This is a genomic window from Erwinia aeris (assembly GCF_041224955.1).
Taxonomy (GTDB): Bacteria; Pseudomonadota; Gammaproteobacteria; order Enterobacterales; family Enterobacteriaceae; genus Erwinia; species Erwinia aeris.
In genome coordinates, this window is record NZ_JBGFFX010000006.1 from 172,331 (window position 1) to 278,928 (window position 106,598).

General features: G+C 54.1%; 105 protein-coding genes, 5 tRNA genes and 2 pseudogenes (1 of these 112 cut by a window edge). 53 read left to right on the plus strand and 59 right to left on the minus strand.

The features are described from left to right. On the plus strand, window positions 1–172 hold the final stretch of the coding sequence (locus AB6T85_RS11915) for a glycoside hydrolase family 1 protein (RefSeq protein ID WP_369895658.1). It extends 1,262 nt beyond the left edge of the window; 172 of the gene's 1,434 nt are visible here — the last part of the coding sequence; its start codon lies off the left edge, out of view; the stop codon is at window positions 170–172. Here the strand turns inward: AB6T85_RS11915 and uxuR are convergent. Beyond that, entirely contained in the window at window positions 165–953 is a 789-nt protein-coding gene (gene uxuR, locus AB6T85_RS11920) for a Uxu operon transcriptional regulator (RefSeq protein WP_301251161.1), read from the minus strand. The genes AB6T85_RS11915 and uxuR overlap by 8 nt on opposite strands. Window positions 954–1,184: 231 nt before the next feature. After that, window positions 1,185–2,363, minus strand: coding sequence for a mannonate dehydratase (gene uxuA / locus AB6T85_RS11925; RefSeq protein ID WP_369895659.1), 1,179 nt, complete (start codon window positions 2,361–2,363; stop codon window positions 1,185–1,187). Between the two features lie 398 nt (window positions 2,364–2,761). Between uxuA and AB6T85_RS11930 the strand changes: the two genes are divergently transcribed. Then, a complete protein-coding gene (locus AB6T85_RS11930) occupies window positions 2,762–4,063 on the plus strand; it encodes an MFS transporter (protein ID WP_369895660.1) in 1,302 nt (433 codons plus the stop codon). Between the two features lie 13 nt (window positions 4,064–4,076). Further along, window positions 4,077–6,488, plus strand: a complete 2,412-nt coding sequence (locus AB6T85_RS11935; RefSeq protein WP_369895661.1) for a glycoside hydrolase family 31 protein — start codon at window positions 4,077–4,079, stop codon at window positions 6,486–6,488. Between the two features lie 64 nt (window positions 6,489–6,552). On the opposite strand, the gene AB6T85_RS11940 is transcribed toward AB6T85_RS11935, so the two are convergent. Then, window positions 6,553–6,628 (minus strand) — tRNA-Asn (locus AB6T85_RS11940). 290 nt (window positions 6,629–6,918) lie between these two features. Here AB6T85_RS11940 and AB6T85_RS11945 point away from each other — a divergent pair. Next, entirely contained in the window at window positions 6,919–8,058 is a 1,140-nt protein-coding gene (locus tag AB6T85_RS11945; RefSeq protein ID WP_253460258.1) for a Gfo/Idh/MocA family protein, read from the plus strand. Between the two features lie 117 nt (window positions 8,059–8,175). Here AB6T85_RS11945 and AB6T85_RS11950 read toward each other — a convergent pair whose 3' ends face one another. Beyond that, window positions 8,176–9,630 carry an AMP nucleosidase gene (locus AB6T85_RS11950; protein ID WP_301251040.1) on the minus strand — a complete coding sequence of 485 codons (1,455 nt, stop codon included), beginning with the start codon at window positions 9,628–9,630 and terminating at the stop codon, window positions 8,176–8,178. Between the two features lie 145 nt (window positions 9,631–9,775). Between AB6T85_RS11950 and AB6T85_RS11955 the strand changes: the two genes are divergently transcribed. Together AB6T85_RS11955 and AB6T85_RS11960 are read left to right on the plus strand one after the other, a co-directional pair. After that, on the plus strand, window positions 9,776–10,435 hold the full coding sequence (locus AB6T85_RS11955) for a nucleotidyltransferase family protein (RefSeq protein ID WP_301251039.1): 660 nt from the start codon (window positions 9,776–9,778) through the stop codon (window positions 10,433–10,435). Continuing rightward, window positions 10,410–10,595: an XdhC family protein gene (locus AB6T85_RS11960; protein WP_253460269.1), complete on the plus strand. Its 186-nt coding sequence runs from the start codon at window positions 10,410–10,412 to the stop codon at window positions 10,593–10,595. The genes AB6T85_RS11955 and AB6T85_RS11960 overlap by 26 nt, the downstream gene beginning before the upstream one ends. Before the next feature lie 32 nt (window positions 10,596–10,627). On the opposite strand, the gene AB6T85_RS11965 is transcribed toward AB6T85_RS11960, so the two are convergent. From AB6T85_RS11965 to AB6T85_RS11980, 4 genes are all read right to left on the minus strand, one after another. Beyond that, complete coding sequence (locus AB6T85_RS11965; RefSeq protein WP_369895663.1) at window positions 10,628–12,910, minus strand: xanthine dehydrogenase family protein molybdopterin-binding subunit; 2,283 nt, start codon at window positions 12,908–12,910, stop codon at window positions 10,628–10,630. Further along, the gene (locus AB6T85_RS11970) at window positions 12,907–13,905 is read right to left on the minus strand and encodes an FAD binding domain-containing protein (RefSeq protein ID WP_369895664.1); all 999 of its coding nucleotides are present in this window, start codon (window positions 13,903–13,905) and stop codon (window positions 12,907–12,909) included. The genes AB6T85_RS11965 and AB6T85_RS11970 overlap by 4 nt, the downstream gene beginning before the upstream one ends. Beyond that, window positions 13,902–14,393 (minus strand): (2Fe-2S)-binding protein, encoded by a 492-nt coding sequence (locus tag AB6T85_RS11975; protein WP_369895666.1) that lies wholly within the window; start codon window positions 14,391–14,393, stop codon window positions 13,902–13,904. Before AB6T85_RS11975 ends, AB6T85_RS11970 begins: the two co-directional genes overlap by 4 nt. A 204-nt stretch (window positions 14,394–14,597) precedes the next feature. Further along, on the minus strand, window positions 14,598–15,041 hold the full coding sequence (locus AB6T85_RS11980) for a type II toxin-antitoxin system RatA family toxin (RefSeq protein WP_253460278.1): 444 nt from the start codon (window positions 15,039–15,041) through the stop codon (window positions 14,598–14,600). Between the two features lie 302 nt (window positions 15,042–15,343). On the opposite strand from AB6T85_RS11980, the gene AB6T85_RS11985 reads away from it, so the two are divergent. The 3 genes from AB6T85_RS11985 to AB6T85_RS11995 all read left to right on the plus strand — a co-directional run bounded on the left by AB6T85_RS11985 (window position 15,344) and on the right by AB6T85_RS11995 (window position 17,462). Next, window positions 15,344–15,706, plus strand: a complete 363-nt coding sequence (locus AB6T85_RS11985; RefSeq protein ID WP_253460281.1) for a type II toxin-antitoxin system RelE/ParE family toxin — start codon at window positions 15,344–15,346, stop codon at window positions 15,704–15,706. Next, on the plus strand, window positions 15,694–15,993 hold the full coding sequence (proR, locus tag AB6T85_RS11990) for a transcriptional regulator ProR (RefSeq protein ID WP_253460284.1): 300 nt from the start codon (window positions 15,694–15,696) through the stop codon (window positions 15,991–15,993). The genes AB6T85_RS11985 and proR overlap by 13 nt, the downstream gene beginning before the upstream one ends. A gap of 236 nt (window positions 15,994–16,229) precedes the next feature. After that, a complete protein-coding gene (locus tag AB6T85_RS11995) occupies window positions 16,230–17,462 on the plus strand; it encodes an MFS transporter (RefSeq protein WP_369895667.1) in 1,233 nt (410 codons plus the stop codon). A 199-nt stretch (window positions 17,463–17,661) separates the two neighbouring features. Here the strand turns inward: AB6T85_RS11995 and xylE are convergent, their stop codons facing one another. Continuing rightward, the gene (gene xylE, locus AB6T85_RS12000) at window positions 17,662–19,152 is read right to left on the minus strand and encodes a D-xylose transporter XylE (protein ID WP_253460290.1); all 1,491 of its coding nucleotides are present in this window, start codon (window positions 19,150–19,152) and stop codon (window positions 17,662–17,664) included. Between the two features lie 360 nt (window positions 19,153–19,512). On the opposite strand from xylE, the gene xylA reads away from it, so the two are divergent. The 4 genes from xylA to AB6T85_RS12020 all read left to right on the plus strand — a co-directional run bounded on the left by xylA (window position 19,513) and on the right by AB6T85_RS12020 (window position 25,597). Beyond that, window positions 19,513–20,832 (plus strand): xylose isomerase, encoded by a 1,320-nt coding sequence (xylA, locus tag AB6T85_RS12005; RefSeq protein WP_301730419.1) that lies wholly within the window; start codon window positions 19,513–19,515, stop codon window positions 20,830–20,832. Between the two features lie 33 nt (window positions 20,833–20,865). Further along, window positions 20,866–22,317 (plus strand): xylulokinase, encoded by a 1,452-nt coding sequence (gene xylB / locus AB6T85_RS12010; protein ID WP_369895669.1) that lies wholly within the window; start codon window positions 20,866–20,868, stop codon window positions 22,315–22,317. 217 nt (window positions 22,318–22,534) lie between these two features. Continuing rightward, window positions 22,535–23,731 (plus strand): XylR family transcriptional regulator, encoded by a 1,197-nt coding sequence (locus AB6T85_RS12015; RefSeq protein WP_369895671.1) that lies wholly within the window; start codon window positions 22,535–22,537, stop codon window positions 23,729–23,731. 72 nt (window positions 23,732–23,803) lie between these two features. Then, a complete protein-coding gene (locus tag AB6T85_RS12020) occupies window positions 23,804–25,597 on the plus strand; it encodes a DNA/RNA non-specific endonuclease (protein ID WP_301251030.1) in 1,794 nt (597 codons plus the stop codon). 64 nt (window positions 25,598–25,661) lie between these two features. On the opposite strand, the gene AB6T85_RS12025 is transcribed toward AB6T85_RS12020, so the two are convergent. Next, on the minus strand, window positions 25,662–26,222 hold the full coding sequence (locus AB6T85_RS12025) for a TetR/AcrR family transcriptional regulator (protein ID WP_369895673.1): 561 nt from the start codon (window positions 26,220–26,222) through the stop codon (window positions 25,662–25,664). Window positions 26,223–26,480: 258 nt separating this feature from the next. On the opposite strand from AB6T85_RS12025, the gene AB6T85_RS12030 reads away from it, so the two are divergent. Next, a complete protein-coding gene (locus tag AB6T85_RS12030; RefSeq protein ID WP_369895674.1) occupies window positions 26,481–27,263 on the plus strand; it encodes an SDR family NAD(P)-dependent oxidoreductase in 783 nt (260 codons plus the stop codon). Between the two features lie 189 nt (window positions 27,264–27,452). Continuing rightward, complete coding sequence (locus AB6T85_RS12035; protein WP_369895724.1) at window positions 27,453–28,487, plus strand: NADP-dependent oxidoreductase; 1,035 nt, start codon at window positions 27,453–27,455, stop codon at window positions 28,485–28,487. Window positions 28,488–28,591: 104 nt separating this feature from the next. On the opposite strand, the gene AB6T85_RS12040 is transcribed toward AB6T85_RS12035, so the two are convergent. Next, window positions 28,592–28,667: transfer RNA gene (locus AB6T85_RS12040), tRNA-Asn, on the minus strand. A gap of 290 nt (window positions 28,668–28,957) precedes the next feature. Here AB6T85_RS12040 and AB6T85_RS12045 point away from each other — a divergent pair. Next, window positions 28,958–29,331, plus strand: a pseudogene (locus AB6T85_RS12045) (Gfo/Idh/MocA family protein); the annotation flags it as partial. A 101-nt stretch (window positions 29,332–29,432) separates the two neighbouring features. Here AB6T85_RS12045 and AB6T85_RS12050 read toward each other — a convergent pair. The 11 genes from AB6T85_RS12050 to AB6T85_RS12100 all read right to left on the minus strand — a co-directional run bounded on the left by AB6T85_RS12050 (window position 29,433) and on the right by AB6T85_RS12100 (window position 39,885). Further along, the gene (locus tag AB6T85_RS12050) at window positions 29,433–31,004 is read right to left on the minus strand and encodes an ABC-F family ATP-binding cassette domain-containing protein (RefSeq protein WP_253460308.1); all 1,572 of its coding nucleotides are present in this window, start codon (window positions 31,002–31,004) and stop codon (window positions 29,433–29,435) included. Then, window positions 30,994–32,241 carry an MFS transporter gene (locus AB6T85_RS12055; protein WP_369895676.1) on the minus strand — a complete coding sequence of 416 codons (1,248 nt, stop codon included), beginning with the start codon at window positions 32,239–32,241 and terminating at the stop codon, window positions 30,994–30,996. Before AB6T85_RS12055 ends, AB6T85_RS12050 begins: the two co-directional genes overlap by 11 nt. Further along, window positions 32,219–33,025 (minus strand): JmjC domain-containing protein, encoded by an 807-nt coding sequence (locus AB6T85_RS12060; protein ID WP_253460314.1) that lies wholly within the window; start codon window positions 33,023–33,025, stop codon window positions 32,219–32,221. The genes AB6T85_RS12055 and AB6T85_RS12060 overlap by 23 nt, the downstream gene beginning before the upstream one ends. Continuing rightward, on the minus strand, window positions 33,012–33,848 hold the full coding sequence (locus tag AB6T85_RS12065; protein ID WP_253460317.1) for an aKG-HExxH-type peptide beta-hydroxylase: 837 nt from the start codon (window positions 33,846–33,848) through the stop codon (window positions 33,012–33,014). Before AB6T85_RS12065 ends, AB6T85_RS12060 begins: the two co-directional genes overlap by 14 nt. Further along, entirely contained in the window at window positions 33,835–34,803 is a 969-nt protein-coding gene (locus AB6T85_RS12070; protein WP_253460320.1) for a ThiF family adenylyltransferase, read from the minus strand. Before AB6T85_RS12070 ends, AB6T85_RS12065 begins: the two co-directional genes overlap by 14 nt. Continuing rightward, window positions 34,793–36,133: an ABC transporter substrate-binding protein gene (locus AB6T85_RS12075; RefSeq protein WP_369895679.1), complete on the minus strand. Its 1,341-nt coding sequence runs from the start codon at window positions 36,131–36,133 to the stop codon at window positions 34,793–34,795. The genes AB6T85_RS12070 and AB6T85_RS12075 overlap by 11 nt, the downstream gene beginning before the upstream one ends. An 18-nt stretch (window positions 36,134–36,151) precedes the next feature. Continuing rightward, entirely contained in the window at window positions 36,152–37,087 is a 936-nt protein-coding gene (locus AB6T85_RS12080) for a cupin-like domain-containing protein (protein WP_301251025.1), read from the minus strand. A gap of 65 nt (window positions 37,088–37,152) precedes the next feature. Next, complete coding sequence (locus tag AB6T85_RS12085) at window positions 37,153–37,299, minus strand: hypothetical protein (RefSeq protein WP_153810780.1); 147 nt, start codon at window positions 37,297–37,299, stop codon at window positions 37,153–37,155. A gap of 692 nt (window positions 37,300–37,991) precedes the next feature. Next, window positions 37,992–38,951, minus strand: a complete 960-nt coding sequence (locus AB6T85_RS12090; protein ID WP_253460330.1) for a hypothetical protein — start codon at window positions 38,949–38,951, stop codon at window positions 37,992–37,994. After that, on the minus strand, window positions 38,948–39,382 hold the full coding sequence (locus tag AB6T85_RS12095) for a CesT family type III secretion system chaperone (protein ID WP_301730408.1): 435 nt from the start codon (window positions 39,380–39,382) through the stop codon (window positions 38,948–38,950). The genes AB6T85_RS12090 and AB6T85_RS12095 overlap by 4 nt, the downstream gene beginning before the upstream one ends. A gap of 427 nt (window positions 39,383–39,809) precedes the next feature. After that, window positions 39,810–39,885, minus strand: a tRNA-Asn gene (locus AB6T85_RS12100). Between the two features lie 288 nt (window positions 39,886–40,173). Here AB6T85_RS12100 and AB6T85_RS12105 point away from each other — a divergent pair. The 4 genes and pseudogenes from AB6T85_RS12105 (at window position 40,174) to AB6T85_RS12120 (ending at window position 42,108) form a co-directional block, all read left to right on the plus strand. Then, on the plus strand, window positions 40,174–40,794 hold the full coding sequence (locus AB6T85_RS12105) for a hypothetical protein (protein WP_253460336.1): 621 nt from the start codon (window positions 40,174–40,176) through the stop codon (window positions 40,792–40,794). Between the two features lie 214 nt (window positions 40,795–41,008). Beyond that, window positions 41,009–41,181 (plus strand): annotated as a pseudogene (locus AB6T85_RS12110) (helix-turn-helix domain-containing protein). A 336-nt stretch (window positions 41,182–41,517) separates the two neighbouring features. Next, window positions 41,518–41,775 (plus strand): AbrB/MazE/SpoVT family DNA-binding domain-containing protein, encoded by a 258-nt coding sequence (locus AB6T85_RS12115; RefSeq protein WP_253460339.1) that lies wholly within the window; start codon window positions 41,518–41,520, stop codon window positions 41,773–41,775. Beyond that, a complete protein-coding gene (locus AB6T85_RS12120) occupies window positions 41,776–42,108 on the plus strand; it encodes a type II toxin-antitoxin system PemK/MazF family toxin (RefSeq protein ID WP_301251018.1) in 333 nt (110 codons plus the stop codon). Between the two features lie 381 nt (window positions 42,109–42,489). Here the strand turns inward: AB6T85_RS12120 and AB6T85_RS12125 are convergent. Next, a tRNA-Asn gene (locus AB6T85_RS12125) sits at window positions 42,490–42,565 on the minus strand. Between the two features lie 497 nt (window positions 42,566–43,062). On the opposite strand from AB6T85_RS12125, the gene AB6T85_RS12130 reads away from it, so the two are divergent. From AB6T85_RS12130 to AB6T85_RS12170, 9 genes are all read left to right on the plus strand, one after another. Then, window positions 43,063–43,980 (plus strand): sugar ABC transporter substrate-binding protein, encoded by a 918-nt coding sequence (locus AB6T85_RS12130; protein WP_253460345.1) that lies wholly within the window; start codon window positions 43,063–43,065, stop codon window positions 43,978–43,980. A gap of 12 nt (window positions 43,981–43,992) precedes the next feature. Beyond that, on the plus strand, window positions 43,993–45,477 hold the full coding sequence (locus AB6T85_RS12135) for a sugar ABC transporter ATP-binding protein (RefSeq protein WP_253460348.1): 1,485 nt from the start codon (window positions 43,993–43,995) through the stop codon (window positions 45,475–45,477). A 26-nt stretch (window positions 45,478–45,503) separates the two neighbouring features. Then, on the plus strand, window positions 45,504–46,517 hold the full coding sequence (locus AB6T85_RS12140) for an ABC transporter permease (protein WP_369895726.1): 1,014 nt from the start codon (window positions 45,504–45,506) through the stop codon (window positions 46,515–46,517). Window positions 46,518–46,834: 317 nt separating this feature from the next. Next, window positions 46,835–47,752, plus strand: coding sequence for a nitrogen assimilation transcriptional regulator NAC (nac, locus tag AB6T85_RS12145; RefSeq protein ID WP_253460354.1), 918 nt, complete (start codon window positions 46,835–46,837; stop codon window positions 47,750–47,752). Window positions 47,753–47,892: 140 nt separating this feature from the next. Beyond that, a complete protein-coding gene (gene cbl / locus AB6T85_RS12150) occupies window positions 47,893–48,852 on the plus strand; it encodes an HTH-type transcriptional regulator Cbl (RefSeq protein ID WP_369895682.1) in 960 nt (319 codons plus the stop codon). A gap of 310 nt (window positions 48,853–49,162) precedes the next feature. Beyond that, window positions 49,163–49,822 carry a DUF3313 domain-containing protein gene (locus AB6T85_RS12155; protein ID WP_369895684.1) on the plus strand — a complete coding sequence of 220 codons (660 nt, stop codon included), beginning with the start codon at window positions 49,163–49,165 and terminating at the stop codon, window positions 49,820–49,822. 544 nt (window positions 49,823–50,366) lie between these two features. Continuing rightward, the gene (locus tag AB6T85_RS12160; RefSeq protein WP_369895729.1) at window positions 50,367–50,552 is read left to right on the plus strand and encodes a hypothetical protein; all 186 of its coding nucleotides are present in this window, start codon (window positions 50,367–50,369) and stop codon (window positions 50,550–50,552) included. Between the two features lie 10 nt (window positions 50,553–50,562). Beyond that, window positions 50,563–51,396 (plus strand): GNAT family N-acetyltransferase, encoded by an 834-nt coding sequence (locus tag AB6T85_RS12165; RefSeq protein WP_301730401.1) that lies wholly within the window; start codon window positions 50,563–50,565, stop codon window positions 51,394–51,396. 95 nt (window positions 51,397–51,491) lie between these two features. Continuing rightward, entirely contained in the window at window positions 51,492–51,980 is a 489-nt protein-coding gene (locus tag AB6T85_RS12170) for an Lrp/AsnC family transcriptional regulator (RefSeq protein WP_369895727.1), read from the plus strand. A gap of 234 nt (window positions 51,981–52,214) precedes the next feature. Here AB6T85_RS12170 and AB6T85_RS12175 read toward each other — a convergent pair whose 3' ends face one another. Then, a complete protein-coding gene (locus AB6T85_RS12175) occupies window positions 52,215–53,093 on the minus strand; it encodes a LysR family transcriptional regulator (RefSeq protein ID WP_253460371.1) in 879 nt (292 codons plus the stop codon). A gap of 497 nt (window positions 53,094–53,590) precedes the next feature. Here AB6T85_RS12175 and AB6T85_RS12180 point away from each other — a divergent pair, with 497 nt between their 5' ends. From AB6T85_RS12180 to phnH, 4 genes are all read left to right on the plus strand, one after another. Next, window positions 53,591–55,330 carry a putative phage tail protein gene (locus tag AB6T85_RS12180; RefSeq protein ID WP_369895685.1) on the plus strand — a complete coding sequence of 580 codons (1,740 nt, stop codon included), beginning with the start codon at window positions 53,591–53,593 and terminating at the stop codon, window positions 55,328–55,330. Window positions 55,331–55,835: 505 nt separating this feature from the next. Then, complete coding sequence (locus AB6T85_RS12185) at window positions 55,836–58,475, plus strand: lytic polysaccharide monooxygenase (protein WP_369895687.1); 2,640 nt, start codon at window positions 55,836–55,838, stop codon at window positions 58,473–58,475. Between the two features lie 226 nt (window positions 58,476–58,701). Further along, complete coding sequence (locus AB6T85_RS12190) at window positions 58,702–59,154, plus strand: lysozyme (RefSeq protein ID WP_253460380.1); 453 nt, start codon at window positions 58,702–58,704, stop codon at window positions 59,152–59,154. 156 nt (window positions 59,155–59,310) lie between these two features. Continuing rightward, a complete protein-coding gene (phnH, locus tag AB6T85_RS12195; protein WP_369895689.1) occupies window positions 59,311–59,868 on the plus strand; it encodes a phosphonate C-P lyase system protein PhnH in 558 nt (185 codons plus the stop codon). On the opposite strand, the gene AB6T85_RS12200 is transcribed toward phnH, so the two are convergent. From AB6T85_RS12200 to AB6T85_RS12210, 3 genes are all read right to left on the minus strand, one after another. Beyond that, window positions 59,865–60,683 carry a glycosyltransferase family 8 protein gene (locus AB6T85_RS12200; protein WP_369895690.1) on the minus strand — a complete coding sequence of 273 codons (819 nt, stop codon included), beginning with the start codon at window positions 60,681–60,683 and terminating at the stop codon, window positions 59,865–59,867. The two genes, phnH and AB6T85_RS12200, sit on opposite strands and share 4 nt — an antisense overlap. Before the next feature lie 15 nt (window positions 60,684–60,698). Beyond that, window positions 60,699–62,075: a D-arabinono-1,4-lactone oxidase gene (locus AB6T85_RS12205; RefSeq protein WP_301730398.1), complete on the minus strand. Its 1,377-nt coding sequence runs from the start codon at window positions 62,073–62,075 to the stop codon at window positions 60,699–60,701. A gap of 146 nt (window positions 62,076–62,221) precedes the next feature. Continuing rightward, window positions 62,222–62,863 carry a TetR/AcrR family transcriptional regulator gene (locus AB6T85_RS12210; RefSeq protein WP_253460391.1) on the minus strand — a complete coding sequence of 214 codons (642 nt, stop codon included), beginning with the start codon at window positions 62,861–62,863 and terminating at the stop codon, window positions 62,222–62,224. Window positions 62,864–63,034: 171 nt separating this feature from the next. On the opposite strand from AB6T85_RS12210, the gene AB6T85_RS12215 reads away from it, so the two are divergent. Beyond that, on the plus strand, window positions 63,035–63,205 hold the full coding sequence (locus AB6T85_RS12215) for a hypothetical protein (RefSeq protein WP_301251002.1): 171 nt from the start codon (window positions 63,035–63,037) through the stop codon (window positions 63,203–63,205). A 90-nt stretch (window positions 63,206–63,295) separates the two neighbouring features. Here the strand turns inward: AB6T85_RS12215 and AB6T85_RS12220 are convergent, their stop codons facing one another. The 4 genes from AB6T85_RS12220 to AB6T85_RS12235 all read right to left on the minus strand — a co-directional run bounded on the left by AB6T85_RS12220 (window position 63,296) and on the right by AB6T85_RS12235 (window position 66,045). Next, complete coding sequence (locus AB6T85_RS12220; protein WP_253460397.1) at window positions 63,296–63,850, minus strand: UPF0149 family protein; 555 nt, start codon at window positions 63,848–63,850, stop codon at window positions 63,296–63,298. Between the two features lie 393 nt (window positions 63,851–64,243). Beyond that, window positions 64,244–64,319 (minus strand) — tRNA-Asn (locus AB6T85_RS12225). 101 nt (window positions 64,320–64,420) lie between these two features. Further along, window positions 64,421–65,188, minus strand: a complete 768-nt coding sequence (mtfA, locus tag AB6T85_RS12230; RefSeq protein ID WP_369895693.1) for a DgsA anti-repressor MtfA — start codon at window positions 65,186–65,188, stop codon at window positions 64,421–64,423. Window positions 65,189–65,385: 197 nt separating this feature from the next. Further along, entirely contained in the window at window positions 65,386–66,045 is a 660-nt protein-coding gene (locus AB6T85_RS12235; RefSeq protein ID WP_253460419.1) for a hypothetical protein, read from the minus strand. 581 nt (window positions 66,046–66,626) lie between these two features. Between AB6T85_RS12235 and AB6T85_RS12240 the strand changes: the two genes are divergently transcribed. Together AB6T85_RS12240 and AB6T85_RS12245 are read left to right on the plus strand one after the other, a co-directional pair. Further along, a complete protein-coding gene (locus AB6T85_RS12240; protein ID WP_369895694.1) occupies window positions 66,627–67,331 on the plus strand; it encodes a phosphohydrolase in 705 nt (234 codons plus the stop codon). A gap of 73 nt (window positions 67,332–67,404) precedes the next feature. Beyond that, the gene (locus tag AB6T85_RS12245) at window positions 67,405–67,653 is read left to right on the plus strand and encodes a hypothetical protein (RefSeq protein ID WP_125288030.1); all 249 of its coding nucleotides are present in this window, start codon (window positions 67,405–67,407) and stop codon (window positions 67,651–67,653) included. Between the two features lie 48 nt (window positions 67,654–67,701). Here the strand turns inward: AB6T85_RS12245 and AB6T85_RS12250 are convergent, their stop codons facing one another. After that, window positions 67,702–68,358: an epoxyqueuosine reductase QueH gene (locus AB6T85_RS12250; protein ID WP_301251156.1), complete on the minus strand. Its 657-nt coding sequence runs from the start codon at window positions 68,356–68,358 to the stop codon at window positions 67,702–67,704. A gap of 146 nt (window positions 68,359–68,504) precedes the next feature. Between AB6T85_RS12250 and AB6T85_RS12255 the strand changes: the two genes are divergently transcribed. Beyond that, a complete protein-coding gene (locus AB6T85_RS12255; protein WP_369895696.1) occupies window positions 68,505–69,881 on the plus strand; it encodes a DNA cytosine methyltransferase in 1,377 nt (458 codons plus the stop codon). A gap of 42 nt (window positions 69,882–69,923) precedes the next feature. Continuing rightward, window positions 69,924–70,406, plus strand: coding sequence for a very short patch repair endonuclease (locus AB6T85_RS12260; protein WP_253460429.1), 483 nt, complete (start codon window positions 69,924–69,926; stop codon window positions 70,404–70,406). Window positions 70,407–70,465: 59 nt separating this feature from the next. Here the strand turns inward: AB6T85_RS12260 and yedA are convergent, their stop codons facing one another. Next, a complete protein-coding gene (yedA, locus tag AB6T85_RS12265; RefSeq protein ID WP_253460432.1) occupies window positions 70,466–71,383 on the minus strand; it encodes a drug/metabolite exporter YedA in 918 nt (305 codons plus the stop codon). Window positions 71,384–71,553: 170 nt separating this feature from the next. Between yedA and AB6T85_RS12270 the strand changes: the two genes are divergently transcribed. The 4 genes from AB6T85_RS12270 (at window position 71,554) to AB6T85_RS12285 (ending at window position 73,260) form a co-directional block, all read left to right on the plus strand. Further along, entirely contained in the window at window positions 71,554–71,826 is a 273-nt protein-coding gene (locus AB6T85_RS12270; protein ID WP_125288026.1) for a hypothetical protein, read from the plus strand. 15 nt (window positions 71,827–71,841) lie between these two features. Next, entirely contained in the window at window positions 71,842–72,741 is a 900-nt protein-coding gene (locus tag AB6T85_RS12275; RefSeq protein WP_253460436.1) for a DUF808 family protein, read from the plus strand. A 39-nt stretch (window positions 72,742–72,780) separates the two neighbouring features. Further along, window positions 72,781–72,912, plus strand: coding sequence for a hypothetical protein (locus tag AB6T85_RS12280; protein WP_255416512.1), 132 nt, complete (start codon window positions 72,781–72,783; stop codon window positions 72,910–72,912). Between the two features lie 168 nt (window positions 72,913–73,080). Further along, a complete protein-coding gene (locus AB6T85_RS12285; RefSeq protein WP_125288024.1) occupies window positions 73,081–73,260 on the plus strand; it encodes a YodC family protein in 180 nt (59 codons plus the stop codon). Window positions 73,261–73,568: 308 nt separating this feature from the next. On the opposite strand, the gene AB6T85_RS12290 is transcribed toward AB6T85_RS12285, so the two are convergent. Both AB6T85_RS12290 and AB6T85_RS12295 read right to left on the minus strand, forming a co-directional pair. Continuing rightward, entirely contained in the window at window positions 73,569–74,789 is a 1,221-nt protein-coding gene (locus tag AB6T85_RS12290) for a glycosyltransferase family protein (RefSeq protein WP_253460442.1), read from the minus strand. A 51-nt stretch (window positions 74,790–74,840) separates the two neighbouring features. Further along, a complete protein-coding gene (locus AB6T85_RS12295; RefSeq protein WP_253460445.1) occupies window positions 74,841–75,635 on the minus strand; it encodes a mannosyl-3-phosphoglycerate phosphatase-related protein in 795 nt (264 codons plus the stop codon). Window positions 75,636–76,241: 606 nt separating this feature from the next. Between AB6T85_RS12295 and AB6T85_RS12300 the strand changes: the two genes are divergently transcribed. Then, window positions 76,242–76,400 carry a YqaE/Pmp3 family membrane protein gene (locus AB6T85_RS12300; protein ID WP_039385165.1) on the plus strand — a complete coding sequence of 53 codons (159 nt, stop codon included), beginning with the start codon at window positions 76,242–76,244 and terminating at the stop codon, window positions 76,398–76,400. 62 nt (window positions 76,401–76,462) lie between these two features. Continuing rightward, window positions 76,463–76,654: a protein DsrB gene (gene dsrB, locus AB6T85_RS12305; protein ID WP_253460447.1), complete on the plus strand. Its 192-nt coding sequence runs from the start codon at window positions 76,463–76,465 to the stop codon at window positions 76,652–76,654. A 50-nt stretch (window positions 76,655–76,704) separates the two neighbouring features. Here the strand turns inward: dsrB and AB6T85_RS12310 are convergent, their stop codons facing one another. The 15 genes from AB6T85_RS12310 to fliF form a co-directional block, all read right to left on the minus strand. Continuing rightward, window positions 76,705–78,390 (minus strand): methyl-accepting chemotaxis protein, encoded by a 1,686-nt coding sequence (locus AB6T85_RS12310; protein WP_369895698.1) that lies wholly within the window; start codon window positions 78,388–78,390, stop codon window positions 76,705–76,707. A 152-nt stretch (window positions 78,391–78,542) separates the two neighbouring features. Continuing rightward, a complete protein-coding gene (gene rcsA / locus AB6T85_RS12315; protein WP_253460455.1) occupies window positions 78,543–79,178 on the minus strand; it encodes a transcriptional regulator RcsA in 636 nt (211 codons plus the stop codon). A gap of 643 nt (window positions 79,179–79,821) precedes the next feature. Further along, a complete protein-coding gene (fliR, locus tag AB6T85_RS12320) occupies window positions 79,822–80,607 on the minus strand; it encodes a flagellar biosynthetic protein FliR (protein WP_253460458.1) in 786 nt (261 codons plus the stop codon). After that, the gene (gene fliQ, locus AB6T85_RS12325) at window positions 80,608–80,877 is read right to left on the minus strand and encodes a flagellar biosynthesis protein FliQ (RefSeq protein WP_369895700.1); all 270 of its coding nucleotides are present in this window, start codon (window positions 80,875–80,877) and stop codon (window positions 80,608–80,610) included. A gap of 83 nt (window positions 80,878–80,960) precedes the next feature. Then, the gene (gene fliP, locus AB6T85_RS12330; protein WP_125288016.1) at window positions 80,961–81,695 is read right to left on the minus strand and encodes a flagellar type III secretion system pore protein FliP; all 735 of its coding nucleotides are present in this window, start codon (window positions 81,693–81,695) and stop codon (window positions 80,961–80,963) included. Next, entirely contained in the window at window positions 81,692–82,123 is a 432-nt protein-coding gene (gene fliO / locus AB6T85_RS12335; protein WP_125288318.1) for a flagellar biosynthetic protein FliO, read from the minus strand. The genes fliP and fliO overlap by 4 nt, the downstream gene beginning before the upstream one ends. 38 nt (window positions 82,124–82,161) lie before the next feature. Further along, a complete protein-coding gene (gene fliN, locus AB6T85_RS12340) occupies window positions 82,162–82,569 on the minus strand; it encodes a flagellar motor switch protein FliN (protein WP_125288015.1) in 408 nt (135 codons plus the stop codon). Continuing rightward, the gene (gene fliM, locus AB6T85_RS12345) at window positions 82,562–83,569 is read right to left on the minus strand and encodes a flagellar motor switch protein FliM (protein ID WP_253460461.1); all 1,008 of its coding nucleotides are present in this window, start codon (window positions 83,567–83,569) and stop codon (window positions 82,562–82,564) included. The genes fliN and fliM overlap by 8 nt, the downstream gene beginning before the upstream one ends. A 6-nt stretch (window positions 83,570–83,575) precedes the next feature. Beyond that, window positions 83,576–84,055, minus strand: coding sequence for a flagellar basal body-associated protein FliL (gene fliL / locus AB6T85_RS12350; RefSeq protein ID WP_125288013.1), 480 nt, complete (start codon window positions 84,053–84,055; stop codon window positions 83,576–83,578). A 144-nt stretch (window positions 84,056–84,199) separates the two neighbouring features. Then, a complete protein-coding gene (locus AB6T85_RS12355) occupies window positions 84,200–85,510 on the minus strand; it encodes a flagellar hook-length control protein FliK (RefSeq protein WP_369895701.1) in 1,311 nt (436 codons plus the stop codon). Beyond that, window positions 85,507–85,953, minus strand: coding sequence for a flagellar export protein FliJ (gene fliJ / locus AB6T85_RS12360; RefSeq protein WP_125288011.1), 447 nt, complete (start codon window positions 85,951–85,953; stop codon window positions 85,507–85,509). Before fliJ ends, AB6T85_RS12355 begins: the two co-directional genes overlap by 4 nt. Before the next feature lie 10 nt (window positions 85,954–85,963). Then, window positions 85,964–87,328, minus strand: coding sequence for a flagellar protein export ATPase FliI (gene fliI / locus AB6T85_RS12365; RefSeq protein WP_125288010.1), 1,365 nt, complete (start codon window positions 87,326–87,328; stop codon window positions 85,964–85,966). Then, on the minus strand, window positions 87,328–88,032 hold the full coding sequence (gene fliH / locus AB6T85_RS12370) for a flagellar assembly protein FliH (protein WP_253460466.1): 705 nt from the start codon (window positions 88,030–88,032) through the stop codon (window positions 87,328–87,330). The genes fliI and fliH overlap by 1 nt, the downstream gene beginning before the upstream one ends. Next, entirely contained in the window at window positions 88,025–89,017 is a 993-nt protein-coding gene (gene fliG, locus AB6T85_RS12375) for a flagellar motor switch protein FliG (protein ID WP_253460469.1), read from the minus strand. The genes fliH and fliG overlap by 8 nt, the downstream gene beginning before the upstream one ends. Further along, window positions 89,014–90,723, minus strand: a complete 1,710-nt coding sequence (fliF, locus tag AB6T85_RS12380) for a flagellar basal-body MS-ring/collar protein FliF (protein WP_369895703.1) — start codon at window positions 90,721–90,723, stop codon at window positions 89,014–89,016. The genes fliG and fliF overlap by 4 nt, the downstream gene beginning before the upstream one ends. 244 nt (window positions 90,724–90,967) lie before the next feature. On the opposite strand from fliF, the gene fliE reads away from it, so the two are divergent. Beyond that, window positions 90,968–91,279, plus strand: a complete 312-nt coding sequence (fliE, locus tag AB6T85_RS12385) for a flagellar hook-basal body complex protein FliE (RefSeq protein WP_253460474.1) — start codon at window positions 90,968–90,970, stop codon at window positions 91,277–91,279. A 171-nt stretch (window positions 91,280–91,450) separates the two neighbouring features. Here fliE and AB6T85_RS12390 read toward each other — a convergent pair whose 3' ends face one another. Further along, window positions 91,451–91,639 carry a hypothetical protein gene (locus AB6T85_RS12390; protein ID WP_253460476.1) on the minus strand — a complete coding sequence of 63 codons (189 nt, stop codon included), beginning with the start codon at window positions 91,637–91,639 and terminating at the stop codon, window positions 91,451–91,453. Between the two features lie 957 nt (window positions 91,640–92,596). On the opposite strand from AB6T85_RS12390, the gene ymcF reads away from it, so the two are divergent. Then, window positions 92,597–92,788 carry a cold shock small protein YmcF gene (gene ymcF / locus AB6T85_RS23765; RefSeq protein ID WP_367317858.1) on the plus strand — a complete coding sequence of 64 codons (192 nt, stop codon included), beginning with the start codon at window positions 92,597–92,599 and terminating at the stop codon, window positions 92,786–92,788. Between the two features lie 254 nt (window positions 92,789–93,042). Here the strand turns inward: ymcF and AB6T85_RS12395 are convergent, their stop codons facing one another. Together AB6T85_RS12395 and AB6T85_RS12400 are read right to left on the minus strand one after the other, a co-directional pair. After that, window positions 93,043–93,216 (minus strand): hypothetical protein, encoded by a 174-nt coding sequence (locus AB6T85_RS12395; RefSeq protein WP_253460480.1) that lies wholly within the window; start codon window positions 93,214–93,216, stop codon window positions 93,043–93,045. Between the two features lie 399 nt (window positions 93,217–93,615). Further along, window positions 93,616–94,185 carry a helix-turn-helix domain-containing protein gene (locus AB6T85_RS12400; protein WP_369895705.1) on the minus strand — a complete coding sequence of 190 codons (570 nt, stop codon included), beginning with the start codon at window positions 94,183–94,185 and terminating at the stop codon, window positions 93,616–93,618. Window positions 94,186–94,541: 356 nt separating this feature from the next. On the opposite strand from AB6T85_RS12400, the gene AB6T85_RS12405 reads away from it, so the two are divergent. From AB6T85_RS12405 to AB6T85_RS12425, 5 genes are all read left to right on the plus strand, one after another. Then, on the plus strand, window positions 94,542–94,907 hold the full coding sequence (locus tag AB6T85_RS12405) for an antiterminator Q family protein (protein WP_253460486.1): 366 nt from the start codon (window positions 94,542–94,544) through the stop codon (window positions 94,905–94,907). 237 nt (window positions 94,908–95,144) lie between these two features. After that, window positions 95,145–95,612: a glycoside hydrolase family protein gene (locus AB6T85_RS12410; protein WP_125288002.1), complete on the plus strand. Its 468-nt coding sequence runs from the start codon at window positions 95,145–95,147 to the stop codon at window positions 95,610–95,612. Next, window positions 95,609–97,006: a DUF7940 domain-containing protein gene (locus AB6T85_RS12415; protein WP_369895707.1), complete on the plus strand. Its 1,398-nt coding sequence runs from the start codon at window positions 95,609–95,611 to the stop codon at window positions 97,004–97,006. The genes AB6T85_RS12410 and AB6T85_RS12415 overlap by 4 nt, the downstream gene beginning before the upstream one ends. Further along, window positions 97,003–97,302 (plus strand): hypothetical protein, encoded by a 300-nt coding sequence (locus AB6T85_RS12420; RefSeq protein ID WP_253460489.1) that lies wholly within the window; start codon window positions 97,003–97,005, stop codon window positions 97,300–97,302. The genes AB6T85_RS12415 and AB6T85_RS12420 overlap by 4 nt, the downstream gene beginning before the upstream one ends. Before the next feature lie 257 nt (window positions 97,303–97,559). Next, on the plus strand, window positions 97,560–99,308 hold the full coding sequence (locus AB6T85_RS12425) for a putative phage tail protein (RefSeq protein ID WP_369895708.1): 1,749 nt from the start codon (window positions 97,560–97,562) through the stop codon (window positions 99,306–99,308). 40 nt (window positions 99,309–99,348) lie between these two features. On the opposite strand, the gene AB6T85_RS12430 is transcribed toward AB6T85_RS12425, so the two are convergent. Then, window positions 99,349–100,728, minus strand: coding sequence for a GGDEF domain-containing protein (locus AB6T85_RS12430; protein WP_253460495.1), 1,380 nt, complete (start codon window positions 100,726–100,728; stop codon window positions 99,349–99,351). A 425-nt stretch (window positions 100,729–101,153) separates the two neighbouring features. Beyond that, window positions 101,154–101,477: a DUF6388 family protein gene (locus AB6T85_RS12435; RefSeq protein WP_253460498.1), complete on the minus strand. Its 324-nt coding sequence runs from the start codon at window positions 101,475–101,477 to the stop codon at window positions 101,154–101,156. Window positions 101,478–101,632: 155 nt separating this feature from the next. Between AB6T85_RS12435 and yedD the strand changes: the two genes are divergently transcribed. Then, entirely contained in the window at window positions 101,633–102,112 is a 480-nt protein-coding gene (gene yedD / locus AB6T85_RS12440) for a lipoprotein YedD (protein ID WP_369895709.1), read from the plus strand. Window positions 102,113–102,153: 41 nt separating this feature from the next. On the opposite strand, the gene amyA is transcribed toward yedD, so the two are convergent. The 4 genes from amyA to fliD form a co-directional block, all read right to left on the minus strand. Next, window positions 102,154–103,635, minus strand: coding sequence for an alpha-amylase (gene amyA, locus AB6T85_RS12445; protein WP_369895710.1), 1,482 nt, complete (start codon window positions 103,633–103,635; stop codon window positions 102,154–102,156). A gap of 127 nt (window positions 103,636–103,762) precedes the next feature. Then, window positions 103,763–104,131 carry a flagella biosynthesis regulatory protein FliT gene (gene fliT / locus AB6T85_RS12450; RefSeq protein WP_369895712.1) on the minus strand — a complete coding sequence of 123 codons (369 nt, stop codon included), beginning with the start codon at window positions 104,129–104,131 and terminating at the stop codon, window positions 103,763–103,765. Then, on the minus strand, window positions 104,131–104,538 hold the full coding sequence (gene fliS / locus AB6T85_RS12455; protein WP_369895714.1) for a flagellar export chaperone FliS: 408 nt from the start codon (window positions 104,536–104,538) through the stop codon (window positions 104,131–104,133). Before fliS ends, fliT begins: the two co-directional genes overlap by 1 nt. 16 nt (window positions 104,539–104,554) lie before the next feature. Then, window positions 104,555–106,000 (minus strand): flagellar filament capping protein FliD, encoded by a 1,446-nt coding sequence (fliD, locus tag AB6T85_RS12460; RefSeq protein ID WP_301250974.1) that lies wholly within the window; start codon window positions 105,998–106,000, stop codon window positions 104,555–104,557. A gap of 361 nt (window positions 106,001–106,361) precedes the next feature. Here fliD and AB6T85_RS12465 point away from each other — a divergent pair. Next, window positions 106,362–106,598 (plus strand): flagellin N-terminal helical domain-containing protein (locus AB6T85_RS12465; RefSeq protein ID WP_440135766.1); only part of this gene is annotated, 237 nt, incomplete at its 3' end.

The following is a 106,598-nucleotide window of genomic DNA, read 5'->3' on the forward strand; positions in this document are numbered from 1 at the left end:
GTGGGGCTGCATCGACCTGGTCAGCATGTCCACCGGCGAAATGAGCAAGCGCTACGGCTTTATCTATGTCGATCTGGACGACACTATCTCCGGCACCGGCAACCGCTATAAGAAAAAATCCTTCTACTGGTATCAGCAGGTAATTGCCAGCAACGGCAGCGATCTCAGCTAAGATCGGCCTGGCCGTTGGCCGTATCCAGCGGCCAGGAATCAAACAGATAGCCGTCAAAATCGAGATCGTCCACGTCGGAGAACTGCAGCAGGCGGTGCTTTACGTTTTCCAGATGCTGCCACATGGCCAGCTTCGCCGCGCGGGCATCCTTTTTAATCAGCGCCACGAGGATCTTTTTATGATCGCTCAGCCACTCTTTACGGTAGTGGGTGTTATCGAGGTGGCGGTGTAGCTGGCTCCACATGGTATTGTTTTCGCGCCACTGCCAGGACTGCTTAAACAGTTCGACCAGCATACTGTTGTGCGTCGCCTGGGCTATCGCCAGATGAAAGTTCATGTCGCCGTTTTCGGTTTCATTGACCGCGCCGGAAGCCAGCTCCTGCTCCTCCAGCTCCAGCGCCTGGCGCATTTTGCGGATATCGTCGCGCGTGGCCTGGATGGCCGCGAACCCGGCGATATTGCTTTCCAGCAGCTGCCGCGCCTGCAGCATTTCAAACGGGCCGGCGTCGTTACAGGCGCTTTCCGCCGCCGCAGGCGCCTGCGGCGTAGCGCGATCGGCCAGTACGAAAATCCCCGCGCCGCGCCGGACTTCAACCAGTCCTTCCAGCTCCAGCATGATCAGCGCTTCTCGCACCAGAGTTCGGGTCACGTTCAGCTTTTCGGCGATTTCACGTTCAGGCGGCAGACGCTCGCCGACGGCGTAAGGCTTTTGCGCGATCAGCTTACGAAGCATTTCGCCGACTTCCTGGTAGGGCCGCTGTTGAGAGGGAGTTAATTTCATCATGTTCTTTTAAGTTGCTGGGCTGACCGGTGTTATCACCGCCGTGAGCGGCTGACTATAGCATATTGATGGCAGCGGGCGGGCCAGCTGCGGGCAGCAATTGACCAGGCCGGACGACAAAGACTACGGCGCGAAACAGCGCGCCGCATTGTTGATGCAGATATCCCGCGCCATGCCGCCCGGCAGCCCATAAATCATTATCCTTAAACAGCAATGCTCACTCAGCAGGCACTAAAAAAAGGCGCGATGAACTGCAAGCTCCACGCCACGCACTTCCGCCAGGCCTTTCAGGCGGCCAATCGCCGAATAGCCGGGGTTGGTTTGTTTGTGCAAATCGTCCAGCATCTGGTGGCCATGATCGGGCCGCATCGGAATAAGATCTTCTTTGCCAGCCGTTTTACGCCGATGTTCCTCGTGGGCGATCGCTTTGACTACCGCATACATATCGACATCGCCCGCCAGGTGAGGGGCCTCGTGGAAGCTGGCGGGATTTTCTTCGCGTCGGGTGGCGCGCAGATGGGCAAAATAGATACGCGGGGCGAACTGTTCAAATATGGCGACCAGATCGTTATCGGCCCGCACGCCCAGCGACCCGGTACAGAAGGTAAAGCCGTTAGCCATGCTGCTGACCGTGTCGATCATCCACTGCCAGTCCTCAGCGTCAGAGACAATGCGCGGCAGACCGAGAATAGGGCGCGGCGGATCGTCCGGGTGCACCGCCATCCGCACGCCGACGGCTTCCGCTACCGGAATAATATGGCGTAAAAAGTGGCTGAAATTTTCGCGCAGCCGGGCTTTATCGATAGCGGCATAGCGCCGAAGCTGCGCGCGCAGCCGATCCAGGGTATAGCCTTCTTCCGCGCCCGGCAGTCCGGCAATAATATTACGCACCAGACGAGCCTTGCTTTCCTCGCTCATGGTTATAAACCGCTCTCTGGCTTCGGCAATCACCCTGGCGCTGTAATCCTGTTCTGCACCGGGCCGCTGTAAAAGATGCAGATCGAAAACGGCAAAGGCGATCTGATCGAAACGCAGCGCCTTTGCCCCGTCAGGTAAAGTCCAGCCCAGATCGGTGCGCGTCCAGTCCAGCACGGGCATAAAGTTGTAGCAAACAGTAGTGATGCCGCACGCGGCCAGGTTGCGAAGCGTTTGCTGATAATTTTCTATCCACCGCTCGCACTGCCCGCTACGGGTTTTGATCTCTTCATGAACGGGGACGCTTTCCACCACTGACCAGACCAGCCCGGCAGCTTCGATCAGCGTCTTTCGCTCGCGGATCGCCTCTTGTGACCACACCTCGCCGTTGGGAATAGCGTGCAGGGCGGTGACGATGCCCGTTGCGCCAGCCTGTCTCGCATCTGCCAGCGAGACGGGATCCTCGGGGCCATACCAGCGCCAGGTTTGTTCCATTTTCACCTCCATGCTCTTAGCTAAACGCGACGCGTGCCGCCACACGTTAACGGACAGCGCGGGCTGGCCGCACGGTGTCCCGCTCTGTTACGGGCAGAATTAGTTATCCGCATAAATAAGTCAACCAAAATGGATTATTTGGTTAACCTCATCACAAATATATTATCACCCTGGCGACCCTTGACAGGAACTGTGCTTCACTCCAGCTCGGATGCCAGTGCTGCTTTGCTGAAGTAAGTCCCTGCGGCAGCTTGCCCTTGCGGGCTGTGGGCGCATCTGAGCTGATGCTTTTACGGTATCAGATCGATTGATAATCAGGACGACCTCGCCTTTAATTGGTTGACCAGTATTGTGGCCAGGCGCAAAGCCAGGGCGGTGTCATTGAAAGGGAGAAGCAGATGAACCGCAGTTTAGAGCGACAAATAAGCGCAGCAGGCAGCAAACGTACCTTCCCCAATCTGCGATGGTGGGTACTCATCCTGTTTTTAACCGGCGTCACGGTTAACTATATCACCCGCAATTCATTAGCTATTCTGGCGCCCGAGCTGAAAACCAGCCTGGGCATCACGACGGAACACTATTCCTGGATCGTGGGCGCTTTTCAACTGGCCTACACCCTGTTTCAGCCGGTTTGCGGCTGGCTTATTGACGTTATCGGGCTGAAAATCGGATTCCTGATTTGCGCTACCGTCTGGGCATTGACCTGTTTGCTCCATGCCGGCGCGGGCGGCTGGCTACAGCTGGCGATCCTGCGTTTTGTTATGGGCGGCGCAGAGGCGGCGGCCACGCCCGCCAATGCCAAAGTACTGGGCGAGTGGTTTCCTAAAAAAGAGCGGCCGATTGCGGCCGGCTGGGCTGGCGTGGGCTTTTCCATCGGCGCGATGCTGGCGCCACCCATTATCTATTTTGCGCACGCCGCCTTCGGCTGGCAGGGCGCTTTTCTGTTTACCGGCTTTCTGGCGATGGCGTGGGTCGGATTATGGGCGCTTTTTTATCACAATCCGGCCGACCATCCCAATCTGAGCGCAAAAGAGCTGGCCCTTATCCAGCAGGATAATGAACCGCCCGCCGTGAAACAGAGCTTGTTTCGCGCGCTGCGTTCGGTAGGCAAAAACAAGCGATTCTACGGGATAGCCATTCCGGCCTTTATGGCCGAACCGGCCTGGGGCGTATTAAGTTTTTGGGTGCCGCTCTATCTGGCAAACGATCTGGGTATGGATTTAAAGCAGATCGCCTTATTCGCCTGGCTGCCGTTTCTGGCCGCCGATCTGGGCAGCATAGCCAGCGGCTATCTGACGCGCCTCTATACGCGCCTGTTTGGCTTTACGCAGGTCAACGGCGTGGTCGCCAGCTCGGTCACCGGCGCGTTTCTGATGGTATCGCTGGCGCTGGTAGCCGTTACCAAAGATCCCTATATCGCGATTGCCTTGATTTCCGTGGGCGGCTTCGGGCATCAGATTATCTCCTGCATGCTGAGCGCGTTGGTGGTGGAAAAGTTCGATAAAGGCGAAATGGCAACCGTAAACGGCATGCGAGGCTCTTGCGCGTGGATCGCCAGCTTTCTCTTTTCTCTGCTCATTGGCCTGACGGCGGACAAAATCGGCTTCAATCCGCTGTTTATCGCGATGGGATTTTTCGATCTGATCGGCGCACTGTTTCTGATCGCTTTTATTGCTGAACGCCGCGCCGCACGCGCCTGAAGGGAAGATAACGATGAAAACGCTTAAGCACTGGAGCCTGAACGCTTCGGACAAAAATAGTATTGAGCTCAGGGTGGATAACCGCCATCTGCTGTGCCTGTCGGTACTGGAACAGGCGCTAATCCGGGTCACGCTCAAACGGCATGGGCAGTTTGCTTTGGATCGTACCTGGAGCATTGCGCCGCAGGAGGATGTGCCCTGGGAAGGGCGGCCGCGTGAAAGCCTGGCGGGTTTCTCCCTGCCGGGCTACGCGCTGACGGAGCAGGATGACAGGCTGATTATCGCGACGGAGCAGCTGCGGGTGACGGTTCATCAGCCGCTGTGGCTGGAATGGCACTATCGGAATAGCGGCGGAGAGTGGGTGTTTCTGGCCAGCGATCGCCCCAGCGGCGCTTACCTGCTTAACGCTCATGGCGACGGCGTGGCGCACTATCAGCGGCGGATGAGCGACGATCGCTATTATGGGCTGGGAGAAAAAGCGGGCGATCTGCAACGTAACGGCAGGCGTTTTGAGATGCGCAATCTGGACGCTATGGGCTATAACGCCGCCTCGACCGATCCGCTTTATAAGCACGTGCCGTTTACGCTGACCCATCGGAGCGGGGCCAGTTTTGGGCTGTTTTACGACAACCTGAGCAGCAGCTGGTTTGATTTGGGGAACGAGCTGGATAATTATCATGCGCCCTATCGGCGCTGGCAGGCGGAAAGCGGCGATATCGATTACTACTTTTTTGCCGCCGCGCGGCTGGTCGACGTCACTAAAGCTTTTGTCCGGCTGACCGGAAAAACCTGCTTCGGGCCGAAATGGAGCCTGGGCTACAGCGGCTCTACCATGCACTACACGGACGCGCCGGATGCGCAGGCCCAGCTGTTAAATTTTATCCGGCTGTGCCAACAGCATGCGATCCCCTGCGACTCTTTCCAGCTCTCTTCCGGCTATACCTCGATTAACAACAAGCGCTATGTCTTTCACTGGAATCATGACAAGGTGCCGCAGCCGGAAGCGATGACCGGGGCTTTTCACCGGGCAGGCCTGCGGCTGGCGGCCAATATCAAACCTTGCCTGCTACAGGATCATCCCCGCTATCAGGAAGTGGCGGAAAAGGGCTTCTTTATTCGTGATTCAGAAAGCGATGCGCCGGAACGCTCCGTGTTCTGGGACGATGAAGGTTCCCACCTCGATTTCACGCATCCTGGCGCCATCGCCTGGTGGCAGGAAAATCTTACCGGTCAGCTGCTGGCAAAAGGCATTGATGCCAGCTGGAACGACAACAATGAATATGAAATCTGGGATGGCGAGGCGCGCTGTTACGGCTTTGGAAAAGCGATAGCCATTAAGCATCTTCGTCCGGTCATGCCGCTGTTAATGATGCGGGCCTCAATGGAGGCGCAGCAGCGCTTCGCGCCGGATCAACGGCCTTTTCTGATCTCTCGTTCGGGCTGCGCCGGGATGCAGCGCTATGTGCAGACCTGGAGCGGCGATAACCGCACCAGCTGGCAGTCGCTTCGTTACAACATCCGAATGGGCCTGGGGATGAGCCTTTCCGGCCTGTATAATGTGGGGCATGACGTGGGCGGTTTCGCTGGCGACAGGCCCGACGCGGAACTCTTTGTGCGCTGGGTGCAAAACGGCGTGATGCATCCTCGGTTTACAATTCACTCCTGGAACGATGACGGCACCGTCAACGAACCCTGGATGTATCCGGCCGTCACGCCAGCCGTGCGTGAAGCCATCGCCTTGCGTTATCGCCTGCTGCCTTATCTCTACACGTTGCTCTGGCAGGCTTATAGCGAAGACGAGCCAATGCTGCGGCCGACCTTCCTCGACCATGAGCATGATGCGCAGACCTTTGCGGAATGCGACGAGTTTATGCTGGGTCGCGACCTGCTGGTGGCCAGCGTGGTAGAGCCGGGGCAGCGCGAGCGGCGCCTGTGGCTGCCGGATAACCCGAACGGCTGGTACGACTTTTACACGCACCAGTGGTACAGCGGCGGCCAGTGGATCACGCTCGCCGCGCCGCTGGAAAAGCTGCCGCTGCTGGTACGTGCCGGAGCGGGGCTGCCGATAAGCGAGCGTTTACAGCATGTTGACGCCCGCGCCGACGATAGCCGGGAGCTGCTTCTGTTTCCGCAGAGGGGGATCGGCACCGCCAGCGGCTGTCTTTTTGAGGACGATGGCGAATCATGGGGTTATAAAGAAGGCCGGGCGCTGTTGCTGCACTGGGAGATGCGCTGCGAGGCGGATGCTGTACGGGTAAGCTTTTCCCGCCAGGGACAGTTTAAACCGGCATGGCGGCGGCTGGCTGTCTCGTTGCCCGCAGGCGAACGCCGCCGCCTGTTTATTAATGAGGTTGAACAGGCCGATGGGGGCGGAATAGCGGTGGCTGATATAGCGCAAGAGGCGTGGCAGGGGCCGGCGCGCTAACCGGCGCTGGCCCGGCAAAAAGCAAAAAGCCCGCTCAGGTAACCCTGAGCGGGCTTTTCAAATCTGGCTCCTCTGACTGGACTCGAACCAGTGACATACGGATTAACAGTCCGCCGTTCTACCGACTGAACTACAGAGGAATTGTTGGAACGGGGCGCATAATATCTATAGCGATTTGCGATGTCAAAGCCTGTTTGCACTTTTTTCGCTGACTGCTGCATTAATCGGCAATTAAGCGGCGGGCATCGCCCGACGCGAAAAACGCCGTCGGCCAGGCTTTGCGTAGCGCCTCGCAATCCGTGAATGTAACCGCTGAATAACGCAGCAATTTTCGTCAGCATGATCACGTTTATTTCATTTTCACATTGTTCAGACGGATTTTGAAATATACATTCCATCGACGCGCCTCGTTCACCCGTAAGGAACCCCAATGAAAAAGGTCAGGATAGGTTTGATCGGCACCGGCTATATCGGACGCTGCCACGCGATTGCTTATGCGCAGGCGGCCACCGTCTTTGCGCTGAAAGGCGAGATCGTGCGCGAGATGGTGGCGGAGGTCAGCCCGGCGGTCGCCAAAGCGCAGGCCGCGGCGCTGGGTTTTGCCCGCTGGACAGGGGACTGGCGCGAGCTGGCGGCAGACCCGGCGATCGACGTGGTGGATATCTGCGCGCCCAATTTTCTGCACAAAGAAATGGCGCTGGAGGCTATCCGCCACGGCAAGCATGTCTATTCTGAAAAGCCGCTGGCGCTGAGCGTGGCGGATGCCGAGGAGATGACGCGGGCCGCCGCGCAGGCCGGGGTGAAAACGCTGGTGGGCTTTAATTATATGAAAAACCCTACCAGCCAGCTGGCGAAAGAGATTATCGCCAGCGGCGAGATAGGCGAGGTGGTGCATTTTTACGGCACGCATAATGAAGATTATCTCGCCAGCCCGCAGGCACCGCTGGACTGGCACTGTCAGAAGGCGCTGGCCGGGCTGGGTGCGCTTGGCGACCTGGGCGCGCATATCGTTAATATGGCGCATTATCTGGTAGGCGAAATCCGCGAGGTTTCTGGCGATATGCAGACGGTGATCGGGCAACGTCCCGATGCAAAAAATCCCGCCGTGCTGCGCGAGGTAGAAAACGAAGATCAGGCCAGCGCGCTGCTGCGCTTTGCCAACGGCGCGCACGGCGTGATTGAAACGTCGCGTATCGCCTGCGGCAGCAAAATGGGGCTGACCTACGTGGTGACCGGCACGAAAGGAGCGATCCGCTACAGCCAGGAGAGAATGGCGGAACTGGCGCTTTATCAGCATGAGGACGCCGCCGGACGACAGGGGTTTAAAACCATTCTGACCGGCCCGGCGCATCCTGATTATGCTGCCTTTTGCATTTCTGCCGGACACGGCATCGGCTTTAACGATCAAAAAACGGTGGAAATCCGGGATCTAATCAACGGTATCGCGGCGGGCGATCCGATGTGGCCAGACTTTGCCGAAGGGCTACAGGTATCGAAAGTGCTGGAGGCGATAGCCGTTTCTGCGCTGGAGCGTCGCTGGATCGAGGTGCAGGGCACGTCCCGGTTTTAATGCGGCGTTTTTATGCTTTTTCGCCGGAGATAAGAATGACCACTTTAGCGATACCAGCTGCTGGCTTTGGCGACATCAGTCTCTGACAGGCGGAGGCTTCTACCTCCGCCCTGTTGCTCAGCGGAACGGCGGCTCGTTAAAGGTGCGAAGCTTACGCGAATGCAGCTTATCGCCCTCCGCGCGCAGCAGATCTATCGCGCAGATGCCAATCTGTAGATGTTCAGAGATCGCGCCTTCGTAAAAACGGTTAGCCTGGCCGGGCAGCTTGATCTCACCGTGGATCGGCTTATCGGAGACGCAGAGCAGCGTGCCGTAAGGCACCCGAAAGCGATAGCCCTGGGCCGCGATGGTGGCGCTTTCCATATCCACCGCTACCGCGCGGCTGAGGTTAAACCGCAGAGCGGAGGCGGAATAGCGCAGCTCCCAGTTGCGATCGTCCGTCGTCACCACCGTGCCGGTACGCAGGCGCTGTTTAACTTCTTCGCCCGGCATGCCGCTAACCTGTTTGGTGGCGTCAAACAGGGCGCGCTGCACTTCGGCAATGCTCGGTACCGGAATATCCGGCGGCAGTACCGCGTCCAGCACGTGATCGTCGCGCAGGTAAGCGTGAGCCAGCACGTAGTCGCCAATCGTCTGGCTTTCACGCAGGCCGCCGCAGTGGCCAATCATCAGCCAGGCATGCGGACGCAGCACCGCCAGATGATCGCAGATGGTTTTCGCATTGGAGGGGCCAACACCGATATTAATCAGCGTAATGCCCTGGCCCTCTTTGGCAATTAAATGCCAGGCCGGCATCTGGTGGTTTTTCCACGCCAGGCCGGAAATAGTGGTCTGGGGATCCGGCGTTTCGGCAGTCACGCAGATATTGCCCGCGCAGGAAAGCGCTTCGTAAGGCGAATCCGGATCTGCTATCTGCTCGCAGCTCCAGCGCACGAATTCGTCAACGTAGCGGGTGTAGTTGGTAAACAGCACCCACGACTGAAAATGCTCGACCGGCGTGCCGGTATAGTGACGCAGTCGCGCCAGTGAAAAGTCGGTGCGCAGCGCGTCAAAATGCGACAAAGGGAACTTTTCGCCCGGCTGGTAAAGGCCGTCCGCGTTCTCATCGCCAATTTGCGCCAGCTCGGTAGTCGGAAAATGCTGCGCCAGCCCGGCGCTCATGCTGCGATCCAGCCCCAGGTTGGAGCCGTCGATAACGTAAGGGAAAGGGATCTCCTGCTGCGAAGGCCTGACTTCCAGCGTTACCGGATACTCGCTGCAAAGCATGGAAAGCTGTTCGGAAAGATAGTGGCGAAACAGCGCGGGGCGGGTGATGGTGGTGGCATAGCTGCCGGGGCGGGTAAAACGGCCAAAGGCGCGCGACAGCTTGTGGCCCGCCGCATCACCCTGCCAGCTGACGCGCAGCTCCGGGTAAACAAACAGGCCGGCGGCGCGGCTGGCCGCATCCGGCAAGGTGCCTTCGCTGACATAGGTGGTAATCGCCTGGCGCAGCGCGCTGACCGCTGCTTCGTACAGGGCATCCAGCTTATCCAGCGCCTCGTCTACGGTTAATCCTGATGGTGGCCGCGTCATAAGTCTCTCCTGGGCGGTTATTGTTTTCTTAACAGCATGTTAGCTGAAATAAAGCGTGCGCGCTCAGGCGCAGTCTGAATTCATCCCCACAGGGGATAATTTGCGCTACGCTGGTAGCCCCGAACGTTAATAAGGGGAATGGGATATGGATAAGCATGAGCACAGGGAAAAAACGATCGGCGTTCTGGTTATCGCGGCCGGTCAGGGACAGCGGTTTACCGAAGCGGGTGGCGCAACCGATAAGCTCCAGGCGGCGTTCGCCGATGCGTCAGGGCAGGTAAAATCGGTGTTTGTTCACAGCTGCCAGGCGGCGCAGCAGAGCGGCCTGCCGGTATGCGTGGTGACGCGGCCCGCGCAGCAGGCCATTCGCGACTACTGTGAGCAGCAGGGCATTCCGACGGTGCTGGTGGAAAATACCCGCATGGGCGAATCGATCGCCGCCGGCGTTCGCCAGACGGCGGCATGGGACGGCTGGCTGATCCATCTGGCCGATATGCCCTTTATTTCTGCGGCCACGCTGCGGCTGGTAGCCAGTAAAGTGGTTGAGGAGGGGATCGTGCGTCCCGTTTTTCGCGCCAGTCCGGGGCATCCGGTGGGGTTTGGCCGCTGCGCTTTCAGGGCGCTCAGCGCCTTGACCGATGAGCAGGGCGCACGCAGCCTGCTGGTGCAGTTTCCCCTGTATACGATTGAGCTACAGGATGCGTCAATTTTGCAGGATATCGATCTGCCTTCACAGCTGCCAGCAGGAGAGAGCCCTGCTGTCGCTCAACGATCGGGTTATGCGCCAGGCGCTGAGCTGGACTAAAGATCGGCCCGTCTGGCTCTGTATCGTCATCAAAACCTGGGGATCGTCGCCTTGGGCAGTGGGATCGCTGCCGATCGTTGACGGGGGCGGTGCGGTTTGCGCCGGTAGGGCTGGCGATCGGCAGCAAAACGCCAGCCGAAACAGCGCTGGCGCCGCATAAAAATCGCGGGCCGTTTGCCAGCCCGCCTGCGGTTATAACAGCTTGTCCTGAGTGATGGGTAAATCGCGGATGCGTTTGCCGGTGGCGTGCCAGACCGCATTGGATATGGCGGCCGCCACGCCGACGATCCCCAGCTCGCCGACCGCTTTGCCGCCCAGCACGGTAGCCAGGTAATCCGGCTTGCCAACGTCAATCGTGGTCAGTTCAGGGATATCCGCGTTGACCGCTATCAGATAGTCGGCCAGGTTGGCGTTGGCTATCCAGCCGTCGCGATCGTCTATCTGTCCCTGCTCCAGCAGCGCCTGGCCAATGCCCATTACCATGCCGCCAATCCACTGGCTTTCTGCCAGCTTAGGATTGTAAACCCGGCCGGAATCAAAGGCGCCGACCATCCTTTTGACCCGCACCGTGCCGAAGTCTTCATCTACCGCGACTTCGACAAAGATAGCGCTCCAGCTGTGAGCCGACACGCCGCCATCGGTAGGCGGCAGCATCATAGTGGAAGTACGATCCGCTTTGTTGCGATCTTCCTCGCTGGCGGTTTTATCGAAGGTATCCTGATGCGCCACCAGCTTTTCGCGGCCGCTAAGCTTCAGCAGCTCGGCAAAGCTAATCCGTAATCCCGGGCTGTTGCTCAGCCAGAGATAACCGTCGGCCAGCGAGAGGGCGGAAGGCGGCTGCTGCCACAGCGGCGATTTCTCCGTGGCAGTCGCCAGCGTTATCAGCCTATCGCGCAGCGCCTGCGCGGTCTTATGCACCGCGCCGGTCAGCAAATTCGCCAGCTGCGAACCGCCCGCAACCGGCGCACGGGGCAGCAGCGTATCGCCAAGCGACACGGTGATGCTTTCCGGCGCAACCAGCAGCACGTCCGCCGCCGTCTGCGCCAGAATAGTGTAGGTGCCCGTGCCGATATCCACCCCGCTGCTCTGCACCTCAATACTGCCGTCAGCGGACAAAACAATCTGCGCCTCGCCGGGCGTACGGCGTACCGGATAGGTACCGGAAGCCATTCCCCAACCGATCAGCTGGCGGCCTTCGCGCAGGCTGCGCGGCTCAAGAGGACGTTTACTCCAGCCAAATGCGTCGGCGCCCTGTTGATAAGCCTCGCGCAGCTGGCGAGAGCTCCAGGGGATATTGGCCTGCGGATCCTGCTCCGCATAGTTTTTCAGGCGCAGCGCCAGCGGATCCATTTTTAGCGCCCACGCCAGCTCGTCCATTGCCACTTCCAGCGCAAAGGCGCTCGGGTTTTCGCCCGGCGCGCGCATCCAGCTTGGATTGACGGTATTCAGGTGGATCAGCTTGTGGTGCGATAAAAAGTTTGGCGAGGCGTACATCAGCGCCGTTACGGAATTACAAGGCTCCTTGTGCACATCGTTCAGCGCGGTTTCGTTCCAGCTGTCGTGCACGATAGCCTGTAACAGCCCGTCACGGTTGGCGCCCAGCGCCAGCTGCTGATGCGTGCGCGGCCTGCCGCCGAAAGCGGTAAAGGTCTGCGGCCGGGTCAGCGCCAGTTTAATCGGCCGGTTAAGCTCGCGCGAGGCCACGCAGGCCAGCGCGCTATGCGGCTGTATCCCGCCTTTGCAGCCGAAGCCGCCGCCGACAAAGGGCGAAATAACACGCACTTTTTCATGGTCGATCGCCATCCATTCCGACACCACCTGACGCGCGCCGCCCGGCCACTGGCTCGGTTCCCACAGCGTCAGGCTGCCGTTCTGCCAGTGCGCGATACAGCCGTGCGGCTCAATGGGTGAGTTGTATTCTCTGGGTGTGGTATAGATGCCGCCTACCTGCACCTCCGCCTGGGCCAGCGCGGGGATGGCGTCGCCCCAGTCAATCGTTAACGCATCCACCGTTTCTGGTTTAGCGTTGGGGTGGGTCGGATGCACCACAGGCGGCTGTTGTTCATATTCCGTCTCAATTAGCGCGGCGGCCTCGGTGGCCTGCTCCAGCGTTTCGGCCACGACCAGCGCAATATGCTGACCGTTCCACAAAACCTTATCGTCCTGCAACGGCAGAAAAGCCTGCGCCGCCGCGCCGCCTTCGCCAAAGGTTTTGGCTGAATGAATGGTTAATCCGCTTTCGTGGTTATACACCGCCAACACGCCGGGCGACTGGCGCGCTCGCTCGGTATGCATCGCGGTAATACGTCCATAGGCGATGGTTGACTGAACCACTACCGCGTAAGCGAGATTATCCAGCGATTTTTCGACAGCGTAGGTCGCCAGCCCCTGAATTTTCAGCCTGCCGTCGGCGCGATCCAGCGGGCTGCCTAAAGCCTGCTGACGACCGATCGAAGACGTTTCGAGCGTGCTCATACCAGACCTCCCACGGTCATCAAAGCCCTGGCGATAACGCGAGGCGCAAGAATAATTTTGTGCCCGTTATGCTGGCGGGCAATGGCGCCTTCCGTCACTTTTTCCGCCGCTTTGCGCAGCGTTTTCTCCTCCAGCCGCTGGCCTTTCAGCGCCTGCTCTACCTGGTAAGCGCGCCAGGGTTTGGTTGCCACGCCGCCCAGCGCGACGCGTACCTCTTTGATGGTCAGGTTATCTTCTTCCATCTCCAGCCCTACGGCCGCGCTGGCAGCGGCGAATTCGTAGGAGCTACGATCGCGCACTTTAAGGTAGTGCGAGCGGGCCAGCGTGGCGCTACGCGGCACCGTCAGGCTGACGATCATCTCGCCAGGCGCGAGCTGGTGTTCAAGATCGGGACGATCGGACGGCAGGCGGAAAAAATCGGTAACGGGAACGGAACGCAGTTCGCCCGCGCTGTTTTGCAGGTTCAGCACCGCGTCGAAAGCGGTCAGCGCCACCGCAAAATCGCCGGGATAGAGCGCGATGCAGCTGTCGCTGGTGCCCAGCACCGCATGATTATGATTCAGGCCGTTCAGCGCGGCGCAGCCGGAACCGGGGTTGCGCTTGTTGCAGGCGGACCAGGCCTGCGGATCGCGAAAATAGCTGCAGCGGGTGCGCTGTAGAATATTGCCGCCCAGCGAGGCCATATTGCGCAGCTGCGCCGAGGCGGCGAGCGAAAGGCTTTCCGCCAGCGCGGGCGCAAAAGTTTTTACCGTTTTGCTGTCGGCCGCCTGGCTCATCTTTACCAGGGTGCCGAGCGTCAGCTCACCGTCGCTGAGCGTAATATCATGCAGATCCTGCAAATGCGTAATATCCACCAGCGTGGCGGGACGCTCGACGCCGCACTTCATCAGATCCAGCTGCGTCGTGCCGCCAGCGAGAATACGCGCCTCTGGCTGGCTGGCCAGCGTCGTGGCCTGGCTGACGTCGGTCGCGCGTTGATAGTTGAACGATCTCATGATATGGCCTCCTGGCTCAGGCTGGCCGCCGCGTCCTTCACGGCTTTGACGATATTGGGATAGGCGCCGCAGCGGCATAAATTCCCGCTCATATATTCGCGGATTTCGTCATCGGAACGGGCATGGCCTTCTTTGATGCAGGCGACGGCCGACATAATTTGGCCGGAGGTACAATAACCGCACTGGAAGGCATCGTGGCGCAGGAAAGCGGCCTGCACCGCATGCAGCGTCCCGTCCGGCGCGGCCAGACCTTCAATGGTGGTAATATCTCTGCCCGCCGCCTGGGCCGCCAGCGTCAGGCAGCTCAGCACGCGTTCGCCGTCGATATGCACGGTACAGGCGCCGCACTGCCCCTGGTCGCAGCCCTTTTTCGAGCCGGTTAAACCAATGTGCTCCCGCAGCGCATCCAGCAGGGTAGTGCGCGGATCGACCATCAGCTGACAGCTTTCACCGTTGACGGTGAGCTGCAAAGGATAAAGTTGAGTCATTGTCGTCTCCAGATTGGGGAGGTCACTGACAGTGTGCGCAGCGCTTACTCATGTCGACACTGCCTCATTGCTCGAAATACAGGCATGCCTGAAAAGGTGAATGCGATCGCTCTTCTCAGAGGAGCGTATCGGAAAGATAAGGATAGTCAGATTTGGGAAAAAGGGCGCGCGGCAGTTTGCAGGCGCAGATGCCGCATCCTGGCTTCAGGCGTGCGAATAAATTTCCTCCGCCCGCTGAATAAATACGCCCGGCAGCATTCTGACCATCAGGCTGAAAAAAGGCGCGAGGGTCAATCGCAGCAGGCCGTTAGCGAAGCGATATTTCACCGCGAAAGTCACGGTACAGGTTTTTTCTCCCGTAGCCTCAAAAAACCAGTCGCCCTCAAACTGCGACAGAAAGGAACCGCTTACCAGCCGCAGATGCAGCGAGGAGGGGGGATGGAAAGTGGCGCGGGTTGTCAGGCTAAGTTCAGGAAACTGCTGAAAGCGCAACCCGATGCGCACCATTTTTGCTTCCGGTTGGCTGGCAAGGATCTCGACCTGCCGACACCAGGGCAAGAAGTCGGGATAAGCGGCGACGTCGGCGACAAGGTTATACATCTGGCTCTGGCTGAAATTAACCTGAATGCGTTTTTCAAAAGTTGTCATCTTAACCCTTAGCCTGTTTGGCATCGCGCGCAGCCAACATAGCCGCTGCTCAAGGCTAATAAGTTACTTTCTAACGCTTATTGATCGGCCGCAAAAGAATTCGTTACAGGCAGAAAACTGCGCTTTCCGAGGCACAGTTTTGCGAGCGGCGCTGCATTCACACTGCAAGCAAGGCATACGTGCACGCTTTCTCAGGAAAGCGCTTCTGGTTTTAGCAAACAGGCAGCGGCATCTTACAAAAAAAGCCGTCATTATAGTTTTACACCTATATAGGTCTGGAGCTATATTAACGGAGGCCGCATATGTGGTTGCTCAAAACAACGGACAGGTTTGACTGGTGGTTCAGCACGCTTCAGGATCACGAACGGGCAGCCGTGCTGGGTTCGCTGCTGGTACTGCGCGCAAGAGGGCCGGAGCTGCCACGTCCCAGGGCCGACAGCATTCAGGGTTCGCGCTACAGCAATATGAAAGAGCTTCGCGTGCAGTGCCGTGGCAAACCGATACGGATCTTTTTCGCTTTTGACCCACAGAGAACCGGCGTGCTGCTTTGCGCAGGCGGCAAAACAGGCAATGAAAAACGTTTTTATCGCGTGATGATCCCGATAGCCGATCGGGAGTTTACTGACTATCTGAACAGGACCAGAGGTAACGTATGCGTACATTAGAACAAATGCTGGCGGAAGAAGCACCGCATGTCGTGGCAGAAGCGGAAAAGCTGGCCGCAGAGATACAGCTGGATATTCAGCTTGCTGAACTGCGTGAGCGGGTGCAGAAAACCCAGAGCGAGATGGCGCAGGCGCTGGGGGTAAAACAGCCTACCGTGGCGGGCATGGAAAAGCCGGGGCGCGATATCAAACTTTCCACGCTAAAACGCTATATCGAAGCGGCGGGCGGCAAGCTGCAGTTGAATATTGAGCTGCCGGACGGCTCGCACTATGGATTCAAGGTGTAAAACCGCAGGCAAAAGGGCATAGGCAACGGGCCAGCCAGCCGTTATTATTTCACCCTCTTTTTTCAGGGTTAAAGGCAAAAGCAGGGAGGCGATAGCTGGCGGCATGAGCAGAAAAATCACAGGGCGCGCGGCGTCAAACCACAGCCCGTATCAAGGCTGCCCACGGGGAGGCGGGGATCGCACCAGTCCCTGCCTGAGCCGAAATCGCTCTCAAGGCGGTGCGCAGGGAGGCAGGTTTGAACGCTAAAGCCGCACTCCCGCACCGACAACATGCGTTCCGCTATGCGCCATTCAGAAACCTTTTTCTGGCCCGTTTCCTTACGGTGCTGGGCAACAGCATTGCGCCCGTTGCGCTGGCTTTCGCCGTGCTGGATATGGGCGGATCCGCAGCGGATTTGGGGCTGGTGGTGGCGGCGCGCTCCATTTTCAACGTTGCCTTTCTGCTGTTCGGCGGCGTGCTGGCGGATCGCTATTCGCGCAGCCTGGTGCTTTTTTCCTCCTCCGCCGTGGCTGCTTTGTCGCAGGGCGTGGTGGCATGGCTGGTGCTGGAAGGGATGGCGACTATCCCGCTGCTGGTTCTGCTCGGCACGGTGAACGGCGCAGCGGCCGGTATTGCGCTGCCTGCCTCCTCAGCGCTTGTACCGCAAACCGTCCCCTCGCCAACGCTGCGTCAGGCTAACGCCTTTATTCAGGTCGGCATCTATATCGGGACGGTGTTTGGCGCGTCGTTCGGCGGCGTGTTGACCAGCGCGGTTGGGCCGGGCTGGGGGCTTGCCGTTGATGCGCTGGGGTTCGCTGCCGCCGCGCCGCTCTATCGGTGCATCCGTATTAGCTATCAGCCTGTCGATGCGCCGGGTAATCTCTGGCTGGATCTGCGCGACGGCTGGCGCGAGTTTACGGCGCGTGCCTGGGTCTGGGCGGTGGTGGCGCAGTTTGCAGTGGTGAACGCTGCTTTTACCGGCATGGTCATGGTGCTGGGGCCGGTGATCGCCGACGCCTCTTTTGGCCGCACCCGCTGGGGCATGATGATTGCCGCGCAAAGCATCGGACTGATCCTCGGCTCCTGCGTCGCGCTGCGCTGGCGACCGCAGCGCGCGATGTTTATCGGCGTCATGCTGGTGGCGCTTTGTGCCGTTCCTGTTTTGCAGCTGGCGACCGGCGCGACGGCGCTGGCACTGATGGGCGGGTTTTGCCTGGCGGGCATGGGATTGGGGCAGTTTGGCGTGGTCTGGGCGCATGCGCTACAAACGCATATTCCCCGTGACAGGCTGGCGCGCGTTTACGCTTATGACGCTATGGGGTCTTTTGTTGCTATTCCTGTAGGCGAGCTGGCCGCCGGGCCGCTGGCGATCCGCTACGGCAATAGCGCCGTGCTGCTGTGTTGCGCTGCTGCCGTGGTTATCGCTACCGTTGCAACCAGCCTGGTTCCGGCAATAAGGCAGCTGAAAAGTAATGCATCGGTTAAATAGCAGCCGATGCCTGTGCCTTTGACAAAACGCCGGTAAGAAAAACCACAGGCCCGTTGTAAATGGGCTGCACCCTAAAAGTTAGTCACCCAACCGAGTAAAGTGCAGTTTTTTATGGCAAAGCTGATATTCTTTTTAGCCATGGCTGGCTGTCGTAATCACTCCGCCCGGGAAGATGGGCCGTCTCCCGTGCACGAGTCGGTCAGTCCGCCAGTTTCTCACTCAGCCCGGCTGAAGCGGGTTTTTTCCATTGGGATTCCAGCTCTTCCAGCGATTTGCCTTTGGTTTCCGGCACAAACTTCCACATAAACAGCGCCGCCAGCAGCCCCATCACGCCATACAGCCAGTAGGCGAAACCGTTGTTGAAATGCGCATTGAGCGTGCTGTTTTTATCCATCATCGGGAAGGTCCAGGAAACCAGATAGTTTGCCACCCACTGCGCCGCCACGGCCAGCGACATCGCTTTACTGCGGATGCGGTTGGGGAAAATTTCCGCCAGCAGCACCCAGCAGACCGGCCCCCACGAGATGGCAAAGGACGCCACGTAAAACAGCATTGCGCCCAGCGCCACCACGCCGGACATTTTGCTGTAGAAAGCGGTGCCCAGCGTAAACATGCCGATCGCCATACCCAGCGCGCCGATAATTTGTAGCGGCTTACGGCCAAAATTATCCACCGTCATAATGGCAATAGTGGTAAAAATTAAATTAATGACGCCCACAATGATAGTTTGTAACAGAGCAACATCCGTACTGGAGCCAACAGAGCGAAAGACCTCCGGCGCATAATATAAAACCACATTAATACCAACGAACTGCTGAAACACGGAAAGCATAATGCCAATAACAATGACGCCAGCGCCAAAAGAAAACAGCGGAGCGCTTTTGCTGGTACGGGTATTAACCGACTGTAAAATATTCTGTAGCTCTTTCTGGCTTTGCGCTTTACCAAAAAGCTTCTCCAGAATGGCGGCGGCTTTATCATTCATACCTTTGGCTGCCAGCCAGCGCGGACTTTCCGGGACGGCAAACAATAAAATGAAAAATAATAAAGAAGGAATGGCGCCGGAAAGAAACATTAGCCGCCATCCCATCGTATCCAGCCAGTCGGCATTGCCGGACAGCGCAATGCTGTAATTCACGCAATAAACTAACAGCTGCCCTAAAATAATAGCGAACTGATTACAGGCAACCATACGGCCACGAATTTTCGCCGGCGTAATTTCCGCGATATACATAGGGGAAACCATAGAGGCCAGGCCTACGCCAATCCCGCCGACGATACGGTAGATCACAAATTCGCTGAGATAGCCCGACAGGTAATAAGGCACGCCGCTGTCAGTACCGACGGCGCGGTGGCCGATTTCAGGGAAAGCTGAACCCAGCGCCGATAAAAAGAACAGCACGGCAGCCACCAGCAGCGTTTTCTTTCTGCCAAAGCGGGCGCTTAACGGGCCGCCCAGCACGCCGCCGATAATACAGCCGATCAGCGCGCTGGCGACGCAAAAGCCCAGCAGGGAGTTGGCCGCCGATTCGCTTAATCCTCTGGGCGAAATAAAAACTTTATCCAGGGAGGAAACGGTGCCGGAGATCACCGCCGTATCATAACCAAATAATAACCCGCCTAATGTTGCCACCAGCGTGACAGAGATTATATAACGATTGTTGGCCTTCATCTCGGATGCTATTGCCATAACAAACCTCTTGGGTAGAAAGAAACAGGATAAAACGCGTTTATATTTGGAGGTAAGACGGATGCTTTTTATAAACTTCCACGCGTTTATTTTTTGAACTCCCTATGTCGCGAGGTAAACATAATCTTCCTGACTCGCCAAAGAAATTACAATTTTTTGTAATCGCTATGCCCGTTTTGCTTTTTATGAGAGGGATCACGGGTGTCTTCGTTCACGCCGGTAGCAACTTTGTGACTAAGGTCATGGTTGGGATATTACAGCGCCGCTTTGTGAAATTTTATAATTGAGTGTCGCGCTTTGTTGTTTGCATAGTGATGGGGTTCCCGCTAATTCCTGAACATATCTTTAAGGATAATGACCATGGCAGACTATTTCGATCGCATTACCAAAATTGCTTATGAAGGCAGCGACAGCCAGAACGATCTGGCCTTTCATTTTTATAATCCGGATGAAGTCATTCTGGGTAAAACCATGAAAGAACACCTGCGGTTTGCCGCCTGCTACTGGCACACCTTCTGCTGGGCCGGCACCGATATGTTCGGCACGGGCGCTTTCGATCGGCCCTGGTTTAAGGGCGGTGACGAGCTGGAACAGGCAAAAGCGAAAGCGGATATCGCCTTTGAGTTTTTCGATAAGCTCAACGTGCCGTTTTACTGCTTTCACGATGCCGACGTGGCGCCTCAGGGCCACTCCGTCAAAGACTACCTGCATAACTTTGCGGTGATGACGGATATCCTGGCGGAAAAACAGCAGCAGACCGGGGTGAAATTGCTGTGGGGCACGGCGAACTGTTTTACCCATCCACGCTACGGTGCGGGCGCGGCGACCAGTCCGGACCCGGAAATCTTTGCCTGGGCCGCTTTGCAGGTTAATGCGGCAATGGCCGCCACGCAAAAGCTGGGCGGTGAAAATTATGTGTTGTGGGGCGGTCGTGAAGGGTATGAAACCCTGTTAAATACCGATCTTAAACAGGAACGTGCGCAGATTGGCCGGTTTATGCAGATGGTAGTGGAGAACAAGCACCGCATCGGTTTTACCGGCACCTTGCTCATCGAGCCAAAGCCGCAGGAGCCAACCAAACACCAGTATGATTATGATGTGGCAACCGTTTATGGCTTCCTGAAGGAGTTCGGGCTGGAAAACGAAATCAAGGTCAACGTAGAGGCTAACCACGCGACGCTGGCCGGGCACTCCTTCCAGCATGAAATTGCCACGGCGGCAGCGCTGGGCATTTTTGGCTCTGTGGATGCCAATCGGGGTGATTTGCAGCTGGGCTGGGATACCGATCAGTTCCCGAACAGCGTGGAGGAAAACGCGCTGATTATGTATGAGATCCTGAAAGCGGGCGGCTTCACCACCGGCGGACTGAATTTCGATGCCAAAGTTCGTCGGCAGAGCACCGATCCTTACGATCTGTTCTACGGCCATATTGGCGGGATGGATGTGATGGCACAGGGCCTGCGGATTGCCGCTCGTCTGATCGAAGAAGGACGGCTTGAACAGGCTCGCGAAGCACGCTACGCGGGCTGGAAGGGCCCGCTGGGCCAGGACATTCTTGCCGGGAAATTCTCTTTGCAGGAGCTGGCGCGCTATACGGAAAAATCAGCGTTCTTTCCGGAACACCGCAGCGGCCATCAGGAGCGGCTGGAAAATATTGTCAACCAGGCGCTCTACCGCTAGTGTCTTTTAGCCTCACGCCAGAGGAAGCGACGCATGTATATAGGAATCGATCTGGGTACGTCCGGCGTAAAAGCCGTATTGCTGGACGAAAACAACGCGGTATTAGCCAGCCACACGGAGAAGCTGACCGTCTCACGGCCGTATCCTTTGTGGTCGGAGCAGGATCCGCAGGCATGGTGGCAGGCCACCGATCGGGTGATGCTGGCGCTGGCCGCACAGCGGTCGCTGAAGGCGGTTCGGGCTGTCGGGCTGACCGGGCAAATGCACGGCGCCGTGCTGATGGGACGACAGCAGGAGGTGCTGCGGCCCGCTATTTTGTGGAACGACGGCCGCAGCGCGCGGGCCTGCCAGCAGCTGGAGGCAAGCGTGCCGGATGCGCGAAAGATCACGGGCAATCTGATGATGCCGGGCTTCACCGCGCCAAAGCTGCTATGGGTAAAAGAGCATGAGCCGGCGATCTTTAATCAGATAGCGCATGTTCTGCTGCCGAAGGATTATCTACGTTGGCGGATGACCGGCGATTTCGCCAGCGATATGTCCGACGCGGCGGGCACGATGTGGCTGGATGTCGGCAAGCGCGCCTGGAGCGATAAGCTGCTGGCCGCCTGTGGACTGACGCGCGACCAGATGCCGACGCTGTTTGAAGGCAACGAAGTCACGGGACAGATAACCGCAGAGCTGAGTCAGCGCTGGTCGCTGCCCTCTGAGCTGCCGGTGGTGGCGGGCGGGGGAGATAACGCCGCCGGCGCGATTGGTGCCGGGATCTGGCAGCCGGGCCAGGCGATGCTGTCGCTGGGCACTTCCGGCGTCTGTTTTGCGGTCAGCGAGCGCTTTCTCAGCAATCCCGACCAGGCGGTGCACAGCTTCTGCCATGCGTTGCCCGACACCTGGCACCTGATGTCGGTGATGCTCAGCGCCGCTTCCTGTCTGGACTGGGCGGCGCGGCTGACCGGGCAGCCTTCGGTAGCGGCGCTACTGGCGCTGGCCGAAAAGGCGCAACCGGGAGATAGATCGCCCTGTTTTCTGCCTTATCTGTCCGGTGAGCGCACGCCGCATAATAATCCTGATGCTACCGGCGTGTTCTGGGGCTTCACCCATCAGCACGGTCCGGAAGATCTGGCGATGGCGGTGCTGGAAGGCGTCAGCCTGGGGCTGGCGGAAGGAATGGCCGCGCTACAGGCGACGGGCGTCAGGCCGGCGGCCGTCACGCTGATTGGCGGCGGGGCGCGCAGCGCGTTCTGGCGGCAGCTGCTGGCCGATATCTCCGGCGTAACCATGGAATACCGCACGGGCGGCGATGTCGGCCCGGCGCTGGGCGCCGCCAGGCTTGCCCGCATGAGCTGTCATCCGGGCGTTTCGCCAGCGGAGCTGTTGCCGGTGCTGCCGCTGGAGTCCCGCTATACGCCCCGCGCCGATCGCCATGACTTCTACCGCCAGCGACAAAGGCTGTTCAGCGCGCTTTATCAACAAACCGCCTCGCTTTAAGGCGCGGCCACAGCTTATCGACAAGCCTGGCGTTCTGGCAGCAACGCCACCGCTTTGCTTTAAGGGGCAGTCAGCGGCTTCTTCGCGGTAACGGGAGGAAGCCGCGCCGCATTTTTTTGATCGCCCGAGCAGACCTGACGGTTGCTCCCCCCAATCCCTTGTCTTTACAAAAAAACTCTTCATATTGAAGCGGTCGCTTTAGTTTCAGGGTCTGAATATGAAGAAAAATGAGGCTCCCGCCAGGCACGCCAGGATTTCGCTGCTGTTCAACGCTAACAAAGCCTATGACCGCCAGATCATTGAGGGGATAGGCGAGTATTTTTACGCCTCGCAGTGCGACTGGGATATCTATATAGAAGAAGATTTCAGCGTTCATCACCTGAACGAGAACATTCTTTCCGGCAGCGGTATTATTGCGGACTTTGACGACGCGCAGCTGGCCGCACAGCTTAGCCAGATCGCTATGCCTGTTGTGGGCGTGGGCGGCTCCTACAGTAATCGGGAAGACTATCCCGGCGTCAGCTATGTCGCCACGGACAACGAGGCGCTGGTGGCTGCGGCTTTGCATCATCTTACCGAGAAAGGCATTGAGCGCTTCGCTTTTTTCGGCCTGCCCGCCGAGGCAGGAAAACGCTGGGCGCAGGAGCGGGCCGCGGCGTTCCGGCGTTTGACCTGCGATATGGCCTTTCCCGGCATGCTTTATGAAGGCATGGTCACGGACAGCAACACCTGGGAAACGGCCCAGCAGAAGCTGGCCGAATGGCTGCATTCGCTGCCCGCCCATACCGGCATCGTCGCCGTCACGGATGCCCGCGCCAGGCACATCCTGCAAACCTGTGAGCATATCGGCATTGCGGTGCCGGAAAGCCTGTGCGTGATCGGCATTGATAATGAAGAGCTTACCCGTTATCTGTCGCGAATTTCGCTCTCTTCGGTAGTGCAGGGCACGCGCAGAATGGGATTCGAAGCGGCCAGGCTGCTGGACAATCTGCTTTCAGGCCGTCGCGTAAGTAGCGAACCGGTGATAGTTGCCCCGGAAAGCGTAATTGCCCGGCAGTCTACCGATTACCGCTCGATTATCGACGCTATGGTGGTGAAGGCGATGGGGTTTATCCGTAAAAACGCCTGCCGGGGCGCCACCGTTGAGCAGGTTCTGGAAGCGGTCGGCACCTCTCGTTCCAATCTGGATAAAAAATTTATGACCGAGCTGGGCACCACGATCCATAAGGTGATCCAGGATGAGAAATTTGCCAGAGCGAAGGAGCTGCTGGAAACCACTTCGCTGCCGGTGGCCGAAATCAGCCGTCTGTGCGGTTACAGCACGCCGCAATATTTTTGCACCGTTTCACGGCAAAATCTGGCTATGACGCCGATAAAATATCGCAGTAGCCGGAACGGCATGACGAGGGCGTAACAGCTTAGCGCTTGTTCCGTCACAGGCAGCAGCTATGGTTAAAAGGCACATATCCCTGGCATGGAGAGGCGAATGAAAATTAACGAGCTGATTGCTGCAAGACTGGCGCTGACCGCAGAGCAACGAGAACAAACCCGCGCGGCCCTGGCGCAGGGTGAGCAGGCCGAGCCGGATCGGCGACGCGCGCAGCGCTATGCTTTTCAGCAGCGAACCCGGCAGAGCCTGATTATTGGCGAGCGCGATCTGCTGCCGGTTTCTTTTTTGCAGCAGGGCCTGAGTTCGGCGCGGGCGGTAGGGCTGATCCGCAAAGACGGCATTCCTGAGGGCAGCGGCTTTCTGACCCACGGCGGCCTGTTTATCACCAACCATCACGTGCTGCCTGAACCGCCTGCTTCAGGCACGGTGACGGTACAGTTCGGCTTCCGTCAGAGCGAGACTGGCGAAATTAGCGACGGGCGGCTTTACACGCTGGATGCAGAGCGTTTCTGGCTGACCAGCCCGACAGAGGCGTTCGACTGCACGCTGATTGCGCTGGGCGAAGCCCTTAGCGGCAGCGGGGAGACGCCGTTGCCGCTGGCGCTTAACGATCGCAACGATAAACATGCGCTGGGTATCAGCCTGAACCTTATCCATCATCCGGGCGGCGCGCCACAGCAGCTCACGCTGCGTAATAATGCGCTGCTGGCGCGGCACGAGCAGTTTCTGCATTACGAAGCCGACAGCGAGGGCGGATCGTCCGGCGCGCCCGTGTTCAACGACGGCTGGCAGCTGGTGGCGCTGCACCACGGTGCCGTTGAGGACGGCGAAAAATGGGTTAATGAAGGCATACGCCTCAGCGCCTTAACCGACTGGCTGAAAGGCGAGCTGCCGCAGCTGTCCGCCGATATGCAGGCACAGCTGATGCAGGCGTTAACTTCGGACGCCACGCCGCTGCGTCCCGTCGCCAGCGCCGCCGCGCCGGAGAGCAATTATGGTAATCGTGATGGTTATCAGGCCGACTTTCTTGCCGGTACGCATATTGATATGGCGGAGATTATCGCTCCGCGCGCGGCGGAAGTCGCCCCATTGCGCGACGGCAGCAAAGGCGCAGAGGCCAGGCTCGACTATCAGCACTTTTCTCTGCTGATGAGCGGTGAGCGGCGGCTGGCCTTTTTTACCGCCACCAACATTGATGGCGCGAGCTATATCAATATCGATCGCGACAGCGGACAGCCTTCGCTGCTGCCGGAGGGCGACCGCTGGTATGAAGACAGCCGCATCGACAGCCGTTTCGTCACCGGTCAGGCGTTTTACAGCGAGTTCAGCCGCTGGTTCGATCGGGGCCATCTGACCCGCCGCAGCGATCCCACCTGGGGCAGCGCGGCCGAAGCGGTGCGCGCCAATAAAGATACTTTTCACTTTACCAACTGCTCACCGCAGCATTTCCGCTTTAATCAGAGTTTGCAGTACTGGCAGGGCGTTGAGCGCTACATCCTTGAGTCTGGCGTCCTGCAGTCAAAGCAGCGGATCAGCGTGCTGACCGGGCCGGTGCTTAACGAGCAAAGCAGGCAATATGCGGATTTAGCGGTGCCGCTGATGTTCTGGAAGGTCGTTTTGCGCATCGGGCCGCAGGGCAAGCCACAGGCTACGGCACTGCTGGTGAGCCAGGATAAATTGCTGGACGAACCGCGCCGCGTATTGCCGCAGGCGCAGCCGGAAGCGGTGCCCAATGTGGATGAATACCGGGTTGCCGTCAGCGCGCTGGAAACCCTGACCGGGCTTGATTTCAGCGCTTTCCGCGCCTGGGACAGCTGGCAGCCGGACGCCGCGCTGCTGGCGGAGCCGTTACCGGCGAAGCTGATTATGACGTGGCGGGATCTACTGTAGCTGATGGCGGCTTGCCGCAAGGCAAAAAGCCCGCTGTAAAAGCGGGCTTTTTTAAATCGAAACCTTATTTCGCCTCGTCTTCCTGAACGAGAATACGCGAGCGGCTAACAGCCAGAATCTCATCGGCCAGAGCAGAATCATCAGGGCAGGCACGTGACAGCACCAGCGCGCCGACAAGCTGTGCAAGGGTAGCAAGCAGGTCGGCACGGGTTTCGGCGCTTGCCTGCTCTTCATGCGCTAAACGGGCCAGATGGTTTTCAATACCCGCCGCAAATACAGCCTTAATTGATTCAGGCTGACGCGCCGTATCGGCCGCCAGCGCCGAAATCGCACACCCTTTTCCCATCGCATCCCGATGCTGCCGTGACAGATAGTGTTCAACAAATTGTTCCCGACCGGCGCCTGAAGCATTCTCGGCGGAGCGCGCAAAACCGCAGCCCAGCGCCTCTGCCATCAAATCAGCTTTGGAACCAAAGTGCTTGTAGAACCCACCGTGGGTTAAACCGGCGGCTGACATCAGCTCCGCAACGCCCACACCGTCGTAGCCCCGCTCGCGAAACAGCTCCGAAGCCGTTTCGACAATGCGCCTGCGGTTTTCACGAACCTGCTCTTTCGACACCTTCATCGGTTTACCCTTTCCACCTGTCATTTCCACGCTCAGTATACATTGATGACGATCGTAATCAAACTGATTGACTTTTTAGATTACGATCACCATCATTAATTTGCGTCATCGGACGTTTATTGGCAGGGGAAGCGCCAGCACCTGTTTCCCCCCTGTGGGCCTCGATGGCGCCGCTAACGCATAACCTTGCCAGCGCCCGATTCTGTCTGTATCGCCTGGCGCCGCTCTCATTTATTTTTTAACAGAGAAGAATAACTTATGACCCAATCGACAGTTCTTATTACCGGCGCTTCTACAGGGATTGGTGCTGTATACGCGGAACGGTTCGCCTCACGGGGCCACAACCTTGTGCTGGTCGCTCGCGACAAGACAAAACTGGATAGCCTTGCAGAACGTTTGCGTCATGAAAGGGGGATTTCCGTCGACGTTCTGCCTGCCGATCTCACCCAGGCAGAGGATTTAACGGCTGTCGAAGCTCGTCTGCGTGATGACGCGCGGATCGGTATTCTTATCAATAACGCGGGCGTCGGCCAGTCGGGTAACTTTATCGGCCAGCAGCCTGATGCGATCGAGCGGCTTATCGCGCTTAACATAACGGCGCTGACGCGACTGGCCAGGGCGGCAGCGGCACGCTTTGTTGAAGCTGGTGAAGGCGCAATCGTCAACATCGGCTCCGTTGTCGGCCTGGCCCCTGAATTTGGCATGTCGGTTTATGGCGCGACCAAAGCCTTTGTTCTCTTTTTATCGCAGGGGATGGATCACGAGCTCTCTTCCAAAGGCATTTACGTGCAGGCGGTGCTTCCTGCCGGAACCTATACGGAAATCTGGCAGCGGACAGGCATTGATACCCGCACTTTGCCCCAAATGATGGAAGTGGGCGAGCTGGTCGATGCCGCGCTGGTTGGCTTTGACCGTCGGGAACTTGTCACCATTCCGCCTTTACAGGATGCGGCGCGCTGGGACGCTCTTGATGCTGCCCGTCAGGCTCTGATGGCGGATATCAGACAGGCGGAAGCGGCGGAGCGATATAAAGCGCTTTAGCCAAAGCGAGGGAGCCAGCAGGACGAGGCAATATCCCTTGAGTTGTTTTGTCGGCGCAGGGTCTTTTTCTTTTCACGGAAAAGCCATGCGCCGGCGAAATTACCCGGCAAAGCCGAAATAGCCTCAGCTTGCCAGGAAAGAATATTTTCTCAACCGGCCGTTGCAGGTAAATAATAAATGAATAAAACGATGAAAGCCTTCACGTTTAAACGCTATGGCAAACATCCTGAGCTGGGGTTCGAAAAAGTCGATTATCCAGCGATCAACGCCAATGAAATTCTGGTAAAAATTTACGCGGTGGGGCTGAACCCCATTGATAATATGATCCCCACTGGAATATTTAAGCCGGTTCTGCATTTTAAACTTCCGGGAGTATTGGGGAGCGACTTGTCTGGCGTAGTTATTGCGGTGGGCAAGCAGGTCACTCGCTTCAGGCCAGGCGATGAAGTTTTTGCCAGCCTGTTCGACAGTGGAACAGGCTCTCTTGCCGAATTTGCAGCCGTGCCTGAAAGTGCAGCCGCCTTAAAACCCGCAAATCTCGATTTCGTGCAGGCGGCGTCGCTGCCGATGGTAAGCCTCACGGCCTGGCAGGCGCTGACGGAGCGGGGCAGACTGCGGCCGGGCCAGAAGATTTTCATTCCGGCAGGCTCGGGAGGCATTGGCACTTTTGCTATCCAGCTGGCTAAGCAATTAGGCGCCACGACGGCCACGACTACCAGCACGGCTAACGTCGGGTGGGTTAGTCAGCTTGGCTCCGATAAAGTGATAGATTATAAACAAGAAAAGTTTGAAAACGTTTTAAGCAGCTACGATATCGTTCTGGGCACCCTCAAAGGCGATACGATTGAAAAATCCGTACAGATCCTTAAGCCTGGAGGACAGATTATTTCTCTTGTCGGGCCTTTAGATGCCGCCTTCGCACGGGACAGAGGGGTAAACTTTTTTCTGACTTTTGTGATGAAAATGATGAGCCGAAAAATCACGCGCCTCACCAAAAAACGACGTCTGACCTATTCTTTTCTTTTTGTTCGCCCGGAGGGGGAGCAGCTGAGCCAAATTGGCAAGCTAATAGAGGCTGAACAAATCAAACCAACGATCGACAAAGTGTTTTCCTTTGCTGAAACAAAGAAGGCGCTGGCCTGGCTTGGCCAGGGACATGCAAAAGGGAAGGTGGTGGTTACGATGCAGGCGCCTTCAGATATCAAGCCAGCGGCCGGCCGTTAAAGAATGAACAAGGGCAGCCGCCAGTCCATTCCCTTCGCGCAGAATACCTGACGGCACAAACGCAAAAAACCCGCTTAAATTTCTTTAAGCGGGCTTCTCTAATCTGGCTCCTCTGACTGGACTCGAACCAGTGACATACGGATTAACAGTCCGCCGTTCTACCGACTGAACTACAGAGGAATTGTTGGAACGGGCGCATAATATCCAGAGGGCAGAGGGATGTCAAAGCCTGATTGCACCTTTTTAACCGGCTGCTGAATAAATCAGCATTTTGTTGAAATTTCCTCAGGTTAGAAGGTGTTCCTCATCGCTGTTCTTTGCGGAATGCTCCGCAGGTCTCTGACAAATGGCAACAAGCATAACAGCCGTTTACGTCAGAATAATTACGTTTATTTCATTTCGTGGTTGCCGCCTCTTATTTTGAAATATGCATTCCATGCACGCGCTTCGCTCACCGGCAAGGAACAAGAATGGAAAAGGTCAGAGTTGGACTGATTGGTAGCGGCTATATCGGACGCTGCCACGCAATTGCTTATGCACAGGTTTCCACCGTTTTTTCGTTAAAGGGGGGAAATGGTGGCGGAAGTGAACCTTGAGGTGGCGAAACCGCGGGCTGCATTGCTGGGGTTCAAACGGTCAACAGGCGACTGGCGTGAACGGGTTGCCGAGCCTGAGAGAGAGGGGTGGATATTTGCGCGCCCAACTGCCTGCACAAGGAGATGGCGCTGGAAGCGATTCGCCACGGTAAGCACGTCTTCTCAGAAAAACCGCTGGCGCTGATGTGGCTGATGCCGAAGAGATGACCCGGGCAGCAGAGGCGGCAGGAGTAAAAATGCTGGTGGGAGGGACAGGTAAAGCCACAATACCGGGTGAAATATGATCTTTACAGACGAGGGGCGGGTAAAGCCCCAATATCGAATGAGACAGGCTCTGTTCAGCAACAGATCATGACGCATTACTCAGTAGATAACCTTCAACTGTCATTTGTGAGGCGCTGTAAGCCTTGTGGTAGTCGTTGAAAGAGTGCAGCTTTCCATCGCTTATCACTAAAAAGCGTTTGCAGACCTTTTCAATAAGACTACGATCGTGCGAGACCAGAAGCACAGTGCCGTTAAACTCTGCTAACTGACGTTCAAGGGCCTCTTTACCTGAAATATCCAGATGGTTAGTGGGCTCATCCAGCAAAAGCAGATGACTGTTGATAAGGGATATACCTGCAAATAATAATCTTGCTCTTTCTCCCCCACTCAATGTTCTGACTTTACTCTGCAGACGTTCCCAGGGGAATCCGGCTTTAAGTAACGCCTGCTTCAGCTGCTCATTATTGGCATTCACGCGCGACGTACTGCAGAAACTGAATAATGCATTCATCATATCCAGCTCGCTATCCACGCCATTTTGCAGCTGATCGTAATAGGCCATCACCGTCGAGTCATGCAGCGTAATGGCCCGATCCCGTTCCAGATAACTCTTCCAGATAAGCTGCAGCAGAGTCGACTTACCCATGCCATTGGCACCGATTAAAGCAATTTTTTCTCCTGGCTGAATCAACAGCTCATCTATTGCGTACAGGATTGTAGTCTGCCCTGGCGCTCTGACCATGACCTCATTGCAAAACAGGAGTCGTTTTGCCGGCAGCATTTGTCCGGGAAAGGAGAGATTCCAGGGATAAGGCTCTGGTAAAGTATTTTGCTCAAGCTTGAGTTTGTCGACACGTTTGAACATGGACTGCGCTTTTCTTGCCGAGCTTTTACTGTGCTGCTCTTTACCCCACACCGCCAGCTGACGCGCGCTGGCTTCAATGCGCTCAATTTCGTTTGCCTGATCCTGATATTGCTGCTGGCAGGCAAGATCGCTTTGTTCGTGCTGCACTAAAGCTTGCGTGCAGGGGAGTCGATATTGATGCACGCCGCCATTAGCGATAATCCAGGTACTGTTGGTGACAGTATCAAGCATGCGGGTATCATGGGAAACCAGAATTAAGCTTCCACGCCAGTCTGCTAAAAAGGTTTCAAGCCAGATTAACGTCGGCAAATCAAGATGGTTTGAAGGCTCATCAAGTAAAAGAACATTGGGAGCAGAGAGCTGCGCTCTACCCAGTAACAGGCGCGTCTGCTGGCCACCGCTAAGTTCTGAACACGGCGTGTCACGCTGGGTAAGCCCCATACCAATATTTTCAAGAATAACTTCAGCGCGCCAGCTTTCACTTATGCGCTCATCAGTTTCTAAAACATCAAGAAGAGCCTCTTCTGGCGTCAAAGATAATAAGTGCTCTGGAAAACGCTGTTCCACCAGATAATAACGTAACGATTTGGCGTGAGTAACCTGGCCTGAACTCGGCTCCAGCTTCTTAGTCAACAGCTGTAGCAGGGTAGACTTACCGGCACCGTTGAATCCAACTAAGCCCACCTTTTCAGCGGAGTTTAATGAAAGAGAGACATCGCTAAACAACAGATGGGTTGTATTATGGTAACTCAACTGATTAGTTGAGAGGAAAACTTGTTCTTTACGATTCACGAAGATCCCCTTTACGATAAAAAAGCACAATCACAATGCCCGCTAGCGCAAGAACCGACTGAGTCAGGTAAACCCCCTGCGAGGATAAGCCATTCCCTTCTTTTGCCATAAGAAGATACATGGCAAGAATAAGTATTCCCGACAGACCGTTAAAAGTAGCCTGAAGTCTCCCCTGATACTCAGGCTCACAGTGAAGTTGTGAAAGAGATATCGACAGGGCCCAGCTGGAAATCCCAAAACCAATAAGGAAATAAACCGGGAATACCAAAATAACAGCATCATTTACAGAGAGAATATATAAACCGCCAGCCATGACCAATAAAAGCAAGGCCAGCGTTTTCCTGATGCTGGTTTTTTTACAAAGCACAGGTGATAAAAAGCCGCCGGCCAAAACTCCCAGCGAATAGAGCGCTTCATAAAGGGCAAATACTCGTGTGCTCGCATGCAGCACTTCACGAGTATAAGGAACTAAAATAATAGGAATAGTCATCAAAAGAACCATTATTATCATCTGGCTCATATAAGGCATAAAAAGCGCAGGCTTACTTTTAAAGTATCTCAGCGAAGAGGTATAGCTATACCACCAGCCTTCACTTTGTTTATTTGCGCTTTCTGCCGTTGCTACCGTACGCATGGCAAGGTTGAAAAGGCCGGCGATAATAAAAAGTATACCACCGATAAGCAGCGTGCCTTTGATGCCTGCTACAGCCAGTATGAAGCCACTTAAACCCATTCCCATAATAGTGCCGAATTCGTAAACCATATCAATGGTCGCATTAGCGCTAACAAGCTCCTTTTCAGGCACGATACTTTGAATAAAAGGCACCGCGGAAGGCATGTAAAATGAGATAAACACCCCAAGCAGAGAGCACAAAATCATCAGATCTGGCTCAATATTCATTTCCCACATCAGGACCCATGCAACGATAACCATCCCCCTGACCAGATTTGAGATAATGATTTGTGCTTTACGATTGTAACGATCGGCAAGCAGGCCAAATAAAGGGGCGAAAAGGATACTGGGCATCCAGATGCAAAACATCATTATCGCCACGCCTTTAACAGAGTTGGTTTTGTTATAGGCCAGCCAGGAAAGCGCAATATAATTTAATCCGTTGCCAAAAGTGGCAAAAAGGCCGCTCATGGTGAAAAACAAAAAATTCTTGTTTTCAAACAGTGCCAGCCGTTCCTTTACTTCTGCTCTAAACATTCTCTTACCCCAATGACCGGAATCCATTACACAACCAGTTAATTCTGTCGCCGAAATAGCCACGTTTTTTCGCTGCTGACTGCACTCTTTGTATCAAGGCCGGCATTTGAGAGATGGCATCATCCAAAAAGGCGGTCATATTGTACAGATTTACTGTACTATGAATGAAGGTCACCGAGCATTCAATCGTTTTTGCCTGATGCCACCAGTGCGCAGGAAAGTAAAGAAAATCACCGGGATGAAGCACTACGCACTCAAAAGGAATACCCAACGCTTCGAGCTCGTATGTGCTGTAAAATTTACCCTCTTCAAGCGCATACTGCGGTGCCACTAACGTAAATTCTTTTACGCCCTGCAACTGTCCGACAATGCCGTTCACGCTGAGCATATCCTGATGCATGCTGGTGACTGTTTCAGGCGCAGACATCAAAATCCAGGGTGCAAGAACCAGCTCGCCTACTAACGATTTCTCAATATTATTTAATGTAATGGCTTTGGGCACGGTGAAACTGTCGTTAAGTGATTTTGCGTGGGAAAGATGTGGCTGCCATGACCAGTTACCCATGCCTTTAACGCCAGATTGAATACGCTTGATATAATCACTTACCGTAATTTCCACTCTGCCCGATTTATTTATTCCTTCCTCAATAAATATCTTATCGCTACCGTAATTTTTCTCAATAAAAGAAAAATTGCCCTGCGTAAACAATGGCCAGTGAAAACAATACTCATGAATAAGAAAACATGTACCTGTCAAATCATTAATGCGGCAGTTTTCCAAAAATGCTTGCTCATTTTTAAATAATTGCACTGGCTGCATCCTCTTTCTGAAATTGAGATAAGACCAAACACATTTCTTCTGCTATGCTACTGCCTTGTGCCGTAAGGAAATTCTTATGGTCAAACTGCGCCAGTGTCTCCTGCAATAACAGCGATGCTTTGTTAATATTGACGGCGGCAGACTGCTTATGTGCTCCTGGGAAGGTAAGGTTTCGCATATAAAAAATAATGCGAGTTAAAACAAATGCAGCATGAAAGACCCCGTTGGCAGGACGGGGTTGATCACGAAAAGGACTTTTCAGGTAAGTTCCTGTCGATACAAGGGGATCGAGCAGTTGCTTAATATAGAGTTCAATATGAGACATCTCGTGAATAATATTTTCGACATAATCAGATAGCGTCCAGTCTTCTTTAGGCGAGATAACAATAAGACCTAAAAAAAGCACGGAACTGGTTGCTACAAGTGAGTCGCAACTGACAACAACAACACGACCAATAAGATTCCTCAAGGTATAATCCATCACGGCACTGTTGGTAGAGAGCAATTCAATCGCTGCCAGAATATTTTCTCTGTAACTGTTCATTGCAGAGTAATGTATTGCCGAGAATTTTTCATTTTGACGTTGCATTTCCGCAGCAACTGATTTCAGAACTGCCTGATAATCGTCACGATTGGCTGCCTGATAGCAAACAACCTTTTCGGGCCAGGGAGCGTAGGCGTGGTTTTCTGTAAGGAAATTAAGAATGGTTTGTTTTTTATTACAGGCAACAAATTGACGCCAGAGTGTACACTCTTGTTCAACAACTTCCCGGTTTAAATATATGGAAAAAATATCTCTTTTAGTTATTGTCATAGCTTATTTCCCCCATTGTAATCATGCTGACAGGATTATATATTTTTCTCACATTAATCAAGTCGGGTTTGCTAAAAGGATAAAAAAGGCTGGTAATATTGTTAGCCAATATTGCACTCAGCAGTAAATTAGTGGATGCGATAGATCCTGTTATAGGTTTTGTTACTGCGTGTGAACTCTTCTGCAAAAGGCTAAGGAATTCGGTTTTGGCCGCTTCAGTGGTTAACAGAGGGCCTGCTGTAATAGTATCGTATCCTGCAGATCCAAAGATAACCGGGACTTTGTGGCGCATAGCATATTCAACGATGTAGAGGGATGACTTAATGGCAGGCGTATCGATAGCGGATACCAGTAAATTAACATCATCAGGGAGACAATGCAGATCTTCTGAGCAGGTAATTTTACGCTCGTATAAAGAAACGTTGACCTCAGCATTTATTCTGAGCAATTTATCTTTTAAGCACTGCACCTTGCTTTTGCCAATATCGGCAGAATCATAAGCAAACTGGCGGTTCAGATTACTTATCTGAACTTTATCATAGTCGATCAGCGTGAATTTTTTGATCCCCGATGAGGCCAGACACAGCCCTACATTTGATCCTGTTCCACCGCATCCAATCAGGGCTATATGGATATCATTCTTGAAGCTAAACGGTGAGTGTAACGTTCCTAAATGAAAATTAAGGAAATCATAGGTTTTCTCTAAAACGGTGCCACTATATTTATTTTCCGACAGTACCAGCAAATTCAAGCTGCACATTGTTTTATAAAGTGCATAGCAGCAATCATCTTTAAGCCACGACTGTAATTCTGTCTCGTCCAGGCCTGTTTCAAGCCTGGTTAAAAAATATTCCACCTCAGGCCCAATAATGTCGGTCATCTGGTAATTTTTTTTACCCAAAAATATGATTTTATCATCGGATCTTATGATCGAGGCATTCAGTTTAATTTTCACTCACGGTTTCCTTTATGAGAACCTTACGTCCCGGAGCATATAAGGTGTTTTCCAGAATTGAACTGTGACAAAAAAAACCAGTGGGAAAGATAAATAACGGAAGGCTAAGACACTGCTCCCGCAAATAAAAATCAATAGCTTTGAATATTTCTGGTTGTTGAGATGATAGCGCTTCAGTAAAAAGCAAGGAATACAGCTTTTTTATTTTCTCAAATTTTACATGACTCGTAGATACATGACTCAAATCAGATCGAATGATTTGTACAGGATTTCGCTGAGGAATTTTACGAATTTCAAAGCGTAAATGGGATTCGGAACGCCAGTAGCCATATTTGTCCTGATGTTTGCGGACCTCAATATTAAAGCAAGAGAGTTGTTCAGCAATATCTTCAAGAATTTCATCATTTGGATAGAAATCTTCGTAAGATATGTCGATAACAAAGCTGTTTTTTGAGTAGGTGATAGTATCCCTGAGCGGATGATAAGAACCATCAAAATACACAGACATCCATGACGTAACCGGCTTTAATATATTGTCGTAACGTGCTGCAATTGAGCTGCGATTAATTTTACAAGTTAAAATTTCTTTGACGTAGTCTGGCAGTTTATCAAATTTTCTTCCGGGAGAAAGTATCATCATTAAGTTCCCTTCAGCAGCCACAAAATTTTGCTTAGCCGTGAAGGTACGGTAATTTTTCAGGTTAACGGCAGTGTTGCAACTGACATGCACTTTACCGTCAAAAAAGGCCTCGCCGTTCGGATCTTTTTCAACCAGAAGATAATTGATTTTTTCCACATTAGGCAGGTGCTTATCAAGTGTAAAATATTTATTAGCAACCAGCTGATAAAAGTTATCCTGTTTTTTCAAAAGAACATAAGGTCCGGCAGAAACGTCATCACTATGCTCGTGTTTGGGAGAGAAATTCAATAAAGATAAATACTGAATAATAAAGGGGTCATACCATGAGGTTTGAATAGTGAAGCTGTGGTCATTATGGATTTCTGTTTCTGAACCCAGTTTCGCTACAGATGCAAGGATCTTATTATAACGATTATTCTCATCATGACAGATATGTCTGATCGCCCGCACATAATCCGCAGCTTTCACGTTATCGCCATTACTCCAGAATAAATCTTTTCTGATAGTTATTCTGAGGGAGTCAGCCGTCTGTTGGAAGGATTCGGCACCTAAGAGCTCGACTTCGCCCTTTTCCAAAGAGAATAACGGGAGCGCAAGCTTGCTGTAAATTTGCTCTCCGCTGTAATCACAGATCGACCAGATATCTTCTTTATAAGGGAAAACATCAACAGCGATATTTAAATTATTCATGATATTCAGGCCGTTTACCTAAGCGGTTGTCTTAATCATCTCTTCATACATTTTTTGTTTTCTAAGCAAGATCTCTATTTTTTCTTTAGTGTAAGAGACCTCCTCTATAATAGAATTCCTGACTTCATCCGATATTTTTAATTTATTTTCTGTAAGCACTTCGAGGTAATCATTGAAAGCAATGTCACTCTCATTTGAATCTCGGGAGATATAGGAGTGATAATTTTTATAAAATCTTATGGCATGCTGTCTGGAGGTAAAACCACCTGTCACCATGATATTATCCGTGTCATTACGGATTTCATGTACCCATCCAGTCGGCACGTAGAGAATAGTCCCGGGAGTAAGAGTGAATTCAACGATCTCAACGTTCAATTCATCCAGATGTGCTACGACTTCCTCATTAAATAATGAAGTCCCCATTTCAATATGGTGACGATGAAGTGGAGATATAGCGCGGAATGTTTTTTGACCTTCAATCATCATTAACCATGCGCTGGTTGAAAAACAGTCAATGTGAAGATCGCAATTTATTCCTTTTTTTCCAAAAAACACCCATCGTCTGCGGAATTGCATTCTTTTTGGCAAACGATCGATGAAATCATCCGGGTGGAATTTTGGAAAAAAGATATCTTCGTCCAGCCCAGGCAAGCTTTTTTGATAACTCCAGCCTGTCATATAGGGGCATTGCTCGCCATTTTTCATCAGATCAATGTATTCTGATATTGAAATCTTTCTGGTGATGTTTGCCGGATCCTCTAAGTTATCACTTACCTGACATAATATCTCGCTACAGCGCGCTTTAAAAAATTCAAAACTCCATTTTTTATAGGCAGGCATGTCGCTGTTCAAATTTGCATACTGCACGGGCTGGGTCTTATTGAAAAATGTTTCTTCAAACTGGTGGTTTTCAACACTTGCGACATCTTCAACATGTGGCCGGAATACGCTCATAGAGAATTCTCACGATAAGTTATAAATTTAAGTTCTGGGGTTGCCCCCAGAACCCGACGATCTTATTAGCAGCGGTGAGTTGCTAATAACAGTTCGTTATCCAGTTCAATCTCAGCCAGCTGTACATTTTCAATTTTGAATTCAACATCAAAATCTTGAGTCTCAGTTGGAGATACATAAGAACGAAACTCTTTGCTTTCGAAATCATTCATGGTTATTGCTCCTGTAATTTGACTTGGATTGTTGTTAAACAAAAATGTAAACGCAGTGATCTTTAATTAATGTAAGGAAAATTAAGTAAATGTCACCGGAGATTTAAAAGTAATTTAATTTGATAATTTTATGTTAATACATTTTTATGTAAGTGTGAGTGCTATCACAATAAATCATTGATTATTGATTAGTAAAACTGGTGTTTATCTTTTATGGAGAGAATGTGCTCTTTTCAACTAATTGATAATTATGTTGTTTTTTGTTGGTCAGGATTTTATTTTTCTTCTGAACTGCTAAAGGTGTAGAAATGTTGAATTGTTACAGTTCATAATTTCTTATGGTTATATATTAACCTTTTTGAGATTTTCATCTCGATTATTGACGATTTTCCATAAGAAAAAGCGATGGCGTTCAGGTATGAAACCTGAGCGAGAGAAAGAAAAGGCCCATAGCTTGCAGCGAAAACTATTGCAGCGTCCACCCTGGATCGGCATACACCCAATCTTGCAAAAGCACGAATGATCCTGCGTAAGATTGCTGCAACCCTTAGCCGGTTGCACACTCCGCCTGTTACAGGAATGAGCCCAACCTGTGTCGTAATCTATTGGCTGACCAGTAAATTTTTTACTCAGAAGAGGTTGGGTTCAGGCGCACTTACGCAGGCGCAAAGCGCCGATCACCGATGCTGTATTCAGAAACGCTTTGCCTTGCCATAGCCCCCGGGATCGGCGGCTGCAGCCTGTTCATATTTTTCAATAGTTCGTCGGGTACTGGATAGGGATGAGGCAGACATGACGTCAAAAGGTTTCGCCGCCCGGGCGGGATCGTCAGTGAAGCGGGTACTGGGATCTTTCGCCAGCGAGCGTACGTCATAACGTCCGGGTTCCTTCGCCCGCGCACTTTCTACCATATGTTTGACAAATTTTTTCCCCACTGGCGGATAGGTAGTCGAGGTTAATATATCCTCGATCTCCGCCATTGGCATGGTACGTACATGGCGCAGCGCCCACTGGGCGTGCGGATCGGGGCGGGGATCGTTTCGCTGCTGGATAACGTCAAGCCTGCCCGGATCGAGCCTGCTGTTCTCCAGCGTGGTCACAATCGGCAGATGTTGCCAGGCATCAAGCACTACCGGATCTTCCTGACGTTTGTCTCCTAACAGCACCAGGACGTGGTCATTATTGTAGAGAGTATTAAACACGGGCTTATTGGCTCCTCTGGCCGCCACTTGCGTGTAGGCCAGATCGGCAAATTCCTGACAGTGTCCTCCTTGCACTCTCAGGGCGCTGTGTCCACTCGCATAAGCACGATCCAGGCCTGTCGCCGCGTCAGGAAACCGTTGTGTAAAGCGTTCACTGGCTTCATGACTAAAGCGGTCTGCAGCGCGCACGGCCATGATACCGCGCATCGCACTCTCTCCCTGATCGGCAACGAGCGGCAACCACTGATTACCACCACGCCCTAATTGCGTACGCACTTCCTGTTGGACTTGCGCCGCCAGATCCATGCTTTGCAGCGTCTGTGGTGAAACCACCCTGACCTGATGCTGAAAGGGGCCGGATGCCTGCATTTGTGTCGCGCTGAGGCTCTGATGAGCGGGCTGGCTCTGCTGGGTCTGGCGGCTGCTGCCAGAAGAAAATATACGCATCATAATCCGACTCCGACTTCATCAGGAAGGTGCTGGCTGATAATGCCCAGACGCTGTCCCAGCGTATGAGTATAAAAAGCCATATTTTCGTACAGGGCAATCAGGGCCTGAGGATCTGCCGTGTTCATCGGCAAACGCGACCATATCACTAGTTCGTCACTGTTTGCCGAAGCCGCCAGCACAATGGGAGGGAACTCTTCGTTCATCAAATTTGCCTGCAGGAGTTCCCAGAGAAGCTCAGTGGTAATGTCATTAGCCGTCCTGAAAGGAAGCAGGCAGCTAAAGGTGATGTGGTTACCGGGATAATGCAAAAGCCGCAGCGATAAATCTGACCACATCACTAACTCAAAGGCTTCTTCATCGCCCCGCATCTCAGGCGTTAGCTTGAGGTAATTGAACAAGGGAATAAGAGCACTACTAAAGGATGTTGACATAAAGCTTCCTTTTTATTTGTCTCAGGTAGCAAACCGGCACGGCAAGGGCAGGCCGATCCGACTTCACTGCAAAGTAAGGAAGAGTAAGTGAACAGAAAAACCGCCTGGTTCCTTAAGCTGTGGAACAATAGCGAGCAGATGTGATGAGGTTAAAAGAGTAGCGTTGATAAAGGGGCATGACACCAATCGGCTAACGAGAGAATGCTTAACCTTGGGCGGCAGCGCCATGCAGTCAGCACTTTACCGGCACCCTTTTGGCACGGCACCCTGCTGAGCCAGGGCGCAGAGTGTTTATCCGAAGCACTGCGTAATCAGGGCGAGACCAGGATCGATGAAAAAGCAACGCCGACAGATAAAGAGTAAAAGGCAGAACAAGGTCGATAAGCAAGAAGCCCGCTTAAGTTTCCTTAAGCGGGCTTCTCTAATATGGCTCCTCTGACTGGACTCGAACCAGTGACATACGGATTAACAGTCCGCCGTTCTACCGACTGAACTACAGAGGAATTGTTGAAACGGGGCGAATTATAACGAGGACGCAGCAGACTATCAAAGGGGAAATGTGATTTTTGGATGCGACTGATTCAAATATAGGCAAAAAAATAAGTTCACCGCTTGGGGCGCCAAAAATGAATAAAAAAACACAGCGCCTGGCTAAAGAACAAGCGTTATGACAAAATTCCCTGTGAAGGTTTATCTTTAAGCTCCGAAATAAGGTTAATAATTAACGTTATTAAGGCCATAGAAAACGGCCCTGCGGTATAGGCTTATCCTTTTTTTATAAGGATCACCAAATGGCTGCCGTTTCAACTGAAACAATTAGTGGCGCTATCATTTCAGGTATAGAAAAAGCGCATAAAGATTATCGTCAAATGTCCGGCGGATACTGGGTCTGGACGGCTGCGGAATATATGCTCACTACCTATATTGCCAAAGCGCTAAGCGACATGCCGGGCGCTAAATTCGTGACGCTTGAAAGCAATGGGCTTAGCTCAATGGATCACGCGGGCGCGATAGCGCCGGGGCCAAAGCCGGTTAAGGCGCGTTTGAGCGGCCGTTTCGATCTCCTGCTGTGGTGGGGGAAAGCCCAGCCGCGAGCGGTAATCGAAGTCAAAAACCAGCCGGGCGGCCCGTCGGGCTGGTATCACGATATTGAAAGGATAACCTCAGTGCTTTCTATTAACCGCGACGCCTCATCCATAAAATTTGGCGTATTTGCTTACTATTATTCGGCAGCGGATGGCGAATTGCTCAGCGGGGCGCAGAAAGTGCTTAATAAATTCGAACGCGTAGAAACCTATGTCAGCGAGAATATCTCCGATCGTTATCGGGTCGAACAGATTATTTCCGATATCCATGATGAAGGCAGCGAGGGCGCCTGGGGTGCCGCATGTTTAATTATCAGACCTTGCTGAAAAAACGCAGCGCGTAAAAAGACGGCGCAGCTAAGGTGCCAACCTCAGGGTTGTCTAAAATTGATAAATTACTATGTAGCAGAACGGGTTTTCGGTGAGCTGCTTTGGTTTTTTGCCGCCGAACTTAAATCAACGCGTTAGATACGCATTGCCGACGGTGTGATGTTTATCAATAAGGTGACCGCATGACGCAACCGACTGCTATCCTGCCGACATTATTGCCTCGCTGAAAAAAGGGAGAGGTCGCTGGCGGCCGTTTCCCGTAACGCTGGGCTGGCGTCCTCCACGCTGTCCAACGCTCTTAACCAGCGCTGGCCCACGGCGAAAAGCTGATAGCGGAAGTGCTGGGCCTGCGCCTGAAAAAACGGGCCTTCGCGCTATCACTGATAACCCTCCGGCGCAGCCTGAATACGGAAGATATGCCGCATTTTGTTTATCCGATTCGTAATAAATCTTTGCACCGAAAAAACAGTTTTCTATTATCGGCCCTCTTTGTCGCGCATTAAGCTCCTCTCTGCATGGCATGCTTTAGGATCTGAAAGAAACGCCTGATGTATCAGGATGCTTGCCGTTTTACCGGCAATGCCGCTTTGAAGACTACCGGCTCTGTCCTTCGATGGGTTAAGGCTTTCTTACGCTAAGGAAATCACAATGAATCTGATGAATAATTGTGCATCGCCTGCCCTGGATGTTATATTAAAATATAATATCCGGAGGTGCTCTATGTATACCACTCGCCTGAAAAAGGTCGGCGGATCCGTCATGTTGGCGGTTCCTCCTGCCGTGTTGAAAACGCTGGCGCTGTCGACGGACAGCGAAGTAGGTATGACCATTGATAATGGCTGCCTGATTATTGAACCCCAAAAACGGCCCCGTTATTCGCTTGAGGAGCTGCTGGCGCAGTGCGATCCGCACGCCGAAATGAGCGAAGAGGATCGTGAATGGATTGATGCGCCTGCGATGGGCAAGGAGATCCTGTAAATGGACAGAGGGGAAATCTGGCTTGTTTCACTGGATCCGATTGCCGGCCACGAGCAAAGTGGACAACGTCCGGTACTGATCGTATCGAAGGCATCGTTTAACAAGCTGACCCGGCTACCCGTTATTGTTCCCGTTACCCACGGCGGAAACGTTGCCCGAACAGCCGGTTTTACCGTTTCACTGGACGAGGCGGGAACAAAAACGACGGGCGTGATCCGCTGCGACCAGCCCAGAACCATTGATATGGCGGCCCGAAATGGTAAGCGGCTGGAACGTATACCTGACGTCGTTGTGAATGAAGTGCTGGCCCGCCTGGAGGCCATGTTGAGCTAATGTTTTTTAGGCCACCTGAACGAGGGCGCTGTCACATACAGCGCCCTCGTTTTTGCGAGGCTTGCGAATATGCATCCAGAGCAAGGGAAGATCCTTTCGGTTAAAGCGATATTTGAAATACCAGAGGTTTTAACCGCCTGAATCGACAAGCAAATACAGGAGATGAGAATCGGTTAGCGTAAAGGGATTTTCAGAAGGCTTAAAGCTGTGGATTTTAGTGACGTTCAGAAACACTGGGCGGTCACTCCATAGTAAAACTGAAATGACCCCAAATCTTGCCCAATGCAGAGGGGGAATGAAAATGCATTGGGTAGGTTTTCACGCTAGCTTGTTGAATCTAAATAACATAAAGATTCTTGAAGATGCATGACAACATAAATATGGCTCCTCTGACTGGACTCGAACCAGTGACATACGGATTAACAGTCCGCCGTTCTACCGACTGAACTACAGAGGAATCGGTTTCGATGGGGCGCATAGTAACGGCCGCGTCCGGGCGTGTCAAAGGTCGAATGCCATTTTGCCGCGCGTTCGGCCGCAAAATCAGCAACCCGCTCTGTTTCTCGCCCGTTCGGGCAAAATTCAATCTCTTGCGCCAGATCGCACTTTACGGCGAATGCCTTGCTGATGTTAGAGGTGTGTCAAAATTTTGTTGTTTGTCGTTTTTAAAACGTGCGTTTCGGTGCTTTTATGTAAAAAGTTTCAAAAATGTTAATTATGGAATAATTGCACTGATCAGCCAGTCGGCCGCTATATGTCGAAGCGATAAAGGCTGAAAAACTAAATTAAGCTTTTGATAAATATTGTTAATAACCAGGAGCAATCTGACTAAGACATTGCTTTTTCACCACTTAAAAATGTTATCCAGGCACCGGTGAAGTTGTGTGAATGTAAAAAATATCTTTCATTCGAGGTCCAGCCAGCCGCACAAGCTAATCACATAAGGGCTCTATCATGAAAAAATTCGTTGCAGGGTTACTGTTAGTCTGTTCGCTGCCTGCTGTCGCGCTGGCAAAAGATCTCCAGATGGGTGTCTCAATGGCGCTGTTTGACGACAACTTCCTCACCATCGTTCGCAATTCTATGCAAAAAGAACTTCAAAAAGAAAACGTTAAAGGGCAGGTAGAAGATGCCAAAAACGATGTTTCCCAGCAGCTACAGCAGGTGCAGAACTTTATCGGGCAGGGCGTGGACGCCATTATCGTCAATCCGGTCGACACCAACGCGGTTAAACCGATTATGGATCAGGCCAGCAAGGCGGGCATCCCGCTGATTTTTATTAACCGCCGTCCCGCAGCCGAACTGACGGGCAAAATGGCCTATGTTGGCTCCAACTCGCAGCTGGCGGGGCGTTTGCAGATGGAAGCGCTGGCTAAACAAATGAATTACAAAGGCAACGTCGCCATCCTGTTAGGCGATCTGGCCAATGAATCGACGCGTGAACGTACCAAAGGCGTGAAAGAGATTGTTGCGAAATATCCTGGTTTAAAAATCGTTCAGGAGCAGACCGCGAAGTTTATGCGTAACGATGCGGTAGATGTGGTCAGTAACTGGCTCACCGCTGGCGACGATATTCAGGCGATCGCTGCCAATAATGACGAAATGGCGATTGGCGCGCTTCAGGCGCTGGGAAAAAACAGCGACCACGTGCTGGTGGCGGGGGTTGACGGCACGCCGGACGCGCTGCAAATGATCAAAAACGGCAAAATGGTCGCTACCGTTTTTCAGGACGCAAAAGGCCAGGGCGAGGGAGCGGTACAGGCGGCGGTGAAGCTGGCAAAAGGTGAAAACGTGGAATCGAACGTCGATATCCCTTTCCAGCTGATCACCAAAGAAAACATGGCGAAGTTTACCAGCCTGAACCAGAAATAGCCGGGGTGCATCATGACCGCATATGCGCTTGAAGCCGAAGGCATCAGCAAGTTTTTTCCTGGCGTAAAGGCACTGAACAACGTCTCTTTACGGGTCAGGCCCGGCAGCGTACACGCGCTGATGGGCGAAAACGGCGCGGGAAAATCCACGCTGATGAAATGCCTGATAGGAATTTATCGCCCGGATGAAGGCTTAATCCGCGTCAGGGGCGAGGCGGTAGCGTTTCAGGACACGCTGGGCGCGCTGCGCGCAGGCATTTCGATGATCCACCAGGAGCTTAACCTGGTGCCTCATATGACGGTGGCGGAAAACATCTGGCTGGGCCGCGAGCCGATGAAATATGGCTTTGTCGATCACGGCAGCCTTCATCGCCAGACCCGCGAGTTGTTAAGCAAGCTGAACATTCTCCTTGCGCCGGACGATCTGGTGGGCGATTTGAGCATCGCCTCACAGCAAATGGTAGAGATCGCTAAAGCCGTATCCTGGAATGCGGATGTGGTGATTATGGATGAGCCAACCTCCGCGCTGACTGAAACCGAGGTTTCGCATCTTTTCGCTATCATTCGCGATCTCAGAGAGCAGGGTAAAGCCATCATCTATATCAGCCACAAAATGGATGAAATCTTTACGATTACCGATGAGGTCAGCGTATTTCGCGACGGTGCCTGGGTCGGTAGCAGCGCGACGGCGGACTATACGCGGCAGTCGCTGATTACCCAGATGGTCGGGCGCGAGCTGACCCAGCTTTTTCCCAAGTTCAACACGGCCATTGGCGAAGAGGTGCTGACGGTACGTCATTTACAGCGTAAAGGCGTGTTTGATGACATCAGCTTCGGCGTGCGCCGTGGTGAAATTCTGGGCGTGGCGGGGCTGGTCGGCGCGGGCCGCAGCGAGGTGATGGAAAGCCTGTTTGGCATGACCAGCCCCGACGGCGGCGAAATTCTGATAGACGGCGTGCCGGTAAAAATAGATTCGCCTGCCACGGCGATAGAAAAGGGGCTGGCTTTTCTTACTGAAGATCGGAAAAAGTCCGGGCTGTTTCTGGTGCTGTCGGTGATGGAAAACATGAGCATCGTCAATATGCCGGAATACAGCAGCCGCGCGGGCTTTGTCAGTCATATCCAGATGGCGAAGGACTGCATGGAGCAGATCCGTCGGCTGAACATCAAAACGCCCACTATGGATCAAATCATCAATAACCTCAGCGGCGGCAACCAGCAAAAGGTGCTGATCGCCCGCTGGCTGCTGGCACAGCCCAAAGTCCTGATCCTGGACGAGCCGACGCGCGGCATCGACGTGGGCGCGAAAGCGGAAATTTACCGGCTAATCAGCGAGCTGGCGAATCGCGGCGTCGCCATCATCATGGTTTCTTCTGAACTGCCGGAAATACTCGGCATGAGCGATCGGGTGATGGTCATGCACGGCGGCCGCATCACCGGCATCCTCAATAAAGAAGAGGCCGATCAGGAATCCATTTTGTCACTGGCGTCTGAATAAGGGCTGAAACCATGAGCGACGTAAAAATGAGTGGCCAACAGCCGTCTTCGGCAACGTTTTTAAGCAGTTTTAAGGGAAAGATGCCGAAGGATACCGGCATTTTTATCGTGATGGTCGCCATCGCGCTGATTTTTGAAGCGGCAGGCTGGTACGTGCGCGATCAATCGTTTTTGCTTAATCCAAACCGGCTGGTGCTGATTATTTTGCAGGTTGCCATTATCGGCATTATTGCGGTCGGCGTGACCCAGGTGATTATTACCACGGGGATTGATCTCTCATCCGGCTCGGTGATTGCTTTAACCGCCGTGGTGGCGGCCAGCCTGGCGCAAACCTCCGACAGCCTTTCCCCGATGTTCCCGTCGCTGGTCAACATGCCTGCGGCGGTGCCGATCGTAGCCGGGGTCGGCGTGGGGTTGCTTTGCGGGGTGGTGAACGGCGTGCTGATCACTAAAACCGGTATTCCGCCCTTTATCGCCACGCTGGGCATGATGGTTTCCGCGCGCGGGCTGGCGCAATACTACACGCAGGGCAACCCGATCAGCTTCCTTTCCGACAGTTTTACCGCCATCGGCCAGAGCGCAATGCCGGTAGTCATCTTCCTGGTCGTCGCGGTCATTTTCCATATCGCGCTGAAACACACCCGTTATGGCAAGTACGTTTACGCCATTGGCGGCAATATGACCTCGGCGAAAGTTTCCGGGATTAACGTCAATAAATACCTGGTGATTGTTTATACCATCGCGGGCGGGCTTTCCGGCCTGGCTGGCGTAGTCCTGGCGGCGCGCGTCAGCAGCGGCCAGTCCAGCATGGGCATGTCCTATGAGCTGGATGCGATTGCCGCCGCCGTCATCGGCGGCAGCAGCCTGATGGGTGGCGTAGGGAGGATTACAGGTACGCTGATCGGCGCGGTGATTTTAGGGCTGATTAAGAGCGGCTTTACCTTTGTTGGCGTGGACGCCTACGTTCAGGACATTATCAAAGGCATTATTATCGTCAGCGCCGTTTCAGTGGATATGTACCGCAATCGTAAAAAGCGCTAGCGGGCAGGAGCCAGGCCGGCCCCTGTATTCCTCTCAGCCGCCGCTTTTTTATGCCATGTAAGCGTTACCATGCACAGCCTGACAGCATATTTTGCACCTCATCGGTGCAGGCAAGCGGTTGGTGAAAGCATTAAAAAAAAGCGCTACTCCTTTAGAGGTAATCAGATTCTCTTATTTTACCGGCGCTTAGCCTGAAACAAATGGGCTGAAAGCGCAGCCGGAAGTTTCTGGCACGTCACTTGCAATTCTTAACCCGCACCAGAGTGAAAACTTATTTTTTAGCGCCAGTAACAATGGCGTCCCGTGACGGAGGCAAAATGAACTTAAGACGACTGAAATATTTTGTAAAAATCGTCGATATTGGCAGCCTGACCCAGGCCGCAGAGGTGCTGCATATTGCGCAGCCTGCGCTCAGTCAGCAGGTTGCCACGCTGGAGAACGAGCTGGACCAGCAGCTGCTTATCCGTACCAAGCGCGGCGTGACGCCTACGGAAGCCGGGAAGATTTTATACGCCCATGCCCGTACCATTTTACGGCAGTGCGAACAGGCGCAGACGGCGGTGATCAACGCCGGGCAGACGCTGACCGGTCAGGTTTCAATCGGTCTGGCGCCGGGAACCGCCGCCTCTTCGCTGACCATGCCTTTATTGCAAACCGTGCGCGAACAGTTTCCGGAAGTGCTGGTTTACCTGCATGAAAACAGCGGCGCATCGCTAAACGAAAAAGTGATGGATGGGCAGCTTGATATGGCCGTACTTTACGACCGCGCGCCGTCCGCCGGCATCACCAGCCTGCCGTTGATGAAAGAAGAACTTTATCTGGTTGGCGCAACCGACTGCCCTGGACAAAACATCGATTTAGCCGACGTGGCCAAAATGAACCTGTTTCTGCCGCGCGACTACAGCGCCGTGCGCAAACGCGTTGACGAAGCGTTTTCGCTGCGCCGCCTGAGCGCCCGCATTATCGGCGAAATTGAATCGATCGCCACGCTGACCGCCGCCGTCTCCAGCGGCATGGGTGTCACCGTACTGCCGGAATCCGCAGCGCGCGCGCTGGTCAGCTCCACCGATGCCTGGATGGCGCGCATCAACAGCCCAACGCTGAACCTGCCGCTGTCGCTGAACGTTTCGGCGCGCTCGCCGCTTTCTCCTTCTGCGCAGGCGGTAAAAAATATCCTGCTGTCGCTGCTCAACAAACCGACGATTGAAGAGCGTGAACTGATGCTGGTGAGCTAATGCCTTTCTGCGGGCGCGCGTCGGCGCGCCTCACTTCTATATCGCTAAAAAGCATATAAAACCTCTTTTTATTATTTGTTGCTATCAATGTGCCTTATTAACATGGCTGAAACCAACAGATAACAGAGGGAGAGGCGCACGTGAATTTTCAGCAACTTAAAATCATCCGGGAAGCGGCACGCTGCGAGTTTAACCTGACCGAAGTGGCTAATGCGCTCTTTACCTCCCAGTCAGGGGTCAGCCGCCATATACGCGATCTGGAAGATGAGCTGGGCGTGGAGATCTTTATCCGTCGCGGCAAGCGGCTGCTCGGCATGACCGAGCCAGGCAAGGCGTTGTTGGCTATTGCCGAACGCATCCTGGATGAAGCCGGAAAGGTGCGCCGTCTGGCCGATGTCTTTACCAACGAATCCAGCGGCGTGCTGACCATCGCCACCACGCATACCCAGGCGCGCTATAGTCTGCCGAAGGTGATCAAAGCGTTTCGCGCGCTCTATCCCGGTGTTCGCCTGGAGTTAAATCAGGGCACGCCGCAGGAGATTGTCGCCATGCTGATGGCGGGCGAAGCCGATATCGGTATTGCCAGCGAACAGGTCGTCAATAATCCGTCGCTGGCGGCTTTTCCCTGGTTCAGCTGGCATCATGCGCTGCTGGTGCCAAAGGGGCATCCGCTGGAGCAGGAGCAGCCGGTTTCGCTGGCGGCGCTCAGCCGCTATCCCTTAATTACCTATCGCCAGGGCATTACCGGCCGTTCCCGCGTTGACCGCGCCTTTCATGCCGCCGGGCTGACGCCGGATATCGTGCTCAGCGCGCAGGATTCCGACGTGGTAAAAACCTATGTCGAACTTGGGCTGGGCGTGGGCGTGCTGGCGGATCAGGCCTGCCAGCTGGATGCGCAGGCCGCGCTGACCCGGCTGGGAGCCAAACACCTGTTTGAATCCAATACCGTCTGGCTGGGCCTGAAGCGTGGGCAGCTACAGCGCAACTACGTCTGGCAGTTTCTGGAACTGTGCAACGCCAACCTGTCGCTGGAAGAGATCAAGCGCAAGGCGCTTTCCACGCATGACGCGGTAGAACCGGTGCTGGATTTTCAGATTTAAAATTTCAGAGGCGTCCCGAAGAACAGCAAAGAAAGCCGTTCGCCCGGCAATATTGCCTTGTTTTTGCCCCTGGGCCTGGGTAGCTTGCGTACGGTGTCGTGCAGCAAAAAAATTTTATGGTGGGGTTTTATTCATTGGATGCGATCCATAGTGGTAATAGCCTTTAGCGCGCCTGGCCAGGCGCGCTATCGCCGTACAGCATGTTATTGAAAGCAAAGCGGCGGGGCGATCGCATAGTTAACACTGCCAGCAAGTAAATCAACGGCGAACGACTATGCTGTAAAGCAGGTTTATCCACTCAGGGGGTTGTATGGTTGTTGCTAAAAGAACGCTGCCTTTTGCTCTCCTCGCTATTTTATTGACCGGCTGTGCCAGCAAAACCGCCGAGCAGTCGCAGTATTCCGGCTTTTTAGGAAACTATGCAGAGATAAAACCGGTAAACACAGCAAGCGGGCATGAAACGCTGCGCTGGATTGCGCCCGATTATCAGTCAGATCGTTATACCAGCCTCTATTTTGCGCCTGTTACTTATTATCCTCGCGCGTTACCCAACAGTCGGGTCTCTGCCGCCACGCTGGAGCAAATCCGTAGCTATACCGAATCCAGTCTTAAAAGCGCGCTGGCCGGGCGTAAGAAGATTGTCGACACCCCTCAGCCTGGCGGTCTGATAGTGAAAACGGCCATTACTGCCGTAACGGCTGAAAACAAAGATCTCCAGTTTTATGAGGTGGTGCCGGTCGCCGCCGTGGTAGCAGGCACGATGGCCGCCACCGGGCATCGCAGCCAGAACGCCGAGCTATTTATCGAGGCGGAAGCGATTGATGTTGCTACCGGCAAGCCGGTTATTAAAGTTATCCGTAAAGGTTACGGCAAAAGCGTGGCGAACGGCGCTGCGCCAATCACCCCGGCGGACGTGAAGGGCGCTATTGACGATATGGTGAAGGATGTGGCGACGTTCTCAACGCCATAGCCAGGCTTGCGGCGGTAAAGCGCCAACGGCCTGACCGCTGTCGGAAAGTATGTTTGAAAATTTATAAAAATGACCGGAGAAAATTATCGGGCCTTGATGCGGCCCGATAATCGCCCCCAAATAAGCTTTCCCTTATTCAGCGCATAAAATGTAGTTGTGCAATATCTGACATTATCCGGCCACATCATAATTTTTCTGGACTCGCTTAAGCCCTGTTATCTCCGCCCGCAGCATAAACCTGCGCCGCGCACGGCTGCGCGTCCACAGTATAAACCTCTGTTGCAAATGGCCGCGCGTCCACAATATAAATCTCTGTTGCACATGGCCGCGCGTCCACAGTATAAATCTCTGTTGCACATGGCCGCGCGTCCACAGTATAAATTCCTGTTGCACATAGCCGCGTCCACAATATAAACCTCTGTTGCAAATGGCTGAGCGCCCGTAGCATCAAATATATGGCTGAGCGCCCGTAGCATCAAATATATGGCTGAGCGTCCTAACCCGTGCCGTACAAAGGCTGCGCTATGCGCGGTAGTTTTATCCCATGTTGAAAACCAGGCGCAAAAACCTCAGGCTGGAACGGGGCCTGATGCCTTTCCTGCGAGAACCGGGTGCCGGGCGGCTGGCCGATAATTTAGCGACCGATTCTGCGCCGGTGGTTGATCCCACGCCGTCCCGCTATGCCAGGCTGACAGACGGCAGCGGCCAGCAACAGCCAGGCATGATTTAAGGAGAAAAGGATGAACATAGTAACGATGAACGAGCAGCATCTTGATGCCGCTTATGCCCTGACGCAGCGGTTACATTGGCCGCACCGCCGTGAAGACTGGCAGCAGGCGCTGGCGCTGGGTGAAGGCCTGGCGGCGATGGAAAACGGCGAGCTGATTGGCACCGTGCTTTACTGGCGCTGGGGCGACTACGCCACCCTTGGTCTGGTGAACGTCGCCGGCAGCGCGCAGGGCAAAGGTATCGGTAAACAGCTTATGCAGACGGCGCTGGCCGCGCTGGAAGGGCATCAGCTGCGCCTGCACGCCACGGAAATGGGCAAAGGGCTGTATGAAAAGCTGGGGTTTGTGGTCACGGGAACGATCGCTCAGCATCAATGTCGCGCGCTGGCACCGGGCGAACGCGTTCTACCGCAGGCGTCGCAAAGCCTGCGCCCCGCTCGCCGCGAAGAGCTGACGGCGCTGAGCAAGCTGGAAACCAGGGCGCACGGGCAGCATCGTCCGGCACTGATCGCCGAGCTTTTTGCCAGCGCAGACCGCTTTCTGGTACTGGAAGAGCAGGATCAAACGGCGGGATTCGCCTGCCTGCGCCGCTTCGGGCACGGCTTCGCTATCGGCCCCATTATCTGTGCCAGTCTACAGCAGGCGAAAGTACTGGTCAGCGAACTGCTTGCCGGTCTGGAAGGCGCCTTCGTCCGTATCGATACCGACAGCGCCTGCGGGCTGGGCGAATGGCTCGTCGCCCTGGGTATGGTTCAGGTTGACGAGCCCATCACCATGTATAAAGGCACCCCCTGGCAGCCGCAGGACGTGCGGGCGTTCGCGCTGGTGAGCCAGGCAATGGCATAAATATCCTCCAGCAATCAGAGCCGGAGCGCGGCCTTATCCGGGCGGCATTGGTGGCGGAGCCGGCGGCGTAAGCGGTGTTTCGCCAGTAGCCGGATATCGGCGAGGCGTTACATATCCCTGTTCTGGTACAGCTGCAAAAGGACGGTCGCATCAGTAATGTAAACCTTGCCGACGCTGTCGGGCTTTCACCCAGTCCCTGTCTACAGCGGGTAAAACGTCTGGAAACGGCAGGGTTTATTACCGGTTACGAGGCGCACGTTAATTTACCTAAAATTACTGATTCCGTTACCGTCTTCACCGAGGTTACGCTGGCCGGACACCGGCGCGAAGACTTTATGCGTTTTGAAAACACGCTCCGGGAGGTGGACGAACTGATGGAGTGTCATTTGATTACCGGCGGATACGATTATCTGCTGCGTTTTATTACCCGCAGCATCGAACATTACCAGGAAGTCATTGAAAGCGTTCTGGACGCTAAAATCGGGATAGATAAATACTTTAGCTACATTGTTATTAAATCGCCGATCCTGAAAAGCAGCGTGCCGCTGCGTTCGCTTATCTTTCGTCAAACGATGGAGTTCTGATGGCTGTCGGACATAATGACGGCAAAAATGTTATGAAGGGCGTTATCCTTTCTTATTTTCCCTGGTTGGCGATACGCCAGGGATAGTTCGCTTTTCACCGTCGCGGATGATACCAGTCATTAATTCTGGCGCCATGCTTTACCCGCCAGATCAGGAAAAAGTTTTTTCCCGATGCGTTTCCCGTTGTCCCTCAGCCTGTAAGAATGTTAAAAAAGAGACATCCTGTCTCTGTTATCACGCATTTACCTGTGCGGCGTCAACGGTGTCTAACGCATATTTCAAAGAGAACTCACGTTCTTTCAGATAGTAGATATAGGTTTTAAGCTCCGGGAATGATTTTTCGACTCTGTAACTTAACTCACTGAAATTGCTTATTTTGCTTTGATAAAATGACACCATTGATTCACTGATTAGCCCAACGGCTTCGCCATTGGCAATCAGCGAAATATAATCATAAATATCATCCACGATAATAACCTGCGCCGTAGGACACATAGTCAGGATTTTGGCATGCGCGTTTTTCACATAGTGTTCGTAAAAGCCATTGGTAGGAATGATGACGGGCGTGTTTTTTATATCGCTAAGCTGCGAATCGGGGAACTTTTTAGAATAGAGATAGCAGGCGGGCTCGCTGAAAAAATTCATCGACAGGATCCCGTTATCGTTGATTTCCCGATGGGAAATAACGCCGTGGATCTCGCCGGAAAGCAGCGATTCCACCGAAGTTTTGGTATCGCAGGAACAATAAGAGACGCTTTCGGTCTTCTTGCGGGTTTTTACCAGCAGGTTGAATAAAAAGGGATTGAGGTTTTCTACACCAATCATCAGGCCACGGCGAATATTAACGTTGGTTCTTTTTCGTGAAAAATAGTCTTCCAGTTCCGTCATCTTATCGTAATGCGGCATTATTTTATCGTAGAGTTCCAGCCCTTTTTTGGTCAGGGTGAAATCATGGTCCGTGCGTGAAAATAATTTAAATCCCAGCTCGTCTTCTAATATTTTTATCCGGCGAGAAATAGGGGAAGAGGTAACGAATAATATCTCAGAAGCCTTCTTTAATGACTTCTCTTTCGCCAGCACAATAAAGCATTTCAGATTAGATGACAGAAACATAAAACCTCCAGATCGTTTAACAACTGTTAACTTAGCGTAAATTTATGAAAAATATAGCATACTTACGAAAGCTCTGGATGGGGGGTATTTACAAAATAAGACTGTTTTTATTTTTCTAATCATAGAGATGCTAATTTCTACGCGTGAGCATCATTTTTTAAAATTGTATGAATGACCTTCAATTATTATCCTGTCAATTCTAAAAACTAAAGCAAGAAATATGGTTTAAACCGCGTTTTTTGGTGGAAACCTAAACCAACATTAAATGCAAGCCTGCAACCCATCAGAAAATGCAACCATCGTATAATATATATTTAATAAAGAGGCTTTAAATGAGTGTCATTGGTGACAACAACCAGGATAATTTAACATCACAACAGGTTAAGTTAAATGAAATGGTCAGGAACTTAAACGTACTTGATAAAGATGGCAAAGCTATTGACTTCGACAGAATTGTATATCTTGCGCATTCAGCTAATGAAGAAAATAACTTTTCTATGCTGAACTCTATTGAGGAATTACGGGCGCACGAGCCTGCCGCCCACGGCGAACTGGCTATTGTGCTTTCTTATAGTGCAGGAACCGGCTACGGCGGCGGTATTTTTATCAGTGACTTTAACGACAAGACGGCGCCAGAAGATGGCGGCATGACTGTCGTTACTCCCCGAAATATGCGCTGGAAACGTTATATTACCGATAACGCGGGCGTAACCGTGGTCGATTTCGGCGCTATCCCGGATGGCAAAACGGACTGTCTGGAAGCCGTTACCCGTATGTGGCACTGGTCACGCATCATGGATCGTCAAAACAATGTACGTACCCATGAAAACGTCGGCATCCGCTTTCCGGCAGGTAACTTCTTTATCTCTAAATTTGATTTCTCCGGCCAGGAGGTAAACCGTTTCCGTCTCTCTGGCGCCCACGTCAACTTCGGCTACTTCCCTAACACCCGTCTTTTCTCTGACCAGAAAGACGGCGAATACATGTTTACCGTCAACGCCCGTTGGACCTATATCAGCGGCATTATCGTTAACGGGCAGGACAACACTAAAACCAAAGGTTTCTTTAAAAATATCATCCCCGGCGGTCAGTATCTGCGCGTGACCGGGGTGCATTTCCAGGATTTGGGCGGCCGCGCGCTGGATCTGCTCGATACGCTGGATTGTAAGATCGATCAGTGGTACGCCACCCGCTGCGCCGGCAGCGTTATCTATGGCCGCTGGTCCGATCGCGCCGCTGGCTCCTGGGATCACCTTACCGCTATCGAGCTCAGCAACTTTAATATCCAGTACGGCGTGAAGTCTGAAATGATCGATCTGCCGCGCGCGACGCAGTGCGTGCTGCATAACGGCTGGATTGAGCATACCGAATTCCCCGGCGACCTTTCCAACGGCCAGTGGAAGGTCAATGCGCTGAATCTGGAAGGCAATAAAAATCCGCTCAAGTGCCATCATACGCGCCTTATTTCTACCATGCTGAATGTGCATAACGGCGAGGGGCTGGATCTCTCTGACAGCGGCGAGCGCTGGCTGCCTGTATATGAAGAAGGGCAGATATTCCTTGAAAACCACGGCGCGCGTATTGAAGGTTCGCTGAACTACGAGTACATCACTTCCCAGGAACGTATGGATAACCGTCAGGATCGGGAAACCTGGTTTAAAGTGGGCGAGATTGAGATGCCGGAATGGACCACGCAGATGCAGATGCGCATTATCGGTTCCTCTCAGTTTAATGCGATGCCGGAAACGCAAATCGACTTCACGTCACGCACGCCGGAAGGCGAAGCGATAATCTCTATTCAGAACGTGAACGGCAGCTTTAACGCCTCCTGGGCAGTGGAAGGATCGTGCCCGGTGACGCGGGTCAGGGTGAGATCGCTGGGCAGCAGCAGAGGGGAAATATTTGTTAAGCTGGCTAAATATACCGGCTTCTGTATCGCTCTGATCACCACTAACTGCCACGATCGTTTCTCGCGCGGCGTTCATTTCCGCTTTATCAAGTCTTATACGCAAGTTTCTGCTGCGGAAGCGGCCGTGCTGGATGCCGAGCCGGTAACGGCATTTTTGCAGCACTGGGAAGGAACGGATCGGGTCGGCTATGGTTACAACAATAATAACGACCTGATTATGCGTGGCCGCGTGGTCAGCACCGCGTCGGTTGGTACGGCCAGAGAATGCCTGCGGGTAAGGGTAAACGGTCTTGATTACGCGATTGAACTAAAACCCATAAACAGCTAATGCCCATTAGTGAAAAACCGGCCTTGATATGGCCGGTTTTTTTTCATGTTACCCTTGCATAAAATAACGCAATATTTATTTTTATTTTATTTGCCCACCTGAATCTCTGGCCGCATCTACTGCTCCTTTCCCTGATTAATTACCAAAATGAAATGACGATGTAATGGAATGCCTTTGCTGGTGTTTGCGCAAGGTTATAAAATTAAATAACAGCTAAACATATACATTCTTATACTGTAATTTAAAAAGTAAATAGAATAATCAAAGGTGTTTATTCAGGGTTTAAATAAAATTAAATAACGAGGCGCTTCTATAGATAATTCATATAAAACAAAGGCTTTTCAATTATTAATAGCTAAATGCAATTATTGAGTTTGTCTGTTTTTCCTGGTTGAATAAAATAGAACGCATGCAGCAAGCGCATTATTTTGCTTGCTGGCTGCATAACAAAAAGAACATTTTACATAATGGAATATGCATCATGGCAGATGCATATGGAGGAATTATGCCAGCTTCTAAAAATTTATCGGCAGGTCAGATTGCCGGAAAACGCTCCGCGCAAAATAAAATCGTTATGGGCTTCTGGCACAACTGGCCAGCCGTAGGCGCTCAGGGTTATAAACAGGGCCGCTTCACGGAAATGACCCTGTCCGAAATTCCTGTGCAATATAACATTATCGCCGTCGCTTTTATGAAAGTGCTGGATGACAGCGACCGCATCCCTGATTTCAAACCGTATAAAGGAACGGATGCTGAATTCCGCAGCGAAATCGCGAAAGTGCAGGCTCAGGGCCGTAAAGTTCTGATTTCCATGGGCGGTGCCGATGCGCATATCGAAATGCACGCCGGGGACGAAGTGGCGCTGGCCGAGCGTATTATCGCGCTGAGCGATAAATATGGCTTTGACGGCCTGGATATTGATCTGGAGCAGTCTGCGATTACCGCTGCCGATAACCAGACGGTGATCCCTGCTGCGCTGCGCGTGGTGAAAGATCACTACCGCAAGTTCGGTAAGAACTTCATCATCAGCATGGCGCCAGAATTCCCTTACCTGACCAATGGCGGCCATTACAGCCCTTATATCATCGGCCTGGAAGGCTACTACGATTACGTTGCGCCACAGTTCTATAACCAGGGCGGCGACGGCGTCTGGGTTGATGAAATTAACCAATGGGTGTCGCAAAGCAACGACGCGATTAAAGAAGATTTTCTCTATTACCTGACTGAAAGCCTGGTCACCGGTACCCGTAATTTCCTGAAGATCCCAAGCGAAAAATTCATTATCGGCCTGCCAACCAATAACGATGCGGCAGCGACCGGTTATGTCATTAATCCACAGGATGTGAAAAATGCCCTGGCTCGCCTTGAGGCCGCTGGTCTGCCTGTTGCGGGTCTGATGACCTGGTCCGTTAACTGGGATGCCGGTTTTACCAGCGATAACGTGCCTTACAACTGGGAATTTATCCGTCGCTACGGCTACCTGGCCGGTGATGGTGTGGTGCCTGGGCCGACGCCAACTCCGGACCCAACCCCGGAACCAACGCCTGAGCCAACTCCGGAACCAACCCCAGAGCCAACGCCTGAACCCACGCCTGAACCGCAGTTTGAACAGTGGCGCGCGGGCGTGCGTTATATCGATGGTGCCCGCGTGAGCTGGCTGTCACGTAACTATATCTGCGTTATGCAGCATGACTCTAACCTTTTCTGGACGCCTGAACTGGCTACATCGCTCTGGCAGCCAATTTCCACCAACAAAACCACTACGGAATTTAAAACAATGTCAAATAACATCGCTCCGGCGCTGCGCCACGGTCATATCGCCACGCCAGCTTCACGTGCTTTCTTTGCATGGCAGGAAGGCAAACTGAACGCCGGTCAGCTGAACCAGCGCGAAGCGGGTAAATTCTTCCCGGCTGCGCAGAGCGGTCTGCGTGACGCTGTAGCGCCGGACGACAGCCCGAATGCTGTGCCACCACGCGACGGCGAAATCGCCAGCGCCAACCAGGGCGACGGTCGCTTCCTGGATGAGCCAGGCACCCACTGGAAAAAACACACGGTAACCCCAGGCGAAATCATGAAATTCGTCTGGACCTATACCGCAGCTCACACCACTCGTCGCTATAACTACTTTATTACCCGCGAAGACTGGAATCCAAACCAGCCGCTGAGCCGCGCGCAGTTTGAATCCACGCCGTTCTTTAAAGCGGAATTTACCGAGCAGCCTTACTGGAGCCACGGCGCCACGCTGCGTCCGACCGGCCCAACCACGCATGAAATCCAGCTGCCACAGCGTCGCGGCTACCATGTGCTGCTGGCGGTATGGGAAGTTGCCGATACCGGTAACGCGTTCTACCAGGTTATCGATCTGGATTTCGTGGGCAACGGCAACGGCGGCGAAACTGCGCCTGCGGTGCCAGCCAGCCTGCACGCGACCGATATCACCACCAGCAGCATCGCGCTGGCGTGGAACGCTTCTTCAACCGCAGGCGTTTCTTACCGTCTGTATCGTGACAACAATATGATCTTCAACGGTACCCAGCTGAGCTTTGTGGATAACGGCCTGGAAGCAAACACCGCTTACCGCTACACCATCAGCGCGGTCAGCGCTACAGGCAGAGAATCCGTTCGCAGCGAAGCTGTTATCGTGACCACTAAAAATCCTGCCGCCTCCACCACGCCACCAACTGCGCCAGCACAGCTGCACAGCATGGGCGTGACCGCAGACAGCGTTGCGCTGATGTGGGGTTCTTCTCAAGGCAGCAACGCCATTGCCGGCTACATCGTTTACCGCGAAGGTGATGAAATCGCTCGCGTGGCGGCTTCTCAGCTCAGCTATACCGACAGCGGCCTGCGTGCAGAAACCACTTACCGTTACTTCGTTGCCGCTGTGGATTCTCAGGATCTGCTTTCCGTTCCGAGCAACGTACTGAGCATCACCACTCTGGCTAACTGCAACGACGACAACGGCAACGACGACAACGGCGATAACGGCCAGTATCCGGCATGGGTGCTGGGTGGATCTTACACCGCTGGCGATATCGTTACCCATCAAGGTAAAAACTGGGTTTGTATCCAGACGCATGTTGCCCACGCCGTTGACTGGGCGCCGGGTCTGGCAGAAACCCTGTGGCGTCAGGCACGTTAATTTATCCTTGCGGGCCAAAGGGACGCGGCCCGTTCGCCTGACATAAATTAAATCAAATCACGTTGTTAAGTCGTTAACGGCTACTACAGCGTGATTTTTAATACGCCTTCGCCGTTTAACAGCCGCGCGTATTAAAAATCACGTCGGTTTGTCCGTCATTAATCAGCCAGCCGAGCGCTGCATATGGGCAACAGCGTTAATCAGCAAACAGAGAACGGAAAGCAGAATGAACATTAGCGAAAAAGGTATCCGCTTTATTAAAGAGGAAGAGGGCGAGAAGCTGAGCGGCTATCTGGATTCGGTGGGGATAGCGACGATTGGCGTAGGGCATACCGGCCACGTCGATGGCGTTGCCGTCAGCAAAGAGATGATGATCAGCGCGGAAAAATCCACCGAGCTGCTGCGCAAAGATTTAGCGGTCGTCGAGCAGGCTATTGCAAAGCATGTCGCCGTGCCGCTTAGCCAGAATCAATATGACGCGCTTTGCAGCCTGATTTTTAATATTGGCGTAACGGCTTTCGTTAATTCCACGGTCAGAAAAAAACTGAATGAAAAACACTATCAGGAAGCCGCAGAGGCTTTTCTGCTGTGGAAAAGAGCGGGCAAACTGGTCAATCTCCTGCTGCCGCGCAGAAAGCGCGAAAGAATGCTGTTTTTGACGCCGGATGCGCAGCGCTGAAGGCTGACGGGACGGCCCAGTCTGATTTTCATCAGAACGCCACGCATTTTTAACGTCGCTGTCATTTTTTTCTGCCATGCTTAAAACTTAACGGCTATTCCGTTGCCGTCCGTTCTGCGGGCCGACCAACCAGCCTATTATCTCACAGGAAAATTTATGACTTTGATTGCCAGCTTCAGCTACTCTTTTGCCGATTCGCAGCGCGCCTTCCGTCTTATTCTGAAAGCGATAAGCGAACCCGGCGTAAAAGTGACGCTGCCGCAAATCCCGGTATGGGGCAACGCTTCGCCTGCGGCAACGGCTATTTTAATGACGCTGGTGGATCGGGAAACGCCGTTCTGGCTGGACAGCTCGCTCGGCGACGAGGCGATGCTGGAAAATCTACAGCGTTTTGGCGCCAGAACCACGGCCAAAGCGGAAGCGTCGGTGGCGCTGCTTCATGCCGCTTCCGACATGGCTATTGCGGAATTTTCGCCAGGCGACGCGCCCGCCACCGTGATTATTGAGGTGCCTGCGCTAAGCGGCGGCCTGACGCTGCGCTTAAGCGGCCCGGCCCTGCGTGAGTCTCGCGCCGTTGCGCCAAAGCTGCCGAAAGCGGTTCTGCATTACCTGCGTGAGCGGGTACACTCTTTCCCTCAGCCGATCGACCTGATTTTTACCTGCGGCGATCAGATGATGGCGCTGCCGCACACCACCAACGTTGTGGTCTGTTAACCGGCAATCTCCCACCACATTTTATTCAGCGAGTAGTAGCGATCGTCAGGATTAGGCTGACGCTCCCACGGCTTATCGATAATGTAATGAATATTCTTCACTTCAGGCAGGTGCCACATGGCGCTGTGCTGGAAGGGAAGGGTTTTTAGCGCATTATAGATATAGGGCAGCGGCCGCCAGCGTTGATGATAGTAGTCGTTAAGAAAATCCTGCTCGGCAAACAGATAGCGCGACAAATCCTTCACCTCCGCCAGCTTTTGCAGCATATCGTCATAGACGGCGCGATCCGGCGTCAGCACCAGAAAACCCCCGTTCAGATAATTATCCACTTCGTCAGGCTGCTCCGTATGATCCACGCCCCGGCAGTAGCTATAGAAGCAGTTTTCCGGCGTCCAGTTTTTCGGGTAGCTCGGGATCTTGTTAGGATTGCAGCGGCAGGCGTGGCACGCGGCGATACTCTCTTTTGCCAGCGTCAGGGCAAAGAGTTCATCCATGTTCTGCACCACCAGCATGTCCGCATCTAAGAAAACGATACGCTTAAATTCCGTCAGCTGCCAGGCGGCCAGCTTGGTCCACACTTCGGAGAAGCGCGCGTTGGCGTAGTGCTGCGCCAGGCTGCTGTCGGGGCTGATCGGCTGCACTTCCCGCACCAGGCAGCCTTCCTGCTCCAGGATCTGCCGGCTTTGGGCGTCGATATTTTCCGTGACCATTACCACCAGCGAATAGCGGCTGCCGCTTTTTTTCAGCGAGCGATTCAACGCGCTGACGCCCACCAGATAGCCCGGCTGCGTCAGCAGGGTTGCCCATGCCTTCATTGGCATTCTCCTTAATTAATCAAACAGTGCTGCGGTAAACGCATTATCAAATTTATGCTGCGGATCCAGCGTCTCGCGAACCTGCCGAAACGCCTGCCACTGCGGGTAAATTTCCGGCCAGTGGTAAAGCGACTCGTCAAAGTATTTGCCCCAGTGCGGCCTGCCGCCTTCCGCCGCCAGCACCCGCTCGATGGCCTGCAAAAAGCTGACGCCCTCTTCAGAAAGCGAGCCGTCTTCGGCGTAATAAACCACAAAGCCAAAGAAACAGGTATCGACGCCGTAAGCCGGGCTGAGCCAGCTGGCGGAAGGGCCGGTACAGCGCAAGATAATCGGGTAGTGCATATGCGGCTGCGTTTCGCTGTGCCAGTCTTTAATCTTACGGATGACCTCGCCCACGCGCGACATGGGAATACCGATTTCAACGTTGATCTGCGGCGTAGCGATACCGCGACAGAACACCTGGTAAACGTCGCCGGTTACGTCGGAGAAATCTTTAAAACGCGTGACGGTGCGGAACGGCTTGCCGTTTTCATCCACGATTTTGGTATCGCTGCGCATATGTTCCAGCGTCTGGTCGATGGTTTCGTTCATCGCATCGCTGGTTTGTTCCTGCTTCACCAGATCGTTATTATTGGCGCGATACTGCGCAATCTCTTCGCTATCGGCTTCGCGAGCCGTCCAGACGTGCACCTGATTTTCGTTAGGGAACCACCATGCTTTGCTCAGCGCATAGTTATGGTTCCAGTCATAGATATCCTGCTCCAGGGTATCGCCGCTGACCGCATTTTTATAACAGGTGTAGATCAGCGAAGATCGCGTGCGCAACGTTACCTGGGTCACAATGCCCAGCGCGCCCACGCCCAGCTGCACGGCGTGAAAGAAAGGATGATCGCGATCGAAATCCGCCACCGTGCCGTCGGCCAGCACCATGCGGATGCTCAGCGCCTCGTCGGCGATAGAGCTTTGCTGCAGACCCTGACCGTGCGTACCGGTCGCCAGCGCGCCCGCCAGCGTTTGCGCGGCGATAACGCCAGGGGAGGCGGGCAGCATTTTACCTTCGGCGCTCAGTATTTCATAAATCTCATGCATAGGCGTGCTGCCCGCAAAGGTCGCGCTGTGCTCATCCATCGCGATTAATCCTCGCAGATGACGCAGATCCAGCAGCGTATCGCCTGCGGCGGCCAGTTTCAGCACGCGGCCAGGCGACATTTTATTGCCCATTACGCGGATTTTACCGCGGCTGGCAGCAATCAGGCGGCACAGCTCTTCTTCCGTTTTGGGGGCGCTGACGGCGTGGCTGTCGGCCAGCGTCGCATTCTGCGCCCAGTTCATTATTTTGCCTTCTTCGGCATCCGGCTTACGGCGTGGGTAACCGGAATTTTCGCTTGCCATTGGCAACTCCTGGCGTGAGGCCTTTCAAAAGATAAAATGCGGGACGAACTAAAGGGGTTAACCTCAGTAAGCGTAGCTGAATCACCCTGGAACAACAGCGGTTCAGGGTAAAAAAGTTGTACAACATATTTGTAAGTTGTACAACCTTATGCGGCACCGGGCCGCAGATAGCGCAGCGTGGCATCCACTACCAGCTGGCGATTGCGGGCAATACTTTGCTGTTCGCTTTCGTTATCGCCAAACAGCGTATTGAAGGTGTAGCGGTTAGAGACATTATGCGTACAGATGCTGCTAATCAGGCGGTGCACGTCCACCGTATTGACGTTGGGGTCGAAAACGCCGTCGGCTTTGCCCCGCGTTAAGATCTCTTCCAGCACGTTAAGCGCGCTCTGATTTAACGTCTTAATGCGCGCAGACTGGCTGATATAGCGGCCGCGCATCAGGTTCTCGCTGCATACCAGGCGCATAAAGTCGGGATGGGAGAGATGATAGTCAAAACTCGCTTCCGCCAGCCTTTGCATCGCCAGCTGCGGCGGCAGTTCGGTCAGGTTCAGCTCGGTTTCGTGCTGGCGAATAGCCTGGTAGACCTGTTCCAGCACCGCCATGTACAGGTTTTCTTTATTGGTAAAGTGGTAGACCACCATACGTTTAGTGGTGTCGGCGTGGTCGGCGATCTGCTCCATGCGCGCGCCCTGTAAACCAAATTCGGCAAAAGTAGCCAGCGCGCCGGCAAGAATACGTTTCTTTAACCCTTCCGGGTCGTTTTTTCGTTTGGCAAGTGCGGGCATAGCAAATCAGTTAATCCGTGATCCAGAGCCTGAGCGGCTGAAGCGGACAAGAATACCATAAAAACCCTAAGCTGATTTTTGGGAAAGGTTGGAAGAAGTGGATATTTCCCTGCCAGGCGCACCTGCGGTTAAATCCGCTTAACGCATCCATCCGCTTTGCAGGAGAAATTTATGTCTCGTCTGAAAAAGTATCTTGCCGCCTTTTCCGGCTGGTTTACACCATCGGTTACGCCCGAAGAGAGCATCGATCCGTCAAGGCTGAGCGAATCGCTGCTGCCGATCGGCCAGCTGTACGGCTTTGAGATGAGCTGGCTGCGCGCAAGGGGCTACGGTGAAAAATAATCGCTACCGCCTGACGCTGCGCTACAGCTACTGGAACGAGCTATGCGCTTTAGCGTGCCGCGTCTTCAGCAACGCGGCACGTCTTCGCTTTTAGTGTAGCGGCCAGTTGCCGGCCAGCTCCAGCGCGGCGTGACTAATAGCCTCCACGCTTTGCTCAAACTCTTCCGCCGTCATTTTTTCCAGCTCGCTAAAGTGCTCTTCCTTGCCATGCAGCGCAATGGCATGGAGCGCAGGCTTAAGGTGATCCGGCAGCGCCGACCAGTCGCTTAACGCTACGCCTTTCATATAGCCAATGCACCACTCTTCCACGATAGTGACTTCCAGATCTTCCTCGCTGCTGGTGCCGAACAGCGGCTCGAACTGCTCGGGATACTCTTTCAGCCGCTCGGCGATATCGTTCTGATGCTGCGTCACCAGTTCGGTGAAACGCTGCTGGTCTGTTTCATTCCAAAGCGGAAGATTGTTTTCGCCGCCCCAAATAATGGCCTGCAAACGCTCGTCGGAGACAGGTTCCGGCGAAGAGAGCAGGGCGGTTAACAATCCATCCAGTTCTGAGGCATCAAGCACCGCGTCATCGGTGCCGTACTGCGCCAGAATATTATCGAGCCATTCCAGCTCTTCAGCCGTTAAGGGTCCTTGTTGCATGTTATAACCTCTTTTTATTCCGTGAATGACTGTTTCAGGGCGCTATTCTCGATGCCAGGGGCGCAAAAAGCCATCCTGTCAGCCCGCTGCCGCTAAAAAAACGGCGGCTGGTGAAGCTGGCCGTGCTCTGACAGCAATTATGGCTCTTTTGCTGAGTATGCGTGGCTGAATTTATTACCTGCTCAATGGTTAAAGCAGCAAATAGCAGGTGTTCAGATGGTAGAGACCTGGCAATGTCGCTACCCCGTGCCTGGTGTAATTTTATGGCATAGCAAAATAAAATGAGGGCTGGCTATACGCTTAAAACGGGTGGGGACAGGCTTAATGCTAAAAGCGGCCTGGGCCAAAAAGCAAAAAGCCCGCTCAAGTTTCCTTGAGCGGGCTTCTCTAATATGGCTCCTCTGACTGGACTCGAACCAGTGACATACGGATTAACAGTCCGCCGTTCTACCGACTGAACTACAGAGGAATCGGTTTCGATGGGGCGCATAGTAGCGAGGGCGGACCGGCGTGTCAACAGGAAAAAAGTCCAGCCCTTTCAACTGGCTATCTTTAAAACAGGGCGCGCAGCTAATGTACTACGCCCGCGCCGTTGCGCAAAAGCGGATCCTGGCGATAGAAGCGGCAAAAATGCGGATAAAGCGCAGGAAAGCGGTCGTTCAGCAGCTCAGGGGCGCTGAAGAAATATTCCGACAGGACCGCAAAGCACTCCGCCGGATCGCTGGCCGCATAGGCATCAATCGTTGCGGCATTTTCGCCGACCAGTTCGATTTCTTCTGCAATACGGGTCATCGCGGCATTCAGCTCGTGCTCCCACGCCGCGACGTGACGCAGCGGCATAGCCGGCACGCCGTTGGCATGGTCGCTGCCCCGGCTGTCGAGCTTGTGGGCAACCTCGTGAACGATCAGGTTATAGCCGGAAAGATCGAACGAATCCTGCACGTCCAGCCAGTTGAGCACCACCGGACCCTGCTGCCAGCTCTGGCCCGACTGCACCATACTCTCGCGATGCACCAGGCCAAACTCATCCTGCCATTCGTCGTCAACGATAAAAGGCGCGGGATAGATTAGCACCTCGTGAAACCCGTCCAGCCAGTCGTAACCCAGATTAAGTACCGGCAGACAGAACAGCAGGGCCAGCCGGGCCGACTTCAGCTCATCCAGCGCGAAATCCTGTAGCGCCACCAGCCGTTTCTGCTGTAGGAAGCGCGTGGCCAGCTGGATAAGCTGTTGCCGCTCGGCGTCATTCAGCGCGCCAAGCAGCGGAATAGCTAACGCCTGCTGCCAGGGCAGCGCGTCGAACACAGCATCGTTGGATTTCCGGAACCATTTAATCATGATGCAACCCACAGCAGAAAAACCTCACCCTGCCTCGGCGGATCGCTTGGCGCAGTCTCCGGCGAGCAGGCCATATAAAAGGGCACAGCAGCATGGAACAGCAGAGCGAACTTAAGCAAGCGTTTCAGCGATTTTCTGTGACGAAGCGAGATATTCAGGCCCCGGCGGCCCAGACCAGCCGGAGCCTGCGGGCAGCGTTATATACGCTCGAATTCAATAACCCACACCCAGGGGTTCACTTCCCAGCTGGTGCCGCCATACTGCAATGCCCACTGCTTGCGGTAGGCATCCTTAGGCGAAACGACCTCGTTGTGCATGGTGAAGAAGTTATTCAGAAAATGGGAGTCTGTCTGCACGCCTTCGGCCAGCACATCATCGTCGCTGATATCCTGAATTTTCTCTGCCCGAACGGCGGTCACCATTAAATCAATGCGGCTTGCCCAGCGCGGCATATGGATGCCGGCCTGCCAGCCAAAATGCTCGTCTTCTTCGCCTGCGCTGGAGAACTCGCTGGTATCGGCACGATAGCGGCACCAGGCGGAAGATTTAAACTGGGCCGGATTGCGCTCGTAGTTGGCCATCTCTTCTACGGGAACCACCGGGCCGCGCCAGGTCTCTCTTACCCACAGGCGATCGCCAGGCTGACCGTAAGGGCAGTGGTAGCTCAAGTTCTCCATGCCCATCACGCGGTTGCCCTGCAAGTGATTGTTCAGAACATCAATCCCGTAGCATCCTTCATGGTTATCCTGGCCTGGACCAAAAAGTTGTGACTTCATAATGCGTCGGGTCTGGCGCTGCTGGCCTGAGAGCAGTGCTCGCACCCGTTGATCGCTAAACAAAATCGGGCGTTCTTTCATGGTTTGACCCCTGTTTCTTATTAGTTAAGACCCGCTCGCCGCCGTCAGGCGAAAAGGGATCCGGCATATGCTGTTAGCCTGTAGTGAAAAGTGTATACAAAAAGTATGCAATCATTAGCCGTGCTTGTTTATTTTTGAACCCGTTCTGCGCTCTCGCTTTCTGTGTGCGACGGGTGGCCAGGATCGGGTTCGGAAGGCCGGTTAGCGCCGGATTATCCGGGCCATCATAAATTTGACATATGCCGCCTTTACAATCCCTTACAGTAGCCGCAAGGGTGTATTATCGGAGCTTTCTGATGATGGCATGAGCTAAAAACAACGACCGACCGGCATTGATTCTAACTTACTGTGCAACAAAATGCTGGTAACTTATTGCAAAAACAACATTATAAGCGTTTATCTTTTTGGTTAAAAACGCGCCACCTGATAATGGCGGGCGACGAAGGTAACGGGAAAGGGGTTGTGGAAGTGTTAAGACAAACGTTATAAACATGAAGTAGATCGCATTTTTATCGCCGGTGGCGCCGCGGTGAAGCAAGGCCGCTGACGTCTCTGCAATTTTACATTACAGGGAGAAGGCTATGACACTAACCCACTGGCAAACCCGCTTTGAAAGCTGGCTGTTTGAGACCTGGCCGCAGGATGATAAAGCGCACGACATCGCCCATTTACGGCGCGTCTGGCTGACTGCACAGCGTATTATGAAAGGGATGGCGGTGGATGAACTGGTTGTGCTCACCAGCTGTTATTTCCACGATATCGTCAACCTGCCTAAGAACCATCCTGAAAGACACCTGGCTTCAGCAAAGGCGGCGGTTGAAACGCGGCGAATTTTGTCGGAAGTGTTTCCTGATTTTCCTGCCGATAAGCGTGAGGCGGTAGCGCATGCGGTACATGCCCACAGCTTTAGCGCCGACATAACGGCGGAAACGCTGGAGGCAAAAATTGTTCAGGACGCCGACCGGCTGGAATCGCTGGGCGCGATCGGGCTGGCTCGGGTGTTTTATGTTTCCGGCGCGCTGGGCCGCTCGCTGTTCGACAGCGCCGATCCGCTGGGTCGCAATCGCCCGCTAAATGATGCTGAATGGGCGCTCGATCACTTTCAGAAGAAGCTGCTTAAGCTGCCGCAAACCATGCAGACGGCGGAAGGGCGTCGGCTTGCCGAGCATAATGCGGATTTCCTGATTACCTATATGGCCAAACTCTGCGCCGAACTGAAAGGGGAGTTTTGCGAGCTGGATCCGGATGTGCTGCGTGAATTTGTCGCGGCGCGGGGGGAATATTAAATTTTTGTGACAGTATGGTTAAGCAGGTCTTTTCAGGCTACCGTGTTGCTAACATTTATCAGGAGATTCAGGCATGACCGACGCTGTTAGCTTAACGTTAAAAATTGACCCCGCTTTGAAAGAAACGCTGAAAAACCTGGCGCAGGAAAACCAGATTTCGCTCAGCCAGGAAGTCAGCCAGCGTTTACAGCTCAGTCTGACCACCCAGCAGCATCCGGCCGTGGACAACCAGAGCGTGCTCGAAGACGTCGATCCGCAGCTGAACGCCAGCGAGCTGAAACAGGTACGCGCCTTACTGAAAAAAACGAAGAAGAAGAAGTAAAAAGGCCTTTCCGTCCCTGACTGCCCGGTCAGGGACGCCTGTCAGCCGCTACTCGTCTTCATCGCCGTAATAGAGTACGCCAAGCTTAATCAACGGACGCCCCTGACTTTTACGATGCAGGTTGCTGTCGCGCAGTGAATAAACGCAGCCGCAATATTCCTGCTGATAAAAACGTTCGCGCTTGCTGATTTCAATCATGCGCGCCGATCCGCCTTTTTTCCGCCAGTTGTAATCCCAATAGACCAGCCCCGGATAGGGCGCCGCGGCCCGCTCGCCGCACTCGTTAATTTGCTGCATATTTTTCCAGCGCGAGATGCCCAGGCAGCTGGTGATAACGGGAAAGCCGTTTTCGTGCGCATAAAGCGCGGTGCGTTCAAAACGCATATCAAAACACATCGTGCAGCGCGCGCCGCGCTCCGGCTCCCATTCCATGCCCTTAGCCCGCTCAAACCAGTTATCGGTATCGTAATCGGCATCGATAAAAGGCACGCCGTGCTTCTCGGCAAAGCGAATATTCTCCTCTTTGCGCAGCAGATACTCTTTTTGTGGATGAATGTTGGGGTTATAGAAAAAGATGGTGTAATCGATGCCGGCCGCCGCGATGGCTTCCATAACCTCGCCAGAGCAGGGCGCGCAGCAGGAGTGCAGCAGCAGTTTGTTCGCGCCGTTCGGCAGAGTTAACGGCGGTCGCGTAATATCGCTCATCATTTCAGCTCCATTGTTTTAAACACGGCAAGTTTAGGCTGATGGCCGCCCGATGTCACGGATCGTGGCCCGCAGTAAAAGGCGGTTGCCCCTGGTTTTAGCGTGATGAAGTGGTAGACTGGCAGGCGTTTATTTCCGGAGAGACTATGAGCGAGTTCGACACTATTGCAGAGGCGCAGCCTGGACTGGAAGATCGCCAGCTGGCCGCCCGCCTGCAGGCCGTTTACGATATCAAAACCCTTCTGGCTACGCTGCAGCAGGTTGGTCACGCTAAGTGGACGCGGGAATCGTTAAGCCGCTGGCTGAAAGGCACGGGCGGGACGTTAAGCCAGGCGGAAGCGGACGCGCTGGCGCGCCTGCTGCCTCAGCCGCCCGCGCACCATCCGCACTACGCTTTCCGCTTTATCGATCTGTTTGCCGGTATCGGCGGTATCCGCAGCGGCTTTGAGGCGATTGGCGGGCAGTGCGTGTTTACCAGCGAATGGAATAAATACTCGGTCAGAACCTATAAGGCGAACTGGTACTGCGATCCGCAGGCGCACGTTTTCAATCAGGATATCCGCGACGTGACGCTAAGCGCGCAGCCGGTCAGCGAGCAGGAAGCCTATCGGCATATTGACCAGCAGGTGCCGGATCACGACGTGCTGCTGGCCGGTTTTCCCTGCCAGCCGTTTTCGCTGGCGGGCGTATCGAAAAAAAATGCGCTGGGCCGCGCTCATGGCTTTGAGTGCGAAGCGCAGGGCACGCTGTTTTTCGACGTGGCGCGCATTATCACCGCGAAGAAACCGGCGATCTTCGTGCTGGAAAACGTCAAAAACCTGAAGAGCCACGACAAAGGCAAAACCTTCCGCATCATTATGGAAACGCTGGACGAGCTGGGCTACGACGTGGCCGATGCGGATCTCAACGGCGCCGCCGATCCGAAAATCGTCGACGGCAGGCATTTTCTGCCGCAGCACCGTGAACGTATCGTGCTGGTCGGGTTTCGGCGCGATTTAAACCTGCCCAAATTCACGCTTTCCGCGCTCGCTCAGCACTATCCGCAGCAAAGGATCCCGCTGCGCCAGCTGCTGGACAGCCAGGTCGAGGCCAAATATATTCTGACGCCGTCGCTGTGGAAATATCTCTATAACTACGCGAAAAAGCATCAGGCGAAGGGCAACGGCTTTGGCTACGGGCTGGTCGACCCGGATAAAGAGCACGGCGTGGTGCGCACGCTCTCCGCGCGCTACTACAAAGACGGCTCGGAAATCCTGATCGATCGCGGCTGGGACAAAGAGCAGGGCGAGGTGGATTTCGACCATCCGCAAAACCAGCAGCGCCGTCCGCGCCGCCTGACGCCAAGAGAGTGCGCCCGCCTGATGGGCTTTGAGGCGCCGGGCGAAACGCGTTTCCGCATTCCGGTTTCAGACAGTCAGGCCTATCGCCAGTTTGGCAATTCAGTGGTGGTGCCCGCCTTTGCCGCCGTCGCCAGACTGTTGCAGCCCTGGATAGCGCAGGCGGTTAAGCAGGCGGTTAAGTAGGCCCGGAGGCGTCTATACTTAAGCCACCTCAAGGAGGATGCTATGGCCGATGTTCACACTTCCGCAATTCGCAGTAAAAATATGCGCGCTATCCGTACCCAGGATACCGCCATTGAAACCCGCCTGGCCGAGCTGTTGGCCGAGCGCGGGTTCAGCTATCGCGTGCAGGATAAGACGCTGCCGGGAAAGCCGGACTTCGTGCTGGAGAACCCCCAGGCCATTATTTTTGTGCACGGCTGCTTCTGGCATCATCACGACTGCTATCTGTTTAAAGTGCCGGCAACCCGCACCGAATTCTGGATGAATAAAATCAGCGGCAACGTGACGCGCGATAAGCGTTTTATCGATCAGCTGAGCGCCAGCGGCTGGCGGGTGCTGGTGGTTTGGGAATGCGCGCTGCGCGGTAAGCACAAGCTGGCGGACGAGGCGATAAGCGCCAGGCTGGAAGAGTGGCTTTTTGCCGGCGAGGGTAACGCCGAAATCGACTGGCAGGGCATTCACCTGATGCGCGAACGCCCTGCATAGTGCTCTGGCCATTGATGACTGAGGGCATCCACTAATGGATAAAAGCCCCGCATAGCGCCTTAGTCTGGACGAGATACCGATTTAATCACCGGCCTGCCGGGAAAAAGATATTTGCCCAGTGTGACCAGCACCACTGCAAAAAGGATCACCCCCAGCGCCAGCCATTCGCGCGGCGACAGGCTTTCACCGGCGAAGCTAATCCCCAGCAGCACCGCCACCACCGGATTAACGTAGGCGTAGCTGGTGGCGACCGCCGGGCTGACGTTGCGGATCAAAAACATATAGGCGTTGATGGCGATAATCGAACCGAACAGCGTCAGGTAGCCCAGCGCCAGCAGGCCGGACAGGCCCGGCGCGGCAGCCAGCTTTTCGCCACTAAGCTGGCTGCCCGCCAGCAGAACCACACCCGCCGCCAGCATTTCTATTGCGCCCGCCATCATGCCTGTCGGGAGCGTGATGCGCGATCCCCATACCGAGCCAAACGCCCAGCTGATCGAGCCGATCAGAATGATCAATGCGCCCCAGGGATTACCGCCCAGGTGGCCGCCGCTGTTCAGCAGAATAATGCCGACCAGGCCAACCGCAATGCCCAGCCACTCTATCCAGCGGGTTGCCATGCCGAACAGGCGGCTGAAGCACATTGCAAACAGCGGCACGGTAGCGACCATCACGGCGGCGATACCGGAAGGCACCTGCTGATGCTCGGCAATCGTCACCGCGCCGTTGCCAATGGTCAGCAGCATAATCCCCACCAGCGCGGCGTTACCTGCCGCTCGCCAGCCGGGAAGCCGCTCGCCGCGCAGCAGCAGAAAGACCAGCAGGACGACGCCCGCCAGCACGAAGCGCACGCCAGCCAGCATCATCGGCGGCCAGCTTTCTACCCCAATACGAATAACGAAATAGGTCGATCCCCAGATAAAGTAAAGGGCGAACAAAGCGGCCAGAAGCGGAAGCAGAGCGGGCGCACGACGTAACATAAGGTTTCTCACAGCGGGTTGGGGTCGTTAAGTTACCGTTAAAAAAAGATTTCAACCAGATGAAATAGCGTCTTTTTAACGGCCGGAAAGCGATTCAGTCCACATAATTTGCATCTCTCGTGCATACTTGCTTAGATCACACTCTTTAACATCCTGTAGCAGGACAGACGATGGCCAGTATCAAACTCACAGTCAGACGGCTGTACAAAATCAGCGGCGAGCGCATGGTCAACACGCAGGCTACCGCGCGCATTTTTGTCGGCGAGCAGCTGGTGGCGACGGAGGAGATCGCCGGGATGACCGAAAGCCCGGTCAGCAAATTTGTGCATCACAACCTGGACGCGGGCCAGCCGGTGCGGGTTGAGTGGGATTGCGAAGGCATAGCCGATATGACGGTAGCGGAAGTCAACGTCTGTCCCTGCTGTCAGCATGATGAACATTAAATAAGGAAGGAAATTTTGGCGGGTAGTAGCTTACTGACTTTACTGGATGATATCGCCACGTTGATGGACGATATCTCAATCATGGGCAAGGTGGCGGCAAAGAAGACCGTCGGCGTGCTGGGCGACGATCTGTCGCTGAACGCGCAGCAGGTCAGCGGCGTCAAAGCCAACCGGGAACTGCCCGTGGTCTGGGGCGTGGCGAAAGGCTCTTTTCTTAACAAGCTGATCCTGGTGCCGCTGGCGCTGGCCATCAGCGCGTGGATCCCCTGGGCGATCACGCCGCTGCTGATGCTGGGCGGTGCTTACCTTAGCTATGAAGGCGTGGAAAAGGTGCTGCATAGCCTGCACGGCAAAGAGAAAAACAGCGATGCGGCGCGAGAACAGCGGCTGCGCAATCTCTCGCAGCAGGAAGCCGCCGCCTTCGAGAAGAAAAAGGTCAAAGGCGCAGTGCGCACGGACTTTATTCTGTCGGCAGAAATTGTGGCCATTACGCTGGGTATCGTTTCCGAAGCGCCGCTGCTGAGCCAGGTGATGATCCTGGCGGGTATCGCCATTCTGGTTACCGTCGGCGTGTACGGCATTGTCGCCTGTATCGTGAAAATCGACGATCTGGGCCTGTGGCTGCAACAGAAAACCTCATCGCTGGCCAAAGGTATCGGCAGCGTGCTGCTGACCCTGGCGCCAAAAATGATGAAGGTGCTGACGGTAGTCGGCACAATAGCGATGTTTCTGGTCGGCGGCGGCATCATTGCGCACGGCGTGCCCTTCATCCATCACTTTATTGAGCATCTGGCCGCGGGCCACAGCGGTTTTATCAGCTCGCTTATCAGCAACGGCGCAAATCTGGTGATTGGTTTTATCGTCGGATCGATCGTGCTGTGCGGGGTAAATCTGGCTGGCAAACTGCGGGCATAATCAGTATAAAGACACCCCTTCACCAAACCGGGAGCGACGATGAAAGACGATATTTTTGAATTTGATATTGATGCCGAGCTGGAACAGGCAGAAGCCAACGCCGAGAAAAAAGCCAGCGAAGTCCCGACTGACCTGAGCGACGAAGCGGACTGCGAAGGCTGCAAAATCTGAGTTCGACCCTTCTTTGAAGCGAGTAATCCTTACTCGCTTTTTTTAATTTTCGCCTTTTTAACTGCTTATTCCTTTTTAACAAAACTTTTACCTACCGTTAACGGCGCGCCGCGCGATTGCCTGCTATACCTGAATTTCCCCCGAAGTTTCCAGCTCAGGAGAAACGGCATGATCATGGTCAGTGAGGCAGTGCAGCTTAAAGAAGGCGGTCCGGCAATGGTGGTTACCGGCTATGCCAGCGGTATGGTGGAGTGTCGCTGGTATGACGGCTACAGCGTGCGGCGCGAAGCGTTTCGGGAAGAGGAGCTTTGCGCGCTGAGCGCGGGGCAAAACCGGCTTGCCAGCTAGCGTTGACCGAACGGGACGAGAAATTTCGTCCTGTTATCATTGATTTCCCGCCGCGCTGGCACAGCTAAACTGAAAGCGCTTTCCCGCGCCTCCGTGTGAAGCTGGCCCATTCCCATTCTGAGGCGGTTGTTCACGTCTGCTTTTCTTTTCTCCCTGGCTCTGGCCTGACGGCGTCTTAAAAGAAGCCTGTGAGCTCCAGCCATGACGGGCAGAGTGGGCGACTACCATTTTGAAAGCCTGCGCTCGATTGCCGACCGCAGGCTCTATATAGCCAAAACGTCAGGACGCAATCGCGTCTGCGACCGGGACTAAACGTTGCCCTTGTTATCCTCTTCCACCGCCTGATAGATACGCTGCATAATGTCGGGGAAAGCGGACTGCACGCGGCTCCAGCTTGGAATAAACGGTTTTTCGTTCGGCCGCTCGATAAAGGACTGTCCGGCTTCCAGAATCGACTGAGTAAACATTTCCACCGCCGCCTCTTCCGCGTGCTGATCGAACTTCAGCCCGTTCATCGCCGCTTCATGGCTGTAGATCTCCATCATATCCAGCGCGTTGCGGTAATAGGTCGCTTTCAACACGCGGAACGAGTCGCTGGTCAAATCCACGCCCATTGTCGCCATCTTGCGCAGCAAAGACTGGACGATATCGTTACTCATCCGACGCAGGCCGCCGGTGCCGTCCTCTTCCGACAGCGGCTGGTGTTTGTGATCGTAATTATGCGCGATCTCAACCTGGCAGCTCTGGCGCGTGGTGTAGTTGCGATAGATTTCAGACAGCACGCCGATTTCCAGCCCCCAGTCGCCGGGGATTTTTATATTGTTCAGCACGTGCGTGCGCATTGCGAACTCGCCGGAAAGCGGATAGCGGAAGCTGGTCAGATAGTCCAGGTATTCCGAATGGCCGTACACTTTCTGCAGCGAACGCAGCAGCGGCCCAACCAGCAGGCGGCCAACGCGACCGTTCAGCTTGTTGTCGGCCACGCGGGCGTAAAAACCCTTACAGAACTCATACTGAAAAGACGGGTTCGCCAGCGGATAGAGCAGCCTTGCCAGCATACCGCGTTCATACGTTACGATATCGCAGTCGTGCAGCGCCACGCAGCTGGTACTTTCCGAAGAGAGCGTATAGCCGGTACAGAACCAGACGTTACGACCCTTGCCCGGTTGAGAAGGGGAAAGTCCTTCTTTATCCAGCTCGGCATCAATCGCCTTCAGGCGCGGCCCGTCGTTCCACAAAATACGATGGCGCTGCGGCAGGCGGGAAAAAAAGTCGCGGGCGTAAAGAAACTGCTCGCGATCGGCGCGATCCAGGCCGATAACTATCTCTTCGAGATAGGGCACCTTAGCCAGCTCGTCAACGATATGGCCGAGCGCCGGGCCTTCCAGTTCGGAAAAAAGCGAAGGCAGGATCAGTCCCATCTTGCGCCGCGTGGCGAACTGCACCAGCTCCTGCTCCAGTTCCTCAACTGGACGTGCGGTGAGATTATGAAAGTTGGTGATAACGCCGTTCTGGAAAAAATCACTCATCGCGTGTTCCTTAAGCCGGGCCCGTAGTTGGGCTGCATGGGAAATCTGTTATCAGGTAATGTAGTGCGTCAGGCCCTCGCTCCAGCCCTCCGGGCCAAAGCCTGCGCTGTAAAAAACATGTTGCTGACGCTTCAGCGTCACGCCGGTTTTGCTATAGCCTTTGATCACGACGGCATAATCTACTTTCTCCAGCATGGGCGCATCGTTGGGACCGTCGCCCAGACCGATAGTGATCCAGCGGCCGCTGCCGGGAGGCGGGTAGTGCGTCAGCAGCCAGTCAAGCGCCGCGCCCTTACCGCGTCCCTGATTCATGACGTGCCAGAAACGCCCGCCCTGAACCAGCTCCAGCTGTTGCGCCGCCAGCGCCTGTTGGAAAGCGGTAAACTGCTCGCTGGTATCTCGCCAGATCAAACTTTCCGACCCTTCCCGCGTTTTCGCCAGGGCGGCGTCGCGCGGCGTCAGGCCTGTCCAGTCCGCCACCTCTTTTTCCGTCACGTCGGCGAACCCGGTAAATTTAAAGCCATCCTGCTCACGCAATTGCCGCAGCGTCTTGCAGATCGCCGCATAATCTTTTGCGGAAGGCCGATCGGCAGCGACAGGCGTTTGCTGCTGCCATTTCACAATGGCCCCGTTTTCCGCAATAAAAGGCGCGCCTACGATATCCAGCGCCCGCTGCAGAGGCTCAATTTCCGCCGCCGTCTTGCTTGAACAGATCACGATGGGAATATCGGCCGCCTTCAGACGCGCCAGCCAGGCCTCGGCAGCCTCCCAGCTGTAGGTATGATGATCCAGCAGGGAACCATCTAAATCCGTAACTATCATCAGGGGATCATGCAGCGCCGGCATCGTTGTTTCTCCATAGCCTGAGGCAAGTGACTCAAGTATAGCGGTATCCATCGAAGGCGCAGAAAAGGCAGGCAAACAAACGAAGCGGTTCGCCCAGGAATTCTCTTAAAAAACAGCAATAACTCACGTAAGTAACTACTTACAGGCGAGCAGGCGAGGCGACAGGGCTTCAGACAAAAAAGGTGGATAAATTCACAGGAAAAAAAATAATGTGCTATGAAGTTAAGAAAATTCTTAATAAGGCCAATCGATAGGCTACGCGGGTCAGAGATTTTTCTCTGTAGCGAATTTTAATTTTTTCCCGGCCGCTGGCCGGGTTTTTTTTGCGCATAACCGACGCAATGCCTGAAAAAAAGGCAAAAAAAAGCCCGCGCTGCGCGGGCAAAAATCCTTGTTACTTTTTAGGTTGACTGCGCCTTTGGGGTTGGTGCAGTGGGAACAGTGTATGCCGGGCCGTTGTCAGAAGTCTCACCGTAAAACGTTAAAAAAGTGAAAAATATACGTTCATTACGTTGTTTTACATGCGGCGGCAGGCGCAACGGCAGATTCGGGCTATACTGAACAAACGATTACAAAACAAGCTGTTATCCGCGCTATGGAGGCGACATGGATCTTTTACGTATTATTATTGCTATTCTTCTGCCCCCGCTGGGTGTTTTTATGCAGGTCGGTTTTGGCGGCGCCTTCTGGCTGAATATCCTGCTGACGCTCTGCGGCTACATTCCGGGTATTGTGCACGCCGTTTGGGTCATTGCGCGTCGTTAAGCGCGCCGGTTTCCGGGTAAGATGCGCTATCTTATTTGTAGCGCACCTACCAGGAGAAAAAAATGAAGGTAAACGATCGGGTCACGGTAAAGACCGACGGCGGGCCGCGCCGCGCCGGCACGGTACTGGCGGTAGAGGACTTTAGCGAAGGCACCATGTATCTGGTCTCGCTGGAGGATTATCCGCAGGGGATCTGGTTTTTTAACGAGCTGGGGCAGCGGGACGGCATTTTTGTAGAACCGCATACCGAATAGCCGCGCAGGATGAAAAAGGGCGAAGCGATTCGCCCTTTTTTACGCCCGTTCTAAAATTTTTCCCAGTTATCGCCGTCCGCCAGCGCCGGACGCAACGGCGCCGCTTTGGTTTTCAGCACTGGCGCAGTCGGCTGTGGCGTGCCGCTAAGATTAAAGGCCGCTACGGCCTGCGTCAGACGCGAGGCCTGCTCTTCCAGCGATGAGGCGGCGGCGGAGGCCTGTTCCACCAGCGAGGCGTTCTGCTGGGTAACATTATCCATTTCCGATACGGCCTGGCTCACCTGCTGGATGCCCCGGCTTTGTTCATCAGAGGCAGAAGCAATCTCGGCCATAATCTCCGTAACGCTGTGTACGGCCTGAACGATATCCGTCATTCTCTCGCCTGCATGGCTGACCTGAGTCGATCCCCGCTCGATCAGGCTGACCGATTCGGCAATTAACCCTTCAATTTCCTTCGCCGCGCCCGCACTGCGCTGCGCCAGATTCCGCACCTCGCTGGCCACCACGGCGAAACCGCGACCCTGTTCGCCCGCCCGCGCCGCTTCAACGGCGGCATTCAGCGCCAGAATATTGGTCTGGAATGCGATGCTGTTGATAACCGTGGTAATTTCAGCAATTTTCTTTGAGCTGGCGGAAATATTATTCATGGTGCCGATCACGCCGGAAACGATATCCCCGCCCTGGCGGGCTTTCCCGGAGGCGTCGCCCGCCAGCTGGCTGGCATGGTGCGCATTTTCCGCATTCTGCTTCACGGTTGCGGTCAGGTGTTCCATGCTGGCCGCCGTTTCTTCCAGCGCCGCCGCCTGCTGCTCGGTACGGGAGGATAGATCGGTATTGCCCGCCGAAATTTCGGTCGAGCCCTGATAGATAGCTACCGCACCTTCACGCACCGTGCCGACCGTTTTCACCAGCGCCTGCTGCATCGTTTGCAGATTGCTGCCCAACGCGCCGATTTCACTGCGGCCCCAGGCCTGCGGCGGCGCGGTCAGATCGCCATGCGAAATACGCTCAATTCGCTGCACCGCCTGGCGTAGCGGGGCAATGATCACGCGACGCAGGAAGATAAAGGTAGCCAGCGTCAGCAGCAGCGCGGCGGCAAAAGCGCCGGCCATCATAATAAAGCCCATGCGGGTTTGCGCCTCCGCGCCCGCGTTAATGGCGGTGGCGCGCTGGGTACGAATGGCGATGGCTTTCAGCAGTACGGCGTTATAGTCATTATCCAGGCCGCGCGTGAAATCTGTTTCTCGCGTTATCACATTTTCAAAGCTGCCGTCTTTGGCGCTTTTTACCATTGGCAGCAGGCCCTCGCTGACATAGGCCGTAAAGCGGGTGGTCAATTCACCATCCAGCGCTTCGTCCGCCGGGGTTTTAATGCGCCGTTGCGTGTAGGCTTTAAAATTCTCGCCAGCCAGCTGAATACGCTTTTCCGCCTGTTTAAGATTCTCGTTAAACAGATCCATATCGCCAATGCGCACCGCCGCGCCCGCGTGAATAATATTCAGCCGGGCCGTACGCAGGTGATTGGAGCTGTTAGAGATAGCCATACGTACCTGGATCTCTTCGGTAACGTCCTTGAGCGACTGATTACTCTGGATCAGATAATAGCTCGCCAGGCCGATGCACAGGGCGAACAGAAACAGGATGGCACCGAGAATAGTGGTGAACAGGGGAACGAGGCGCAGATGCTGCCAGAAACTTAAGTGAGAAGAACCTTCGGGTTGGGGGAGTGGTGTCATGTCCTTTTGCTCTCTGTCTGGGTAAACGAAGCGACAGGCTTCGCTTTGTTTACAACACATCGGCAGAGAAAGGCGAAAGGTTAACGGAAAAGTGTGATCCTGTTAACATTAGTGGATAAAATAAAGCCGGCATAAGCCGGCTTCTTTAACGCTTAGCGTACGTTGACGTAGATACCGCTGGTGACGTTATCAGTCAGGCGCACCACATGATAGATGACCTGTTTATTATGAGTCTTAATCTTGCGTTTAATATTGCCTTTATGCGAAGAAACCGTTTTGGCTTTAATTTGCATTTTGTCCGAGATTTGAATGGTATCGTGACCGGACATCCACATTTTAAGCATGTTCGACTCAGTTTGGCTTAGCGTCAATGGATGAACATCGAAGCCAGCGGAATAGCGAGGCGACACGTTGAGTTTCTTCTGGAAATAGGACAGAAGTAAGTTATCGAGTGTAGCAGGCTTAATCGATTTTGACGTAATAATCAGGTTCTTACGAACGTAGAGGTATTCCTCAAAATGGATGTTAGAGATAGCCATAAAGATGAAAAACAGCGTGTCAGGATGCTGCGTAATAATGTCTCTTATACGCTGGCTGGCATCTGCTTCATAAATAAAACAATCTTCGTTAATAAATACAACGCCCGGTTGGAGCTGCTGGCATTTAATTTGAAGCTGATCGATGTCGGTAACGGAAGTTATGTTTTTCTTTTTAACTCCCTTGACGGACATATAATCAGTAAGACCTAAGCGTGTGTAGCTGCATGAATCCATTATAATTGTTGGCATAACTGCGACCCTCACCAAATTGTTATTCGTTTAAACTAACGATGAATTACGCGTTGTGTAAGTTACGAGAGTAATATGTTCTGTTTTCAATTTTATTATTTGTACTCAGCATTAAGTCTGTTAGCGGACGCTGAACAAACCTGTCCATGCTCGATGTAACCGTTTAGTTTAGGCAAACCACCCACTACCAACGCGGTAAAACATCCGTAGACAGATGGAGGATCTGACAGAAGTTTGCCGCACTGCTTTGTGAACTTCGCCACTATCGCGCAGAACGCAGAAAAATCTGATAGGACGAATCCTAAAAAACATTCATCACGCGAATGTGTGCCGCTGTATAGGGCACTAAACCTGCTGTGAAATACGATTTGCTACAAGAATAACGGCAAAAAATAAAATTTCCAGTAAAAACAGACGTTTTTATTCACTCCGATGCTTAACATTTAAGCAACATTGCATCCGTTTCGTTAAACAAAATACGCTAACTGGCATTTAATAAGAATAATTTTCATTGGGTGAAGCGATTAATCAGATTTTCCTTAAGAATTTTCTGGTATCGGCGGTTTGAAAAATGTGCAAAAACATTCTACACGCTTAACAATGCACCCAGGGCCTCTCTTGAGGTGGTTCTGAATACTTAAGTTTATTTGGCAGGAAGTTCGCTAAGGATCTGTGAGAGTAAATCAAATACTTCGCTGAATAAATGCTCACAAAACGGGGCCAGGAGCGGCATCATCAGGCTCAGGAAGATAAGACCGATTGATAAGGTGATAGGAAAGCCGATGGCAAAAACCGACAGCTGAGGTGAAACACGGTTTAACAAACCCAGTGCCAGGTTAATGATGAGCAGCAGCGTTATCAGGGGTAACGCTAATCGCATTCCATTAAGGAAAATCAGACTGGCTGCTTTCGTTAACGCCAGAAACGCGTTGCCGTTAATCAGCTCTCCGCCAACAGGCAGCGTATGAAAGCTGTCGGCTACCATAGAAATTAACCACAGGTGACCGTTAAAAGATAAAAACAGCAGCATGGCCAGCATATCCATAAAGCGGGCCAGCACCGGCATATTCAGTCGGCTTGAAGGATCGAAAAAGGTGGCAAAAGAGATACCCATCTGCAAACCAATGACTTCACCTGCGGTTCTGACTGCCGCAAAGGCAAATTGCATCGTAAAACCGATAGCCACGCCAATCAGAATCTGCTGAATCAGCAGCCAGAAGCCGCCAATTGAGAATAAGGTCACATTAACCGGCGGCAGCGTGGGGATCAAAACCCAGGTAATCATCAGGCCTAAGCCGAGCTTAACCTTTTTGCTAATCGATTTTTCACTGAGGATCGGGGCGGTCATGATTAACGCCAGCACGCGGGCGAGGGGCCAAAAAAGTTGCCCCATCCATAACATCAGCTGGCTGCTGTCGAAGTTAATCATTTAACCGATCATATTAGGCAGGTTGGTAAACAGGGTGCGCATATAGTCCAGCACCAGGCTCAGCATCCACGGGCCAGCCACGACGATGGTCGCAACGACGGCGAGGATTTTTGGGATAAAAGAGAGCGTTTGTTCGTTGATCTGCGTCGCCGCCTGCAGCAGGCTAATCAGCAGACCGCTGATCAGCGCCGCCAGCAGCAGAGGCGCGGCCAGGATCAGCCCAACGTGCAGCGCATCATGACCAATTGACATAACCGATTCTGGTGTCATCACGACTCCGGGAAAATTGAGGGCCTATATCGTCGCGACAGGCAGCGCCGCGATTTTTGCCGGGCGACGTCGTCGCCCGATTATTATGAATAGAAGCTTTGCGCCAGCGAGCTAATCAGCAGCTGCCAGCCGTCTACCAGCACGAACAGCATCAGCTTAAAGGGCAGCGCGATGGTCGCGGGCGGCACCATCATCATCCCCAGCGCCATCAGCACGCTGGCGACGACAAGGTCGATAATCAGAAACGGGATAAACACGGTAAAGCCAATCTGGAACGCCGTTTTCAGCTCGCTGGTCACGTAGGCCGGCAGCAGAATGCGCATCGGCACCGCTTCCGGGCCTTGCAAAGGCGGGGAGTTGGCCAGGCGAGCAAACAGGGCCAGATCCGCTTCGCGAGTCTGCCGCAGCATAAATTCACGCAGCGGCTGCGCGCCTTTATCCAGCGCGTCCTGCATACTGATCTTGTCTTCGCTGAACGGCAGATAGGCGTTCTGATAAATCTTGTCCAATACCGGACTCATAATAAAGAAGGTCAGAAACAGCGCCAGGCCGAGCAGCACCTGGTTTGGCGGCGCGGACGGCGTGCCCAGCGCGTTACGCAGCAGGCCGAAAACAATGATGATGCGCGTAAAGCTGGTCATCATTAGCAAAATAGCGGGCAGGAAAGTCAGCGAGGTGATAAACACCAGCGTCTGCACCGGCAGCGACCAGCTCTGACCGCCGTTAGCCGTCGGACGGCTGACCAGGCCCGGCAACTGGGCGTGAACTTCAGGCGCCAGCAGCAGCAGCAGCGCTAAGAAAGGAAGAATGCGTTTCATTTTGGTTTTCCGGCGCGTTTAATAAGCTCTAACACCTGACGGAAATCGCCAGCGGGCTGCGGCTCTTCCGGATTTTCCTGCACCGGTGAGGGCGGCAGGGTATGCAGATGGGTGATCTGCTGTGCGGTCACGCCCAGCACCAGCCGGGCATCCTGCACGTCAACGATAACCACGCGCTCGCGCTGCCCAACCTGGCAGCTGGCGCTGATCGAGATATCCCGCTGGCCGCGCTTGCCCGTTTTGGGCGCGAAGCCAAATCGTTTCGCCAGCCAGGCGCAGGCCAGAATCAACAGAATAATCACGGCCAACACGCTGCTGACCTGCGTCAACACTGAACCGGTGGAAGCGGCCGGCTGGCCTGGCGGCTGTTGCGTTTGTCCGACGTTGACCGGCGAATGCGCCGCCGGTTGCTGCTGGCCCGTGCTCATTGGCGCTTGCTCCTGCTGCGTTTGGCTGGCGGTCGTCATTAACGGCTCAGTCGACGCATACGTTCAGATGGCGTAATGATGTCGGTGATGCGCACGCCGTATTTATCGGCAACCACCACGACTTCGCCCTGGGCAATCAGATAACCGTTGATCAGAATATCCAGCGGCTCGCCGGCCAGGCCTTCCAGCGCCACCACGGAACCCTGCGTCAGACGCAGCAGCTCTTTAATGGTCATCTTGGTGCGGCCCAGTTCCACGGTCAGCTTGACCGGGATATCCATAATCAGGTCGATATCCTGGAGCGAACCGGCGATATCATTACTTTCCAGAGATTTAAACACCCCTTCGGACGCGGTGCTGGTTGAGTTTGACTGCTCGTTCAGCGCGTCAGCCCAAAGGTCGTCCGCAGAGAGGTCGTCAACGGACGGCTTATTGGTGTCACTCATGGGGCTGTTCCTCATTCATCGAGTTCAAAATCGGGTTAATCAGATGTTCCACACGCAGCGCGTACTGCCCATTCAGGGTGCCGTACTGGCTGGTTAAGACCGGCACGCCATCGACATGAGCGATAATGCGATCCGGTTTTTCTATCGGTAATACATCGCCGGGCTTCAGGGCCAGCAGGCGTGAAATCCGCATCGAGACGTCGGCAAAGTTCGCAATCAGCTCCAGTTCGGAGTGCTGAACCTGCTTCACCAGCGTCTCGCGCCAGTTGTGATCTTCCTGACGCGAGTTCTCCAGCGGCGGGTTGACCAGGGTTTCACGCAGCGGTTCAATCATGCTGAACGGAATGCAGATATTGAACTCGCCAATCAGGTTGCCAATCTCCACCTGGAACGGCGTGGTAATCACGATATCGTTAGGTGAAGTAGTAATATTAGTAAACTTTACCTGCATTTCGGAGCGAACATACTCCACGTCCAGCGGATAAATCGGTTTCCACGCTTCGCTGTAGCCTTCCAGCGCCAGTTTTAGCATCTTGCGAATGACGCGCTGTTCGGTTGCCGTAAACTCGCGTCCTTCTACTTTAGTAGGGAAGCGACCGTCTCCGCCAAACAGGTTATCCACGGCGATAAACACCAGGCTTGGCGAAAACACCACCAGCGCCGTACCGCGCAGCGGCTTCAGGTGGATCAGGTTCAGGTTCGTCGGCACCGGCAGGTTGCGAGCAAATTCATGATACGGCTGAATTTTAATCGCGCCTACCGTGATATCCGGGCTACGACGCAGCAGGTTAAACAGCGCCATCCTGTATGAACGCGCAAAGCGTTCGTTAATGATCTCCAGCGCCTGCAGACGTTCGCGAACCATGCGACGCTGGGTATTGGGATCGTAAGGACGAATATCACTGTCGCCCGCGCTGCTGACGTTTTCTTCCGCCGCGCTGTCGCTGTCGCCGTTAAGCAGCGCGTCAATTTCCGCTTGTGAGAGAATGCTGTCGGCCATTTTGCCCTACCTCAGGATAAAGGCGGTGAACAGAACGTCCGTCACCTTTTGCGGAGGTTGTCCCGGTACCAGCGGCGGCGCAAGCGTGGCTTTAATCTGTTTGACCAGCTCTTGCTTGCCCTGTTCGTTGCCCAGCGACGCGGCGTTCTGGTTAGAGAGCAGCAACAGCAGGCGGCTGCGAACTTCCGGCAGATAATCATTTACGCGCTGCAGCGTTTCCTGATCGGGCAGACGCAGCGTGAAGCCGACGTAAAGCACGCGATCGGGATCGTTATCCGGGTTGATCAGGTTAACGGTAAACGTATCCAGCGCCAGGAATACCGGTGCAGGCGGCGGCGCAGGCTTTTCAGCTTTTGCCGTGTCGGCAGACCCGTGCATTTTATGCCAGACCAGATAGCCTCCTGCGCCACAAGCGGCCAGAACCACCAGCGCTATCAGGATAATCAAGAGTTTACGTTTGCCGCTTTTGGCTTTCTTCTCAGTCATACGGGCGATAATTCCTGTGAGTATGTTCAAGAGCCGGGAGTGCCTGCTCTCTGACGACGTTATGGGCAGATTATCCCGCATCGCTCGCTAAACAATAGGGCGAAAAGACGCGGGTTTTGCCGTTAGCTTTGGCGTTTGTGATCGTCAGGCGAAGATATCAACGGCATTACTGCCCGAAGCGCGCGCCTGGAGGGAGGCAGGAACGGCGATAGGGGTGATCTCGCTGTCGGCGTCGGCAGCAAGACTAAAGGTGTTGCCACGGCTGTTATTACGCTGCTCCTGCTGGCCGCTAAAGCTCTGGCTCTGCGCCTGGGCATCGCTGCTGACGCTGGTCTGCCCAAGGTTGATGCCGCTCTGCGCCAGCGCTTCCTTCAGCTGCGGCATGGCAGCCTCCAGCGCGGCGCGCACCTGGCTGTGGTTCGACACCATGCTCAGCTGCGCCTGATCGCTGTCCAGCTTCAGGCTAATCTGGATGCTGCCCAGATCCAGCGGATGCAGATGCAGCTCGGCGGTCTGCTGACCGTTGCGGCTGAACATCACAATCTGCTGGCCCAGCGCCTGCTGCCATTCCGGGCTGCCCAGCTGAGAGCTCAGCTGCGGCGTAGCCGGTGCGCTAACCAGCGAGGTTGTAGCTGGCGTCACGGCGACGGAAGCAGCGCTGATAACACCAGGTGTAATCGTTGTCTGGCTGGCGGCACTGTCTTTATCGCTGTCTTTAGTCACCTGGCCCAGCACCTGCTGGAAGGCGCTGTTCAGCGTAGCGATATCGCCTTTCTGCGTGCCGGCCGTTGCGCTCAGGGTGTTAGTGCTGCTCAGCGGCATGCTGCTGTCGCTGTCTTTTGCGGTTTCATCGCCGTCGACGGCTGTCGTCTTAGCTCCGCCCGCGCTGGCTAACAGCGAGGCAAGGGTAGCGTTAGCGTTGCTGCCTTTGATATTGCCTTCGGTCAGGCTATCGCCGCCTTTGGCAAGGGCTGCGGTCGGCTGCTGCTGCGCCTGCGGCAGCATGGCGAACAGCGCCTGAAGCGCCTGCATATCGCTGCTGCTCAGGGGCGTCGCGGCGGCGGCGGTTTCGCTGTCGTCCTGGGTTTTAGTCAGCGCGATCGCGTTGTCTTCCGACGGCGTTTTCGCGGACTGTAGCAGCGAGTTCAGCGTTTCCGGTTTATCCAGCGCGGCCAGCAGCGCGTTCAGTTTCGCCTTCGGCGAGGCGGCATTTTTATCGTCGGCAGCGGCAACGGCCGCCGTCGCCGAGGCGGGCAGGGCTGTTTGCCCCTGCTGCGCCAGCGTCAGCAGCTTATTGCCAAGCAGTGACAGAAAGCCCGCGTTGCCAGTTTGCGCGCCGTCGGCCGTAGCCGCACCGCCAATATCCGTGCCGATATCGGTAGCATCCGCCGCCGCGCCGTTAGTGGAAGCGGTCGCGGTTTTCGCCGCCGTGTTAACCAGTGGCAAAGTCATCATTCGCCTTTCCTCAATGATGCCCGTTGGGCAAATTCATCCATCCGTTTCTGATCGAGACGGTTTTCCTGTAATAGTGCGGTTGCTGCCGCGCGAGCCTGTAGGGTTTCATAAGCATGAAGCCGCTGCTGCTTGTCGCGCCACAGGCGCAATGCGTTTTCTACCCGGCCGTTCCAGTTCGCCAGCTGCTGGCGATGCTGTTCGATCGCTTTTTCCAGCGTCTCGATAAACTGGTGGTAGTTGTACCAGCGGGTGCTGTTAATCCCTTCCGCCATGGTGGTGTTCAGCGTTTTGCGATATTCGTCCTGATAGTTCAGCAGCATATGTAGCTGCTCATCAGCCTGTTTCTGACCGCGACGAACGTCGCCCAGCTGGATGGCGGCCTTTTCCAGATCTTTCTGTGCCAGGCCGCACAAGGTTTCAATTGGCGATGCGTGTTTTGCCATCAGTCAGCCCTTAACCAAAAATTGCCTGCAGATGCAGACAGGCGTCGTCAAATGTACTGCGCTCAAACATGCCCTGCTGTAAGAAGGTTTCCAGCTCCGGATAGAGCTTGATCGCTTTATCCAGCGTCGGATCGCTGCCGGCGGCATAGGCGCCCACGCTTACCAGATCGCGGTTGCGCTGATAGCTGGAAAGCAGCTGTTTGAACTGGCGAACCCGCGCATAGTGCGTATCGTCGATCAGATGCGACATCACGCGGCTGATCGACGCTTCAATATCAATGGCCGGATAGTGGCCCGACTCCGCCAGGCGACGCGACAGCACAATGTGACCGTCAAGAATGGCGCGCGCGGAGTCCGCAATGGGATCCTGCTGGTCATCGCCTTCGGTCAGCACCGTATAAAAAGCGGTAATGGAGCCGCCGCCGTCAATGCCGTTACCGGCACGTTCCACCAGCGCGGGCAGCTTGGCGAAAACGGAAGGCGGATAGCCTTTGGTGGCAGGCGGCTCACCGATAGCCAGGGCGATTTCACGCTGGGCCATGGCGTAACGAGTCAGGGAATCCATAATCAACAGCACGTGCTGGCCGCGATCGCGAAAATCTTCCGCGATGCGCGTGGCGTAGGCCGCGCCCTGCATACGCAGCAGCGGAGAAACATCCGCTGGCGCCGCGATTACTACCGAGCGCGCGCGGCCCTCGGCGCCCAGAATATTTTCAATAAAGTCTTTTACTTCACGGCCACGCTCGCCAATCAGCCCAACCACAATTACGTCGGCTTTGGTGTAGCGCGCCATCATGCCCAGCAGCACGCTTTTACCCACGCCGGACCCGGCGAACAGGCCCATACGCTGGCCGCGACCCACGGTCAGCAGGGCGTTAATGGCCCGCACGCCGGTGTCCAGCACATCGGTAATCGGCGTACGCTGCAGCGGGTTAAACGGCGGCGTAATCAAGGGCGCGCGATAGCCGGTTTCCGGCGAAGGCAGCCCGTCCAGCGGCCGACCGCTGCCATCGAGTACGCGCCCCAGCAGCTCCGGGCCGAGCATCAGCTGTTTGCCGCTGTGCTGGCTGTCGCCGGCCACGCGGGCATACACGCGCGCGCCAGGCAAAATGCCTTCTACTTCTTCCAGCGGCATCAAAAACAGCCTCTGGCCGTTAAAACCGACGACTTCGCTCTCGACTTCGCTGACGCCGTTGCCGTCCATGCGCTCGATCACGCAGGTCGCGCCCAGCGGCAGCTGCAGGCCGGTCGCCTCCAGCACCAGGCCGGTGGCGCGGGTCAGGCGACCATAGCGGCGAACGTCCGGCACATTGGCCAGACGCTGTTCGAAAGAGTCAAGCGCGCCAAGCCAGCGCGACAGGCGAGAGGTGGTCATTACAGTTCTCCCGGCGCGGCAAGGCGGCAGAGTTCGTGCCAGCGGGTAGCGATGCTGGCGTCAAGGTCGCCATCTTCGGCGCTGACTTTACAGCCGCCGGGATGGATAGTGCTGTCCGCCATCAGGCGCCAGCCGTGCAGGCTGAGCGTGGCGCCCAGCGACTGCTCAATACGCTGTAAATCATCCGGATGCACGCGCAGCGTGGGTTTACCGCTGAACATCGGCTCCTGCTGGATCATGCCCTGGATTTGACGAAGCAGGGCGGTGCCGTCGACGTGCGGCGCCTGGCCAATCACCTGGCGAGCGGCCTCCAGCGCCAGCTGCATCAGACGGGCGGCGATCACGCTGTCCAACGCTTCCAGCGTGTGGGAAAACTCAGAGACCAGCTGCTGCATACGGGCCTGAAGCGGCGCCTGCTGCTGCTGCGCCTCGGCCAGCCCCTGCTGAAAGCCGGCTTCATAGCCTGCTTTCTGTCCTTCACTGAATCCCTGCTGATGCCCTTCGGCATAGCCCTGGCCCTGCGCTTCGCTGCGCGCCTGGTTTTGCATCTGCTCCAGCTCAGACTGCTGCTGGCTGAACGGATCGTCTGTCAGATCCGCCAGCGGCGCTTCCGGCTCGTCGAACGAGGCCATCAGCGGCTTATTCGGCTGCCCAAGATCGTTGGGCTGCCAGCGCTGCCAGGGAAGTGAAGATTTATCAGACATACTGTTCCTCGCCGCCGCCAATCACCATCTCGCCGCTTTCCGCCAGACGACGAACGATAAGCAGGATGGCTTTCTGTTCGCTTTCCACTGCCGACATACGCATCGGGCCACGGTTCGCCAGGTCGTCGCGCAGAATATCTGCCGCACGCTGCGACATGTTGCGCAGGAACTTCTCGCGCAGCGGCTGTTCGGAGCCTTTCAGCGCCACCAGCAGCGATTCCGATTCCACTTCCTGCAACAGACGCTGGATGCTGCGGTCGTCGACCTCCACCAGGTTTTCGAACAGGAACATTTCGTCGATAATTTTCTGCGCCAGTTCGCCGTCGAAGTCGCGTACCGCTTCGATAACCGCTTCTTCCTGCTGCGTCTTCATCAGGTTGATGATTTCCGCTGCGGTTCTCACGCCGCCCATCTTCGCACGCTTGAGGTTCTGACCATCGAGCAGGCCGTTCAGTACCTCGGTCAGCTCGGCCAGCGCCGCTGGCTGCACGCCGCCGAAGGTGGCGATACGCAGCATCACGTCGTGACGCAGACGCTCGTCGAACTGGGCCAGGATATCGGCCGCCTGCGAACGCTTCAGGTGTACCATAATGGTAGCAATGATCTGCGGATGCTCGTCGCGGATCAGGTCTGCCGCCGCCTGTGGCTCCATAAAGTTGAGCGTTTCCATGCCCGTAGTGGTTTCGCGGGTTTCCAGAATATCTTCCAGCAGGCTGGCTGCGCGCTCTTCGCCCAGCGCTTTAGTCAGTACGGAGCGCAGGTAGTCGTTAGAGTTAACGCTCAGCGCCGCAAACTGTTCGGCATCGTTTTCAAACTCATGCAGTACTTCGGTCAGCTGCTTGTGAGAAACCTGACGCATGTTAGAGATCGCGGCGCTCAGGTGCTGCACCTCGCGGGCGCCAAGGTGTTTGAACACCTCGGCCGCGCGGTCTTCGCCAATCGTCATCATCAGAATGGCGCTTTTTTCGGTACCGGTGAGACTCATAGTTCGTCCTTCATCCACTGGCGAATGACCAGAGCCACCACGCGTGGGTCGTTTTCCGACATCTCACGAATACGCTGGCTCATTACCTCAGCACTCATGCGGTGCTGAGACTTACGTTCTTGATCAAGCTCGTCTTTCGACAGCTTCACGGAGACGGCATCGTCATCGCTGCCCGCTCTTGCCTGGGTCGCGGCATCCACCATCGCTTTCTCCTGAAGCGCTTTACGCTGCAGCTGTGGACGAACCAGCTTGCGGTAAAGGATCCAGGCCACAATCAGTACCAGCAACCAGCGTCCGGCTTCCATTATCTGGTCGATAAAGGACTGCTGCTGCCAGAATGGCAGGTCGCCACCGATTTCCTGCGTATCGTTGAACTGGGAGTTCACCACGTTCAGCGTATCGCCGCGCTGCTCTGAATAGCCCATCGCTTCACGCGTCAGGTTGTCAATCTGCTTCAGCTGCGCATCGGTCAGCGCTATCGGCTTGCCGGCCGCGTCGGTTTTGTAGTTCACCACTACGGCTACAGAAAGACGCTGTACTTCACCTACATTCATCTTGGTATGCAGGATGGTGCGGTCTACTTCGTAGTTCGTGGTGTCATCATTACGGCTACTTAACGGCCCGGTTTTTGTCGTGCTGCTGTTCTGGTTTGCCGTGGCGTTGTTCGCCGTGGTGCTGTTCGCACCGTTCGCACCGTTTGCGCCATTAGCTGGCGTCGTCACCGGCGCGCTGTTGGCAGGCGCAGGCTGGTTAGAGAGTGCGCCGGGCACGCCGCCGGACTGACCGCCGGACTGCTCGCTGTTGCTGCTCTGCCGTGAGCGGATCGCCTGTTTAGAAGGATCGGTGTTGGGCTGATACTTCTCGTCGGTCTGCTCACGAGCATTAAAATCAATCTGCGCCGTTACCTGAGCGTGTACGTTGCCGTTACCCAAAATCGGGTTCAGGATCGCTTCGATACGCTGCTGGTAGCGGGTTTCCACATCGCTGGCGTATTTCAGCTGCGCGTCATTCAGATCGCGGTCGGCATTATCGGACTGCGTCAGCAGATGACCGGCCTGGTCGACCACGGTCACGTTGCCCGGCGGCAGGCCGGCAACGCTGCTGGATACCATATGCACGATGGCGCTGATTTGACCCTGGTCCAGCGCACGGCCGGGCTGCAGCGTCAGGGTAACCGATGCGGTTGGCGCTTTCTGTTCACGCACAAACAGCGACGGTTTTGGCATGGCAAGATGTACGCGTACGTTCTTGACCGGGCCTAACGTTTCGATAGTACGGGACAGTTCGCCTTCCAGCGCGCGCTGGTAGTTAACCTGCTCGCTAAACTGGCTGATGCCGAACTTTTCCTGATCCAGCAGTTCGAAGCCGACCGCACCGCCTTTCGGTAGGCCCTGTTGGGCCAGGCGCAGACGCAGCTCGTGCACTTTCTCAGCGGGCACCATCAGCGCGCCGCCCTTATCATCGAACTGATAAGGAATGTTCATCTGGGTCAGCTGAGTGACGATGGCGCCGCCATCTTCATCGCTGAGGTTGTTGTAAAGCACACGGTACTCAGGCTGTTTGGCCCACAGCACCATGGCGATTACAATGGCAACGGCAGCCGCCGCAGCGATGATAATCGGGATGCGAGGATTTGCCTTTAAACGAGCAAAAAGGTCGTTCAAACCTTTCTTCTCTGGTTGATCCTGCGTGACAGTTGCATTCATGACTCTTTCCCGCCTGACAGTTGACCGGACTGTTTCGTGTAGTGTCGTAACAAATCTGACTCCCTGATGTGCTGGCTAAACAAATTAATCCACCTCTTATGGGGTGCCATTATTTTCTGAAATGAAAAATTCGATGGCTGGATAAGCTATGACTTTTGCTCTTATTTACGGGCTTTGTCTTATTGACATTGTGGTAAGTTTTCACACAGCAAAAATCTTCTCCCTTTTCTAACCGAGGTAAGTCATGGCAATTCAGGGTATTGAGAGCGTAATGCAGCAGCTGCAGACCGCAGCGATTCAGGCAAGCGGTAAGCAGACCGATGCGGTCAGCCACGCAGATTTCGCAGACGCGATGAAAGTTGCGCTGAACAAAATCAGCGATACGCAAACTGAAGCACGTACGCAGGCGCAGGATTTTGAGTTGGGTAAACCCGGCGTGAACCTGAATGACGTTATGATCGATATGCAGAAGGCATCGCTTTCTATGCAGATGGGCATTCAGGTGCGCAACAAGCTGGTCAATGCCTACTCCGAAGTGATGAATATGCAGGTATAGTCCGCCAGCCTTCTGGTTTAAAACCGCTTATTACCGCCGTATTTCGCGCCAGGGCCATACGCAGGCCTGGGCGCCAACGTTTCTGGGGTAGGGCCATCGCGCCATTGCGCATCTGGCTGGCTTACGGATGCCAGCAGCAGCTTTGCCGGGCGAATGCCGTGGCCTGCCGGCTTAAGGGCTGAAGTAGTGAATAAAAGCAGGTAAAAGCTGCACCAGAAAAATGGCACTTACCACCCATAAAATAATGCTTTGTTTCGCTTCGCTGACGTCTGCCCGTGTGGCATAGCTGGCCTTGATGACCGCCACGTCTGTCCGGACGATGTACATATCTTCTTCCAGTTTTTTGATTCGGTTAAGCATCCTTTCTTCTCCGCTGATCTGGCCGTCATGAGGCTGGTTTAACGCCGGGACGGCAAGCTGACTGTTTTCTTTACTTGCCTTCGCATAAGTTACGCTCCCTTGCCATACTGCTTTTGGCATCCGTTGTAACGGTCTGTCCTGACTTTTCTCTGACTTCGTTTTGTATCCTAAGCCTGTTGCCGAAAGGCTGTCACCGACAACTTCTTTCAGATCTGACGTTTATTCCAAAAAATAAAATCTCTTACAGCCGACTTGCAGAAGAATGCATAACCCTTCGCAAAACGGGAGCAAAAAATCGTTATAGCGGCGTCAGATAGCGCTTACCAGAAGGGCAGAACAGGACATTTATGCAGCATGTTGGCAAAGCGTTTAGCGGCGTCGGGCAAAAATAGGGACTTCATCAAATCATTAAGGCAGGCTTTTAATGGAAACGTTGATTGGCTCAGCTCTGATTTTTTTTACCCTGCTTCTGGTTACGTACGGTAGCCGGAAACGGGTCGCAAAAAACACCACGGTAAAATCCCCCGCAAAGAATTGATAAACAAGATTTGACTGTTTCTGAGTGTGAAAGGCGTAAGGCTTGACAAGGGGGTGGTACGACTACGCTATCCGGATTATGTCTACCGGGGTAAATGCTTCTTGAGTTTAGTCTTAATGTCGTCAAAAGGCCTTAAAGGCCGTGAATATATCAAGGATCCGCAGGATCCGGGCTGCTATGACGGCAGCCCGCTTCAGAGCCGCTGTCGAGCGACTGACACCGTTACGGCACGCTACCAGGGTGACAGGACGTTAATGGATAAAAATGCTGTGACAGCGCTGTGATGGCGTTTTAGCAGGCGTATCCATATCAGAAGCGGCTTTAAGAACTTCACCAACGTCAACGAAGCAGTTTGACGGAATAAATAATCGCATTTATTGATGTGGAACGGGTGTTAGATTCGACAGAGACGGCAGGGAGTGTTAGGCTGGAGCTTCAATTTCGTAAAACTAAGGCTACTTATTCCTCCTATCAAATTCAGATGTCCGACATGCCACGGATGTCAGTACCGCTTCTCGCTCCACAGTATCACGCCTAAAAATCCTCACGGCGCTAACTGCATCTTCTGCAAAGCCACCATGACGGTTAGCTACAAAGCTTTCGCCAGCTAGTCTATCGCCCCAAAAAAGTTTTTTTCCGGCCTGTCACGCTGCTAACGCCGATCGGGCCTGATTTTCCGTCGGCCTGCGCGCATTTTACTGCGCAGACCTGCACTGTTGCGCCCTGCGACAGTACGGGGGAACGGTGGGAAGGGGAGAACGACCTTTAAAACCGTACCAGCCGCTATGAAAAAAACTTGCCTGCCCGGTAAAAGAAATAATACTGTATATAAAACCAGTATAAATTACAGGAGCAGGCCATTGTGTCACTTGTGTACCGCCTTCAGCACCCTCAAACTGCAGCCCGCCAACGTTCGCGTTATCCGCCGGGCAAGCTGTTCTTCCTGCGCCAACACCTTCTGCATCTCGGCACGTCTGGCCTTATAACGGCTCTTGCTGGTGCCGGCAGGACGGGACTTTTTCCAGATGATAATGGTCATAAACAACCCTCCGGTTACGGGCAAATTAGTCGATTTCCCAGCGACTTAAACAAGGCGATGAGGAATGTTAAGTGGGGGGAATTTGTCCACCTTAAAAAACAATAGCCATAGTTATTATTAATATCAATAGGTATTGCAAGTATAACTTTTGTTATTGGCTTAAGTTGTTGTTTTTGTTTGCTTAATTATTTTCTTAACGCTTTTTTTACGTATTATTCTGGCGATGTTATTAAAAGCTTTACTAATCTATTCAGTTGAATCAATGCGCCAAAGCCTCTGCGCAGATTAACTGTTACAGAGGATGGGTTTTCGCGAGGATAAGCTGATGATATCTGTGCTGCACAGAGTGTCTGGGGGGCGTTACAAAGAAACCATTCTGCCAGGGCAGGATGTCAGTAACTATCGCCTTAAATCACGGATTAGAAAGATCGCTACGCCAATCAGTTCTGACTCATCGGAGAGTTCTACGGCGGGCAATCGGGGATCGTCCACGGTTAAAAAACCATTGGAGGGGCCTTCCAGATAGCGATAAACCGAGATGCGTGAACTCACCCTGGCCATGACCAAATCTCCAGATTCGGGTGGTACGTCGGTATCGACAATAACGATGCTGCCGGTAGTGGCTTCCGCGCAGCCACTGTTCCTGTCAAGAATGTAGGCGCGCCAGGTCTTCTTCGCCTTTACTCCATTGGGCGAAGAGACTATTTCCCCTGTTTTCCCTTCCGGTCCCCAGACCGGAATCGTCGATCCACTTTTTACTTTATCAATAGCGCTCAGCCCAGCGTTGCCGCGCATCTCTCCTTCGCCGCTGGCCAGCCATTGCACATTAACATCCAGCGCTCTGGCAATATCGACCAGTTTGCGCGACCCTTCGGCCTCTCCCTTGGTCAGACGCCAGATCGTAGGTTGTGATACGCCCGATGCTTTAGCTAAAGCACCCTGGGTGATCCCCATCATGGTCATAGCCATGTTCAGTCGGTAGGCGAGTGTATTCGGTTTCATATACCAGAATTTATAGCGACGCGTATTTTTCGTCAAACACGCTTTGCTATTGGCAGGTTTAATAACCTATGCTATTAATTAAGGTGTGTTGATACTTAAGCGGATAAAAGTTCTTCCTTCAGGCTATCAGTTTCAGCACGCCCGCTCTTTGACAATCAGGCCGTCCAGCCTAACCGCTGGCAACCCATTTGACCCAGGGAAAACAAGCGAAGCGGCAGCGCCGCACGCAAAAAAACAGTACCGTTTTGAAATTAGCAGGTGTTAAGAGAAAGTGTGGGAAACTTCATTTTTTCTTCTGCTTTACTCACTCTGAGGGGGTCAAGATGCGAGACATGAAACGCTTGCTGGAAAAATGGGGAGGCTGGGCGGCGACGGAACAGAGCGGCGTCAGCTATTCACACATCGCCGCCGGATTCCGCGGATTGATTACCGCCGCGCCTTCCGATCGTCCTACCTGTAGTGATAACGACGGCATGATCCTTGATAGCTGCATCAGCAGACTGAAAATTAATCATCCTGACGAACATGCGCTGCTGGTGGCGCACTATCACTATCGGATCTCACTGCGCTCTATTGCGCGCCGTCGTCGCTGTGCGGACGGCACCATTCGTAAACAGCTGCAAACCGCCGAGGGCTTTGTTGAAGGCGTGCTGAGCGCGCTGGAGGTAGAGCTGGAGTGCGAAAAATAATTTTCGCCTCGTTACGGGCCTAAATATTTTATTTCCTTTAAAAAATTCCTTTAACTTTAAATATCTTTTCCTATAGCTTGAAAATTTTTTTAAGAAAAATTGGTTGCGTACGCAATTTCGGTTCTAGTGTGTTAGAAAGGCAATTTAAACCGCCTGCATAAATATAAAATTCATTTTCACCGGGGAAAGGTCCTTATCCATTCCGCTACGGCGGCTTATTCGATGAAGGGGTGAAAAATGAGTAAGATAATTCAAATTTTGGCCTATGAAGAAGGCTATAAAGAGAAGCCATATATCGATACTGAAGGCTACCCAACGGTGGGGTGCGGTATTCTCATTGGCCCCAAAGAGGCGCCGCTGAAATATTATTCATTCACCGTTCCGCGTGAGGTCGGCGATGTATGGATGCAAAAAATAATTAACGACAAAATAAAGGAAATGAATAACAGACCGGTATTAGTAGCCGCGCTCAAAGAGTGCAACGAAGCTCGCGCTGATGTGCTTTACAGTATGGCTTATCAGCTTGGCATCGACGGGCTGGCCGCGTTTAAAAATACGCTGGTCATGATTTCCAATAAAAACTTTTCAGGCGCGGCGGAAGGAATGCTGAGCAGCCTCTGGGCAAAACAGACGCCTGCCCGAGCGAAGCGTCATGCAGAGGCTATGCGCAGCGGAACTTATGATGCGTGGCAGGGGGCGTTATGAAATTTATCCTCTTTATTCTTATTGTGATGGCGATCGGGTTTATCGTCTGGTGGAGCAGTAAACACGGCAACATCCAGCTGGTAGCCCACGCTAAGCTCCTGTTCAAAACCTGGTCTGTCTGGCTGGCCTCCGCCGGCTCGGCCATCGGCGCCTGGGTGCAGTCCTTCCCGGATTCCGCTTCCAGCGCGTGGAACGGCCTGCCTGAGGATGTAAAAACGGTTATTCCGCAGCATTTTCTGGGCTTCCTGGCCTCTTTTATGGTCGCGATGGCGGTAATCGCCCAGTTTATCCGACAGAAAAAATTAGCGGCGGAAAAAGGGCAGCTGGCCGCCGGGCCAACGGCGGAAATAAGGCCAATTCGGGTGCCGGTCGCTAACCCGCTAACCGCGGTTACGGCGCCGGCTATGGCTTCCGGCTCAGTGATGCCAGAGATATTAGCAATGCCAATGGCAGCAGCAGCGGGGATGGGATCCTCCTCGGCCATGATGTCGGTCGTGACGTCAGAGCAAACCCCCGTGCCCGGCAGGCCGGTTACGCCGCAGCCTGACGCAACGACGCCGTCTGACGCAGCACCTGCGGAATCTGATTCAACGCCCGCCGCGCCGATATCAACGCCCGTGGCGCCTGAGGTTTCAGTCGTGACATCGGAGCAAACCCCGGTGCCCGGCAGGCCGGTTACGCCGGAAACGACGCAGCCTGACGCAACGACGCAGCCTGACGCAACGACGCCGCCTGACGCAGCGCCTGCGGACTCTGATTCAGCGCCCGCCGCGCCGATATCAACGCCTGTGGCACCTGAGGTTTCAGTCGTGACATCGGAGCAAACTCCGGTGCCCGGCAGACCGGTCACGTCGGAAACGACAACGACGCCTGACGCAGCGCCTGCGGAATCTGACACAACGACGCCGCCTGACGCAGCGCCTGCGGAATCTGACTCAACGCCCGCAGCGCCGGTATCAACGCCCGTGGCGCCTGAGGTGTCGGTCGTGACGTCAGAGCAAACCGCGGTACCCGGCAGGCCGACCATGTCAGAAACGACAACGCCGCCCGATCCGACACCTGCGGAATCTGACTCAACGCCTGCGGCACCGGTATCAACGCCCGTAGCGCCTGAGGTGTCGGTCGTGACGTCAGAGCAAACCGCGGTACCCGGCAGGCCGGTCACGCCGGAAACGACGGCACCTGACGCAACGACGCCATCTGACCCGCCACCTGCGGACTCTGACGCAACGCCCGTAGCGCCGGTATCAACGCCCGTGGCGCCTGAAGTTTCGGTAGTAACGTCGGATCAAACTGCCGTAGCCGGCAGGCCAGGCGGTTCGCATACGGCGGCAGCACCTGCTTCAGCCCCTGTGGCACCGGAAACGCAGCCTGAACCGGGAGAGAAATCATGACAAGTTTCCTCGCCTTATTTAACGGGAGCTGGCATGTCCTTGCCGGGATCGGCGTAGTAATCGCGGCAGTCGTGGCCAGCTGGTTCGGCGGTAAAAAAACCGGCAAGGTGCAGGAGAAAGCGAAAGCGGACGTTCAGGCCGCAAAGGTTGAAAGCGCGCAAATTTCCGCCGTTGCTGAAAAGCAGGCAAAAAATAGCGAGGAAGCCAAAAATGTTCAGGCCGCTAATAATGCTCTTAATGACGACGACGCTCGTCGCAAGCTGCGCGAGTCGCAATACAACGACAAACAGCCCTAGGCTAATTGTGGATTCATCCTGTACGTTTTTCTCACCTATTAAAACATACGGGGAAGACTGGAAACTCATGGACATCAGGACAGTGAAGGAAATAAATGTGCACAATGATATGTGGAATAAACTCTGCACAAATAAAACGGACACTAATCGTCCTCCAGGGGAAGGAGCAGGCGGGAAATAATAAAGGCTAAATCTGTTTAACTATTCTTTTATTCACTACAGGCAATTTGCACCTGCTTATTGTCGCGGAGGTTATTATGATTGAAGTTAACTCTTTTGCTGAACTGAAAACAACTGCGCCATCCAAAACCGGCGAGCTGGCTATCCTGCGTCGTTATTATAATAACGACAACTACTATCGCGGCGGCGGTAATTTTGTAGGCTATGTGACCACCTCTTTGCCGGCAGATAATGGCGGTACCATTGCGGTCGGAAACGGCTTCTACTGGCGCCGCGTGGTGGACGATCCGGACGAGGTAAACCTGTTCCATTTCGGCGCACGCGGCGATGGCGCTAACGACGATACCACGCCGGTTAAAAACATGCTGAACTGGGCACAGACGTATAACACCAGTATGCGTGATATCGCCGTACGCTTCCCGGCGGGTAAATTTCTGGTTAAGCCCATTGATATTTCAGCAAGTGAGACGGCGTTCTTCTATATTTTTGGGGATCACAACCCGCACGGCGCCATCCCCCGTACCACCATTATTTCCGATAAGTCATCATCGCCGGTATTCAAGGTTAAATCGCGGCGTGTCACCATTGAAGGTATCTGCTGGGATGGTCAGACGGCGGCGGATGTTAAAACCAATACGGGGGCGATTACGGCGGCGATGTGTTCCAACACGCAGCCGTTCTTTGAAAATACCATCGTGGCGGGCGAATCCGTACTGATTGACGGTTTCCGTGCGCAGTACTGCGGCGGTACGGTTATCAAGCTGCTGGATACGTTGGATACCAAGTTTAACCAGATTTATACCACTACCACCTACGGCCGGATTTTTGACGTCAACTATTCTGGCACGGCGGCGGGTTCGTGGGATCACTCAACGGCAATTGAGCTGACGAATGCGAACTTCCAGTACGGCTATGGCGAAGCGACGCTATGGATGCCGCGCGTGACGCAGGGGTTGATCAACAACGTCTGGATCGAACATACCCGCTTCCCCGGCAACTTAAGTGACGGGCAATGGATTGTCGATGCGCTAAGCGTCGAAGGTTGCCCTAACAAGCTGAATATGACCAACAGCCGCGTGCAGATGCGTCAGCTTAACCTGCAAAGCGGCAGCGCGCTGGACCTGACCTTTGATGATAAAAGCCGCTGGCTGTCCGCCTTTGAGTACGGCTGGCGCCGCGATGAAAACTACGGTATCTCGCTCAACGGTTCGATTCGCCCCGGCTGGTACTCCGGCTATCGGGTGACGAACAATACCAGCACCGATAAGTGGTTTAATCTGGGATTAATTAACTTCCCGAAAGATAACCTGCAATGGGTTTTTGAGATTATCGGCAAGCTAAGTACGGAAGCGTTGGATAAAACGTTAGGCAATCCGATCACCTCAACCAACTCCTGTATGACCTGGCTGAATATTTCACGCTGCTGGAACGGTATTTATGGCGATATGCAGCACAAAGGCTTGCCGTCCGTGCTGGAGGCCAAAATTAACCGTGTTGGGATGACCGTTGCGGAAGTCTTTATCAAGGTGAAAGCCAACAGCGGCGATACCTCGTTCAGCCTGCGGGCGACGGGCCCAAGCCGCTTTGATTCCGGCGAGTGCTGTTACTACCGACCCAGTCTGGCAGAAGCCGATGCCAGCGTCGTAGGGACAACGGTGGTTAACGCCAGGATGAGCCTGCACAACGGACTGGCAGGGATTGGCGCCAATGAAAAAGGCGTGCTGACGATAGCTACCGCTACCGCTACAGCACCTTCGACCACGACAGTAGCAGGCTATGTCACGGTCAATATTAACGGTACAGACCGTAAAATTGCTTACTATTAGCCGTTAAGGCTTTGGCCGCCAGTGATGGCGGCCTTTTTTTTTACAGCACAACTTCCGGACAGACCCGATTGCGGCCGCTGCTTTTGGCCAGATAGAGCTGTTTATCCGCGCTCTTAATCGCTTCATCCAGCGTTTTAGCATCAACCCGCTCCAGCGAGCTGATACCGATGCTGATCGTCACGCTTAAATCGTCGTCGTTAAGAATGATCGTATGCTGCTCAATGCTCTGCCGCAGCCGGTTGGCGAGCAGAAAAGCGCGAGGCAGCGAAATATCCTCAATTAAAATTAAAAACTCCTCACCCCCCATCCGACTGATAATCGCCGTTTGCTGTAGCGTCTGACGAATACGCTCGACGGTTTGCGCCAGCACATAATCTCCCGCCGCATGTCCAAAAGTGTCGTTGATATTTTTAAAGCGATCGATATCCACCACAAAAGCCGCGCCGTTAAAGTTATGATCCCTGCGCGCCATCAAAGCGTCGAGCCTGGCGGCCAGACCGCTGCGGGTCAGCGCGCCGGTAAGCAGATCGTAATCGGCCCGTCGGGTAATGCGCGCCACCAGCTTTTTATTGGCGGTAGCGCTAAGGGCGACGATCAGCGGACTGACCGTCATCGCCGCTACGCCCAGTCGCGCCGAAGCAAGACTATCGATCAGAAAGAAATCGTCTCTGCCCTGAATCGTTAATACGTTGCTGGCGACCAGGATAATTTCAGTGATGCCCGTGATAAGCGTCAGCAGACAGGTGATAAAAAGCGGATAGCTGACCGCGCACCACATCAGCGCCGGGAGGGGAAAAATCAGGCTGCCGCCGCCGCCCACGCTAATGCCGGCGGCGATGGATACGCCCAGCGAAATCAGCGGCAGCGGCGAAACCTGACGGCACTCCCTCAGCAGCTCGTTGATTTCATCGCTGCGGGGCAGGGTAATCATGACCGGCAACAGCAGAATAGAAGTGGATACCTGCTCGCAAAACCAGGAAATCCAGCCCTGCACCAAATCGTCATGAAAATAGTGCTGGCTGGCGACCGAGCCGATAACTGCGCATACCGCTGCGCCCACGACAGAAGCCGGAAAAACGCGGTTCAGCGCCTGTAGGCGGCGTGACGTAGTGCTGCCGGTTAGCAGGACGCCAAGGCCGGTGACGATAAAAGAGAGGTTGGCCGCGTCCATGCCCATTGAGGCAGCGACATGCGTGCCAAAAGCGATATCCGCAGTCACCAGCCCAACGTAAATAGCCGGAAAAGTCAGGGCCGAGCTAAGCTGGGGAAAACGGACCAGCAGACCCAGCAGCATCGCGTTGCAGGGCCAGAAAAGAGAAAGCGCGGCGTTAGTGCGGCAGTAAAGCCCCAGCATTGCCATACAAAGAGTGATAAAAAATAGCAGAATAACCAGGTTAATTTTATATTTACTTAATGGCATTTCGGTGGCTCAAATTTTATTTAAGGCAATGCCGCAAACGTGGCCTGCGCTTATACTTCCAGCTATCACAGTTGGTTTTCTGACTTTAGTATTCTTAATAATTTCTTATGATTCAAACAGGTAAAGCAGATAATGCCCCTGGTCGCGACAAGGCAATAAAGTCAGGCTTATTTATCCAGGCGGAAAAGCGCGTAAAGAATATCCTTATAATTTGCTGTTTTCAATCTCCTGAGAAATTAATCATCCTGTCGCGATCTATCACGAGATACAGGCGTTAAGGCTATATATACCGTAAAAAAGTGCGCTTTACGCATTATTATTCACTGCGCTTTTCTGTTTGAGAGCATTCTCACCGGGGCCGGTCCTGAAGTTGCGTTTATCCGGCGCAACAGAGGGATTACGCCGGAAAAAAGCAGGATAAACGGCTACAGCTCGTTTTTGATGCAGAATTCTTCCCAGCTCATGCCGAGCGCTTCGGCGTGCTGGCGCAGGTAGGCTTCGATAGCCTGAGCCGCTACGGCTTTATCCGGCTCGGCCAGCTGGATGGCGAACAACATGCCATCCAGCTTTTTTTCACGCGTAAACGCAGCATAGGCGCGATCGGTTTGCATACGCTGTAAGGCCGGTAACGACATGCCGAGCGTCTCTGCGTCCTGCTGGCTCAGCGCGGCGATACCGGCTTTGATTTCCGGGTGCGCTTCCAGAAAAAGCGCGGTGGCGGCGGCGTAATACTCTTCAATGGTTTTCATAGCGGGGTCCGGCAAAAAAATGATGCGCCAGTTTACACGTCCGGCGTCTTTTCAGCATCTGCTGTTGAAAAGCGCGTAGGGCAGGGCGAGACAGCTTGAATTGTACGGGTAAAAAATTATAACGTAGCGCCTGGCTGAAGAATCAGGAACTGAACATGAAAAAGTGGATTTTAGCGGCCGCTGCCGTCGCGATGACTGGCTGTGCGCAAATACCTAATTACCAGAGCGCGATTAAAACGCCGCCGCCTGCAAACCTGGTTGGTAACTGGCAGACGATGGGGCCGCAGAAGGGGCTGGTCAGCAAAGAGGCAAAAGCCAGCCTGATCGTTACCGCCGAAGGCGATACGCTGGACTGTCGCCAGTGGCAGCGCGTTATCGCCAAGCCGGGCAAGATCACCCTGTTCTCCGGCGACTGGGTGAATGTAAATAATGAAGTGCGCGTCATGCCGCTGGTGCTGGAAGGACAGGCGCTGCACTACGACAAGCTGGTGATGCAGAAGGTGCAGCAGCCAACCGCCGAGTGTCAGGAAGCGTTAAAACAGGCTACAGAGCAGGCGCATGCGCAAAAAGTCGCCAAAGCACATAGCAACGGCCGGTCGCATCATAAAGTGATGATGAAAAACGGGAAATCCTGATCCTGTACAAGCCGCGCGCGGCCTGCCGCGCGCGCATTTTTTTAAATATCCAGCACCCAAACGCTGACGCTGCCCGCATTGCAGAAGAAGGTCGCGTTGCCTTCTTCGTCCGAGGTCACCTGTTCTTCACGATGGCCCAGGTAGTCGTGCCATGTTTTACTGGCAAAATCCATGCCCAGCGGCAGCGTTTTCTCGCCCTGTTCGCCGTTTGACATAATCACCACGCAGCCCGCGTGTTCATCCGTGCCGCTGCGCGCGAAAGCCACACAGTTCGGATGATCGAACCATTCGGTCTGGATGCCGTGCGCATGTTCCTGGCGCGCACGCAGCAATGCAGGCAGCTCCGGGATTGCCGGCATATCAATCTGATACTCTTCGCCATCGCCGCCCGTGTCTTTGTAGCTGGTACCAAACAGGTCGGGATAGAAGACGCAGGGTACGCCCTGTTCGCGCAGCAGGATCAGCGCATAGGCCAGCGGTTTAAACCAGGGCTCTACCGGCGCCTCCAGCGACTGGAGCGGCTGGGTATCATGGTTAGCGACAATAGTTACAGCATGCCAGTGATCGTGTTCGACCAGCGTCCCGCTGAAAATCTGGCTGAGGTCGAAGTTGGCGCCCTCGCGGGAGGCATTGTGGAATCTCATCTGGAGCGGCGCGTCGAACAGCATGGTTTTGCCTTCGACCTGATGAATATAGTTTTGCAGCTTCTCGACCTCGTGCGACCAGTATTCCGCCACGATAAACATCGGCTGCTCTGCCACTTCCTGAATATGATCGATCCACTGCTTATAGAACCAGGCGGGAATGTGCTTGACGGCATCCAGACGAAAGCCGGTGCAGGGCAGCTGCTGCATCATCCAGCGCGCCCAGAACTTCAGTTCTTCGGTAACCGCGCGATTGCGGAAATCGATATTGGCGCCCATAAGATAATCAAAATTGCCCAGCTCGTCGTCAACCTGTTCGTTCCAGCCGTCGCCGGTATAGGCATTGATGATCTTAAAGACGCCGTACTCCTCCGGGTTATCAATGCAGTCCACGCCGTTAAAGCATTTATAATCCCAGGTAAATTTTGAGTACTGGCCGCCACGGCCCGGAAACGTAAAACGGGTCCAGGCTTCCGCCTCAATCACCTCGTCATCGATCTCTTCCCGGTTTTCAGGGTTAACGCGATTGACCTGCACCTTCTCTTTTTCGTCCGCGCCCATTTTATGGTTGAAGACCACGTCCATAATGACGCCGACCTCATGCTCTCTCAGCGCGTTTGCCGCCGCGATCAGCTGCTCTTTATCGCCATATTTGGTGGCGCGGCTGCCTTTCTGTTCAAATTCCCCAAGGTCAAAAAGATCGTAAGTGGCGTAGCCTACGCCTGTTGCGCCTTCGGAGCTTTTATAGGCTGGTGGCAGCCAGACATCGGTGATCCCCGCCTGCGCCAGCCATTCGGCGCGTTCAGCCACTTCTGGCCACAGCCTGCTTCCTTCGGGGTAATACCAGTGAAAGAACTGTAATAATGTGGGGTTACGCATGCCATTGCTCCAATAGTCATCAGCGGGAAACTGAAGTATGGAAGAGGCGGCGGGAAAAGCGCGGTAAGCGCAGAAATATTTTCCGCTGCGCTTACTGGCTTCATTCGGGACGATTGCCCGAGTGGAATTAAACGCCCTGGGCGTTTTGCGGGAACAGGATCACGCCTGCCATGCCGCCATAGGCTTTATTGACGGTTTTCTGACGGCTGGTCTGGCTAATCAACTGCGCCAGCTCTGCCTTGCGCGCCTGCAGCAGGTTTTTCACTTCCGCTTCGTTGGCAAGGATATGGCGCAGTACAGGACGTAACTGGTCCTGAGTCTGAGCCGGGACGGGTGTTTGCTGCGTACACTCCGCCAGTTTTCCCACCGCACTGACATAATCGACTTCCATTTCGATCAATTTATCCCACTCGCCTTCTGTTGCCAGACGCAACATTGACTGGCTGAGCACTAAAAGCTGTTGGTAAATCGAGAGCAGATGCGGTGCAATATTCATTAAACGGCGTCCTGAAGAACAGTATTAGCAGTGACTTCTTTCCAGGCATCGGCAATGTTGCGCAGCAGATCTTCTACTTCCTGAACGGCAGCGACATCATTCTGCAAATTACCCTGGAGAAGGCGTCTTATCATGTAGTCATAGAGCGCGAGCAGATTGGCAGCCAGCTCGTCGCCGCTTTCATCCACCAGGCCCACTTTTAACCCATTTTCAATAATGTTGATGGCTTTGGAGATGGCGTTGCCTTTGCCTTCAATCTGGCCATCCAGCATAAACAACCGTGCGCGAACCAGGGCGCTAAGCGCCCCGTCGAACAACAGCGTGGTCAGCTGCTGCTGGCTGGCGCCCAGCACGCTGCTTTCCAAACCTACTTTGCGGTAGAGCTGTGCTCCTGAATCTTTATACATATCGTCCCCGGCTTAATTAGCTGGATGAAGTTGAAGAAAACTGCGACGTCAGGTAGGTCGACGTGTTGGTCAGGGAGTTTACGAGCGTACTCAGATTCGTAAACTGCGTCTTGTACCGGGCCATCGTCGCGTCAATCGAATCGCTCATTTGATCATAGCGATTGCTCAGCGTTTTCAGCGTGGTATTGATGCCATCCTCTGCGTTCTTGATGATGCCTTCTTTACCGACCGTGGTGCTCAGCATCGCGGTTAAGGTGCTGTTCAGCTTGGTCGCGAAACCAGTGGTGCTGCCGTCGCCGATAAAGAACTGGCTGACAGCCTGCGGGTTATTGGTCAGCGCGGCGGTCAGCTTGGTGTCGTCTACGGTCAACGCGCCGGTAGAACCGTCGCTCTGCACGGTTGGATCGATAGTGATGCCCAGCTGCGCCAGAATCGAGTAGGAACCGCCCTGTACCGTGGTCAGGATCGAGTTCATGCTGTTTTCTACCGCACGAACCGTACTGTCGCCCAGCAGCGCGCCGTTGCTGCTTGCCTGCGTTTCGCCAGCTGAAACGGCGGTATACTTGGTAACCGAAGCAATAGTCGACTTCAGCGAGTTGTAGGCCGTCACAAAAGCATTGATGGTTTTTTTGCTGTCATCAATAGAGCGTGAAACCGTCAGCTTCTCGCCGGAGGCATCGGTGCTGGGAGCGTTCAGGTTCAGCGTAACGCCGGTTAACGCATCGGTAATATTGTTGCTGCTACGCTCAATCGCCACGCCGTTAATGTTGAGTTTGGCGTTTTGAGAGGCGGTCTGCACCGACATATTTTGCGTGCCGGTCGCGCTGGCGCTATAGCCAATCGCGCTTTGCAGCGTATCGTCGCCGGTCACGCTGACGGTCATATCACTGTCGGTGCCGGTAGTCTTCGAGCTGAGCATCAGACGGTAATCGCCGCTGCTGGCTTTAATAATGCTGGCGCTGACGTTGCCGGCGCTTTTGTTAATGGCGTCGGCAATGCCGGACAGCGACGTCTGGCTGTCGGTCAGCGTAATCGTCAGCGGCGTAGTGCTGCCGCCCTGGGCAATGGTCAGCGTACGGCTGTTGCCGCTGGTGGTGCCGCCCAGCGCCGTGCTGTTGCTGCTAAACGAGCCGGACATCAGCGTCTGCGCTTTCGCTATCTGATCAACGTCAACGCTGTAATCGCCGGTTGAGGCCGTTGCGTCGGTAGTAGCGGTAAAGGAAGTATTGGTGCTGGTCACGGCCGTCGCGCTGAAAGCAGACGTCTTGGTCAGCGCCGCCGCCGCCGTTTGCAGCGCGGCCATAGAACTCTGCAGCTTGCTATAAGAGCTGAGCTGGGAATTATAGGTCGTCTGTTGTTTAGTAATCGCGGTCAGTTTTGTCTTCTCAGCGGTTTCTAAACTGGTGTAAAGGGTATCCAGATCAAGGCTGGTACCGACTCCGAGCGAGCTTACACTTGCCATGAGAGATCCTTAAGAATGAGATAGGTGCAAAACACATATCGGCCGCAGAGATAAAAAGTTTACGCCGCAGAAAAAAATTTAATGGGCAGAATAAGAGGGGTATCCGCAGGTAATTAGCCAGATCGTTTCTTCAGGCCGGGGTTACTATAATGAGAGTTGCAGAGTACGCATCGGCCGTGAAACGGCGGTCGGGAAGGGTAGAATAGTCACGATTTTTAATGTTGATTCAACGGGCTAATGGGTTTTTCACTTTTTTTCTAAAGTTCAGATTAACCCAACCGATAACTTCAGTAACGGTGGCAGACGCCGTGAGCGTTAAAAGCTCAGCCTAACAAACTAACTGATTTTGAAGGAAACTATTATGTCCGTTATTAACACTAACATCATGTCGCTGACTACTCAGAACAACCTGAACAAATCACAGGCTTCTCTGAGCACCGCTATCGAGCGTCTTTCTTCCGGTCTGCGTATCAACAGCGCAAAAGACGACGCCGCGGGTGAAGCTATTGCTAACCGCATGAACTCTCAGATCAAAGGTCTGACTCAGGCGGCACGTAACGCCAACGACGGTATCTCTCTGACTCAGACGGCTGAAGGC

Excerpts from the sequence above, each read along its gene's own strand:
- uxuR (WP_301251161.1), bottom strand. The coding sequence starts at position 953 with ATGAAATTAACTCCCTCTCAACAGCGGCCCTACCAGGAAGTCGGCGAA.
- uxuA (WP_369895659.1), bottom strand. The coding sequence starts at position 2,363 with ATGGAACAAACCTGGCGCTGGTATGGCCCCGAGGATCCCGTCTCGCTG.
- AB6T85_RS11930 (WP_369895660.1), top strand. The coding sequence starts at position 2,762 with ATGAACCGCAGTTTAGAGCGACAAATAAGCGCAGCAGGCAGCAAACGT.
- AB6T85_RS11935 (WP_369895661.1), top strand. The coding sequence starts at position 4,077 with ATGAAAACGCTTAAGCACTGGAGCCTGAACGCTTCGGACAAAAATAGT.
- AB6T85_RS11945 (WP_253460258.1), top strand. The coding sequence starts at position 6,919 with ATGAAAAAGGTCAGGATAGGTTTGATCGGCACCGGCTATATCGGACGC.
- AB6T85_RS11950 (WP_301251040.1), bottom strand. The coding sequence starts at position 9,630 with ATGACGCGGCCACCATCAGGATTAACCGTAGACGAGGCGCTGGATAAG.
- AB6T85_RS11955 (WP_301251039.1), top strand. The coding sequence starts at position 9,776 with ATGGATAAGCATGAGCACAGGGAAAAAACGATCGGCGTTCTGGTTATC.
- AB6T85_RS11960 (WP_253460269.1), top strand. The coding sequence starts at position 10,410 with ATGCGCCAGGCGCTGAGCTGGACTAAAGATCGGCCCGTCTGGCTCTGT.
- AB6T85_RS11965 (WP_369895663.1), bottom strand. The coding sequence starts at position 12,910 with ATGAGCACGCTCGAAACGTCTTCGATCGGTCGTCAGCAGGCTTTAGGC.
- AB6T85_RS11970 (WP_369895664.1), bottom strand. The coding sequence starts at position 13,905 with ATGAGATCGTTCAACTATCAACGCGCGACCGACGTCAGCCAGGCCACG.
- AB6T85_RS11975 (WP_369895666.1), bottom strand. The coding sequence starts at position 14,393 with ATGACTCAACTTTATCCTTTGCAGCTCACCGTCAACGGTGAAAGCTGT.
- AB6T85_RS11980 (WP_253460278.1), bottom strand. The coding sequence starts at position 15,041 with ATGACAACTTTTGAAAAACGCATTCAGGTTAATTTCAGCCAGAGCCAG.
- AB6T85_RS11985 (WP_253460281.1), top strand. The coding sequence starts at position 15,344 with ATGTGGTTGCTCAAAACAACGGACAGGTTTGACTGGTGGTTCAGCACG.
- proR (WP_253460284.1), top strand. The coding sequence starts at position 15,694 with ATGCGTACATTAGAACAAATGCTGGCGGAAGAAGCACCGCATGTCGTG.
- xylE (WP_253460290.1), bottom strand. The coding sequence starts at position 19,152 with ATGGCAATAGCATCCGAGATGAAGGCCAACAATCGTTATATAATCTCT.
- xylA (WP_301730419.1), top strand. The coding sequence starts at position 19,513 with ATGGCAGACTATTTCGATCGCATTACCAAAATTGCTTATGAAGGCAGC.
- xylB (WP_369895669.1), top strand. The coding sequence starts at position 20,866 with ATGTATATAGGAATCGATCTGGGTACGTCCGGCGTAAAAGCCGTATTG.
- AB6T85_RS12015 (WP_369895671.1), top strand. The coding sequence starts at position 22,535 with ATGAAGAAAAATGAGGCTCCCGCCAGGCACGCCAGGATTTCGCTGCTG.
- AB6T85_RS12020 (WP_301251030.1), top strand. The coding sequence starts at position 23,804 with ATGAAAATTAACGAGCTGATTGCTGCAAGACTGGCGCTGACCGCAGAG.
- AB6T85_RS12025 (WP_369895673.1), bottom strand. The coding sequence starts at position 26,222 with ATGAAGGTGTCGAAAGAGCAGGTTCGTGAAAACCGCAGGCGCATTGTC.
- AB6T85_RS12030 (WP_369895674.1), top strand. The coding sequence starts at position 26,481 with ATGACCCAATCGACAGTTCTTATTACCGGCGCTTCTACAGGGATTGGT.
- AB6T85_RS12035 (WP_369895724.1), top strand. The coding sequence starts at position 27,453 with ATGAAAGCCTTCACGTTTAAACGCTATGGCAAACATCCTGAGCTGGGG.
- AB6T85_RS12055 (WP_369895676.1), bottom strand. The coding sequence starts at position 32,241 with ATGGATTCCGGTCATTGGGGTAAGAGAATGTTTAGAGCAGAAGTAAAG.
- AB6T85_RS12065 (WP_253460317.1), bottom strand. The coding sequence starts at position 33,848 with ATGACAATAACTAAAAGAGATATTTTTTCCATATATTTAAACCGGGAA.
- AB6T85_RS12075 (WP_369895679.1), bottom strand. The coding sequence starts at position 36,133 with ATGAATAATTTAAATATCGCTGTTGATGTTTTCCCTTATAAAGAAGAT.
- AB6T85_RS12080 (WP_301251025.1), bottom strand. The coding sequence starts at position 37,087 with ATGAGCGTATTCCGGCCACATGTTGAAGATGTCGCAAGTGTTGAAAAC.
- AB6T85_RS12085 (WP_153810780.1), bottom strand. The coding sequence starts at position 37,299 with ATGAATGATTTCGAAAGCAAAGAGTTTCGTTCTTATGTATCTCCAACT.
- AB6T85_RS12090 (WP_253460330.1), bottom strand. The coding sequence starts at position 38,951 with ATGATGCGTATATTTTCTTCTGGCAGCAGCCGCCAGACCCAGCAGAGC.
- AB6T85_RS12095 (WP_301730408.1), bottom strand. The coding sequence starts at position 39,382 with ATGTCAACATCCTTTAGTAGTGCTCTTATTCCCTTGTTCAATTACCTC.
- AB6T85_RS12105 (WP_253460336.1), top strand. The coding sequence starts at position 40,174 with ATGGCTGCCGTTTCAACTGAAACAATTAGTGGCGCTATCATTTCAGGT.
- AB6T85_RS12115 (WP_253460339.1), top strand. The coding sequence starts at position 41,518 with ATGTATACCACTCGCCTGAAAAAGGTCGGCGGATCCGTCATGTTGGCG.
- AB6T85_RS12120 (WP_301251018.1), top strand. The coding sequence starts at position 41,776 with ATGGACAGAGGGGAAATCTGGCTTGTTTCACTGGATCCGATTGCCGGC.
- AB6T85_RS12130 (WP_253460345.1), top strand. The coding sequence starts at position 43,063 with ATGAAAAAATTCGTTGCAGGGTTACTGTTAGTCTGTTCGCTGCCTGCT.
- AB6T85_RS12135 (WP_253460348.1), top strand. The coding sequence starts at position 43,993 with ATGACCGCATATGCGCTTGAAGCCGAAGGCATCAGCAAGTTTTTTCCT.
- AB6T85_RS12140 (WP_369895726.1), top strand. The coding sequence starts at position 45,504 with ATGAGTGGCCAACAGCCGTCTTCGGCAACGTTTTTAAGCAGTTTTAAG.
- nac (WP_253460354.1), top strand. The coding sequence starts at position 46,835 with ATGAACTTAAGACGACTGAAATATTTTGTAAAAATCGTCGATATTGGC.
- AB6T85_RS12155 (WP_369895684.1), top strand. The coding sequence starts at position 49,163 with ATGGTTGTTGCTAAAAGAACGCTGCCTTTTGCTCTCCTCGCTATTTTA.
- AB6T85_RS12160 (WP_369895729.1), top strand. The coding sequence starts at position 50,367 with ATGTTGAAAACCAGGCGCAAAAACCTCAGGCTGGAACGGGGCCTGATG.
- AB6T85_RS12165 (WP_301730401.1), top strand. The coding sequence starts at position 50,563 with ATGAACATAGTAACGATGAACGAGCAGCATCTTGATGCCGCTTATGCC.
- AB6T85_RS12175 (WP_253460371.1), bottom strand. The coding sequence starts at position 53,093 with ATGTTTCTGTCATCTAATCTGAAATGCTTTATTGTGCTGGCGAAAGAG.
- AB6T85_RS12180 (WP_369895685.1), top strand. The coding sequence starts at position 53,591 with ATGCTGAACTCTATTGAGGAATTACGGGCGCACGAGCCTGCCGCCCAC.
- AB6T85_RS12185 (WP_369895687.1), top strand. The coding sequence starts at position 55,836 with ATGCCAGCTTCTAAAAATTTATCGGCAGGTCAGATTGCCGGAAAACGC.
- AB6T85_RS12190 (WP_253460380.1), top strand. The coding sequence starts at position 58,702 with ATGAACATTAGCGAAAAAGGTATCCGCTTTATTAAAGAGGAAGAGGGC.
- phnH (WP_369895689.1), top strand. The coding sequence starts at position 59,311 with ATGACTTTGATTGCCAGCTTCAGCTACTCTTTTGCCGATTCGCAGCGC.
- AB6T85_RS12200 (WP_369895690.1), bottom strand. The coding sequence starts at position 60,683 with ATGAAGGCATGGGCAACCCTGCTGACGCAGCCGGGCTATCTGGTGGGC.
- AB6T85_RS12205 (WP_301730398.1), bottom strand. The coding sequence starts at position 62,075 with ATGGCAAGCGAAAATTCCGGTTACCCACGCCGTAAGCCGGATGCCGAA.
- AB6T85_RS12210 (WP_253460391.1), bottom strand. The coding sequence starts at position 62,863 with ATGCCCGCACTTGCCAAACGAAAAAACGACCCGGAAGGGTTAAAGAAA.
- AB6T85_RS12215 (WP_301251002.1), top strand. The coding sequence starts at position 63,035 with ATGTCTCGTCTGAAAAAGTATCTTGCCGCCTTTTCCGGCTGGTTTACA.
- AB6T85_RS12220 (WP_253460397.1), bottom strand. The coding sequence starts at position 63,850 with ATGCAACAAGGACCCTTAACGGCTGAAGAGCTGGAATGGCTCGATAAT.
- mtfA (WP_369895693.1), bottom strand. The coding sequence starts at position 65,188 with ATGATTAAATGGTTCCGGAAATCCAACGATGCTGTGTTCGACGCGCTG.
- AB6T85_RS12235 (WP_253460419.1), bottom strand. The coding sequence starts at position 66,045 with ATGAAAGAACGCCCGATTTTGTTTAGCGATCAACGGGTGCGAGCACTG.
- AB6T85_RS12240 (WP_369895694.1), top strand. The coding sequence starts at position 66,627 with ATGACACTAACCCACTGGCAAACCCGCTTTGAAAGCTGGCTGTTTGAG.
- AB6T85_RS12245 (WP_125288030.1), top strand. The coding sequence starts at position 67,405 with ATGACCGACGCTGTTAGCTTAACGTTAAAAATTGACCCCGCTTTGAAA.
- AB6T85_RS12250 (WP_301251156.1), bottom strand. The coding sequence starts at position 68,358 with ATGAGCGATATTACGCGACCGCCGTTAACTCTGCCGAACGGCGCGAAC.
- AB6T85_RS12255 (WP_369895696.1), top strand. The coding sequence starts at position 68,505 with ATGAGCGAGTTCGACACTATTGCAGAGGCGCAGCCTGGACTGGAAGAT.
- AB6T85_RS12260 (WP_253460429.1), top strand. The coding sequence starts at position 69,924 with ATGGCCGATGTTCACACTTCCGCAATTCGCAGTAAAAATATGCGCGCT.
- yedA (WP_253460432.1), bottom strand. The coding sequence starts at position 71,383 with ATGTTACGTCGTGCGCCCGCTCTGCTTCCGCTTCTGGCCGCTTTGTTC.
- AB6T85_RS12270 (WP_125288026.1), top strand. The coding sequence starts at position 71,554 with ATGGCCAGTATCAAACTCACAGTCAGACGGCTGTACAAAATCAGCGGC.
- AB6T85_RS12280 (WP_255416512.1), top strand. The coding sequence starts at position 72,781 with ATGAAAGACGATATTTTTGAATTTGATATTGATGCCGAGCTGGAACAG.
- AB6T85_RS12285 (WP_125288024.1), top strand. The coding sequence starts at position 73,081 with ATGATCATGGTCAGTGAGGCAGTGCAGCTTAAAGAAGGCGGTCCGGCA.
- AB6T85_RS12290 (WP_253460442.1), bottom strand. The coding sequence starts at position 74,789 with ATGAGTGATTTTTTCCAGAACGGCGTTATCACCAACTTTCATAATCTC.
- AB6T85_RS12295 (WP_253460445.1), bottom strand. The coding sequence starts at position 75,635 with ATGCCGGCGCTGCATGATCCCCTGATGATAGTTACGGATTTAGATGGT.
- AB6T85_RS12300 (WP_039385165.1), top strand. The coding sequence starts at position 76,242 with ATGGATCTTTTACGTATTATTATTGCTATTCTTCTGCCCCCGCTGGGT.
- dsrB (WP_253460447.1), top strand. The coding sequence starts at position 76,463 with ATGAAGGTAAACGATCGGGTCACGGTAAAGACCGACGGCGGGCCGCGC.
- AB6T85_RS12310 (WP_369895698.1), bottom strand. The coding sequence starts at position 78,390 with ATGACACCACTCCCCCAACCCGAAGGTTCTTCTCACTTAAGTTTCTGG.
- rcsA (WP_253460455.1), bottom strand. The coding sequence starts at position 79,178 with ATGCCAACAATTATAATGGATTCATGCAGCTACACACGCTTAGGTCTT.
- fliR (WP_253460458.1), bottom strand. The coding sequence starts at position 80,607 with ATGATTAACTTCGACAGCAGCCAGCTGATGTTATGGATGGGGCAACTT.
- fliQ (WP_369895700.1), bottom strand. The coding sequence starts at position 80,877 with ATGACACCAGAATCGGTTATGTCAATTGGTCATGATGCGCTGCACGTT.
- fliP (WP_125288016.1), bottom strand. The coding sequence starts at position 81,695 with ATGAAACGCATTCTTCCTTTCTTAGCGCTGCTGCTGCTGCTGGCGCCT.
- fliO (WP_125288318.1), bottom strand. The coding sequence starts at position 82,123 with ATGAGCACGGGCCAGCAGCAACCGGCGGCGCATTCGCCGGTCAACGTC.
- fliN (WP_125288015.1), bottom strand. The coding sequence starts at position 82,569 with ATGAGTGACACCAATAAGCCGTCCGTTGACGACCTCTCTGCGGACGAC.
- fliM (WP_253460461.1), bottom strand. The coding sequence starts at position 83,569 with ATGGCCGACAGCATTCTCTCACAAGCGGAAATTGACGCGCTGCTTAAC.
- fliL (WP_125288013.1), bottom strand. The coding sequence starts at position 84,055 with ATGACTGAGAAGAAAGCCAAAAGCGGCAAACGTAAACTCTTGATTATC.
- AB6T85_RS12355 (WP_369895701.1), bottom strand. The coding sequence starts at position 85,510 with ATGATGACTTTGCCACTGGTTAACACGGCGGCGAAAACCGCGACCGCT.
- fliJ (WP_125288011.1), bottom strand. The coding sequence starts at position 85,953 with ATGGCAAAACACGCATCGCCAATTGAAACCTTGTGCGGCCTGGCACAG.
- fliI (WP_125288010.1), bottom strand. The coding sequence starts at position 87,328 with ATGACCACCTCTCGCCTGTCGCGCTGGCTTGGCGCGCTTGACTCTTTC.
- fliH (WP_253460466.1), bottom strand. The coding sequence starts at position 88,032 with ATGTCTGATAAATCTTCACTTCCCTGGCAGCGCTGGCAGCCCAACGAT.
- fliG (WP_253460469.1), bottom strand. The coding sequence starts at position 89,017 with ATGAGTCTCACCGGTACCGAAAAAAGCGCCATTCTGATGATGACGATT.
- fliF (WP_369895703.1), bottom strand. The coding sequence starts at position 90,723 with ATGAATGCAACTGTCACGCAGGATCAACCAGAGAAGAAAGGTTTGAAC.
- fliE (WP_253460474.1), top strand. The coding sequence starts at position 90,968 with ATGGCAATTCAGGGTATTGAGAGCGTAATGCAGCAGCTGCAGACCGCA.
- AB6T85_RS12390 (WP_253460476.1), bottom strand. The coding sequence starts at position 91,639 with ATGCTTAACCGAATCAAAAAACTGGAAGAAGATATGTACATCGTCCGG.
- AB6T85_RS12395 (WP_253460480.1), bottom strand. The coding sequence starts at position 93,216 with ATGACCATTATCATCTGGAAAAAGTCCCGTCCTGCCGGCACCAGCAAG.
- AB6T85_RS12400 (WP_369895705.1), bottom strand. The coding sequence starts at position 94,185 with ATGGCTATGACCATGATGGGGATCACCCAGGGTGCTTTAGCTAAAGCA.
- AB6T85_RS12405 (WP_253460486.1), top strand. The coding sequence starts at position 94,542 with ATGCGAGACATGAAACGCTTGCTGGAAAAATGGGGAGGCTGGGCGGCG.
- AB6T85_RS12410 (WP_125288002.1), top strand. The coding sequence starts at position 95,145 with ATGAGTAAGATAATTCAAATTTTGGCCTATGAAGAAGGCTATAAAGAG.
- AB6T85_RS12415 (WP_369895707.1), top strand. The coding sequence starts at position 95,609 with ATGAAATTTATCCTCTTTATTCTTATTGTGATGGCGATCGGGTTTATC.
- AB6T85_RS12420 (WP_253460489.1), top strand. The coding sequence starts at position 97,003 with ATGACAAGTTTCCTCGCCTTATTTAACGGGAGCTGGCATGTCCTTGCC.
- AB6T85_RS12425 (WP_369895708.1), top strand. The coding sequence starts at position 97,560 with ATGATTGAAGTTAACTCTTTTGCTGAACTGAAAACAACTGCGCCATCC.
- AB6T85_RS12430 (WP_253460495.1), bottom strand. The coding sequence starts at position 100,728 with ATGCCATTAAGTAAATATAAAATTAACCTGGTTATTCTGCTATTTTTT.
- AB6T85_RS12435 (WP_253460498.1), bottom strand. The coding sequence starts at position 101,477 with ATGAAAACCATTGAAGAGTATTACGCCGCCGCCACCGCGCTTTTTCTG.
- yedD (WP_369895709.1), top strand. The coding sequence starts at position 101,633 with ATGAAAAAGTGGATTTTAGCGGCCGCTGCCGTCGCGATGACTGGCTGT.
- amyA (WP_369895710.1), bottom strand. The coding sequence starts at position 103,635 with ATGCGTAACCCCACATTATTACAGTTCTTTCACTGGTATTACCCCGAA.
- fliT (WP_369895712.1), bottom strand. The coding sequence starts at position 104,131 with ATGAATATTGCACCGCATCTGCTCTCGATTTACCAACAGCTTTTAGTG.
- fliS (WP_369895714.1), bottom strand. The coding sequence starts at position 104,538 with ATGTATAAAGATTCAGGAGCACAGCTCTACCGCAAAGTAGGTTTGGAA.
- fliD (WP_301250974.1), bottom strand. The coding sequence starts at position 106,000 with ATGGCAAGTGTAAGCTCGCTCGGAGTCGGTACCAGCCTTGATCTGGAT.